Source organism: Pseudomonas sp., assembly GCF_050739775.1.
Taxonomy (GTDB): domain Bacteria; phylum Pseudomonadota; class Gammaproteobacteria; order Pseudomonadales; family Pseudomonadaceae; genus Aquipseudomonas.
Genome location: NZ_JBOICA010000018.1, coordinates 1 through 98,122 on the forward strand (window position 1 = coordinate 1; position 98,122 = coordinate 98,122).

94 protein-coding genes and 3 pseudogenes are annotated in these 98,122 nt (G+C 59.9%); 48 read left to right on the forward strand and 49 right to left on the reverse strand.

The genetic code is table 11. The features are described from left to right. The 8 genes from ACRESH_RS11285 to ACRESH_RS11320 all read left to right on the forward strand — a co-directional run. Positions 1–229: hypothetical protein (locus tag ACRESH_RS11285; RefSeq protein ID WP_431742072.1), on the forward strand; the 229-nt coding region annotated here is incomplete at its 5' end. An 88-nt stretch (positions 230–317) separates the two neighbouring features. Further along, positions 318–1,976 carry a Na/Pi cotransporter family protein gene (locus tag ACRESH_RS11290; RefSeq protein ID WP_431742073.1) on the forward strand — a complete coding sequence of 553 codons (1,659 nt, stop codon included), beginning with the start codon at positions 318–320 and terminating at the stop codon, positions 1,974–1,976. Between the two features lie 34 nt (positions 1,977–2,010). After that, positions 2,011–3,399 carry a M16 family metallopeptidase gene (locus ACRESH_RS11295; protein WP_431742074.1) on the forward strand — a complete coding sequence of 463 codons (1,389 nt, stop codon included), beginning with the start codon at positions 2,011–2,013 and terminating at the stop codon, positions 3,397–3,399. A 69-nt stretch (positions 3,400–3,468) separates the two neighbouring features. After that, entirely contained in the window at positions 3,469–4,488 is a 1,020-nt protein-coding gene (locus ACRESH_RS11300; RefSeq protein ID WP_431742075.1) for a DUF5924 family protein, read from the forward strand. Between the two features lie 37 nt (positions 4,489–4,525). Beyond that, complete coding sequence (locus ACRESH_RS11305) at positions 4,526–5,668, forward strand: ABC transporter permease (protein ID WP_431742076.1); 1,143 nt, start codon at positions 4,526–4,528, stop codon at positions 5,666–5,668. 32 nt (positions 5,669–5,700) lie between these two features. Next, positions 5,701–6,468 carry an ABC transporter ATP-binding protein gene (locus tag ACRESH_RS11310; RefSeq protein ID WP_431742154.1) on the forward strand — a complete coding sequence of 256 codons (768 nt, stop codon included), beginning with the start codon at positions 5,701–5,703 and terminating at the stop codon, positions 6,466–6,468. Between the two features lies 1 nt (position 6,469). Beyond that, positions 6,470–7,408, forward strand: coding sequence for an MlaD family protein (locus ACRESH_RS11315; RefSeq protein ID WP_431742077.1), 939 nt, complete (start codon positions 6,470–6,472; stop codon positions 7,406–7,408). Continuing rightward, entirely contained in the window at positions 7,405–8,025 is a 621-nt protein-coding gene (locus tag ACRESH_RS11320; RefSeq protein WP_431742078.1) for an ABC-type transport auxiliary lipoprotein family protein, read from the forward strand. Before ACRESH_RS11315 ends, ACRESH_RS11320 begins: the two co-directional genes overlap by 4 nt. Here the strand turns inward: ACRESH_RS11320 and ACRESH_RS11325 are convergent. The 9 genes from ACRESH_RS11325 to ACRESH_RS11365 form a co-directional block, all read right to left on the reverse strand. Beyond that, positions 8,007–9,236: a nucleoside recognition domain-containing protein gene (locus ACRESH_RS11325; RefSeq protein ID WP_431742079.1), complete on the reverse strand. Its 1,230-nt coding sequence runs from the start codon at positions 9,234–9,236 to the stop codon at positions 8,007–8,009. The two genes, ACRESH_RS11320 and ACRESH_RS11325, sit on opposite strands and share 19 nt — an antisense overlap. 169 nt (positions 9,237–9,405) lie before the next feature. Then, positions 9,406–10,737, reverse strand: coding sequence for a glutamate/aspartate:proton symporter GltP (gene gltP, locus ACRESH_RS11330; protein WP_431742080.1), 1,332 nt, complete (start codon positions 10,735–10,737; stop codon positions 9,406–9,408). Between the two features lie 486 nt (positions 10,738–11,223). Further along, the gene (locus ACRESH_RS11335) at positions 11,224–12,843 is read right to left on the reverse strand and encodes an EAL domain-containing protein (protein WP_431742081.1); all 1,620 of its coding nucleotides are present in this window, start codon (positions 12,841–12,843) and stop codon (positions 11,224–11,226) included. 78 nt (positions 12,844–12,921) lie between these two features. Then, a complete protein-coding gene (locus ACRESH_RS11340; protein WP_431742082.1) occupies positions 12,922–13,695 on the reverse strand; it encodes an N-acetylmuramoyl-L-alanine amidase in 774 nt (257 codons plus the stop codon). 61 nt (positions 13,696–13,756) lie between these two features. After that, positions 13,757–15,763 (reverse strand): diguanylate cyclase, encoded by a 2,007-nt coding sequence (locus tag ACRESH_RS11345; RefSeq protein ID WP_431742083.1) that lies wholly within the window; start codon positions 15,761–15,763, stop codon positions 13,757–13,759. 28 nt (positions 15,764–15,791) lie between these two features. Then, positions 15,792–16,646 (reverse strand): endonuclease/exonuclease/phosphatase family protein, encoded by an 855-nt coding sequence (locus tag ACRESH_RS11350; RefSeq protein WP_431742084.1) that lies wholly within the window; start codon positions 16,644–16,646, stop codon positions 15,792–15,794. A gap of 12 nt (positions 16,647–16,658) precedes the next feature. Then, on the reverse strand, positions 16,659–17,288 hold the full coding sequence (gene dsbA / locus ACRESH_RS11355) for a thiol:disulfide interchange protein DsbA (RefSeq protein ID WP_431742085.1): 630 nt from the start codon (positions 17,286–17,288) through the stop codon (positions 16,659–16,661). A gap of 167 nt (positions 17,289–17,455) precedes the next feature. Then, positions 17,456–18,073, reverse strand: a complete 618-nt coding sequence (locus ACRESH_RS11360; protein ID WP_431742086.1) for a c-type cytochrome — start codon at positions 18,071–18,073, stop codon at positions 17,456–17,458. 33 nt (positions 18,074–18,106) lie between these two features. Continuing rightward, positions 18,107–18,409, reverse strand: a complete 303-nt coding sequence (locus ACRESH_RS11365) for a c-type cytochrome (RefSeq protein ID WP_431742087.1) — start codon at positions 18,407–18,409, stop codon at positions 18,107–18,109. Positions 18,410–18,601: 192 nt separating this feature from the next. Between ACRESH_RS11365 and yihA the strand changes: the two genes are divergently transcribed. Then, on the forward strand, positions 18,602–19,234 hold the full coding sequence (yihA, locus tag ACRESH_RS11370; RefSeq protein ID WP_400172160.1) for a ribosome biogenesis GTP-binding protein YihA/YsxC: 633 nt from the start codon (positions 18,602–18,604) through the stop codon (positions 19,232–19,234). A gap of 300 nt (positions 19,235–19,534) precedes the next feature. Here yihA and polA read toward each other — a convergent pair whose 3' ends face one another. After that, on the reverse strand, positions 19,535–22,297 hold the full coding sequence (gene polA, locus ACRESH_RS11375; RefSeq protein WP_431742088.1) for a DNA polymerase I: 2,763 nt from the start codon (positions 22,295–22,297) through the stop codon (positions 19,535–19,537). Between the two features lie 74 nt (positions 22,298–22,371). Between polA and ACRESH_RS11380 the strand changes: the two genes are divergently transcribed. Continuing rightward, positions 22,372–22,659, forward strand: a complete 288-nt coding sequence (locus ACRESH_RS11380; RefSeq protein WP_274296525.1) for a DUF2782 domain-containing protein — start codon at positions 22,372–22,374, stop codon at positions 22,657–22,659. A 64-nt stretch (positions 22,660–22,723) separates the two neighbouring features. After that, complete coding sequence (locus ACRESH_RS11385; protein ID WP_431742089.1) at positions 22,724–23,674, forward strand: homoserine kinase; 951 nt, start codon at positions 22,724–22,726, stop codon at positions 23,672–23,674. A gap of 97 nt (positions 23,675–23,771) precedes the next feature. Here the strand turns inward: ACRESH_RS11385 and ACRESH_RS11390 are convergent, their stop codons facing one another. Beyond that, on the reverse strand, positions 23,772–24,689 hold the full coding sequence (locus ACRESH_RS11390; protein WP_431742090.1) for a zinc ABC transporter substrate-binding protein: 918 nt from the start codon (positions 24,687–24,689) through the stop codon (positions 23,772–23,774). Positions 24,690–24,755: 66 nt separating this feature from the next. Here ACRESH_RS11390 and zur point away from each other — a divergent pair, with 66 nt between their 5' ends. The 7 genes from zur to ACRESH_RS11425 all read left to right on the forward strand — a co-directional run bounded on the left by zur (position 24,756) and on the right by ACRESH_RS11425 (position 30,354). Further along, positions 24,756–25,238: a zinc uptake transcriptional repressor Zur gene (gene zur, locus ACRESH_RS11395; RefSeq protein WP_038605245.1), complete on the forward strand. Its 483-nt coding sequence runs from the start codon at positions 24,756–24,758 to the stop codon at positions 25,236–25,238. After that, on the forward strand, positions 25,238–26,017 hold the full coding sequence (gene znuC, locus ACRESH_RS11400; RefSeq protein WP_431742091.1) for a zinc ABC transporter ATP-binding protein ZnuC: 780 nt from the start codon (positions 25,238–25,240) through the stop codon (positions 26,015–26,017). The genes zur and znuC overlap by 1 nt, the downstream gene beginning before the upstream one ends. Continuing rightward, positions 26,010–26,792, forward strand: a complete 783-nt coding sequence (gene znuB / locus ACRESH_RS11405; protein WP_431742092.1) for a zinc ABC transporter permease subunit ZnuB — start codon at positions 26,010–26,012, stop codon at positions 26,790–26,792. Before znuC ends, znuB begins: the two co-directional genes overlap by 8 nt. 130 nt (positions 26,793–26,922) lie before the next feature. Beyond that, positions 26,923–27,636 (forward strand): PA5502 family lipoprotein, encoded by a 714-nt coding sequence (locus ACRESH_RS11410; RefSeq protein ID WP_431742093.1) that lies wholly within the window; start codon positions 26,923–26,925, stop codon positions 27,634–27,636. 206 nt (positions 27,637–27,842) lie between these two features. Then, entirely contained in the window at positions 27,843–28,850 is a 1,008-nt protein-coding gene (locus tag ACRESH_RS11415; RefSeq protein ID WP_431742094.1) for a methionine ABC transporter ATP-binding protein, read from the forward strand. Further along, the gene (locus ACRESH_RS11420) at positions 28,850–29,521 is read left to right on the forward strand and encodes a methionine ABC transporter permease (RefSeq protein WP_038605236.1); all 672 of its coding nucleotides are present in this window, start codon (positions 28,850–28,852) and stop codon (positions 29,519–29,521) included. The genes ACRESH_RS11415 and ACRESH_RS11420 overlap by 1 nt, the downstream gene beginning before the upstream one ends. Positions 29,522–29,583: 62 nt before the next feature. After that, positions 29,584–30,354 carry a MetQ/NlpA family ABC transporter substrate-binding protein gene (locus ACRESH_RS11425; protein ID WP_431742095.1) on the forward strand — a complete coding sequence of 257 codons (771 nt, stop codon included), beginning with the start codon at positions 29,584–29,586 and terminating at the stop codon, positions 30,352–30,354. 85 nt (positions 30,355–30,439) lie between these two features. Here ACRESH_RS11425 and ACRESH_RS11430 read toward each other — a convergent pair whose 3' ends face one another. From ACRESH_RS11430 to ACRESH_RS11450, 5 genes are read right to left on the reverse strand one after another with little or no spacing between them, the layout of a single operon-like run. Continuing rightward, a complete protein-coding gene (locus tag ACRESH_RS11430) occupies positions 30,440–31,072 on the reverse strand; it encodes an SCO family protein (protein WP_431742096.1) in 633 nt (210 codons plus the stop codon). Beyond that, entirely contained in the window at positions 31,069–31,968 is a 900-nt protein-coding gene (cyoE, locus tag ACRESH_RS11435; RefSeq protein ID WP_431742097.1) for a heme o synthase, read from the reverse strand. The genes ACRESH_RS11430 and cyoE overlap by 4 nt, the downstream gene beginning before the upstream one ends. Beyond that, positions 31,953–33,035, reverse strand: a complete 1,083-nt coding sequence (locus tag ACRESH_RS11440; RefSeq protein ID WP_431742098.1) for a COX15/CtaA family protein — start codon at positions 33,033–33,035, stop codon at positions 31,953–31,955. Before ACRESH_RS11440 ends, cyoE begins: the two co-directional genes overlap by 16 nt. A gap of 9 nt (positions 33,036–33,044) precedes the next feature. Further along, the gene (locus ACRESH_RS11445; protein ID WP_431742099.1) at positions 33,045–33,638 is read right to left on the reverse strand and encodes a hypothetical protein; all 594 of its coding nucleotides are present in this window, start codon (positions 33,636–33,638) and stop codon (positions 33,045–33,047) included. Further along, positions 33,604–34,344 (reverse strand): SURF1 family protein, encoded by a 741-nt coding sequence (locus ACRESH_RS11450; protein WP_431742100.1) that lies wholly within the window; start codon positions 34,342–34,344, stop codon positions 33,604–33,606. Before ACRESH_RS11450 ends, ACRESH_RS11445 begins: the two co-directional genes overlap by 35 nt. Positions 34,345–34,407: 63 nt before the next feature. On the opposite strand from ACRESH_RS11450, the gene ACRESH_RS11455 reads away from it, so the two are divergent. After that, complete coding sequence (locus ACRESH_RS11455; protein WP_028942629.1) at positions 34,408–34,611, forward strand: twin transmembrane helix small protein; 204 nt, start codon at positions 34,408–34,410, stop codon at positions 34,609–34,611. A gap of 6 nt (positions 34,612–34,617) precedes the next feature. On the opposite strand, the gene ACRESH_RS11460 is transcribed toward ACRESH_RS11455, so the two are convergent. Genes ACRESH_RS11460 through coxB form a run of 4 tightly spaced genes read right to left on the reverse strand, consistent with a single transcriptional unit; the run spans position 34,618 to position 38,874 of the window. Continuing rightward, complete coding sequence (locus tag ACRESH_RS11460) at positions 34,618–35,505, reverse strand: cytochrome c oxidase subunit 3 (protein WP_431742101.1); 888 nt, start codon at positions 35,503–35,505, stop codon at positions 34,618–34,620. A 12-nt stretch (positions 35,506–35,517) separates the two neighbouring features. Further along, on the reverse strand, positions 35,518–36,087 hold the full coding sequence (locus ACRESH_RS11465; protein ID WP_431742102.1) for a cytochrome c oxidase assembly protein: 570 nt from the start codon (positions 36,085–36,087) through the stop codon (positions 35,518–35,520). 25 nt (positions 36,088–36,112) lie between these two features. Then, positions 36,113–37,705, reverse strand: a complete 1,593-nt coding sequence (gene ctaD, locus ACRESH_RS11470; protein WP_431742155.1) for a cytochrome c oxidase subunit I — start codon at positions 37,703–37,705, stop codon at positions 36,113–36,115. Between the two features lie 41 nt (positions 37,706–37,746). Next, the gene (gene coxB / locus ACRESH_RS11475) at positions 37,747–38,874 is read right to left on the reverse strand and encodes a cytochrome c oxidase subunit II (protein WP_431742103.1); all 1,128 of its coding nucleotides are present in this window, start codon (positions 38,872–38,874) and stop codon (positions 37,747–37,749) included. A 369-nt stretch (positions 38,875–39,243) separates the two neighbouring features. On the opposite strand from coxB, the gene ACRESH_RS11480 reads away from it, so the two are divergent. Continuing rightward, complete coding sequence (locus tag ACRESH_RS11480; RefSeq protein WP_431742104.1) at positions 39,244–39,891, forward strand: hypothetical protein; 648 nt, start codon at positions 39,244–39,246, stop codon at positions 39,889–39,891. 53 nt (positions 39,892–39,944) lie between these two features. Here the strand turns inward: ACRESH_RS11480 and ACRESH_RS11485 are convergent, their stop codons facing one another. The 4 genes from ACRESH_RS11485 to prlC all read right to left on the reverse strand — a co-directional run bounded on the left by ACRESH_RS11485 (position 39,945) and on the right by prlC (position 44,387). After that, positions 39,945–40,664 carry a carbonic anhydrase gene (locus ACRESH_RS11485; RefSeq protein ID WP_431742105.1) on the reverse strand — a complete coding sequence of 240 codons (720 nt, stop codon included), beginning with the start codon at positions 40,662–40,664 and terminating at the stop codon, positions 39,945–39,947. 142 nt (positions 40,665–40,806) lie between these two features. Then, complete coding sequence (locus ACRESH_RS11490) at positions 40,807–41,868, reverse strand: PA0069 family radical SAM protein (RefSeq protein ID WP_431742106.1); 1,062 nt, start codon at positions 41,866–41,868, stop codon at positions 40,807–40,809. Positions 41,869–42,060: 192 nt separating this feature from the next. After that, complete coding sequence (locus ACRESH_RS11495) at positions 42,061–42,339, reverse strand: YheV family putative zinc ribbon protein (protein WP_038605199.1); 279 nt, start codon at positions 42,337–42,339, stop codon at positions 42,061–42,063. Then, on the reverse strand, positions 42,336–44,387 hold the full coding sequence (gene prlC, locus ACRESH_RS11500) for an oligopeptidase A (RefSeq protein WP_431742107.1): 2,052 nt from the start codon (positions 44,385–44,387) through the stop codon (positions 42,336–42,338). Before prlC ends, ACRESH_RS11495 begins: the two co-directional genes overlap by 4 nt. A gap of 91 nt (positions 44,388–44,478) precedes the next feature. On the opposite strand from prlC, the gene ACRESH_RS11505 reads away from it, so the two are divergent. After that, complete coding sequence (locus ACRESH_RS11505; RefSeq protein ID WP_431742108.1) at positions 44,479–45,027, forward strand: gamma carbonic anhydrase family protein; 549 nt, start codon at positions 44,479–44,481, stop codon at positions 45,025–45,027. Positions 45,028–45,056: 29 nt separating this feature from the next. Further along, a complete protein-coding gene (locus tag ACRESH_RS11510) occupies positions 45,057–45,707 on the forward strand; it encodes an HAD family hydrolase (protein WP_431742109.1) in 651 nt (216 codons plus the stop codon). 9 nt (positions 45,708–45,716) lie between these two features. Here the strand turns inward: ACRESH_RS11510 and ACRESH_RS11515 are convergent. Further along, a pseudogene (locus ACRESH_RS11515) lies at positions 45,717–46,793 on the reverse strand (aminopeptidase); the annotation flags it as partial. Between the two features lie 67 nt (positions 46,794–46,860). Here ACRESH_RS11515 and ACRESH_RS11520 point away from each other — a divergent pair. Continuing rightward, on the forward strand, positions 46,861–47,274 hold the full coding sequence (locus ACRESH_RS11520) for a hypothetical protein (RefSeq protein WP_431742110.1): 414 nt from the start codon (positions 46,861–46,863) through the stop codon (positions 47,272–47,274). Positions 47,275–47,327: 53 nt separating this feature from the next. After that, on the forward strand, positions 47,328–47,741 hold the full coding sequence (locus ACRESH_RS11525; RefSeq protein ID WP_431742111.1) for a hypothetical protein: 414 nt from the start codon (positions 47,328–47,330) through the stop codon (positions 47,739–47,741). Between the two features lie 3 nt (positions 47,742–47,744). Here the strand turns inward: ACRESH_RS11525 and ACRESH_RS11530 are convergent, their stop codons facing one another. After that, positions 47,745–47,978, reverse strand: coding sequence for a DUF1161 domain-containing protein (locus tag ACRESH_RS11530; protein ID WP_431742112.1), 234 nt, complete (start codon positions 47,976–47,978; stop codon positions 47,745–47,747). Between the two features lie 204 nt (positions 47,979–48,182). Here ACRESH_RS11530 and ACRESH_RS11535 point away from each other — a divergent pair, with 204 nt between their 5' ends. After that, a complete protein-coding gene (locus ACRESH_RS11535) occupies positions 48,183–49,187 on the forward strand; it encodes an LLM class flavin-dependent oxidoreductase (protein ID WP_431742113.1) in 1,005 nt (334 codons plus the stop codon). Between the two features lie 61 nt (positions 49,188–49,248). Here ACRESH_RS11535 and ACRESH_RS11540 read toward each other — a convergent pair whose 3' ends face one another. The 3 genes from ACRESH_RS11540 to ACRESH_RS11550 form a co-directional block, all read right to left on the reverse strand. Beyond that, positions 49,249–49,473, reverse strand: a complete 225-nt coding sequence (locus ACRESH_RS11540; RefSeq protein WP_431742114.1) for a DUF1161 domain-containing protein — start codon at positions 49,471–49,473, stop codon at positions 49,249–49,251. Positions 49,474–49,579: 106 nt separating this feature from the next. After that, on the reverse strand, positions 49,580–49,795 hold the full coding sequence (locus ACRESH_RS11545; RefSeq protein WP_010222667.1) for a dodecin: 216 nt from the start codon (positions 49,793–49,795) through the stop codon (positions 49,580–49,582). Positions 49,796–49,871: 76 nt separating this feature from the next. Then, complete coding sequence (locus ACRESH_RS11550; protein ID WP_431742115.1) at positions 49,872–50,768, reverse strand: LysR family transcriptional regulator; 897 nt, start codon at positions 50,766–50,768, stop codon at positions 49,872–49,874. 109 nt (positions 50,769–50,877) lie between these two features. Between ACRESH_RS11550 and trpB the strand changes: the two genes are divergently transcribed. Then, positions 50,878–52,095 carry a tryptophan synthase subunit beta gene (trpB, locus tag ACRESH_RS11555; RefSeq protein ID WP_400173946.1) on the forward strand — a complete coding sequence of 406 codons (1,218 nt, stop codon included), beginning with the start codon at positions 50,878–50,880 and terminating at the stop codon, positions 52,093–52,095. Then, positions 52,092–52,904, forward strand: coding sequence for a tryptophan synthase subunit alpha (trpA, locus tag ACRESH_RS11560; RefSeq protein WP_431742116.1), 813 nt, complete (start codon positions 52,092–52,094; stop codon positions 52,902–52,904). The genes trpB and trpA overlap by 4 nt, the downstream gene beginning before the upstream one ends. A 73-nt stretch (positions 52,905–52,977) precedes the next feature. Here trpA and ACRESH_RS11565 read toward each other — a convergent pair whose 3' ends face one another. Then, complete coding sequence (locus ACRESH_RS11565; protein WP_431742117.1) at positions 52,978–53,307, reverse strand: DOPA 4,5-dioxygenase family protein; 330 nt, start codon at positions 53,305–53,307, stop codon at positions 52,978–52,980. 75 nt (positions 53,308–53,382) lie between these two features. On the opposite strand from ACRESH_RS11565, the gene ACRESH_RS11570 reads away from it, so the two are divergent. Together ACRESH_RS11570 and ACRESH_RS11575 are read left to right on the forward strand one after the other, a co-directional pair. Beyond that, positions 53,383–54,000 (forward strand): NAD(P)-dependent oxidoreductase, encoded by a 618-nt coding sequence (locus ACRESH_RS11570; RefSeq protein WP_431742156.1) that lies wholly within the window; start codon positions 53,383–53,385, stop codon positions 53,998–54,000. A gap of 79 nt (positions 54,001–54,079) precedes the next feature. Beyond that, positions 54,080–55,651: a SulP family inorganic anion transporter gene (locus ACRESH_RS11575; protein WP_431742118.1), complete on the forward strand. Its 1,572-nt coding sequence runs from the start codon at positions 54,080–54,082 to the stop codon at positions 55,649–55,651. On the opposite strand, the gene aroE is transcribed toward ACRESH_RS11575, so the two are convergent. Both aroE and hemF read right to left on the reverse strand, forming a co-directional pair. Next, positions 55,648–56,472, reverse strand: a complete 825-nt coding sequence (gene aroE, locus ACRESH_RS11580; RefSeq protein WP_431742119.1) for a shikimate dehydrogenase — start codon at positions 56,470–56,472, stop codon at positions 55,648–55,650. The two genes, ACRESH_RS11575 and aroE, sit on opposite strands and share 4 nt — an antisense overlap. Before the next feature lie 55 nt (positions 56,473–56,527). Next, positions 56,528–57,454 (reverse strand): oxygen-dependent coproporphyrinogen oxidase, encoded by a 927-nt coding sequence (gene hemF / locus ACRESH_RS11585; RefSeq protein WP_431742120.1) that lies wholly within the window; start codon positions 57,452–57,454, stop codon positions 56,528–56,530. A gap of 130 nt (positions 57,455–57,584) precedes the next feature. Between hemF and ACRESH_RS11590 the strand changes: the two genes are divergently transcribed. Continuing rightward, complete coding sequence (locus ACRESH_RS11590) at positions 57,585–58,562, forward strand: NADPH:quinone reductase (protein ID WP_431742121.1); 978 nt, start codon at positions 57,585–57,587, stop codon at positions 58,560–58,562. A 75-nt stretch (positions 58,563–58,637) separates the two neighbouring features. Here ACRESH_RS11590 and ACRESH_RS11595 read toward each other — a convergent pair whose 3' ends face one another. Both ACRESH_RS11595 and dprA read right to left on the reverse strand, forming a co-directional pair. Next, positions 58,638–59,195: an L-threonylcarbamoyladenylate synthase gene (locus ACRESH_RS11595; RefSeq protein ID WP_431742122.1), complete on the reverse strand. Its 558-nt coding sequence runs from the start codon at positions 59,193–59,195 to the stop codon at positions 58,638–58,640. 37 nt (positions 59,196–59,232) lie between these two features. Further along, positions 59,233–60,339, reverse strand: a complete 1,107-nt coding sequence (dprA, locus tag ACRESH_RS11600) for a DNA-processing protein DprA (RefSeq protein WP_431742123.1) — start codon at positions 60,337–60,339, stop codon at positions 59,233–59,235. 241 nt (positions 60,340–60,580) lie between these two features. Here dprA and def point away from each other — a divergent pair, with 241 nt between their 5' ends. From def to ACRESH_RS11625, 5 genes are read left to right on the forward strand one after another with little or no spacing between them, the layout of a single operon-like run. Next, positions 60,581–61,087 (forward strand): peptide deformylase, encoded by a 507-nt coding sequence (def, locus tag ACRESH_RS11605; RefSeq protein WP_431742124.1) that lies wholly within the window; start codon positions 60,581–60,583, stop codon positions 61,085–61,087. 57 nt (positions 61,088–61,144) lie between these two features. Next, positions 61,145–62,077, forward strand: coding sequence for a methionyl-tRNA formyltransferase (gene fmt / locus ACRESH_RS11610; protein ID WP_431742125.1), 933 nt, complete (start codon positions 61,145–61,147; stop codon positions 62,075–62,077). After that, a complete protein-coding gene (gene rsmB / locus ACRESH_RS11615; protein ID WP_431742126.1) occupies positions 62,074–63,384 on the forward strand; it encodes a 16S rRNA (cytosine(967)-C(5))-methyltransferase RsmB in 1,311 nt (436 codons plus the stop codon). The genes fmt and rsmB overlap by 4 nt, the downstream gene beginning before the upstream one ends. Positions 63,385–63,403: 19 nt before the next feature. Then, complete coding sequence (gene trkA, locus ACRESH_RS11620) at positions 63,404–64,777, forward strand: Trk system potassium transporter TrkA (protein ID WP_431742127.1); 1,374 nt, start codon at positions 63,404–63,406, stop codon at positions 64,775–64,777. A gap of 11 nt (positions 64,778–64,788) precedes the next feature. Continuing rightward, positions 64,789–65,100, forward strand: a complete 312-nt coding sequence (locus ACRESH_RS11625) for a tetratricopeptide repeat protein (RefSeq protein WP_431742128.1) — start codon at positions 64,789–64,791, stop codon at positions 65,098–65,100. Positions 65,101–65,240: 140 nt separating this feature from the next. On the opposite strand, the gene ACRESH_RS11630 is transcribed toward ACRESH_RS11625, so the two are convergent. Together ACRESH_RS11630 and ACRESH_RS11635 are read right to left on the reverse strand one after the other, a co-directional pair. Next, complete coding sequence (locus ACRESH_RS11630) at positions 65,241–66,128, reverse strand: lysophospholipid acyltransferase (RefSeq protein ID WP_431742129.1); 888 nt, start codon at positions 66,126–66,128, stop codon at positions 65,241–65,243. Between the two features lie 38 nt (positions 66,129–66,166). After that, positions 66,167–66,718: a DNA-3-methyladenine glycosylase I gene (locus ACRESH_RS11635; RefSeq protein ID WP_431742130.1), complete on the reverse strand. Its 552-nt coding sequence runs from the start codon at positions 66,716–66,718 to the stop codon at positions 66,167–66,169. A gap of 82 nt (positions 66,719–66,800) precedes the next feature. Between ACRESH_RS11635 and glyQ the strand changes: the two genes are divergently transcribed. From glyQ to ACRESH_RS11655, 4 genes are all read left to right on the forward strand, one after another. Further along, positions 66,801–67,748, forward strand: a complete 948-nt coding sequence (gene glyQ, locus ACRESH_RS11640) for a glycine--tRNA ligase subunit alpha (protein ID WP_431742131.1) — start codon at positions 66,801–66,803, stop codon at positions 67,746–67,748. After that, entirely contained in the window at positions 67,745–69,799 is a 2,055-nt protein-coding gene (glyS, locus tag ACRESH_RS11645) for a glycine--tRNA ligase subunit beta (RefSeq protein ID WP_431742132.1), read from the forward strand. Before glyQ ends, glyS begins: the two co-directional genes overlap by 4 nt. Before the next feature lie 3 nt (positions 69,800–69,802). After that, positions 69,803–70,336, forward strand: a complete 534-nt coding sequence (gene gmhB / locus ACRESH_RS11650) for a D-glycero-beta-D-manno-heptose 1,7-bisphosphate 7-phosphatase (RefSeq protein WP_431742133.1) — start codon at positions 69,803–69,805, stop codon at positions 70,334–70,336. Positions 70,337–70,397: 61 nt separating this feature from the next. Further along, positions 70,398–71,168, forward strand: coding sequence for a lysophospholipid acyltransferase family protein (locus tag ACRESH_RS11655; protein WP_431742134.1), 771 nt, complete (start codon positions 70,398–70,400; stop codon positions 71,166–71,168). Between the two features lie 173 nt (positions 71,169–71,341). On the opposite strand, the gene ACRESH_RS11660 is transcribed toward ACRESH_RS11655, so the two are convergent. Together ACRESH_RS11660 and ACRESH_RS11665 are read right to left on the reverse strand one after the other, a co-directional pair. After that, positions 71,342–72,964 carry an MFS transporter gene (locus tag ACRESH_RS11660; protein ID WP_431742135.1) on the reverse strand — a complete coding sequence of 541 codons (1,623 nt, stop codon included), beginning with the start codon at positions 72,962–72,964 and terminating at the stop codon, positions 71,342–71,344. Positions 72,965–73,064: 100 nt separating this feature from the next. Beyond that, positions 73,065–74,714: a GMC family oxidoreductase gene (locus ACRESH_RS11665; protein ID WP_431742136.1), complete on the reverse strand. Its 1,650-nt coding sequence runs from the start codon at positions 74,712–74,714 to the stop codon at positions 73,065–73,067. A gap of 137 nt (positions 74,715–74,851) precedes the next feature. Between ACRESH_RS11665 and ACRESH_RS11670 the strand changes: the two genes are divergently transcribed. Continuing rightward, positions 74,852–75,739 carry a LysR family transcriptional regulator gene (locus tag ACRESH_RS11670; RefSeq protein WP_431742137.1) on the forward strand — a complete coding sequence of 296 codons (888 nt, stop codon included), beginning with the start codon at positions 74,852–74,854 and terminating at the stop codon, positions 75,737–75,739. A gap of 3 nt (positions 75,740–75,742) precedes the next feature. On the opposite strand, the gene ACRESH_RS11675 is transcribed toward ACRESH_RS11670, so the two are convergent. The 3 genes from ACRESH_RS11675 to ACRESH_RS11685 are packed head-to-tail and all read right to left on the reverse strand — an operon-like array spanning position 75,743 to position 78,751. Further along, complete coding sequence (locus tag ACRESH_RS11675) at positions 75,743–76,561, reverse strand: sulfite exporter TauE/SafE family protein (RefSeq protein ID WP_431742138.1); 819 nt, start codon at positions 76,559–76,561, stop codon at positions 75,743–75,745. Further along, positions 76,558–77,829 (reverse strand): NAD(P)/FAD-dependent oxidoreductase, encoded by a 1,272-nt coding sequence (locus ACRESH_RS11680; protein ID WP_431742139.1) that lies wholly within the window; start codon positions 77,827–77,829, stop codon positions 76,558–76,560. The genes ACRESH_RS11675 and ACRESH_RS11680 overlap by 4 nt, the downstream gene beginning before the upstream one ends. 37 nt (positions 77,830–77,866) lie before the next feature. Beyond that, complete coding sequence (locus ACRESH_RS11685) at positions 77,867–78,751, reverse strand: MBL fold metallo-hydrolase (protein ID WP_431742140.1); 885 nt, start codon at positions 78,749–78,751, stop codon at positions 77,867–77,869. Between the two features lie 236 nt (positions 78,752–78,987). Between ACRESH_RS11685 and ACRESH_RS11690 the strand changes: the two genes are divergently transcribed. Then, the gene (locus ACRESH_RS11690) at positions 78,988–80,304 is read left to right on the forward strand and encodes a sigma-54 interaction domain-containing protein (RefSeq protein WP_431742141.1); all 1,317 of its coding nucleotides are present in this window, start codon (positions 78,988–78,990) and stop codon (positions 80,302–80,304) included. 208 nt (positions 80,305–80,512) lie between these two features. After that, positions 80,513–81,688: an MFS transporter gene (locus ACRESH_RS11695; protein WP_431742142.1), complete on the forward strand. Its 1,176-nt coding sequence runs from the start codon at positions 80,513–80,515 to the stop codon at positions 81,686–81,688. Between the two features lie 96 nt (positions 81,689–81,784). Here the strand turns inward: ACRESH_RS11695 and ACRESH_RS11700 are convergent, their stop codons facing one another. The 7 genes and pseudogenes from ACRESH_RS11700 to ACRESH_RS11730 all read right to left on the reverse strand — a co-directional run bounded on the left by ACRESH_RS11700 (position 81,785) and on the right by ACRESH_RS11730 (position 88,967). After that, positions 81,785–82,801 carry a hypothetical protein gene (locus ACRESH_RS11700; RefSeq protein ID WP_431742143.1) on the reverse strand — a complete coding sequence of 339 codons (1,017 nt, stop codon included), beginning with the start codon at positions 82,799–82,801 and terminating at the stop codon, positions 81,785–81,787. A 230-nt stretch (positions 82,802–83,031) separates the two neighbouring features. Further along, positions 83,032–83,772, reverse strand: a complete 741-nt coding sequence (locus tag ACRESH_RS11705; RefSeq protein ID WP_431742157.1) for a methyl-accepting chemotaxis protein — start codon at positions 83,770–83,772, stop codon at positions 83,032–83,034. Positions 83,773–83,895: 123 nt separating this feature from the next. Then, positions 83,896–84,966 (reverse strand): annotated as a pseudogene (locus tag ACRESH_RS11710) (HAMP domain-containing protein); the annotation flags it as partial. Between the two features lie 469 nt (positions 84,967–85,435). After that, on the reverse strand, positions 85,436–86,293 hold the full coding sequence (locus tag ACRESH_RS11715) for a hypothetical protein (RefSeq protein ID WP_431742144.1): 858 nt from the start codon (positions 86,291–86,293) through the stop codon (positions 85,436–85,438). Between the two features lie 413 nt (positions 86,294–86,706). Further along, positions 86,707–87,057, reverse strand: a complete 351-nt coding sequence (locus tag ACRESH_RS11720) for a hydroxyisourate hydrolase (protein ID WP_431742145.1) — start codon at positions 87,055–87,057, stop codon at positions 86,707–86,709. Next, entirely contained in the window at positions 87,054–87,563 is a 510-nt protein-coding gene (locus ACRESH_RS11725; protein ID WP_431742146.1) for a deaminase, read from the reverse strand. The genes ACRESH_RS11720 and ACRESH_RS11725 overlap by 4 nt, the downstream gene beginning before the upstream one ends. A 66-nt stretch (positions 87,564–87,629) precedes the next feature. Further along, positions 87,630–88,967: a nucleobase:cation symporter-2 family protein gene (locus ACRESH_RS11730; RefSeq protein WP_431742147.1), complete on the reverse strand. Its 1,338-nt coding sequence runs from the start codon at positions 88,965–88,967 to the stop codon at positions 87,630–87,632. Between the two features lie 236 nt (positions 88,968–89,203). Between ACRESH_RS11730 and ACRESH_RS11735 the strand changes: the two genes are divergently transcribed. Then, positions 89,204–90,118: a LysR family transcriptional regulator gene (locus ACRESH_RS11735; protein WP_431742148.1), complete on the forward strand. Its 915-nt coding sequence runs from the start codon at positions 89,204–89,206 to the stop codon at positions 90,116–90,118. A 343-nt stretch (positions 90,119–90,461) separates the two neighbouring features. Here the strand turns inward: ACRESH_RS11735 and ACRESH_RS11740 are convergent, their stop codons facing one another. Then, positions 90,462–92,834: a TOTE conflict system archaeo-eukaryotic primase domain-containing protein gene (locus ACRESH_RS11740; RefSeq protein ID WP_431742149.1), complete on the reverse strand. Its 2,373-nt coding sequence runs from the start codon at positions 92,832–92,834 to the stop codon at positions 90,462–90,464. A gap of 165 nt (positions 92,835–92,999) precedes the next feature. On the opposite strand from ACRESH_RS11740, the gene tnpA reads away from it, so the two are divergent. The 5 genes and pseudogenes from tnpA to ACRESH_RS11765 all read left to right on the forward strand — a co-directional run bounded on the left by tnpA (position 93,000) and on the right by ACRESH_RS11765 (position 97,142). Next, positions 93,000–93,296 carry an IS66 family insertion sequence element accessory protein TnpA gene (gene tnpA, locus ACRESH_RS11745; RefSeq protein ID WP_431742150.1) on the forward strand — a complete coding sequence of 99 codons (297 nt, stop codon included), beginning with the start codon at positions 93,000–93,002 and terminating at the stop codon, positions 93,294–93,296. Then, the gene (tnpB, locus tag ACRESH_RS11750; RefSeq protein WP_431742151.1) at positions 93,296–93,565 is read left to right on the forward strand and encodes an IS66 family insertion sequence element accessory protein TnpB; all 270 of its coding nucleotides are present in this window, start codon (positions 93,296–93,298) and stop codon (positions 93,563–93,565) included. Before tnpA ends, tnpB begins: the two co-directional genes overlap by 1 nt. 132 nt (positions 93,566–93,697) lie before the next feature. Further along, positions 93,698–94,844: pseudogene (gene tnpC, locus ACRESH_RS11755) on the forward strand (IS66 family transposase). 1,107 nt (positions 94,845–95,951) lie between these two features. Further along, positions 95,952–96,278 carry a hypothetical protein gene (locus ACRESH_RS11760; protein WP_431742152.1) on the forward strand — a complete coding sequence of 109 codons (327 nt, stop codon included), beginning with the start codon at positions 95,952–95,954 and terminating at the stop codon, positions 96,276–96,278. 147 nt (positions 96,279–96,425) lie between these two features. Further along, complete coding sequence (locus ACRESH_RS11765; protein WP_431742153.1) at positions 96,426–97,142, forward strand: hypothetical protein; 717 nt, start codon at positions 96,426–96,428, stop codon at positions 97,140–97,142. Positions 97,143–98,122: the final 980 nt, after the last annotated feature.

A 98,122-nucleotide genomic window follows, 5' to 3' on the forward strand; every position in this document is an offset into this window, starting at 1 on the left:
TCCTGGGTGCCCGAAAAATGATGCAACTGATGGGCTGAAAGGCCTTTTACAGCACAAAAACAAACGCCCCGAACAAGTCGGGGCGTTTGGCTTAAGGCCTGTCAGCGTGTTTTCACACAGTCTGCTGAGGGGCGCTTTTTCATTTGTTTTCATGATGGTTTTGTTTCAAAGCTCGCGCTGGCTATGCGATGCTGGCGCCAAGCCTTTGGGCCGACTACAGCTTAAGTGAGCACTGGTAAAAACCGCCTGCAATCAGGCCAGGCTCATGGCACCATCCATTTGCCCCGTTGGGGCAGGACCAACAGGGGGCCTGTTCAATGCTGACCCTGCTCAATCTGCTCTCCGCCGTGGCGCTGCTGATCTGGGGCACGCACATTGTGCGTACCGGTATCTTGCGGGTGTACGGCTCCAACCTGCGACGCGTGCTGAGCCAGAACATGTCCAGGCGACCACTGGCCTTCCTCGCCGGGATCCTGGTAACCGCCATGGTCCAGAGCAGCAACGCGACGGCAATGCTGGTGACCTCCTTTGTCGGTCAGGGACTGATGACCTTGACCCCGGCGCTGGCCATCATGCTCGGCGCCGATGTCGGTACGGCGCTGATGGCACGGGTACTGACCTTCGACCTGTCATGGCTGTCACCGCTGTTGATCTTCCTAGGGGTGATCTTCTTTCTATCACGCAAGCAAACCCGTGCCGGACAACTGGGCCGCGTCGGTATCGGCCTGGGCCTGATCATTCTCGCCCTGCAACTGATAGTCGAAGCCGCCGCGCCGATTACCCAGGCCCAGGGTGTGAAGGTGCTGTTCGCTTCACTGACCGGCGACATCCTGCTCGACGCCCTGGTCGGCGCCCTGTTTGCGCTGATTTCCTATTCGAGCCTGGCCGCCGTCCTGCTCACCGCGACCCTGGCCGGTGCCGAGCTGATCAGCCTGCCGGTGGCCATCGGCTTGGTCATTGGCGCCAACATCGGCAGCGGCCTGTTGGCCTTCCTCAGTACCAGCATGCGCAACGCTGCCGGACGCCAAGTGGCCCTGGGCAGTCTGCTGTACAAGCTGATCGGCCTGGTTCTGATCATCCCGGTGCTCGACCCGCTGGTGCGCTGGATGGACACCCTAAGCTTCAGTGCCCAGGAACTGGTGATCGGCTTCCACCTGCTCTACAACAGCCTGCGCTGTCTGGTCATGCTGCCGACGGTCACGCCCATGGCCCGCGTGTGTAGCTGGCTGCTACCGGAACGGGCACAAGCCAATGGCCGAGCCCGCCCACGCCACCTGGATCCGGCAGCCCTGGGCACACCGAGCCTGGCCCTGGCCAACGCCGTGCGCGAAACCCTGCGCGTCGGCGATCTGATCGACAACATGCTCGACGCCATGCATGGCGTGCTGTTGGGAATCCACACGGCGATGACGCAGCAGGTCCGCAGCCTGGGCGAAGACGTCGAGGCCCTTAACAACGCGATCAAACTGTACCTGGCGCAGATGCCCCGCGAAGACTTGAGCGATCAGGACAGCAAGCGCTGGGCAGAAATCATCGAGCTGGCGATCAACCTCAAGCTGGCCAGCGACCTGATCGAACGCATGCTGCGTAAAGTGCAGCAACAGAAGACATCCCAGCGCCGGGAGTTCTCCGATGTCGGCCTGGAAGAGTTGACCGGACTGCATAGCCAGCTACTCGCCAACCTGCGCCTGGGCCTGTCGGTTTTTCTCAGCGCCGACCCGGAAAGTGCCCGCCAGTTGCTACGGGAGAAACGCCGCTTTCGCGCCCAGGAACGGCGCCTGGCCCACGCCCATGTCAGCCGCCTGCAACGTAAAGTGGTGCAAAGTATCGAAACCAGCGCCTTGCATCTGGAACTGATTGCCGATATGAAACGACTGAACTCCTTGTTCTGCAGCAGTGCCTATGTGGTATTGGGTGGCTCCGATACTGGCGGCCTGCTGCTCGACAGTGTGCCGGACGATGCCCATTCACCTTGACCGCTACCCCTTAACTCTCGCAAGGAAGCTCGCCATGCGTTGCCTGCTGCTCCTGTGCCTGCTGCTGGGGGCTATGCCCGGCTTTGCCCTCGACCGCTCGCAGGTCGAAGGCTACCTGCTGCCCAATGGCCTGCAGGTGCTGCTCAAGTCGGGTTATGAGCGCAATCATGTGTCGATTCGCCTGGTAGTCGGGGTCGGCTTCGACGACTTTCCCTGTGAACAGCAAGAGCTGCCGCACTTGCTCGAACACCTGCTGTTCAGTGGCATCGACGACAACGGTGAAGGGGGGCTGGAAGCACGCATGCAGGCCCTGGGCGGTGAGTGGAACGCCTACACCAGCAGTGCCGACACCACCTTTGTCATCGAGGCCCCGGCCCGCAACCAGCGCAAGGTACTCGACCTGCTGCTGGCGGTGATCAAGGACACCGAGATAGACGAGAAGGACTTGGCGCTGTCGAAAAAGATCGTCGAGCGCGAAGACGGCGGACACTACTCACACCTGCAGCGTTGGCTTGACCGCCAGGACCTCGGCCACCGCGCCAGCGACCAGCTTGCGGTGGAACTGGGACTCAAGTGCGCCGAACGCTCGACGGTAGCCGACATGACCCTGGAACAGGTCAACGATCTGCGCCAGCACTGGTACGCCGCCAACAACATGAGCCTGATCGTGGTTGGCGGCCTGGATCGCCTGCTGCCGGCTTACCTGGAACGCACCTATGGCACACTGGACCCAGCCGAACCTGGCGAACGCCGGACGCTGGAAGGGGTTATCCACAAGGCCCAAGCCCGTCGCGAGCTGATCCGTGGCTGGCTCGGTGACAGCGCCCGTCTGCACTGGTTGTTCCTCGAACCGGTGCTGGACAACGATCACGGCCAGACCTACGACCTGCTGCAGCGCTATCTGGACTGGGCGCTGTACGAACAATTGCGGCTCAAGCACGGACTGTCGTACGGGCCTTTCAGCCAACGGGAAAGCTTCGGCGACACCGGAGTAATGAGCCTCAATGCCGACCTGGACCGCGCTGACATCAAGGAAGCCGAGCAGGCCCTGGGCGACATGCTTGAGCAGCTGCGCAAGAGCGGCCTGGACCCGGCCACCTTCGAGCGGGTCAAGCAAGCGGCAATTGATCGCGAGGCCTGGACCACCCAGGGTAACGCTGCCCTGGCGGATTACTACTGGGGCGCACTGAACGATTACCTCGACGGCCGCTTTGCCGACCCGGTGCGCACCATGCGTCGGGTGAGTCTGGATGATGCCAATCAGGCCTTGCGTCAGTTGCTGGCCGAACCTGGGTATGTGCGTGTCGAGCTGCCGTTGATCAGTTATGACGAGTTGTATGGGCTGGTGGCGCTGGGCCTGGGGGTGATCCTGGCCGGCGGGCTGTTGTGGGCCAGGCGGCGGCACCACAACGTGCAGGAATGACAAAGGCAGCTGGCCAGTACAAAGCACGGTATCCTGTGCAGGTTTGAACCTCACCCTGCGAACACCTTCATGCCTCACTACCTCCAGCGTCTGATCGAACTGATCAAGCGCTACCCCGGCGTCATCGCCCTCGGCGGTTTCATCTCCGGTATTGCCAGCTTCATATTGGTCGACCGCCAGGACGGTCTGGCCAGCTGGATCGCTATCGTGATGCTGATCAGCTGGATCTGGCTGATGCTGGAAAACACCTTCACCAAAGTGTTCGCCAAGGTGTTCAAGCGCGAGATCCCGCAGCCGCTGCTGCGCTACGCCACGCAGATGATCCACCAGGAAAGCCTGTTCTTCGTCCTGCCGTTCTTTTTTGTCACCACCACCTGGAACAGCGGCCAACTGGTGTTTACCGGCCTGCTCGGCGCCGCCGGGCTGATATCGATCATCGATCCCCTGTATTACAAATGGCTGGCCCCACGACGCTGGCTACTCCTCGCACTGCATACCCTGACCCTGTTCGCTGCATTGCTTACCGCGCTGCCGATCATTCTGCACCTGACCACCTCGCAAAGCTTCAAGCTGGCTCTGGTGATCGCCATGCTGCTGTCATTCCCTAGCCTGGCCAGCAGTTTTCCCATTCAGCACTGGCGACGTGGGGTAATGCTGGTGGTCCTGACCCTTGCCGTCGGTGCCAGTGGTTGGATGCTGCGCTCCTGGGTGCCGCCGGCCACTTTGTGGATGACCGAAGTGGCCGTCAGCACCCAGCTGGAAAACCGCACGCCAGGCAAGAGCCTGAGTCAGATCAAGGCCAGTGAGATCGGTGCCGGACTCTACGCGTTTACCGCGATCAAGGCGCCGCGCGGGCTGAACGAGCGGATTTATCATGTCTGGCAATTCAACGGTAAAGAGGTCGACCGCATTGCCCTGGACATCCATGGCGGGCGCAAGGAAGGCTACCGGGCCTGGACGCACAAGCAGAATTTCCCTGGCAACCCGGTGGGGCGCTGGCAGGTGAGGGTACTGACCGAAGATGGCCAAGTCATCGGTGTCCTGCGTTTCCGGGTAATTGACGATGGTCAAGCGCTCACGGCCGAGTAACGCTATGCTCTGAGGCTGCGAACTGTCGGTCGACTGCATGGAGCCTATGACTACACCAGCCAGCGCAACCCTGGACACCACAAGTAACCCTGCGTGCCTGCGGCTTACCGGTGACTGGACGCTGGCCAACTACGCCAGCCTCAAGCGCAGCAGCGAGCGCCTGATCGGCCACTACGACCAGAGCACCGAGGTCGATCTCGACCAGCTTGGTCACCTGGATACCGCCGGCGCTTCACTGCTGGTCGAACTGCTCGGCCCCGAACGCCTGTCGCGCCTGAGCGCAACGGCGCAACTGCCGCAAGCCAGCCGCGCGCTGTTGCAGACGGTGTACTGCTCGGTGCAGGACTTCTGCATCCCGCAAAAGCAGCCCGAGAAATCGGTACTGATCCAGCTGCTCAGTCGCATCGGCTGCGCAGTCGACACCCTCTGGCAAGACACCTTGCAGGTTCTGGGCTTTGTCGGCCTGATCCTGCAAACCCTGGCCCTGCGCCTGTTGCAGCCGCGACGCTGGCGGGTCACTGCCGTGGTCGCGCACATTGAACAAACCGGCCTGGATGCAGCGCCCATCGTCGCTCTGCTGACCTTTCTGGTCGGTGCCGTGGTGGCCTTCCTCGGCGCCACAGTACTGGCCGGATTTGGCGCGAGTATCTTCACGGTCGACCTGGTTGCGTTCTCCTTCCTGCGCGAATTCGGCGTACTGCTGACCGCCATCCTCATGGCCGGCCGCACCGCCAGCGCCTTCACCGCGCAGATCGGCTCGATGAAAGCCAATGAAGAGATCGATGCCATCCGCACCCTGGGCCTGGATCCGGTCGAATTGCTGGTAGTCCCCCGGGTGCTGGCATTGCTGATCGCGCTACCGCTACTGACCTTCCTCGCGATGCTCTGCGGCATCATCGGCGGGGGGGTGGTCTGCGCCTTGTCGCTGGATATTTCCCCGGCCATGTTCCTCTCCTTGCTGCAGAGCGACATCGGTGTGCAGCATTTCCTCGTCGGCCTGGCCAAGGCGCCGTTCTTCGCCTTCCTGATCGCCGCCATTGGCTGTCTGGAAGGCTTCAAGGTCAGCGGCAGCGCCGAATCGGTGGGAGCCCACACCACCTCCAGCGTGGTCCAATCGATTTTCGTGGTGATCGTCCTCGATGCGGTGGCTGCGCTGTTTTTCATGGAGATGGGCTGGTGAGCCAGACAACCCCCGACAGCCGCGAGACCGTTATCGAGGCCCGGGGCATCTGCAACCGGTTCGGCACCCAGAGCGTGCACGAGCAATTGGACCTGGACCTGTACCGCGGCGAAATCCTGGCCGTAGTCGGTGGTTCGGGCAGTGGCAAGTCGGTGCTGCTGCGCAGCATCGTCGGTCTGCGCCGGCCAAACGAGGGCCAGGTGAAGGTGTTCGGTCAAGACCTCAGTGGCCTGAACGACGAGCAGCGCTCGAAGGTCGAACGGCGCTTTGGTGTGTTGTTCCAGAAGGGCGCGCTGTTCTCTTCGCTGACGCTCACCGAAAACGTCGCCTTGCCGCTGATCGAACATGCGGGCCTGTCGCGCGCCGACGCCGAACATTTGGCCGGGGTCAAGCTGGCCCTGGCCGGCTTGCCGATCTCCGCCGCCGGCAAGTACCCCTCGTCGCTGTCCGGCGGCATGATTAAACGCGCCGCACTGGCCCGGGCCCTGGCACTGGATCCGGACATTCTGTTTCTCGATGAACCCACCGCAGGCCTGGACCCGATCGGTGCGGCAGCCTTCGACCAATTGATTCTGACGCTGCGCGACGCCTTGGGCCTGAGTGTGTTCCTGATCACCCACGACCTGGACACCCTCTACACCATCACCGACCGGGTGGCGGTGCTGTCGCAGAAAAAGGTCCTGGTGGCAGGCCCCATCGCCCAGGTCGAAGACACCGACGACGCCTGGATCCACGACTACTTTCATGGCCCGCGTGGCCGTGCGGCGTATCAGGCCGCCACAGCGGCAAAGGAGCTCTGAAATGGAAACCCGTGCACATCACGTGCTGATCGGCCTGGTCACGGTCATTGTGGTCGCCGGCGCCATGCTATTCGGCCTGTGGCTAACCAAGTCCAGCGTCGATAGCACCTTCAAGGATTACCAGATAGTGTTCAATGAAGCCGTCTCTGGCTTGTCCCGGGGCAGCCCGGTGCAGTACAGCGGCATCAAGGTGGGTGACGTCACCAGCCTGCGCCTGGACCCGCAAGACCCACGCCGGGTGCTGGCACAAGTGCGCCTGAGCGCCGACACACCAGTCAAGGAGGACACCCGGGCCAAGTTGACCCTGACCGGCATCACCGGCACCTCTTTCATCCAGCTCAGCGGTGGCACGCCGCACAGCCCCGAGCTCAAGGGCAAGGACGGCAAGCTGCCGGTGATTGTCGCCTCGCCGTCACCTATCGCTCAACTGCTCGACAACGGCAGCGACCTGCTGACCAACATCAACATGCTGGTGCACAACGCCAACCAGCTGTTCTCCGCAGACAACGCCAGGCAACTGAGCAAGACCCTGGCAAACCTGGAGCAGACTACGGCGGCGTTCAGCGACCAGCGTGGGGATATCCGCACCGCGATCCAGCAACTGGCCCAGGTCGGTAATCAGGCCAGCGCCATGCTCGAGCAGACCAGCGAACTGATGCGCAATGCCAATGACCTGCTCAACAGCCAGGGCAAGCAAGCCTTCGGCAGCGCCGAACAGGCCATGCAGTCGCTGGCCCAGAGTACGGCCACCCTCAACAGCCTGCTCAACGACAACCGCGAAGCCCTCGATGGTGGTGCCCAGGGCCTGAACCAGCTGGCCCCGGCCATCCGTGAGCTGCGCGAGACCCTCAACTCGCTGAGGGCGATTTCCCAGCGCCTGGAAGCCAACCCCAGCGGCTACCTGCTCGGCCGTGACAGCAACAAGGAGTTCACGCCATGAGTCGTACCTGCCGCTACCTGGTCCTGGCCGTGGTGCTGAGCCTGGGCAGTGCCTGCTCGATCCTGCCACAGGCAGAACCTGCTGACGTCTATCGCCTGCCTTCGGCACACGTCAGCCGAGCGGCACCTCAGAGCACTGTGGCCAGCTGGTCGCTGCGCCTGAACAAGCCTTTGGCCAGCGATGCCCTCAACAACCCGAAAATTGCCGTGGTCCCCCAAGGCAACCTGATCAGTAGCTACAAAGGAGCTCGCTGGAGCGACCCGGCACCCTTGCTGCTGCGCAACCGCATGCTCGATGCCTTCCAGCTCGATGGCCGGGTCCCCCAGCTCAGTGCCGATGACAGTAACCTGCAGGCTGACTATGAGCTGGCAGGCGAGCTACAAGCGTTCCAGAGCGAGTACAGCGCCGACGGCCTGGTAGTGGTGATTCGCTATGACGCGCGTCTGGTGCAAGGGCGCAATCAGCGCATCCTTGCCAGCCGGCGCTTTGAGGTGCGTCAGCCGCTGGGCGACAAGCAGGTGCCTGCCGTGGTCAGCGGCTTCGGTGCGGCCAGCGACCGGCTGATGGCGCAACTGGTGGACTGGACCCTGGCCCAGCTTCAGCCAAAGAACCAGTAGCAGACGAGGATAGCCGCAATCACCCCGGCCAGTTCGGCGAGCAGGGCACAACCCACGGCATGGCGGACGCGCTGTATGCCGACGGCGCCGAAGTAGACCGCCAGCACGTAGAAGGTGGTTTCGGTACTGCCCTGAATGGTCGCCGCCACCAGCGCCGGGAAACTGTCGACCCCGTGGGTCTGCATGGTTTCGATCAGCATCGCCCGTGCCGCGCTGCCAGAGAACGGTTTGACCAGCGCCGTAGGTAGCCCCTCGACGAAGCGCGTATCCATCCCCAGCCACTCCACTACATGGCGGATCCCGTCCAGGCTAAGCTCCAGGGCGCCTGAGGCGCGCAACATGCCGACGGCGCAGAGCATGGCGACCAGATAGGGCAACAGGTTCTTGGCGACGTCGAAGCCCTCCTTGGCGCCTTCCACGAAGGTTTCATAGACCCTCACCCGTTTGAAGGCACCAATCAGCAGAAACAGGATGATCAGGCCGAACAGGGTGAGGTTACCCAGAATCGACGACAGTCCGGCCAGGGCCGTGGCCGAGAGGGTGCCAAGAAAAGCCATGAAGCCGCCCAGCATCAGGGCACCCGGCACCAGGTAAGCCAGGACCACCGGATCCCACAGACGCAGGCGTTGCATTACCGCCACCGAAAGCAGGCCGACCAGAGTCGAGGCGCTGGTGGCCAGCAGGATCGGCAGGAACACCAGGGTCGGGTCCATGGCGCCTTGCTGGGCGCGGTACATGAAGATAGTCACCGGCAGCAGGGTCAGGGACGAGGCGTTAAGCACCAGGAACAGAATCTGCGCATTGCTGGCAGTAGTCGAGCTGGGGTTTAGCTCCTGCAGGGAGCGCATGGCCTTGAGGCCAATGGGCGTGGCGGCGTTGTCCAGACCCAGGCCGTTGGCAGCGAAGTTCAGGGTGATCAGGCCCAGGGCTGGGTGGCCGGGCGGGACTTCCGGCATCAGGCGGGCGAACAGCGGGCCGAGCACCTTGGCCAGCCAGTCGACGATACCGGCCTTCTCAGCGATCTTCAGAAAGCCCAGCCAGAGGGTCAGGGTGCCGAACAGCAAGACCATCACCTCGACCGACAGTTTGGCCATGGCGAAGATGCTCTCGACCATCGCGGCAAAAATCCCGGCATTGCCGCCTACCAGCCATTGCGCCAGCGCGGAGATGGCCGCGACCAAGAAAAAACCAAGCCAAAGGCCGTTGAGCATTCGTTGTTCCCCCACAAAGTTGCGACGAATGATAGCGGTAGCAGTCGAGCAATGCACCGACGCTATAGGGTGGTGGGCCAATCGCGGGGCAAGCCCGCATGCCCCGCGATATCGCCGAAACGAAAAAGCCCCGACCAGGTCGGGGCTCTTCGTTCAACCAGCTTGCAACTTACTGGTTGGCAGTCTTGCCAGCAGGAACCGCTTCTTTGCTGCGCCAGTGCGGCAGCGAATTCCAGTAGCGCTGGCCTTTGGCATCGTCGTACATGCCTTCCCAACGTGCGATTACCAGCACCGCCAGGGCGTTGCCGATTACGTTCAGGGCGGTACGGGCCATGTCCATGATGCGGTCGACGCCGGCGATGAACGCCAGGCCTTCCAGCGGGATACCGACGCTGCCCAGGGTGGCCAGCAGAACCACGAAGGACACGCCCGGCACCCCGGCGATACCCTTGGAGGTCACCATCAGGGTCAGCACCAGCAACAGCTGCTGGCTGATCGACAGGTCGATACCGTACAGCTGGGCAATGAAGATGGCCGCGATGCTCTGGTACAGGGTCGAACCGTCAAGGTTGAACGAGTATCCGGTCGGGACTACGAAGCTGCAGATGGCTTTCGGCGCACCATAGGCTTCCATTTTCTCGATCACGCGCGGCAGCACGGTCTCGGAACTGGCGGTGGAGTAAGCCAGGACCAGCTCGTCCTTGAAGATACGTATCAGCTTCAGGATCGAGAAACCAAACAAGCGGGCGATCAGGCCGAGCACCATGAAACCGAAGAAGGCGATGGCGAAGTAAACCAGCAGCACCAGTTTGGCCAGTGGCAGCAACGAGGCAAAACCGAAGTTGGCAACGGTCACAGCAATCAGCGCGAACACACCGATTGGCGCGTAGTTCATGATCATGTGAGTGACCTTGAACATGGCTTCGGAGACGCCCTGGAAGGTTTTCACCAACGGATCGCGAATCTCTGCCTGCAGGCTCGACAGGCCCAGGCCGAACAGTACCGAGAAAAAGATGATCGGCAGCATTTCGCCACGCATCAGCGCTGCGAAGATGTTCGATGGAATCAGGTTGAGGATGGTCTCGATGAACGCATGTTCATGCTGAACCTCAGCCGCAGTGGCCTGATACTTGGAAATATCGACGGTACCCAGGGTACTCATGTCGATACCGGCACCCGGGTGGAACAGGTTGGCCAGCACCAGGCCGACCACGATCGCGATGGTAGTGACCACCTCGAAGTAAATGATGGTCTTCAGGCCGATACTGCCGAGTTTTTTCGCGTCGCCAACCCCGGCGATACCCACGATCAGCGACGAAATCACGATCGGGATGACGATCATCTTGATCAGGCGAATGAAGATGTCGCCGGCAGGTTGCAGGACGTTACTGATCCACCATGCCTTTTCTGCACTGAAATGATTCAGTAAAGCGCCAATTGCAATCCCCAATACCAGACCGATGAGGATCTGCCAGGCGAGGCTTAGCTTTGCCTTCTTCATGTCATTACCTTTTCTTCAAGTGGACACGGACACCTGGCTGACAACCGCGATCCAGAGCCGTTTCCAGCGTCATTTGATCGGTGAAGGCTATCGACAGGCGACTCCGTAGAAGGTCACCGCAGGCGAGCGCAGGAACGCTCAGGCCAGCGAAAAAGGCGCAACTATTCCCACGTGAGGGAGGGCCGTCTAATGCCGTAAACGGCTGCCCTATGCCGAATCGGCATGACATTTTTCTATCGAAACGAGCGTCCCAGAGGGTTGCGAGAAGGCTGTTCGGAATTCCGACGATGGCCAAAGCGCCACATTCCGGCAGATTTAGACGTATCCACCTGAGTGCAAACGAGCGTTGTTCGACAATCCGAATGCGTGAAATCGCCTCGATTCAACCACGCTGGCAAGGTGAAAAAATATCGATGTACGGTCGCGCCGAAATATGCGTCGGCGCGTCTGGCAGGAAAGTCGAACGGAATCTGAAGCCACGCCGTGTCAAGCTTCATCATCGAACCGCCGCGGTGCCATGCGTCGACCGCGGGTGATCAGCTCGACGAATTGACGGGCACTGAGCGGATGAGCAAACAGCCACCCCTGACCGTAATTCACACCTTCGCTGTTGAGCAGCATGGCCTGGTCTTCATACTCGATACCTTCGGCAATCACCCGTAGCTGCAGGGCATGCGCCATACGGATGATATGGGGCGCCACGCCGCTGCTGGCTGCGTCATGACCCAGGGCGTCGATAAACGCCTTGTCGATTTTCAGGCAGTCCACCGGCAGGGTCTGCAGGTACGCCAGGCTGCAGTAACCGGTACCAAAGTCATCGATCAGTACCTGGTGACCCACCGCGCGCAAGGCTTGCAGGTTGTCGCGGGCGACCACCACGTCGATCAACCCGCGCTCAGTGACCTCGAACGCGATCTGGCTGGCAGAGACACGATGCAAAGCCAATAAACGTGCCGCGACCCTGCCAATCCTGGGTACCATCACATCACAGGCCGCCAGGTTGACCGATATATAAAGTTGCCGGTTAGCCCGCAGCAGCTGCCCCAGCTGTTCGAGCACCCGCTGCAGGACGAAGTCGGTGATCTGCCGGATCTGACCGGTATTTTCCGCCAGGGGAATGAACAGATCGGGACTGGTCAGAGTGCCGTCCGGCCGCCGCCAGCGCACCAAGGCTTCAGCCCCCACACAGCGGCGGCTGGTGAGTTCGAAGATGGGCTGATACAACACCTGTAACTCTCCGCGGCGCAAGGCACCCTGCAGCTCGGAACTCATCGAGCGACGCTGACGCACCAATTGCAGCACCAGCCAACCGATGCACCAAGCCAGTACCAGGCTGCCGGGGAACAGCAACCAGAGCACGCCATTCATCTTCAACGGCAAGCTGGCACGTGGTGCAATCAAGACCAGCTGATAGTCCGGCGATCTGGTCGGCATGCGATAGATCAAGCGGTCAGGCAACTCCAGCAGCGCATCCTTGGTTTTCGGTGGCCAGTCGGCCGCAGGCGGCCACGCTTGAGGCGGGCCAAGCACCGGTACTGCACGCACACCGTTATCCAGCACCACCAGCAAGCTACCGTCCGGGGGCAGGTCGACTACATCAGTCAGGTGCCCACGGGAAGTCGCGACCAGGAACTTATCTCGTCCAAGCATCAACGCCGCAAGGTTGTCATCGGGTTCGGTGGTGGTATTGAGCCAGTAGCTGTAGGTCGGCCCCTGAATGTCCGGAGGCCGCAAGGGATCAATGGTGCGTGTACCTATTCGGTTGGAACAGGCAACCGTGCCATCGACATAGGCTGCTTCATAGACAAAGCGGTAGTTGAAGCCTACCTGTTGCAGAACTCCCAGCATCGCCGCATCACAGCCGCGAAGGTGTTGTGCCTGGAGTTCATCGACGCCCTCGCGCAGTTGCCCGAAAATCTGCTCCAGGCGCTCGAGAAAGCGCTCGCCCTTGGCGTTCATCTGCTCACTTTCGCTCTGCTGCATCTGGTGCATGGCTACACCGATGCTGGCGATCAGCAGCAGCACTGCGCTGGCCGAAGCCGCAAGTGTGGCCAGTAACCAGGGACGATAGAGCAAGTGGCGCAGCACAGAGAGGGCAGCTGACATCAAGAAGCATCCAGTTGAATACCAAGAGGTATAGCAACTGACGGTCAAGTCAGCCTGGCCGTTTGGCGGCGCCGTTGTTCAGCGGCTGTTGAGCACTTGCAACATCGCCGCCGTTTGCGCATCCGCCACGCCGTCAAAACGCTGGGGACGGAAGCGCATTTGAAATGCCGCCAGCACATGCTTGGTGCTGACGTCGTAGACGCCAGTCTGCTCGATGGCATAGCCGAAGCGTGCCAATTGCTGCTGATACCAGGTGATGCTTGGCGGATTGATGCTGAAACGCGCCTGCTGCTGAGCCACCGCCCGTGCGTCCGGCCAGACCCCCAGACCGGCGTCGGCCAGGCGCTTCCAGGGGAACATCGGGCCCGGATCGAGTTTGCGCAGCGGCGCGATGTCGCTGTGACCAATGATGTAGCGGGGCTGGATGTTGTTGCGTTTGACGATGTCTTTGAGCAGCACAATCAGCGCCTCGATCTGCGCTTCTGTGTAGGGATGCCAGACCCGTCCGGTCGGTGTATTGGTAAAGCCCGGGTTGACGATCTCGATACCAATGGAGCTGGAGTTGAGCCAGGTACGGCCATCCCACTGACTGTCGCCAGCATGCCAGGCGCGGCGGCTTTCATCGACCAACTGATAGACGGTCGCCGGTGAGTCGCCGACCAGGTAATGGCTGCTGACTTCACCGTGAGTCAACAACTCCAGGGAGCGCTCCAGCGAGGCATTGGTGTAATGCAGGACGATAAATTGAATACGTCCGTCCTGGCTGACCGAAGGGTGACTGCGGTCGATCCGCAAGCCACTGCTGCAACCCGCCAGGGCCAGCAGCAGGAGCGCGGTGAGAATGGCTTTCATGAGGAAGGGCACATGTAATGATCTGCAATGCAATAGCATAACGTATCTGCGCTGCTGCCACTTATCCCTGTTCAACTCGATTTCTACCCAGATGTTTCGCCCGGTACAGCGCTTCATCGGCGCGCTTGAGCACTACTTCGCTGCGCTCACCGCTGCGGAACGCGCTGATGCCGATGGACAGGGTAATGGTGACCCGCTCGCCTTTGAAGTGAAACGGGCAGGCCTCAATGGCTGCGCGCAGGCTTTCCGCCAGCTGGCAGCCGACGGGTATGGCGGTCTGCGGGATCAGCAGGACGAACTCTTCACCGCCGAAACGGGCAATGAAATCGCGGCTGCGCAGGTGTTTACGCAACACGTTGGCGACAATCTTCAGGACCTTGTCGCCGGCCAGGTGGCCGTAGCTGTCGTTGATGCGCTTGAAGTGATCGAGGTCGAGGATCGCCATCAGCAGATGACCACCGTTCTCCTGCCATTCCAGCACTTCCTGATCCACCCGTTCTGACCAGGCGGCCCGGTTGGGCAGGCCGGTTAGGGGGTCGATCAGGGCTTTCTGGCGTTGCTCCTCCAGGTGCTCGCGATAGCCCATGGCTTCCTGTTCCATGCTCGCGACCCGTTCAGACAGGCCGTGCAGGCGGTTGGCCATGTCCTGTTCGCGCTGGTCGCGCTGCTGCTGGTGCTTGTCCATGGTGCCGAGCAAGCCTTCAAGACGGTTTTCCAGGATGTGCTTGAGGCTGTCCAGATCGGCAGCGCCCTGCACACTGCTTTGCAAGCCATCGACCTGTTCACGCAGTTGGCTGTCCAGGTCGCGTGCCGCAGAGGTGTTGTCGGCATGGCCTTCGCTGGCTTCATGCAAATGGCTCTGGAACGATTCGAGGCGCTCGTTGAGTTGTTGTAGATAAGCCTCGAACTCGTGCTGACCACTGTCGTTGATCGCCAGCATCAGTACGGCCAGGTCATCTAAAACCGGCAACAACTCGTACCAGTTCAAGCCATGCTCCAAGCGTTCGCGCATGGACTGCGCCTGAGCCTTGTGGCGTTCGGGCAGGGTCAGGTCATCGAGCAGGCCCAACAGGGTTTCCTCGATATGCGCGGCGACCGAGCTGTAGGTCGGCTCGGTGCCGTCGGGCAGGGCGTAATGAGGGTCCTCGTAGAGTGCTTGGACGACATCAGGCTGATCGTCCTCTGGCGCGTCCGAACGTTGTTCGGGCAACGCCGGCAGTTCGGGCTCGCTCGCGGCAGGGGGCAGCTCGATCGGTGCTGGCAATTCGGCTTCAAGCGCTGCAGTCGTTGGCAAATTGACAGTCGGACTTGCCTCAATCAGCGCTGCTTCGCTGACCTCTGCTTCGACCGATGCTGGCTCTGACGTTTCGGCAACAACCTCTTGGGCAACCTTCAGCGGTTGCAGCTCGTCGACATCGACAACAACCTGCGCCTGCGGCTCAGCTTCTCTCTGCGCATGCAGTACCGGCACAGGCGGTTCGACAGCCTCAGGCGCAACCGGCACTGCACCCGCCATGGCCGCTTGCAGCGCTTGTGCTTCGGCTTCGCGATGACCGAACAGGCGCTGCAACAACCCCAGGCGTTGTGTCTCGTCAGGGCGCTCGAGCGCCGACAGTGCCTGGCCCTGCAAACCGCTCAGCTCACCCAGTAGTAGCGGCACCTCGCGAGACTGGCTGGCGCGGGCCTCGACCTGCTTGGCGAACTTCTTTAGCGGACGGCTGACGTCACTGGGCAACGGCAAAGCCTGCAACTGGGTAACCAGTGAGGTGAGGGCTGTGCTGACCTGGCCAATGCGGGTTTCACGGCGCTGCTCGGAATCGAGCACGGCCTTTTCCAGGCGTGGAATGAGACCCGCCAGGGCGGCGTCCATGTTGTCGGTGCGGATGACTTCGCGCATCTCCTTCATGCACTGGTCCACCGCCCGATCGCTGCCTTCGGCGGCCAGGGTGCTACGCACCAGACCACGGCGCAGCAGGTCGAGGCGGGCCTCCCAACGGCGCTCGAGCTTCTCTTGCTGTTCGATACTCTTGAGGTACTTTTCTTTCCAGCGCTGGGCTTCGTCGGTCATGCCTGGGTCCGCAGAGGGGTGATGGCAATTAGCTCAAAGCGGGCAGCGTATCCACAGCGAGGGCATCAGGCAAACGAATCTCAACCGCGACCGGAAGATGATCGGAAATAGGCTGGGCCAGCACCTCGACCCGCTCCAGGGTCAAGCTCGGGCTGAGCAGAATATGATCAAGGCAGCGCTGTGGGCGCCAGCTGGGGAAGGTGGCTTGCACCTGAGGAGCAACCAGGCCCAGATCGCGCAGCGGCGAGTGCAGGAGCAGGTCGTTGGCGTGGGTGTTCATGTCGCCCATCAGCACCTGATGGCGGTAACCACCAATCAGTTCGCGGATGTAGGCCAACTGCAAGGCGCGAGTCTTGGCGCCCAGTGCCAGGTGCATCATGACCACCACCAGCGCATCTTCGCCTTCACCGAAACGCACCAGGATCGCCCCACGTCCGGCCGGGCCAGGCAGGGGGTGGTCTTCAAGCAGTTGCGGCTTGAGGCGGCTGAGCACGCCATTACTGTGCTGGGCAAAGCGCCCAAGGTTGCGGTTGAGCTGCTGATACCAATAAGGAAAGGCACCCAGCTGGGCCAGGTGCTCGACCTGATTGACGTAGCCGGAACGCAGACTGCCACCGTCGACTTCCTGCAGCGCCACCAGGTCGAAGTCGCCGAGCAGCTCACCGATCTTCTGCAAGTTGCCGGCACGCCCGGGGTGCGGCAGCAGGTGCTGCCAGCTCTTGGTCAGGTAGTGCCGGTAACGCTCGGTGCTGATGCCCACCTGGATGTTGAAACTGAGCAGGCGCAGTCGGCCATCCTCTGGCAGGCCGTTAGCCTGCAGGTGATGTTCGTTGACCCGCGGATCGTGCAGGCCAATGCCTCGCTCAGCTCTCCAGCGGCGCATGGTGGGCGCCGCTTACTTGGCGGCGCGCTCCTTGGCGATCAACTGGTCGGCGACGTTCAGGACGCCTTGTGGACCTTGGGCGGTACCGAGGTCAAAGCGGTACTTGCCGTTGACGACCATGCTCGGTACGCCAGTGATTTCATACTTCTTGGCCAGATCCTTGGCTTTCTGCACCTGGCCTTTGATGGCGAAGGAATTGAAGGTGGACAGGAACTTTTCCTTGTCGACCCCTTGGGTGGCCAGGAACTCGGCCATGTCTTCAGGCTTGGTCAGTTGTTTGCGCTGAACCTGAATAGCCTCGAACACTGCAGCGTGAACCTTGTGCTCGACACCCATGGCTTCAAGGGTCAGGAACATCTGGCCATGGGCATCCCATGGGCCACCGAACATGGCGGGAATGCGCTTGAAGTTGACGTCGGCGGGCAGCTTCTCGGCCCATGGATTAACAACCGGCTCGAAGCTATAGCAGTGTGGGCAGCCGTACCAGAACAGCTCGACCACTTCGATCTTGCCTGGCACCGACACCGGTACCGGGTTGCTCAGCTGGACATACTCCTTGCCTTCCACCGGCTCCGCAGCCTGGGCAGTCACACCGAATACGCTGGCGGCGACCAGCGTGGCGCTGAGAATCAAATTACGCATGCTTCACTCCTGAGCAGTCTATTTGGTCGCCTCGACGCGACCTGCCGTAAGACAGGTCGAAGCGGGCCCGAGTTCGTTAGTGTAACGGCAGCGGGCACAAAAAAGGGCGGCCGAAGCCACCCTTTTCATCTTAACGCCGCAGTATTATCCCAGCGTTAACGCGCGGATCAGTGCAGACCCTGGATGTAGCTGGACAGCGCTTCGATATCCTTGTTGCTCAGCTTGGCGGCGATGGTGCGCATGGTGGTGGCGTCGCCATCGTTGGTGCGGTTGCCTTCACGGAAGTCGGTCAGCTGTTTGGCCACATAAGTAGCGTGCTGGCCACCCAGGTGCGGGAAGCCGGCCAGGGCCAGACCTGCGCCGTTCGGCGAGTGGCAGCCGGTGCAGGCCGGCAGGCCTTTGTCGATATCGCCACCGTTGAACAGGGCACGACCGCGCTCGACCAGTTTCGGGTCAGCAGCACCCACACTGCCTTTCTGGCTGGCGAAGTAGGCGGCGATGTCCGCCATGTCCTGATCGTTGAAGGCGGCGAGCATGCCGGTCATTTCCAGCACGGTGCGCTTGCCCGACTTGATGTCGTGCAGTTGCTTTTCCAGGTACTTTTCACCCTGGCCTGCAAGTTTCGGGAAGTTCGGCGCCAGGCTGTTGCCGTCCGGATTGTGACATGCGCCACATACAGCAGTTTTGGCCTGACCAGCAGCGGCATCCCCTTTGACAGGCTCTGCGGCATTGGCGGCACCAGTGACGCCCAAGGTCAACAGCAGACTCACGAGTAGTTTGTTCATCAGCTAATCCAACTACGGCTAAGGGTGAAAGAGTTATGTATCGGGACTCCGGCTCATCCACTGGATGATCGCCTGGTAGTCCTCGGCACTGCAGTCCATGCACAATCCACGCGGCGGCATAGCCTTGAAACCCTGTGCGACATGCTTCACCAGCGTCTCCATCCCCTGCGCCAGCCGTGGCTCCCATGCTGCCTGGTCACCCAGTCGCGGTGCCTGCGGTAGCTGTCCGGCATGGCAAGCGGCACATGCTCGCTTGTACACTGCCTGGGGATCCTGTGTAGCCTGAGCGCTGAAAAACGGTATCAAGACACCTGCAGCAAGCAGCCATTTCGTCATACGAACGACCTTTCAGGGTTGGGGGTTGCACTGCGTTCTACTGCGCGAGCTCGAATCAACCGCCCCCGTGCACATCCTCCTACGCCGGGATAATGCGCACACAAAAACTGGGGCATTATATACTCCCGTTACTGAAACGGAAACGACACCGCTTGCCGAGACCCCCTCGCGCAACGCCCAACCGGAAAAACCATGCAAGTCAAAAACCCCATCCTCGGTCTCTGCCAACAGGCCAAGTTCGCTATCAGCGCCGCCAAGGTCGACCAATGTCCGCCCGACCAGGGCTTTGAAGTGGCCTTTGCCGGCCGCTCCAACGCTGGCAAGTCCAGTGCCCTGAACACCCTGACCCACGCCAGCCTGGCTCGCACCTCGAAAACCCCGGGGCGTACCCAGCTGTTGAATTTCTTCAGTCTGGACGAGGAACGGCGTTTGGTCGACTTGCCGGGCTACGGTTATGCCAAAGTGCCGATTCCGCTCAAGCAGCACTGGCAGAAGCACCTGGAAGCCTACCTGGGCAGCCGCGAGGCCTTGAAAGGCTTGATCCTGATGATGGACGTGCGCCATCCGATGACCGACTTCGACCAGATGATGCTCGACTGGTCACGGGCCTCGGGCATGCCCATGCACATCCTGCTGACCAAAGCCGACAAGCTGACCTTTGGCGCCGCCAAGAACACCTTGCTCAAGGTGCAATCGGAAATTCGCAAGGGTTGGGGTGACAGCGTCTCCATACAGCTGTTCTCGGCGCCCAAGCGCCAGGGCCTGGAAGAGGCTTACGGCGTCTTGGCGCGCTGGATGGAACTGCCGGACAAGCCCGCAGAATAAGGGCTGCCCGGTAAACGCCGGGCAAAAAAAACCCCGGACTTCGTATGGGGAGGGGGAAGTTCGGGGTCCAAGTTCCGGACCGCTAGGGCGGGGTCCAGATATCTGCCAACACTTAACACAACATAGGAGCATCGAAGGGCTTCACCAGCCATTCAGTTACTCTGAGTCGTCGCTCACCGGATTAGTTCCGGGTGTTTAAAAACTATTTGCGATAGCGCAGGATTTTTTTGCTCCCAAGGCTTCAGGGCCATGAAAATCCGCGACGATATGCCGCAGCTTTTCCCCACATTTAGCCGCATTTTAATGCGCTTCGTCCCAGTTTGCCCCCACACCTACCTCAACCAGCAGCGGAACATCCAGCGCTGCGGCATTGCTCATGTGTGGACGAATCTGTTCACGCACCTGCTCGACCAGGTCCTCGCGTACCTCCAGAACCAGTTCGTCGTGCACCTGCAGGATCACGCGGGCGTCCAGGCCGGAATCGCTCAACCAGTTATCCACCGCCACCATCGCGCGCTTGATGATGTCTGCCGCCGTGCCCTGCATCGGCGCGTTGATCGCCGTGCGTTCCGCACCTTTGCGCAAGGCCGGATTCTTCGCATTGATCTCCGGTAGATACAAGCGACGACCGAACAGGGTTTCGACGAAGCCTTGCTCGGCGGCTTGCGCCCGGGTGCGCTCCATGTAGGCCAGCACGCCGGGGTAACGGGCAAAGTAGCGATCAATGTAGGCCTGCGACTGCTTGCGGTCGACGCCGATCTGCTTGGCCAGGCCAAAGGCGCTCATGCCATAGATCAGACCGAAGTTGATCGCCTTGGCACTGCGCCGCTGGTCGCTGGTGACATCGGCCAGGTCGACCCCGAACACCTCGGCTGCTGTTGCCCGGTGCACGTCCAGGTCGTTGCGGAAGGCGTGCAGCAGGCCCTGGTCTTTGGCCAGGTGGGCCATGATCCGCAATTCGATCTGCGAATAGTCCGCCGCCAACAGCTTGTAACCGGGAGCGGCGATGAAGGCCTGGCGGATCCGTCGGCCTTCGGCGGTGCGGATCGGAATGTTCTGCAGGTTAGGGTCACTGGACGACAAACGGCCCGTGGCCGCCACGGCCTGTTGGTAGGAGGTGTGGATACGTCCGGTGCGCGGGTTGATTTGCTCCGGCAAGCGGTCGGTGTAGGTGCTTTTGAGCTTGCTCAGGGAGCGGTACTGCATCAGCACCTTGGGCAGTGGGAAGTCCATCTCGGCCAACTCCGCCAACACCGCTTCGGCAGTCGAAGCCTGGCCCTTGGCGGTCTTGCTGAGCACCGGCATGCCCAGCTTTTCATAGAGGATCACACCCAACTGCTTGGGCGAACCGAGGTTGAACTCCTCACCCGCGGTCTCGAAGGCTTCGCGCTCCAGCTGCACCAGTTTCTCGCCCAACTCGACGCTCTGGATGCCAAGCAGGTCGGCGTCGACCAGCGCGCCCTGGCGCTCGATCTTTGCCAGCACGGGCACCAGCGGTATTTCGATATCGGTCAGCACCGGCAACACACTCGGAGTCTTGGCCAGTTTCTGTTGCAACGCCTGGTGCAGGCGCAGGGTCACGTCGGCGTCTTCAGCGGCGTAAGGGCCGGCCTGCTCCAGACTGATCTGATCGAAGGTCAGTTGTTTGGCGCCCTTGCCGGCAATGTCCTGGAACCCGATGGTGGTGTGGTTCAGGTACTTGAGCGCGAGGCTGTCCATGTCGTGACGGGTAGCCGTCGAGTCGAGCACATAGGACTCAAGCATGGTGTCGTAGGCCACGCCCTGCATCAGGATGCCGTTGGCGATATCACCACCAATGGCACAGTTGGCGAGGATATTCATGTCGTACTTGGCGTTCTGTCCGACCTTGAGCTTTTTCGGGTCTTCGAGCAGCGGCTTGAGCGCCAGCAGTACGCTGTCGCGGTCCAGTTGCTCGGGCACACCCATATAGCTGTGGGCCAGCGGCACATAAGCGGCTTCATGAGCCTGCACCGCGAACGACAGGCCTACCAGCTGCGCTTGTTGCGCATCCAGGCCGGTGGTCTCGGTATCGAAGGCGAACAGTGGCGCTTTATGCAGCTTTTCCAGCCAGGCGTCGAAACGGGCCTGATCGAGGATGGTTTCATACTTTGCCTCGACAACTTCCTCAGGCGCCTCGGCGACGATCTCCTGGCCTGCCCGCTTGGCATCGCGTTGCACCTCGTCAATCCAGCTCTTGAATTCCATCTCTGTGTACAGCTCAAGCAGCGCCTCGCGGTCCGGCTCGCCGCAAACCAGTTGGCCGACCTCAACCTCCAGTGGCACATCGATCTTGATGGTCGCCAGTTCGTAGGAGAGGAAGGCCGCATCACGATGCTCCTCAAGCTTGGCCGGTAGCGTCTTGGCACCACGGATGGCCAGACCTGGAACCTTGTCGAGATTCTCGTACAGCTCGCGCAGGCCGCCACCGATACCGGTGAGCAGGCCAACGGCGGTTTTTTCACCCACTCCCGGCACACCCGGGATGTTGTCGACCTTGTCACCCATCAGGGCAAGGAAATCGATGATGTGCTCAGGACCGACGCCGAATTTCTCGTGGACGCCAGGCACATCGAGGACAGTACCGGTCATGGTGTTGACCAGCGTAATGTGGCCATCGACCAACTGCGCCATGTCCTTGTCGCCCGTGGAGATGATCACCGGACGACCGGCAGCGGCACTACTGCGGGCCAGGGTACCGATCACATCGTCGGCTTCAACGCCCTCGACGCACAGCAGTGGATAACCCAGGGCGCGGACGCTGGCGTGCAACGGCTCGACCTGCACCCGCAGATCGTCCGGCATGCTCGGCCGGTTGGCCTTGTACTCGGCGAACATTTCGTCGCGAAAGGTCCCGCCCTTGGCGTCGAACACCACCGCGAACAGACTGTCCGGGTACTGCTTGCGCAGGCTCTTGAGCATGTTCAGCACGCCTTTGACCGCACCGGTCGGCATGCCCTTGGAGGTGGTCAGCGGCGGCAGCGCGTGAAAGGCGCGGTAGAGGTATGAGGAACCGTCCACCAGGACGAGGGGAGCTTGGCTCATGAGCAGAATCAACCTTTTCGACGGGCCCGGCGCTAGAATGTCCGGAACATTGACGACAAAGGGACAAGGTTATCATGCGTACACTAAATCGCCTGTTGCTGCTCAGTCTGTTGGCAGTCACTCCGGTCGTCACCCTGGCAGCGGAAGACGCGCCATCGGCCGATCCGGAAGTAACCATTCGCACGGAAGGCGACAAAACCATCCAGGAATACCGGCAAAATGGCTTCCTGTATGCAATCAAGGTCACGCCGAAAGGCGGCAAACCATATTTCCTGGTACGCGCCGATGGTTCGGAGGGCAATTTCATTCGCTCCGACTATCCGGACATGCTGATCCCCTCGTGGAAAATCTTCGAGTGGTAAGGCGCACCTTTCCTTTCAACCTGGCACTTCCTTGCAGAAGTGCCCGTATGGGCAATTTTTGATCATGTCAGTCTTCACCCCCCTGACCCGGCCTGAGCTGGAAACCTTTCTGGCGCCGTACGGCCTGGGCCGCCTGCGGGACTTCCAGGGCATTGCCGCCGGCACCGAGAACAGTAACTTCTTTGTCAGTCTGGAACAGGGAGAGTACGTGCTGACGCTGGTCGAACGCGGGCCGATCCAGGACCTGCCGTTCTTCATCGAGTTGCTCGATGTGCTGCACGAGGCCGACCTGCCCGTGCCTTACGCCTTGCGTGGCAACGACGGCGTGGCCTTGCGCGAGCTGGCCGGTAAACCGGCGCTGCTGCAACCGCGCCTGCCCGGCAAGCACATCAAAGACGTCAACAACCAGCACTGCGTGCAGATCGGCGAACTGCTCGGCCACCTGCACCTGGCCACCCGCGATAAGGTCCTGGAGCGCAAGACCGACCGCGGACTGGACTGGATGCTGGAAACCGGCGCCGAGCTGATGCCGCGCCTGAATGCGGAGCAACGTCAGTTGCTGCAGGGCTGCCTGGACGAGATCGGTGAACACCACGCGCAGATCATGGCCCTGCCGCGAGCCAACCTGCACGCCGACCTGTTCCGCGACAACGTGCTGTTCGAAGGCACCCACCTGACGGGTCTGATCGATTTCTACAACGCCTGCTCGGGGCCAATGCTCTATGACCTGGCGATCACCCTCAATGACTGGTGCTGTGACGACGCCGGGCAAATCGATAGGCCGCGCGCGCGGGCATTGTTGGGCGCTTATGCGGCGCTGCGGCCATTCACCTCGGCAGAGGCGCAGCTGTGGTCAGTGATGTTGCGCATTGCCTGCGTGCGCTTCTGGCTGTCGCGCTTGATCGCTGCCGAGTCGTTTGCCGGGATGGACGTGTTGATTCACGATCCGGCAGATTTTGAAGTGCGCCTGGCGGCACGCCAACAGGTGGAAATCGCCCTTCCGTTTGCTTTGTAAGCCTCGAAAGAACATCGCCGGCAAGGCCGGCTCCCACAGGGTCCGAGTTGCACCGCGACCTTATTGTAGGAGCCGGCCTTGCCGGCGATTACAGGCTCTAGAGTTTTTCCAGGCACCCTGCCAAATCATTCCCCAGCTTCTCCAGCAACTGCTCATACCCCTGAGCACTGGCCGGCGCAGTCCCACCCAAAGCATCCAGCTCGGCCAGCGTTACCGGCAAGCCCGCGGTCAGCGTTTCGGCAAGCCGCGGGCGCAATGGCGGCTCGCTGAACACACAGGTCTTGCCCACTTCCTGCAAGCGCTTGCGCATCGCCGCCACGTGCTGGGCACCCGGTTGCACTTCGGCCGCCACGCTGAACACTCCGGTGTGCTTGAGACCATAAGCCGACTCAAAGTAATCGAACGCCTCATGGAACACGAAGAACGGCTTGCCGCTGATACCGGTCAGGCGCTTTTTCAAGCGCGCATCCAGGGCATCCAGGCGCTCGCCAAAGGCCTTCAGGTTGCTCTGGTAGCGTGCGGCATTGGCCGGGTCGGCAGCGCTGAGGTCAGCGGCCATCTTCGCCGCAATCACCCGGGCATTGGTCGACGACAACCACAGGTGGGCATCCAGGCTCCCCGGGCGGTGATCATGGTCGTGATCGTCGCTATCTTCGTCATCGGCGTGGTTATCTTCGCCAAAGTGACGCAAGTGCAGGCCGGGCAGGTCCTGCACCGCCACACTGGGTTTGCTGCGCCCCTTGAGTACCCGTGGCAGGAAGCCTTCCAAGTCCGGTCCGATCCAGTACAACAGCTCCACCTCGCTCACCCGCCGTACGTCGGAAGGACGCAGGGCATAGTGATGTGGTGAGGCGCCCGGTGGCAGCAGTACTTCAGGGCTGCCGACGCCGTCCTGAACCGCCGCGGCGATCTGTTGCAGGGGCTTGATGCTGGTCAGGACACGGACCTCGGCCTGTGCCTGGGCCATCACCAGGGTGGTGATAAAAGCGACAAAAAGGGCAAAAAATCGGGACACGATGACCACTCAAAGGGGCAGGAACAGGTAACATAATAACGTCTCTAATCAGAACCGTCGCCGCTCATGCCTAAAACCCCGCTGGCCAATCGTCCCCACGACCACTCCCATTGCGTCCACAGCGCCCTGGCCGAGGCCGATGTGCTGTGCGCACGCAAAGGCCTGCGCCTGACCGCCCTGCGCCGACGAGTGCTGGAACTGGTCTGGCAGAGCCACAAGCCGCTGGGTGCCTACGACATTCTCGCGGTATTGAGCGAACAGGATGGTCGTCGAGCGGCGCCACCGACCGTGTACCGGGCCCTGGATTTTCTTCTGGAGAACAGCCTGGTGCACCGCATCGCCTCGCTCAACGCGTTCATCGGCTGCAGTCACCCGGAGCATGCCCACCAGGGGCAGTTCCTGATCTGCCGGGAGTGCCATGTGGCGATCGAACTGGAGCAGACCAGCATCAGCAACGCCATTGTCGCCAGTGCCAAGGACGTCGGCTTCAGCGTCGAGGCGCAAACCGTCGAAGTGGTCGGCTTGTGCGGCAACTGCCGGAGCGCCTGATGAGCAATGCGCTGATTCGCCTCGAACAGGTCGGCGTGGCTTTCTCCGGGCAAGCCGTACTCGACAGCATCGACCTGGCTGTGGAGCCTGGACAAATCGTCACCCTGATCGGCCCCAACGGGGCCGGTAAAACCACCCTCGTACGCGCCGTGCTCGGCCTGCTCAAGCCCCACACCGGCAAGGTCTGGCGCAAGCCTCGCCTGCGCATCGGCTACATGCCGCAGAAGCTGCACGTGGATGCCACCTTACCGCTGTCGGTCCTGCGTTTTCTGCGCCTGGTGCCAGGTGTCGACCGCGCCGCCGCCCTGAGTGCGTTGAAGGAAGTCGGTGCCGAACAGGTGATCGACAGCCCGATCCAGGGTATTTCCGGCGGTGAAATGCAGCGCGTACTGCTGGCCCGGGCACTGCTGCGCGAGCCTGAGCTGCTGGTGCTGGATGAACCGGTTCAAGGGGTCGACGTGGCCGGCCAGGCCGAGCTCTACAGCCTGATCACCCGCTTGCGCGACCGCCATGGCTGTGGCGTGCTGATGGTCTCCCACGACCTGCACCTGGTGATGAGCACCACTGACCAGGTGGTTTGCCTGAACCGCCACGTCTGCTGTTCCGGGCACCCGGAACAGGTCAGCGGCGATCCGGCCTTCGTTGAACTGTTCGGCAGCAATGCGCCAAGCCTGGCGATCTACCATCACCATCACGACCACGCCCACGACCTGCATGGCTCGGTGGTTACCCCGGCCCAAGGCGGGCACATACACGGAGAACACTGCAAGCATGGCTGATTTTCTGCTTTACGCCCTGCTCGCAGGCTTGGCCCTGGCCCTGGTCGCCGGCCCCTTGGGGTCATTCGTGGTCTGGCGGCGCATGGCCTATTTCGGCGACACCCTTTCGCATGCCGCACTACTGGGCGTGGCCCTGGGCTTCGTGCTGGATATCAGCCCGGCACTGGCGGTAACGGTCGGCTGCCTGTTGCTGGCAATCCTGCTGGTCACCCTGCAGCAGCGCCAACCGCTGGCGTCCGACACCCTGCTGGGTATTCTCGCCCCGAGCACCCTGTCCCTGGGCCTTGTGGTGCTGAGCTTCATGCGCGATGTGCGCATCGACCTGATGGCTTATCTGTTCGGTGATCTGCTGGCAATCAGCCCTGGTGACCTGGCCTGGATCCTCGGCGGCAGCGCCGCGGTGTTGCTGTTGCTGGTGGCGTTATGGCGCCCATTGCTGGCGGTGACCGTGCATGAAGAACTGGCAATGGTCGAAGGCCTGCCGGTGGCCGCGCTACGTCTGGCGCTGATGCTGCTGATCGCGGTGGTGATTGCCGTGGCCATGAAAATCGTCGGTGTGCTGCTGATCACCTCGCTGCTGATCATCCCGGCCGCTGCGGCGCAACGTCACGCTCGCTCTCCCGAGCAAATGGCGCTGGGCGCCAGCCTGCTGGGGATTACGGCAGTGTGTGGAGGGCTGGCACTGTCCTGGTTCAAGGACACCCCGGCCGGCCCCTCGATCGTGGTCTGCGCGGCAGTGCTATTCTTGCTGAGCCTGGCCTTGCCCCGGCGCTGACCGTCAGGGTGCAGCCGCGGCGGTTGCACCCTGCGACATTTAAATCACGCAGGGCCCTGAAGATTTATTCTCGAGTCTGCGGACTGGGTGTAGACTTGCTCGCTTTTTGCGCAAATAGAGAGTCGCAGGAATGAAGCCGTTCGCCTCCCGTTATCTGCTCCTTGCCGCGTTTTCGCTGATCCTCGCTGCGTGCTCCAGCACCCCGACCGATAACGCTGCCACGCCTGCTCAAGCCGATGCCTGGCAGCAGTTGGAGCAAAGCATCGCCAGCAGTGAGCTGGCCACCGCCGAAGATCAGCTGGCCGCGCTGCAAGCCCAGGCGCCCAATGACATCCGGGTCGAGCAGTACCAGCGGCAGCTGGCCGAAGCCTACCTGCAACGCAGCCAGATCGTTCTGCAAAAAGGTGACGTCAACGCTGCGGCCACCGCCCTGAGCCGTGCCCGTGCACTGATGCCCAAAGCTCCGGCATTAACCGGTGGCGTCAATGGCGCCATCGCCCAGGCCCGCAAGGCTGAACTGGACAAAGCCGAAGCGGCCCTCAAAGCGGCGGAAGCACGTCCTGCGGCCAAGCTTATCGACCCGACCGCAGCAAGCACCGTCGTGGCATTGAAAACCACCAATATTCGCGAAATGCGCAGGCAGCTGGATGACATCGCCACTGATGTAGTGAACTACCAGTGCGACGTGGTGTTCCAGGTACCACGCAAGGATGACGCCCCGTGGCTCAAGACACTATTGGGCAAGCGCGTTCATAAGCTCGACAGTGAATTCGCCCTGCAGCAATCCCACGAAATCCATCGCAACCAGCCTGCCCAGGCGGTTCTGATTCCGCGCCGTCCCTGAGTGAGTGGGTGGCGCACCCACCCGCCACCACGCCCGATACTGGCCGGGCTCGGCGAGCGTTCATTCAGGCTGACCACTGATCGCGCTATTCCCGTAGCATTGGTCAATTGCAAAATAAATGCTAAGAACCTCTATACGAACAGGCTAAAATGCGCGCCCCGGCTAACCGCTGACCCAAATTTCATGCGCCCCACAAGGTTCGCTACGTGATCGAGTTTCAAAATGTGCATAAAACCTACCGCGTTGCCGGTAGGGACATCCCCGCGCTGCACCCGACCAACCTGAGTGTCGAAAACGGCCAGGTGTTCGGACTGATCGGCCATTCCGGCGCCGGTAAAAGTACCCTGCTGCGCCTGATCAACCGCCTGGAAGCCCCAAGCGGCGGCAAGATCATCGTTGACGGTGAAGATGTCACCGCGTTCAACGCCAACGACCTGCGGCGCTTCCGCCAGCAAGTCGGGATGATCTTCCAGCACTTCAACCTGCTGGCGTCCAAAACCGTGGCCGACAACGTCGCGCTGCCACTGACCCTGGCCGGCGAGCTGTCGCGCAAGGAGATCGACACCCGGGTCAGCGAGCTGCTGGCCCGAGTTGGTCTGTCCGAACACGCGAAGAAGTATCCGGCACAGTTGTCCGGTGGCCAGAAGCAACGCGTCGGCATTGCCCGTGCTTTGGCGACCAAGCCGAAAATCCTGCTCTGCGACGAAGCCACCAGCGCACTCGATCCGCAGACCACTGCCTCGGTCCTGCAATTGCTGGCAGAGATCAACCGCGAACTGAAACTGACCATCGTGTTGATCACCCATGAAATGGACGTGATCCGCCGGGTCTGTGACCGGGTTGCGGTAATGGACGCCGGGCAGATCGTCGAACAGGGTCCGGTGGCCGATGTATTCCTGCATCCGCAACACCCGACCACCAAGCGTTTCGTCCAGGAAGACGAACAGATCGACGAGAACGAACAGCGCGACGACTTCGCCCATGTGCCGGGCCGCATCGTGCGCCTGACCTTCCAGGGCGACTCTACCTACGCGCCGTTGCTGGGCACCGTAGCCCGCGAAACGGGCGTGGACTACAGCATCCTCGCCGGCCGCATCGACCGTATCAAGGATACCCCGTATGGGCAGCTGACCCTGGCCGTCACTGGCGGCGACATGGTAGCGGCCTTCGCCCGCTTCACGGCGGCTGATGTTCATATGGAGGTACTGCGTTGATGGACGCCTTGAGTTTCTTTGCCAACGTCGACTGGGCCGAAATCTGGCTGGCGACTATCGACACCATGATCATGCTGTTCGGCTCGCTGTTCTTCACCGTGCTGCTCGGCCTGCCACTGGGTGTGCTGCTGTTCCTCTGCGGCCCGCGCCAGTTGTTCGAGCAGAAAGGCGTGTATGCGCTGCTGTCGCTGGTGGTCAACGTGCTGCGCTCGCTGCCGTTCATCATCCTGCTGATCGTGATGATTCCGTTCACCGTGCTGATCACCGGCACCTCGCTGGGCGTCGCCGGGGCAATCCCACCACTGGTGGTGGGGGCTACGCCGTTCTTCGCCCGTCTGGTGGAAACTGCCTTGCGTGAGGTTGATCGCGGCATTATCGAAGCGACCCAATCGATGGGCGCCACCACGCGCCAGATCATCACCAATGCCTTGCTGCCCGAGGCACGTCCGGGCATCTTCGCGGCGATCACCGTCACCGCCATTACCCTGGTGTCCTACACCGCCATGGCCGGTGTGGTGGGGGCGGGCGGCCTCGGTGACCTGGCGATCCGCTTCGGCTACCAACGTTTCCAGACCGACGTGATGGTGGTCACCGTAGTCCTGCTGCTGATACTGGTTCAAGTACTGCAGAGCGTGGGCGACAAACTGGTTGTGCATTTTTCCCGTAAGTAACCCCATGGGTCGGCAATGCCGACGCACCGGGGGCCGGATCGGCCCTCACAAGGAGTGATTTGATGAAAAAGCTGCTTGCTGTCGCCGCCGCCGTTGCGGCCTTCTCCGCTCAGGCCGAGAGCCTGACCGTTGCGGCTACCCCGGTGCCGCACGCCGAGATCCTCGAGTTCGTCAAACCGGCCCTGGCCAAAGAAGGCGTGGACCTGAAGGTGAAAGTCTTCACCGACTACATCCAGCCGAACGTGCAGGTTGCCGAGAAACGTCTGGACGCCAACTTCTTCCAGCACCAGCCGTACCTGGATGAGTTCAACAAGGCCAAGGGCACCAAGCTGGTCAGCGTTGCCGGTGTACACCTGGAGCCCCTGGGCGCCTATTCGAGCAAGTACAAGAAGCTCGATGAGCTGCCATCGACCGCCACCGTTGTCATCCCCAACGACGCCACCAACGGCGGCCGTGCCTTGCTGCTGCTGGATAAGGCGGGCGTGATCAAGCTCAAGGACAACACCAACATCCTCTCGACCGTCAAAGACATCGCCGAGAACAGCAAGAACCTGAAATTCCGTGAGCTGGAAGCGGCGACCATCCCGCGTGTGCTGACCCAGGTCGACCTGGCGCTGATCAACACCAACTACGCGCTGGAAGCCAAGCTGAACCCCGAGAAGGACGCACTGGTCATCGAAGGCAGCGACTCGCCGTACGTGAACATCCTGGTAACCCGTGAAGACAACAAGGATGCCGAGGCGGTGAAGAAGCTGGTTGCAGCCCTGCACACCCCGCAAGTGAAGAAGTTCATCGAAGAGAAGTACAAGGGCGCGGTCAAGCCGGCGTTCTGATTCAACATACTATCGCGGGGCAAGTCGGGTCGCCGCACCGCCGCTCCCACAGGTCCGGTGGGAGCAGGCTTGCCCCGCGATGCTTTCAGTCGCGCTTAAGCAACCCAGGCAACTGCGCCACCAGCTTCTGATTGTTGAACGGCGCACGAATAAAGCCACGCTGCTTGCCATCCGGCCCCAGCAGCGCCAGGTTGCCGCTGTGGTCAACCGTGTAGTTCGGTTTGCTGGTATCGGCCGGAATGAACGGAATACTCAGCGCATTGGCCAGCTTCTGCAGATTATCCAGTGAGCCGGTCAGGCCTCGGAAATCCTTGTCAAAGTAGCCCAGGTACTGCTGCAGCTGTGCCGGGGTATCGCGGTTCGGGTCGACACTCACCAACACCACTTGCAGCCGCTCCACGGCCTCTTTGGGCAGTTCGCTTTTCACCTGGCGCAATTGCGCCAGGGTGGTCGGACAAATGTCCGGGCAGAAGGTGTAGCCAAAGAACAGCAACGACCACTTGCCTTTGAGCTCGTCCACCGCCACGGCCTGACCTTTCTCGTCGGTCATCTCGATACTCGGCACCGTACGGCTCTGCGGCAGCAGGATGATGCCGGCATCGATCAGCTCGGTCGGATTGCCTTCACTGCGGCCATTGAGCACCTTGTTGATAGTAAGCCCGAGGATCACGGCGACCAGGGCAACGAGGATGAAGACGGTTTTCTGGGTTCGAGTCATAGGTTCAACAGTAGGTAGTGATCAACAAGCAGCGCGATGAACAGCATAAACAGGTACCCAATAGAGTACTTGAAGGTCTTGATCGCCGCGTGCGGCCGACTGCCACGGTACAACACCCAGGCCCATTGCAGGAAGCGTACGCCCAGTACCACGGCGCACACCAGGTAGAGCGGCCCGCTCATGTGAATGGCGTAGGGCAGCAGGCTCACTGCCAGCAACACCAGGGTGTAAAGCAGGATGTGCACCTTGGTGTAATGCTCGCCGTGGGTCACCGGCAACATCGGGATATCAGCCTTGGCGTACTCTTCCTTGCGGTGAATGGCCAGGGCCCAGAAATGCGGTGGGGTCCAGGCGAATATGATCAGTACCAGCAGCAGCGGCTCAGCACTGACGTGGCCGCTGACCGCCACCCACCCCAGCAGCGGTGGTGCCGCGCCAGCCAGTCCGCCAATAACGATGTTCTGCGGCGTGGCACGCTTGAGAAAGCCGGTATAGATCACCGCATAGCCCAGTAGCGAGGCCAGGGTCAGCCAGGCAGTGAGGGCATTGGTAAAGACCAGCAGCAAGACCATGCCCAGCAGCGCCAGCAGCAAGGCGAAGGTCAGGGCGGCTGCGGGCGCCACCCGGCCTTCAGCCAAGGGGCGTTTGTGCGTACGGGCCATCAACGCATCGATTCGCCGGTCCACCACGTGGTTGACCGCTGCGGCGCCACCGGCGCAGCAGGCAATGCCCAGGTTGCCGAACAGCAAGATGGTCCAGGGCACGCCAGCACGGGTGGCGAGAAACATGCCGACCAGGGAAGTGATGAGCATCAGTACCACTACCTTGGGCTTGGTCAGCTCCAGATAGTCGCGCCAACCGGCCTGGAGCCTGCGCTCGCTCAGAAGCGTCGCCATGAGTTATCTCCCAGATAATGAACGACAGCACCACTGCCCAGCGGTGTCAGGCGCCAGCCCTGGCTGACCCGGCGAACCTTGGCCTTGGCCACCAGGCGAATGCGGTAATTGACCAGCACCATGCACAGCAACAGCAGGCCCCCCCCGGCGTTATGCGCCACGGCCACTGGCAAGGGCAGGTGAAACAGCACATTGCTGATCCCCAGGCCGATCTGCACAGCCAACGCCAGCAACACCAGGCGCGCCAACTTGCCAAGGCCGTGGCGGTGCAGCTTCCAACTCAACATCAACAGCACGCAGGTCACCAGCAACGCGCCCATGCGGTGGCTGAGGTGGATGGCGGTGCGTGCATCACTGTCCAACTGCCCGCCCAGGTAGTTGGGACCGATGTGCTGGGTGAGATGAAAGCCGTTGGCGAAGTCTGCCTGTGGCCACCACTGGCCATGACAGGTGGGTAGATCGATACAGGCCACTGCCGCGTAGTTGGCGCTGACCCAACCGCCCAGGGTGATCTGGCCGATCACCACCAGCAACGCCAGCGCCGCCACCCGCCGCACGCTCAGCGGCAACTTGGGCAGGGGGGCGAATGCCCGCGACAAGCGCAGGCTCAGCAGGAATATCAGGCTCAAGGTGGCAAAGCCGCCTAATAGATGTGCAGTGACCACCTGCGGCCACAGTTTGAGGGTCACCGTCCACATGCCGAAAGCTGCCTGGGCGAGCACCACACCGAGCAGCAGCAGAGGCAGACGATAAGGCTGACCTTCGCGGCCATGGCGACGCCATGCCTGCCAGGCAAGCAGGCTGATAACCAATGCCAAAGTGCCGGCGAAGTAACGATGGACCATCTCGTTGCGGCCCTTGTGTTCCTCCACCGGCGTATCGGGGAAGTGCAGTTCGGCATGGGCCAGCTGGGCCTCGGTCTTGGGCACGCTGATGAAACCGTAGCAACCTGGCCAGTCCGGGCAGCCCAGGCCAGCATGGGTGAGGCGGGTATAGGCACCGAGCAGGACCACAACCAGTGCTAGCAGGGTGGCAAACACAGCAAGGCGAAATCCGGGTCTGGCCATGGTGATGTCCTAGCCGATGTTGGACAGTTTCAGCAGATGGCGCAGGTCATTGAGCAAGTCCTTGCCCTTGACCCTGGCGTCGTAGCGCAGCACCAGGTTGCCGTGGGGGTCGACGATCCACAGCTGCGCATCCTGCCTGCCCTGGCTCACCGCCTCGTACTTGCCCGGGTCCAGTGGATAGCGTTGCAGCTGTGGGTACTCACGCTCAAGTCGGGCCTGGTAGTCGGCAGTCAATGACCGGGTAGTCGCCAGCGCGTGGCTGGCGCGGCTGGCATCACGCCCCAGACCGATCTGGATTTGCCTGGCCAGGTACACCAGTTGCTGGCAGTCCAGCCCGCAGTCCTTGGGTGCGCTGACCAGTAACTGCCAGCGCTGCTCATCCGCACTGACCCCAAGGTCGGCACGGCTCTGGCCGGTAGCGATCATTTCGCCGTGATAGCTGCGGCTGTCGGGTACCCAGAACTGTAGCTTATACATGGCGGTGGCCAGCAGCATCGGGCCGAGGACCACCAGCAGGATCAGGATCAGTTGCAGACGCCCGCGAGCGCGCCCTGGCGGCGCCTTGCCTTCAGACATGTTGAGTGGACTCGTGACGGCTCCCATGCTGTTTCTCCTTGTTGTTATGCCAGCCGAAGTAGAAGTAGAGCAGGACCAATGCCAGCGCCAGGGCAAACCACTGCACGGCGTAGCCCAGGTGTTTTTCCGCCCCCATGGCGACCACCGGCCAGTCCAGCCGGTAGCTGGCCGGGCCCGGTTGCAGCCGTAATTCGTGAGAGAAACCTTGGCGGGACAGTTGCGACCAGAAATGGCTGGCATCAATGGCCGTCAGCAGCCGCGGCCAGCTACCGCCTTCAGGGTCGGCATGCAATTGAAAGGTGGCCCCGGGGACGACATACACCCAGGCATCCAGGCTCAACGTCTGTTCTGGGGTAGTGAACTGCACCGGGTTACGGCGGTCCGGCCAGGGTAACCATCCACGATTGACCAGCAACCAGAGCCCGCTGGCCTGGTCGAGAAAGGGCTGCAGTAGTTCGACGCCGACCTGGCCATCGCGCATGCGGTTGTCCAGCAACAGGCTGTGCTCTGCATCGAAATGACCGAACAGATGTACCCGGCGATACGCCGGGTCCTGTAGCCGAAGCAGCTGTGTGGCGGCAAACGCTTCGCCGGCCTGGCGCTCGGCATAACTGGCAAGTAGTTCACGCTTTTCCTGCGCGCGCGCCAATTGCCAGCAGCCCAGCGCAATCAGCCCGGGCAACAGCATCAGCACCACCAGGGTCGGCACCCAGCCTGGGCGAAATGGCTTCACCCGGTCACCCCATGGTCAGTCGCTATACTTAAGCTCATCGATGCATCCCCTCGGAGTTTCGCCATGCTGAAAGCTGCGATTGTCCTGATGCTGCTGGCCACCATCGCCAGCCTGTTCAGTGGCCTGTTCTTTCTGGTCAAGGACGACGGGCACTCCACACGTCTGCTCAAAGCCCTGACCGTCCGGGTCACACTCGCCGCGCTGACCCTGGCGCTGATCACCTGGGGCTTCTATAGCGGCCAGTTGGTGTCCCACGCGCCGTTCTGAACACGGCTACAGCACGTAAACGAAGATAAACAGCCCCACCCAGACCACATCGACAAAATGCCAGTACCAACTGGCCGCCTCGAAGCCGAAGTGTTTGTCCGGGTTGAAGTGCCCGCGCATGATCCGCACCAGCATCACAAACAGAATCAGGGTGCCCATGGTCACGTGGGCGCCATGAAACCCCGTGAGCATGAAGAAGGTCGCGCCATAGATACCCGAACCCAGGGTCAGGCCGAGTTCCGTGTAGGCCTCGTGATACTCGTAGGCCTGCAGTATCAGGAAGACGAGCCCAAGCACAATGGTCAGCCCCAGCCAGCATTTCAGTGCGCCACGGTGATCCTTGCGCAAGGCGTGGTGGGCGATGGTCACCGTGACGCTGGAGCTGACCAGCAGAATGGTGTTGATCAGCGGCAAGTGCCAGGGGTCGATGATGTCCTTGGGCGGCGGGAACAGTTTCGGGTCTGGGGTATTGAGCAAAGGCCAGGCAAACTCGAAGTTCGGCCACAGCATGTGCGTCACGCCCTTGGCGCCATCACCCCCCAACCAGGGCCCGGCCAGGTTACGCACATAAAACAGCGCACCGAAGAAAGCGATGAAGAACATCACCTCGGAAAAGATGAACCAGGACATGCCCCAGCGGAACGAGCGGTCAAGTTGCGGGCTGTAAAGCCCGGCATGGCTCTCCTTGACCACCGCGCCGAACCAGCCGAAGAGCATGTAGGCCAGGCACAGCGCACCGAAGAAGAAGATCCACGGCCCATAAGACTCGGGGCGCCCGGCCTTGAGGTCGTTGAACCAGGTGCCCAGGCCAAACACCGTGATGAACATGCCGACCGTGGCAATGATCGGCCACTTGCTTTGCGCCGGTACGTAATAGTGCTCATGCGAAGCCATTGAGTGTTCTCCTTATCGGGCGCCCTGTGTGTCATGGCCCGCCAGGTGTGCAACCGGCGGGTGGCGAGCGGTGATATCGAACAGCGTGTAAGCCAGCGTCAGGTGTTTCACGTCCTTGGGCAGGTCGCGGTCGACAATGAAGCGCACCGGCATCTCGATGCGTTCCCCCGGTTGCAGCACCTGTTGGGTAAAGCAAAAGCATTCAGTCTTGTGAAAGTACGCCGCCGCTTGCGCCGGGGTGATGCTCGGAATGGCCTGGGCGCTCATCGGCTTGTCCGTCGGATTACGGGCAACGAAGATCATCTGGTTGACCGCACCGGGATTGACGTCGATTTGATCGGCAGTGGAGTAAAACTCCCAGACCATGTCGCTGGCATTGGTCGACATGAACTGCACCTTTACCTTGCGGTCCGGGTCGCTGACCTGGCTGCCCTGGTATTGCCCACCCGTCTTGCCGTTGATGCCGAAGGCCTTGCACATCACGTCGTAGATCGGCACCAGGGCAAAGCCGAAGGCGAACATCACCACGGTCAGCAGCATCAGCCGCAACACCAGGCGTTTGAGCGAGATCCCTTCACTCATTGGCTGATCCTCCGGCGTTCGCCGTTCATTTCACTTCCGGTGGGGTCTGGAAGGTGTGATAGGGCGCCGGTGACGGCACCGACCACTCCAATCCTTCGGCACCGTCCCAGGGTTTGGCCGGTGCCGGGGCGCCACCGCGAATGCACTTGATGACGATGAACAGGAAGAAAATCTGCGTGGCGCCAAAGATGAAAGCGCCTATCGACGAGACCATATTGAAGTCGGCGAACTGCAGGTTGTAGTCCGGAATCCTGCGCGGCATGCCGGCAAGGCCGACAAAGTGCATCGGGAAAAAGGCCAGGTTCATGCCGATGAACGACAACCAGAAATGCAGCTTGCCCAGGGTTTCGTCATACATGTGCCCGGTCCATTTCGGTAGCCAGTAATAGGCCGAGGCAAAAATCCCGAAGATCGCCCCAGGCACCAGTACGTAGTGGAAGTGGGCAACCACAAAGTAGGTATCGTGGTACTGGAAGTCCGCCGGGGCGATGGCCAGCATCAACCCGGAGAAGCCGCCGATGGTGAACAGGATGACGAAGGCAATGGCGAACAGCATCGGCGTCTCGAAGGTCAGCGAGCCTTCCCACATGGTGCTGACCCAGTTGAACACCTTCACCCCGGTTGGCACCGCGATCAGCATGGTGGCGTACATGAAAAACAGCTCGCCGACCACCGGGATACCGACCACGAACATATGGTGGGCCCAGACAATGAAGGACAGGAAGGCAATCGAACCGGTGGCGTAGACCATCGAGGTATAGCCGAACAGCGGCTTGCGCGAGAACGCCGGGATGATCGCACTGACCGCGCCGAACGCCGGCAGGATCATGATGTACACCTCGGGATGGCCGAAGAACCAGAACACATGCTGGAACAACACCGGATCACCGCCACCGGCAGCACTGAAGAAGCTGGTGCCAAAGTGGATGTCCATCAGCATCATGGTCACCACACCGGCCAGCACCGGCATCACCGCGATCAACAAGAACGCAGTAATCAGCCAGGTCCAGACGAACAGCGGCATCTTCATCAGGGTCATGCCCGGGGCACGCAGGTTGAGGATGGTGGCGATGACGTTGATCGCGCCCATGATCGAGCTGATGCCCATAAGATGGATGGCGAAGATGAAAAAGGTCACGCTTTCCGGTGCGTAGGTGGTCGATAGTGGCGCGTAGAACGTCCAGCCGAAATTGGGCCCGCCAGCAGGGCTGAACAGGGTCGAAATCAGCAGCGCAAAGGCTGCCGGCAGCAACCAGAAGCTGAAGTTGTTCATCCGCGGCAAAGCCATGTCTGGCGCGCCGACCATCAGCGGGATCATCCAGTTGGCCAGGCCGACGAAGGCAGGCATCACCGCGCCGAAGACCATGATCAGGCCGTGCATGGTGGTCATCTGGTTGAAGAATTCCGGCTGGACGATCTGCAGGCCGGGCTGGAACAGCTCGGCGCGGATCACCATGGCGAAGGAGCCGCCGAGCAGGAACATGATGAAGCTGAACCACAGGTACAGGGTGCCGATGTCTTTGTGGTTGGTGGTCAGCACCCAGCGCATCAGGCCCTTGGCCGGTCCGTGGGCGTGCTCATGGCCGGCATGAACGTGATCGTCGATCGCTGCACTCATGTCCACTCTCCCGGTATCCGGTGAACGCTCGATGGGCTGGTTCATTTGCTTTCCACCTGTTTGATCGCCAGCACGTCTTTTGGCGTGACCATGTCGCCTTTGTTGTTGCCCCAGGCGTTGCGTTCGTAGGTCACGACCGCGGCGATATCCACTTCCGACAGCTGCTTGCCGAACGCGGCCATGGAGGTGCCCGGCTTGCCGTGGAAAACCAGGTTCAAGTGCTCTTCCTTGGGCCCGGTGGCGATCTTCGAGCCCTTGAGCGCCGGGAACATCGGCGGCAGGCCCTGGCCTTCGGCCTGGTGACAGGCCACGCAGGCGGTGTGATAAACCTTGTCACCGCGCTCGACCAACTCCTGCAGGGTCCATTCCTTGCTGGTCAGCTCCTTGAGCTTGGCTGCCTCAGCCTTGCGCTCAGCAAGCCAGGTGTCGTAATCAGCCTTGGCCTTGACCTCCACCACCACCGGCATGAAGCCGTGGTCCTTGCCGCACAGCTCAGTGCACTGGCCGCGGTAGATGCCCGGCTTCTCGACCCGCGTCCAGGCCTCGTTGACGAAGCCGGGAATGGCGTCACGCTTGACCGCAAAGGCCGGCACCCACCAGGAGTGGATAACGTCAGCGGCCGTCACCAGAAAGCGCACCTTGGCCCCCACCGGCAACACCAGCGGCTGGTCGACTTCGAGCAGGTAATGCTCGTCTTTGGGGGCTTGGTTGTGGATCTGCTCGGCGGGGGTGGCCAGGTTGCTGAAGAACTCGACGTCCTGGCCCAGGTATTTGTAATGCCACTTCCACTGGTAGCCGGTGACCTGGATATCCACATCCGACTCACTGGCATCGTAGATATCGATCAGGGTCTTGGTCGCCGGAATGGCCATGGCCACCAGGATCAGGAACGGTACTACCGTCCACATGATCTCGACCCAGGTGTGCTCGTGGAAATTCGCCGGCTGCTGGCCGGTGGAACGACGGTGGATGATCATCGACCAGAACATCGCGCCAAAGACCACCAGGCCGATGATCACGCAGATCCAGAAGATGGTCATGTGCAGGTCGAACACTGCGTTGCTGACTTCAGTCGCCCCTGGCGCCATGTTCACGGTCCAGGCGGCGTTGGCCTGACCGAATACCGACCACAACAGGAGGCCCATCCAGACGTGTGGATGTCGCATCATTGCGGGTTCCCCTTATCGTTCTTGTTATCCCGGAGGCGTGGACCTACGGCTAAGGGTACGGTGGTCAAGACTGCGAACTTCGACGACCGAGCCCCTGCGAACTGCAGTCGGGCCTCATCAGCGAATCACTTTCAAACCGGAGTATAGACAGCGACCTCGACCACGCAACGCGATAACAGAATTCAAACAGGCGCAGTTGAACGTTTGCGCGCCAAGCCGCGGTTTAACTGGCGCGAGGGCATGATGATGGTATTTGTATATAACTATTAACTATAAGTGTGTAGCGATTATGCCAAATACGTCTTAGCGGTTTACAGAACCGAGCTACCTTATGTCTTCCGTTTGTCACGCCTTTACCCTGGAGTTGTCATGAACATCGCCGCTTTGCGCGAGCAGATCACCCGTGCCCATCAACATGAGACCGAAACCGGCCAACTGAAAGAGCAACTCATCAAACAACTGCCGCACCTGCATCCTTCGATCCAGCTGCCGGAAATCGACGCCCAAGGCGCGTTGGCCCGTTTCGTCAGCGCCTACATCGAACAGGTTCCGGAAATGCTCGAGGCGGCCAATGAAGTCGCCCGTGAAGCCGGTATCGAATCGCAGATCAAGCCAGTGCTGAAAATCGCTGAACAATATTTCCTGCAACCGCCAGCCATCACCAACCCCCATCTGGGCCTGGGATGCCTGCTGGACGAAGCCTACCTGGCGCACCGCCTGGTGGAAGAAGTGAACGACCTGTACATCAAGCACTTCCAGCAGCCGCTAATCCCGCTGGACACCACCGTGGCCAACCTGATCGCTCACCAACTGATCGGCGAAGAATTCGCCAACCAGCTGGATGAAGTGGTGCACCACTCGGTGGATGAGATGCTTAATGAAGAGAGCTTTGCCCTGGAGTCGGTCGAGCAATACCGCGACAAACTCAGCAGCCCGGACACAGGCGCCGCGTGGAAGCGCTGGCCTTGCCTGTCGCGGCAGTTGGGTGTGGGGCTGGAGCTGGATCAGTCGGCTTGACCAATATTAATTGTGGGCGGATAAATCCGCCCCACGAATCGGGGCAGAAATACTTAGTAGCGCCCTCTCGGTGTTGCGCAAGGGATTGGCTGGCCTGCGGCCAGGGGCAGGAAACTGTCGCTGGCGGCGTCGTAGGCCTCGATCTGGCTGGTTTCGATGTCATAGATCCAGCCGTGGATGAACAGCTGACCGGCCGCCAGGCGCGAGGCCACCGAAGGGTGGGTACGCAGGTGGTGCAACTGGGCAATGACGTTTTCCTTGGTCAGCACCTGCATGCTTTCATGCTCGCTACCACAGGAACAGTTGTCCTCGACCACCGTGCGGGCGACCTCAGCATGGCGTAGCCAGGCCTTCACGGTTGGCATCTTCTCGAGGCTCTGAGGGTTGAGCACCGCACGCATGGCACCGCAATCGGAGTGCCCACAAACAATGATGTGGTGTACGCCGAGGGCCAGGACGGCGTACTCGATGGCCGTGGACACACCGCCGTTCATCTGCCCGTAGGGCGGCACAACGTTACCCACGTTGCGGGTGACGAACAGGTCGCCGGGGGAGCTCTGGGTAATCAGCTCGGGCACGATGCGTGAATCGGCACACGTGATGAACATCGCACGAGGCTTTTGTGCAGTGGTGAGTTTCTTGAACAACTCCTGCTGCTCAGGAAAGACATCGTGGTGAAACCGCAGGAAGCCGTCGACTATATGCTTCAGGGCGGCATCGGCGCTCTCGGCGGGTGTTTCCGGAACGGCCTTGGATGGGTCCTTGACGGGCATGATTCATCCTCTTTGACGGTTTAGGTTAAGTCCATGTTACCGGGTTGATGATTTGAACAGCGCATGTCATTTGGATGAATTGTGCGCGCCAACAATCACATCAGTTGTTGGCTGAATTTTTACGCTACTCGGCAGAATGAAATCAGAGCAGTGACATCTGCCCGCCAGGAGGACAAAAGGCAGTGCAATCAAGCGAATAGCCTTTGCGCTGGTTAAGCCCGAGACGGCGAATCGCCTTGCTGAATCGCTGCGCCAGCAACTCGGCAAATACCCCTTCGCCGCGCATGCGCGCACCAAAGCGGCTGTCGTACAACTCGCCGCCGCGGCTCTGGCGGATCAGGCTCAGGACATGATTGGCCCGTTGCGGGTAATGATCCTGCAACCATTGCTCAAACAGTGGCGCCACCTCCAGTGGCAGACGCAGCATCATGTAAGCAGCGCTCAGGGCACCATTGGCCTTGGCGGCCTCCAGCAGATGCTCCAGCTCGCTGTCGTTGATCATCGGGATCATCGGCGAGCACAAAACCCCAACTGGAATGCCTGCTTCGCTCAGCACCCGGATCGCCCGCAGCCGTGCCTTGGGCGCTGCAGCGCGTGGCTCCAGGGTGCGCTTGAGCTCGTCGTCGAGGGTAGTCAGGCTGATCATCACCGCCACCAGGCGCTGCTGCGCCAGCTCGGCGAGCAGGTCCAGGTCGCGCAAGATCAGCGAGCCCTTGGTGACGATGGTTACCGGATGGCGATAGCGCAGCAGCACTTCCAGCAGACGCCGGGTCAGCTTCTGTTCGCGCTCGATAGGCTGGTAAGGATCGGTATTGGAGCCCAGGTTGATCGGCGCACAGACATAGCCCGGCTTGCTCAGTTGCTGTTCGAGCACCGCAGCGGCATTAGTCTTGGCGATCAGCTTGGTTTCGAAATCCAGCCCGGGGGACAAGTCCCAATAGGCGTGACTGGGGCGTGCATAGCAGTAGATACAACCATGCTCACAGCCACGGTAAGGATTGATCGAGCGGTCGAAGGGCAGGTCGGGGGAGTTGTTGCGGGTGATGATGCTTTTGGCGGTCTCGATGCGCACCTCAGTGCCCTGAGTCAGCGGTACTTCCTGGTACCAACCATCATCCTCGGCCACCGATCGGTTGGGGGCGAAGCGGTTGTGGGGGTTACTGATGGTGCCACGCCCACGCAGCGGTCCTTGAGGAGTGAACATTGAAAGAATCCCCGCACACTGTTTGCATATACAGTACACGGGGTACTTTTACCTTTCCAGTACCGCTTAGCAGTCACAGGCACCCGTGGGTTAGGCGTCGTTGACGATAGATTCTGCACGGCCAAAGAAAGCCTGAATGGACGCCGGCATTGGTCGCGATGCCCCTGGTGCCAACGGGGCGCCGCGACAGCCTTACTCGGCCGGTTTCTTCAGCTTGGGATTGGGGAAAAACTGCACCGTCTGCACCTTGGCTTCGGCTGGTTTGACCTCGACCTTGTTGACTCGGGTGCCCAGCTCTTTTGGCACCGACAACCCTTGTTCGTTGAGGGTATCGGAGAACCCGCAAGCCACGCACTCACGGTGCGGAACGCTGTCTTCGCTCCACATCATCAGCTTGTCCGGCTCGCTGCACGCCGGGCAGACCGCCCCGGCGATAAAGCGTTTTTTCGTTATCACAGGCCCATCACTCATGCCGCCACTTCCTCACTCAGGCCACAGTGGCGCAAGAGTGCATCGATTGACGGCTCACGGCCACGGAAGTCGACGAACAGCAGCATCGGCTCCTGGGAACCGCCGCGCGCCAGGATCGCTTCACGGAAGGCGCGACCGGTTTCAGCGTTGAGCACGCCTTCTTCCTCAAAACGCGAGAAAGCATCGGCCGAGAGCACTTCAGCCCACTTGTAGCTGTAGTAACCCGCGGCATAACCACCGGCGAAGATATGCGCAAAGCTGTTGGGGAAGCGGTTGTACGCCGGTGGACGCATGACCGAAACCTCGTCGCGGATGCCTTCGAGCACTTCCAGTACGCTACGGCCGTCGCCATGGCTGGCATGCAGTTCGAAGTCGAACAGGGAAAATTCCAGCTGGCGGACCATCATCAGTCCGGACTGGAAGTTCTTCGCCGCCAGCATCTTCTCCAGCAGGTCCTGAGGCAGGGCTGCAGCCGTTTCGTAATGAGCGGAGATCAGCGCCAGGCCTTCAGGCTCCCAGCACCAGTTTTCCATGAACTGGCTTGGCAGCTCCACAGCATCCCAGGCCACGCCGTTGATCCCGGAGACACCGGCATGCTCGATGCGGGTCAGCAGGTGATGCAGGCCATGGCCAAACTCGTGGAACAGGGTGGTGACTTCATCGTGGGTCAGCAGCGCCGGCTTGCCGGGGGCTGCCGGGGTGAAGTTGCACACCAGGTTGGCCACAGGGCTCTGCAGGACGCCAGCTTCGGTACGGCGACGGTCGCGGGCGCCGTCCATCCAGGCCCCGCCACGCTTGTTGGCGCGGGCATAAAGGTCGAAGAAGAAGCGCCCGACGTGATGGCCATGCTCCTTGATTTCGAACAGGCGCACGTCCGGATGCCAGGTGTCGAAGCCTTTGAGCTCGGCGATCTCGATGCCGTACAGGCGCTGGACGATGGCGAACAGGCCGGACAGCACCTTGTCGATGGGGAAGTAGGCACGCAACGTTTCCTGGGAAACGCTGTAACGCTGCTCACGGAGTTTTTCACCGTAGAAACCGCTGTCCCAGCTCTGCAGGTCCGGGCAGCCCTGCTCGGCGGCATAAGCCTTGAGCTGGGCCAGGTCCTGGACGGCGAACGGTTTGCTGCGCTTGGCCAGATCACGCAGGAAGCTCAGTACCTGGTCGCTGGACTCGGCCATTTTGGTCGCCAGGCTCAGCTCGGCGAAGTTGGTGTAACCGAGCAATTCGGCCAGTTCCTGGCGCAGATCGAGGATCTCGCGCATCACCGGGCCGTTGTCGAACTGACCGGCATTGGCGCCCTGATCGGAGGCGCGGGTGCAGTAAACAGCGTAGATCTCTTCGCGCAGGGCGCGGTCTTCGGCGTAGGTCATCACCGCGTAGTAGCTGGGGAATTCCAGGCTGATCAGCCAACCGTCGAGGCCCTTGGCCTGGGCAGCAGCAGCCATCTGCGCCTTGGCCGAATCAGTCAGACCAGCCAGCGCGGCTTCGTCGGTGATGTGCTTGGTCCAGGCTTGAGTGGCGTCGAGCAACTGATTGGAGAACCGGCTGCCCAGCTCGCTGAGCTTGCTCTGCACTTGCGCGTAACGCTGCTGCTGATCGGCCGGCAGGTCGATACCCGACAGGCGGAAGTCACGCAGGGCGTGTTCGAGAATAGTCTTTTGCGCGATATCGAAGCCCGCGGCTTCAGGGCTGGCGATCAGCGCTTCGTACGCTTGGAACAGCTCTCGGTTCTGACCAAGTTCCGTGGCATACGCGCTCAATGCCGGCAGGCAGGCCTCGTAGGCTTCGCGCAACTCGGCGCTGTTGCACACGGCGTTGAGGTGGCTGACCGGGCTCCAGGCAGCACCGAGGCGGTCGTTGAGTTCGTCCATGGCCAGCACCAGACCGGCCCAGCTTGGCTTCTGGCCCTGGGTCTTGAGGATTTCGGCAATCGCTGTACGGTTGTCGGCCAGGATCTGTTCAATCGCCGGCTGCACATGCTCGGCACGGATCGCCGAGAAGGGCGGCAAGTCATAAGACTGCAGTAGCGGGTTGTTCGCACTCACGGTTAAACACCTTGGCAGAAGAAACACTGGACCATCTTAATTACAATCGGCGCCGACCGCAGCCCTATCAACAGCAAAGAGAATCCCTATCATGGCCATCCGCAGCTTCCAGAACCATTCACCGCGCTTGGCCGAGCGCGCTTTCGTGGACCGCAGCGCCGTGGTGCTGGGTGATGTCGAGATTGGCGTGGACAGCTCGGTCTGGCCACTGACGGTGATCCGCGGCGATATGCACCGAATCCGCATCGGCGCACGCACCAGCGTGCAGGATGGCAGCGTACTGCATATTACCCACGCCGGCCCTTTCAATCCTGATGGCTTCCCGCTGCTGATCGGCGACGACGTGACCATCGGCCACAAGGTGATGTTGCATGGCTGCACCCTGGGCAACCGGATCCTGGTGGGCATGGGCAGCACTATCATGGACGGCGCGGTGGTCGAAGACGAAGTGATCATCGGTGCTGGCAGCCTGGTCCCGCCGGGCAAACGCCTGGAAAGCGGCTTTCTCTATGTCGGTAGTCCGGTCAAACAGGCCCGCGCCCTGACCGAAAAGGAACGTGCATTCTTTCCCTACAGTGCCAGCAACTACGTGAAACTCAAAGACCAGCACCTGGCCGAAGGCTACCACCTGCCTGAGTGAACGCACCTAAAGCCCTTATCGAGACAGCCATGCACCAGCAAAATATCCTCTTCGACCTCGACGGTACCCTGACCGACCCGCGCCTGGGCATCACCCGCTCGATCCAGTACGCCCTGGCCAAGCTCGGCATCGATGAGCCGGACCTGGCGCGCCTGGAGCACTTCATCGGCCCACCGCTGCTGCAGGCGTTCATGCAGTTCTACGGGTTCGACGAGGCCACGGCCTGGCAGGCAGTAAACTTCTACCGTGAGCGTTTCAAGGTCACCGGGCTGTACGAGAACCTGGTCTTCGACGGCGTCCAACCACTGCTCGAAGCCTTGAACGGGCAGGGCAGGACGCTGTACATCGCCACCTCCAAACCCTGGGAGTTCGCTCGCGAGATTGCCCGTCATTTCCAATTCGATCATCACTTCAAGGTGATCTACGGTAGCGAGCTTGATGGCACGCGTACCAACAAGGTCGAGCTGATCGCTCACCTGCTTGCCGAAGAATCGCTGGACCCGGCCCGAACGCTAATGATCGGCGACCGCAAGCACGATCTGATCGGTGCCCGCAGCAATGGCCTTGAGGCCGTTGCAGTGGGTTATGGCTTTGGTAGCCATGAGGAACTGACGGCAGAACAGCCGGCTTATCACTTTGCGACCCTGAGTGAGTTGCATCAGGCGTTTCTGCGGGCTTGAGGGCCGCTCGATGCTTTTCAAGGCCTGATGCCGCTGCTCCAGTGGCATCCCCCCCAAGGTTTCGACCCGCTCATAAAACACCTCCCAATCCCCACCCACCTGGGCAAACAATGCCGCAAAGGCTGGCACCCACTGGTCATACAAACCAAAGGGCAGCAGCTTGGCGTTGTTCATCGGGGCATTGATCCAGGCGTCATACCGCCCTTTGCCGCCCCACTGGCCATCACGCAGGGCCCGATAATCTCGACGCAAGCGCTCGAACTCGGCGTGTTTGCCCGCGCGTTTACCTGATTCGGTAAGCGCCGCCGCATACAGTGCCTTGAGCCGTTCCCGGCTGGCCAACACCAACGCGACGAACTGCTCGCGTTGCTGGCTATCGTCCTCTGTGTGCGCCGGTAAGCCACGAGCCACACGCCATTGTCGAGCACCTTCCTGCTCGACAAATGTGGCAAAGGACTCATTGAAAGCCGTGTCGTCCTGCACATACAGCCGTTGATGCGCCAGCTCATGGAAAATAACGCTAGCCAGACGCTCATCGCCCCAACCGAGCATGGAGCTGAGAATCGGGTCATCGAACCAGCCCAGGGTCGAATAGGCTTCCACGCCCCCGACATAGACATCCAGCCCCTGCAGTTTCTGCAGCGCCGCCGCACCGCGAGCAGCGCCCTGGCTGTAGTAGCCGCGATAAGCAACGCAACCGGCGATCGGGAAGCAATGGGTCTGGGGTTCGAGGGAAAACTCCGGGGTGGCGAACACATTCCAGACAACAAAAGGTCGGCCAATGTCGGCAAAGACCCGGTAGCTGCGGTTGTCCGGCAGCTTGAGGTGCGCACTGGCGAAGGCACGAGCCTGCTCGGCCTGGAGCAGGTGCTGGCGCAATTTTTCCGGGGTGGTTGGCTCCGCTAGCAACTCGGCCAGCGGTTTTCGGGCCTGCAGCAGTTGCAACTGTCCACTGGCCAATTGCCCGTAGTAACCGATGCTGGAACAACCGTTGAGCAGCCCGAACGCCAACAAGGGAACCAAGTAGCGGAAAAAGTGGTCGAGAACCCCATGACTTGAGCGCATTAAAAGAAATAGTCGAAGCATCCGCGTCCCGTCATCCGCTCAAGAGCTCATCAGCGCCAAGACTATCCTGCCCGGCTGGAGTTTTGCCATGCGTACACTGCTTGTCATCAGCGGTATTCTGCTTCTGTCCGGCTGTGCCGGGTTACCTCGTCCCGACCCCAACCAGGCCTGGATCGAACTTGCGCCCGGCCAGGACGATACCTTGCATGCCATGGAAGTGGACGACCGGGCCTGGACTGATAGGCGCTATTTCCAAGTGCCGCCCGGCAGCCACGAGCTGACGGTGCGCTACCTGTTCCCGGTGACACCGAGCAATATCGGCCCGGTCAGCGAACCGCTGTGGCGCGATTGCCAACTGAATGTGAAGTTCAAGGATTTCAATGCCGGACAACGTTATCAGCTCGAAGCCGGCAGCATCGGCTTTCGCCCCTGGGCCAAGCTGTATGATGAGCAGCGCAATCTGCTCAGCAAAGGACTACCGGCGGGCTGCCAACGCACCTGATAGCGCGAATGGCGCTATGCTTGTGCTTTGTAGCTTGCAAGCGGGAGTTTGCCATGCGCCAGCCAATGATGCTGATTGCCCTCAGTACCCTGGGGGCTTGCGCCAGCCCCTTGCCGCCAGTCGATAACAAGCAGGCCTGGGTCGATCTCTACACCATGACCCCCGGAAAATTGCTGATGGCCGACCGCCTGGATGGCGAGCGCCTCAACGACGGGCGCTTCTTCCAGGTCACGCCGGGAAAACACGAGCTGACCGTACGCTTCGATTTCGAGGTGTATTCCGGTGGTTTCTCGGTCGATCCGGTGGAGCGCACCTGCTACCTGAAAGTGCGCTACGACCACTTCGAAGCCGGCCAGCGCTATCGCCTCGAAGCCCGGGCGCCAGCGATGCAGCCCAGCGCCTATCTCTACGACGCTCAGCGCAAGATCGTCGCAGAAGAAGCCAACGATATTTTCTGCGTGCCCTGACGCCTAGCGATCATTCTTCTGATAGATGATCTTCTTGGTGCCATTCTCACAGCTGCCGACCACCATGTTCTGGTCGTGGACATCCTCGTTCTTGACGATTTCCAGGGTATAGGAGCTCACATTATTGGCCTGGATCTTCGCTTCGATCTCGGCCTTGAGCTCTTCGCAACTCTTCGGCGCGGCCAACGCAGAGGTCGCCAGCAGCGAAGCCAGCACAGCGATTGCAACACGGGTCATGGGGACAGCTCCTTGTGACGGCAGCGATTGTGCCGACACCTATTTGACCACAAGCGGGTAGCCCGGTTCTGCCTCCCGCCCTTGCGCCAGCAAGTTCAGTTCGATTGCACCCCAGGCATTGAATCCTCAGGATGTGCCCATACAGAGTTGAAAAGGCTCAGGCTCAATGCCGAGCAAACGACTGCCCAGGAGGCTCAACAGCCCATGAAGCGACTTGCGGACATCAAATTTTCCACCCTCGACCTGGTACCGGTTCGCGCCGACGGCAACCCGGCGCAGTCCCTGCGCAATTCGCTAGACTTGGCGCAGCATGTGGAAAAATTCGGCTACAACCGCTTCTGGGTCGCCGAACATCACAACATGGACGGCATCGCCAGCTCGGCCACCGCGGTACTGCTCGGTTACCTGGCCGGTGGCACTTCGACCATCCGCGTCGGCGCCGGTGGCGTCATGTTGCCCAACCATGCTCCGCTGGTGATTGCCGAGCAGTTTGGCACGCTGGAAAGCCTCTACCCCGGTCGTATTGACCTGGGTCTGGGACGTGCGCCAGGTTCAGATCAGATGACTGCCCGGGCCCTGCGGCGCGAACGTTCCGGCAGTGCTGACGATTTTCCCGATGATGTGGAAGAGCTGGCGCGCTACCTCGGCCCACGGACCCCGGATCAGAAAGTCATCGCCGTGCCCGGCCATGGCACCGAAGTACCGATCTGGCTGCTCGGTTCCAGCCTGTTCAGCGCCCAGCTGGCCGGCATGCGCGGCCTGCCCTATGCTTTTGCCTCGCACTTCGCCCCGCGCTACATGCACGAGGCCATTCGCACCTATCGCAACCACTTCCAGCCTTCGGCGGTGCTCGACAAACCGTATGTGATGTTGGGAGTGCCGTTGGTCGCGGCCGACACCGACGAGCAGGCCAACTACCTGGCGACCTCGGTGTATCAGCGTATTCTCGCCCTGATGCGCGGCCAGAGCCTGGTACAACGGCCACCTGTGGAAAGCATGGACGGCCTGTGGTTGCCCCATGAGCGCGAGGCGGTGGGAAGCTTCCTGGGTCTGGCGATGGTCGGCGGGCCCGAGAAGATCCGCGCCAAACTCGACGTCTTGCTGGAACAGACTCAGGCAGACGAGCTGATCTTCACCTGTGACCTGTATGAGCATGCGGACCGGATTCGGTCCTATGAGTTGCTGGCGCAGGTTATGCGCGGGAACTGATGGCCTCATTGCGGGGCAAGCCCGCTCCACCTGTGGGAGCGGGCTTGCCCCGCGATTGGCGTCAACCGCGCTTGTAGACGATTTCCTTGGTGCCACCTTCGCAGGTCCCTACGACCTTGCCGCCAGCGGCAGCACCCTTGTCAACAATCTCCAACGAGTAGCCACTGACGCCCTTGGCATCAATCTTGGAGGCTATTTCGCTCTTCAATTCTTCGCACGGTTTGCCCGCTGCAAGCGCAGTGCCCGCCAGCGTCATCAAGCCCAGTGCCACTACCAACTTCTTCATCGATCGCTTTCCTTGTTCAGATCAAAGTGGAGGATGGCGCCGGAACCCGTCCGGGCGCCTCAGGACTGTGTAACTCAATTGACCCGCACAAGCCAGTGTCATGGTCTCAGCTATTGACGATACGGAACCCCACCTTGAGCGTTACCTGAAAGTGAGCCGCCTTGTTGTCCTTGATGTGCCCGCGGGTATCGACCACTTCGAACCACTCAAGATGCTTGATGCTTTTGCCGGCCTCGGCCAGGGCATTGTTGATGGCCTCTTCGATACTGGTAGGCGACGAGCCGACGAGTTCGATTTTCTTGTAGGTATGATGATCCGACATGATCAGTCTCCTTTTCGAAGGTGAGCTTTGAGCCTAGCAGCGTCAGACTGTTTTACCTGCTGTACAAGCACGGTAACTAATCGATCTGCCGTGCCAGTTCCGCGCGCAACCAGCCAGCCAGTTGCTCGGCACGCCCATCCGCGGCGCGTCGAGGTACCCACAAGGCCAATACCGCCTGGGTCTGGCAAAAGCCCCAGGGCGCAGCCAGGCGCCCGGCACGCAAGTCGTCGGCCACCAGCGGTTGCGGGGCGATTGCCACGCCCAAGCCGGCAACAGCCGCTTCCAGCAAGTAATACAGATGCTCGAAATCCTGGCCATAGCGTAGTGCCTCAGGGTTGATACCCTGGTGCTGCGCCCAGCTGGGCCACGCCTGGGGGCGAGATGTGGTCTGCAGCAGGGTTTCGTCCAGCAAGGCTTCAGCCGGCGCCTGCTGCAGGCGGGCGAATCCTGCAAAATGCGGACTGAGTACCGGACCGATGCGCTCCTGGGCCAGAACGTGAACCTGCATATCGGCCGGCCACGGCGGCTCGGCGAACACCAGCAGGGCATCGAGGCCCGGACGCCGCGGGTCCAGATCTCCCTCACCAGCGGATAAGTGCAAGCGCAGTTCCGGCAGATCCGCCTTGAGCCTGCCCAGTCGCGGGATGAACCAGCGCGCCAGCAAGCTACCGGAGCAACCCAGGACGAAAGGCGCGTCGGCACTGCTCTGGCTCAGCTCGCCACACACACTGCGCAAGCGATCAAAGGCGTCAAAGCTGGCATCGCGCAACCGCAGGCCTGCATCTGTGAGTTTAATGCCTCGCCCGTCCTTGACAAACAGACTGACCCCCAAATGCTCCTCAAGCACCTTCAATTGCCGGCTCACAGCACCATGAGTAACGTGCAGTTGCTCAGCTGCCTGGCTGACACTGTTGAGCCGGGCAGTGGCTTCGAACGCCCTAAGGGCATTGAGGGGAGGCAGGTCCTGGCGCATAACGTGTGAGTTTTCCTGACATATTTAAGCAATCTTATCGGTTTTCAGCCACGCGTGTCGTGGGTACAGTAAAGCCATTCCCAGTCTTCACTACGCCCTGGAGCGACCCATGACCCAGACCAACTTCCGCGCCGGCCCCGATGCCAATGGCCTGTTTGGCGCATTCGGCGGCCGCTACGTGGCTGAAACCCTGATGCCGCTGGTGCTCGATCTTGCCCGCGAATACGAAGCAGCCAAGGCCGACCCCGAGTTCCTCGAGCAACTGGCCTACTTCCAGCGCGACTACATTGGCCGTCCCAACCCGCTGTACTTCGCCGAGCGCCTGACAGAGCACTGCGGTGGCGCAAAGATCTTCTTCAAGCGTGAAGAGCTCAACCACACTGGCGCGCACAAGGTGAACAACTGCATCGGCCAGGTTCTGCTGGCCAAGCGCATGGGCAAAAAGCGCCTGATCGCCGAAACCGGTGCCGGCATGCACGGTGTCGCTACCGCCACCGTTGCCGCACGATTTGGCCTGCCTTGTGTGATCTACATGGGCGCCACCGACATCGAGCGTCAACAGGCCAACGTGTTCCGCATGAAGCTGCTCGGCGCTGAAATCGTCCCGGTGACCTCCGGTACCGGCACGCTCAAGGACGCCATGAACGAGGCCCTGCGTGACTGGGTCACCAACGTCGATGACACCTTCTACCTGATCGGCACCGTGGCCGGCCCACACCCGTATCCGGCGATGGTCCGCGACTTCCAGTCGATCATCGGCAAGGAAACCCGCGCCCAGCTGCAGGAGAAGGAAGGGCGCCTGCCCGACAGCCTGATCGCCTGCGTTGGCGGCGGTTCCAATGCCATGGGCCTGTTCCATGACTTCCTCGACGACACCAGTGTGCAGATCATCGGCGTCGAAGCCGGTGGCCATGGTGTCGACACCGACAAGCATGCCGCCAGCCTCACCGGCGGTATTCCGGGTGTTCTGCACGGCAACCGCACCTACCTGCTGCAGGATGCCGACGGCCAGATCACCGACGCCCACTCGATTTCCGCCGGCCTGGACTACCCGGGCATCGGCCCTGAACACGCCTACCTGCATGAAGTGAAACGCGTCGAATACGTCAGCATCAACGACGAAGAAGCCCTGGCCGCGTTCCACACCACCTGCCGCCTGGAAGGCATCATTCCGGCCCTGGAAACCTCCCACGCCCTGGCCGAGGCGATCAAACGTGCGCCGACCCTGCCCAAGGACCACCTGATGGTGGTGTGCCTGTCCGGGCGTGGCGACAAAGACATGCAAACCGTGATGAGCCATATGGCTGCCCAGGAGAAACAGGCATGAGCCGTATAGAACAACGCTTCGCCGAACTGAAGGCCGAAGGCCGCTCTGCACTGGTCACCTTCATCACTGCAGGCGACCCTGGCTACGATGCCTCGCTGGCAATTCTCAAAGGCCTGCCGGCCGCCGGTGCCGACGTGATCGAGCTGGGCATGCCGTTCACCGATCCGATGGCCGACGGCGTGTCCATCCAGTTGGCCACCCTGCGTGCTCTGGAGGCTGGCCAGACCCTGGCGAAAACCTTGCAGATGGTTCGCGAGTTCCGTGTCGACAATCAAACTACGCCGATCGTGCTGATGGGCTACTACAACCCGATTCATCGCTTTGGCGTCGAAGCCTTCGTCGCCCAGGCCAAGGAAGTGGGTGTGGACGGCCTGATCATCGTAGACCTGCCGCCTGAGCATGACGCTGAACTGGCCACCCCGGCCCAGGCTGCCGGTATCGACTTTATCCGCCTGACCACCCCGACTACCGACGACGTGCGCCTGCCGCGCGTGCTGGAGCGCAGCTCAGGCTTCGTCTACTACGTCTCGGTAGCGGGTGTCACCGGTGCGGGATCGGCCACCACTGAACAGGTCAGTAGCGCCATCGAGCGTCTGCGTCGACATACCGACCTGCCGATCAGCGTCGGCTTCGGTATCCGCACGCCAGAGCAGGCGGCGGCCATTGCCAAGCTGTCCGATGGCGTGGTGGTGGGTTCGGCGCTGGTCGACAAGATTGCCCAGGCCAAGTCGGCCGATCAGGCCGTGGGTGATGTGCTTGAGCTGTGCTCGGCACTGGCCCAGGGTGTGCGGGGTGCGCGCAAGGCTTGATTCTTGTGCGGGCTTGCCCCGCGATGCGATGTAACTTACAAACCGCATCGCGGGGCAAGCCCGCTCCTACCAGCTATTCGAAAATCGACAGATCCAAAGGCCGAACAGCCCCCATCCAGATCGCATAATCACGATGATCCGCCAGCTCATCCCCGGTCAGCGGATGCAGAAACACCACCAGCCCATGGCGATGTAACGCCAGCCAGGGCAACACCACGCCCACCACTTCAGGCCCGAAGGCCAATTGGCAGCTCCAGTCCGGATGCGGCCCGACCGGCTTCTGATGCATGCGGCCCATGTTCACCGGAAACAACTGCGCAGCCTCTTCACACAACTGCCGCGCTTGCTCCATGGTGCTGGCGTCATAGTAGACATGGGCGTGATAACCCTTGATCCTTTGCACGAAAACTCCTGAATCCCAAGAACCCCAAGGCAGCCCAGGGGTCAAATGATCACCCGCTTCAAATGGAGTGACCTGGTGAAAAATGCCGAAACCCCAGTGTTCAAGCTGATCTTGATCGGAGGTTTGAGCAGCCTGGGCAGCGCCCTGATGGCCGAACTGCTCAAGCGCCAGCATGAAGTGATCGCGGTGGTCGATGACCTGAACACCCTGGCGCCACGCCCAGGCCTGCACTTCAAGATCGGCGGACTGAACAGCGCCGATCAAGCGGAACAAAGCGTGGCCGGTGGCTCGGCGGTGGTCTGCCTGCTGGCCGCACTGGCGCCCGATGATTTCGCCGCGCAACTGCGCATGAGCCAGGCACTGATTGCCGGCATGTCCCGCACAACTATACGCCGGCTGTTGCTGGTGGGCGATTTCAGCGTGCTCGACAATAGCGAAGGGCACAGCGAGCAGCAACGCGCCTGTGCCGACCAGATCGTTGACCTGCTGCAACGCAGCCAGCTGCACTGGACCCTGGTCAATACTCCGCAGCAAGTCGCCGGGCTGGGCATCGAGCATTTCCACCAGACCCACGGCACCCTCGAACCCGGTCTCGCCGAACCGCTACAGCGTCTGGCCCGGGTTGCCGCTGCCATGGTCGATACCCTTGAGCTGAAACTGCACCGTGGCGAGCATGTGAACTTCGTCTTCTGACGCGCCTGCTTTTTCCGGCTTGCACACAAACGCCAGACACCGCACCCTGAACAGCTTCTATTCGCGATAGAGCATGTCCATGGCCTGGCCTGATCGCCACCGTCTGCTGCCGTTTCTGACCTGGCTGCCCCGGCAAACCCGCGCCAGTGTGCGGCGCGATCTGTTGGTTGGGCTGAGCGGGGCGATCCTCGCACTGCCGCAATCTATCGCCTACGCACTGATTGCCGGCCTGCCTGCCGAATATGGCCTGTATGCCGCGATTGTCCCGGTGCTGATTGCCTGCCTCTGGGGCTCGTCCTGGCACCTGATCTGCGGGCCGACGGCGGCGATTTCCATCGTGCTCTATGCCAGTGTCAGCCCCCTGGCTGTTAGTGGCAGTGACGACTACATCACCCTGATCCTGTTGCTTACGTTCCTGGCCGGGGTGTTTCAGTGGTTGCTGGGGCTGCTGCGTTTCGGCGCGCTGGTCAACTTCGTCTCCCAGTCGGTAGTGCTCGGTTTCACCCTGGGTGCTGCGGTGGTGATCGCCCTCGGGCAGTTACCAAACCTGATGGGCATGGACCTGCCCAGCCAGGCCACCGCGTTGAAAACCCTGCAAGGTTTGCTGGAGCACGCGGGGGAAGTCGATTGGCCTTCATTGTTGCTGGGCCTGGGCACCGTGCTGCTGGGCGTTGCCCTGAGAGTGCTGCGCCCACGTTGGCCTGGCCTGTTGATAACGCTGACCATCGCCAGCCTGCTGGTCTGGCTGCTGCCCGGGGTGTTCGGCCATGTGCAGTTAGTGCCAGGCTTCATTGGCCAGCTGCCACCTTTGAGCCCACTTCCACTGCTGGACCTGGAACTGATCCTGCGCCTGCTGCCCACTGCCGTGGCCGTAGGGATGCTCGGCCTGGTCACCAGCCTGTCGATTGCCCGCTCGCTGTCCTCGCGTTCGGAGCAACTGATTGACGCCAACCAGGAAATCCGCGCCCAGGGTCTGTCAAACATGGTCGGCGGCCTCTTCTCCGGGTATTTGTCATCCGGCTCCTTCACCCGTTCCGGGCTCAGCTATGAGGCAGGGGCCAGGTCGCCGTTGGCCGGGGTGTTTTCCGCCCTGTGGGTAACTTTGTTCGCGGTGGCGGGTGCCGGGCTGATTGCGCATATTCCGATCCCGGCCATGGCCGGCAGCATTCTGCTGATCTGCTGGGGCTTGATCGATCATCGGACGATTCGGGCGTTGTTCCGGGTCAGCCGCTCGGAATTTCTGGTCATGGCCCTGACTGCTGCCGCCACTCTGCTGCTGGAACTGCAAACGGCGATCTATGCCGGGGTACTGGCGTCGCTGTTCTTCTACCTCAAGCGCACCTCGCGACCACGGGTACAGCAGTCCCGCGAGGGCAATGCCGATGTGCTGCGCGTGGGTGGTTCGATCTTCTTTGGCGCCAGCCATTACCTGCAGGTGCGCCTGCAACGCTGCCAGGGTCCCGAGGTGGTGATCGATGCCCGGCAGATCAACTTCATTGACTATTCCGGCGTCGACATGCTCCACCGCGAAGCCCGCCGCCTGGGCCGTGCAGGCGGCAGCCTGACACTGCAGCGGGCACGCCCACAGGTGATCGAGGAATTACACAAGCTGGAAGGGGCAGCGCACTGCCCGATCCGCTTCAAGGATTAACCGCGGGCCAGTTGGCGACGCAGCTCGTCCAATACCGGGGCGGTATCCGGACGCACGCCGCGCCAGATGAAGAACGCTTCGGCGGCCTGCTCGGCGAGCATGCCCAGTCCGTCCAGGACCTTGGCGGCCTTGTGTTCGCTGGCCCAGCGGCAGAATGGCGTCGGCTCCTTGCCGTACATCATGTCGTAGCAGACAGTTTTACCCGCCTCGATCAGGCTGGCAGAGATCGCTGGCAGTTCACCGGCAAGGCTAGCGGACGTGGCATTGATGATCAGGTCGACCGGCTCTTGCAGCCAGTTGAAACCACTGGCGGCCACCGGGCCCAGGTCGGCGAACTCACGCGCCAGTTGCTCAGCCTTCTCCACTGTGCGGTTGGCGATCACCAGCGACGCCGGGTTGTGCGCCAGCAATGGCTCCAGGACCCCGCGAACGGCGCCACCGGCGCCCAGCAGCAGAATGCGTTTGCCGCTCAGCTGCACCTCGGCGTTGACGGTCAAGTCACGCACCAGACCGGCACCGTCGGTGTTGTCGCCTTGCAGGCTGCCATCGGCCAGCTTGCTCAAGGTGTTCACCGCACCGGCGCGTTTGGCCCGTGGCGTCAGGCTATCCACCAGGCGGTAGGCTTCTTCCTTGAACGGCACGGTGACGTTGGCACCCAGGCCTTGCTTGAAGAAGCCTTGGGCACACATGGTGAAATCGTCCAGCGGCGCCAGCAAGGTGTTGTATTCCAGCTGCTGGCCGGTCTGGTCGGCGAACAGGCGGTGGATCAACGGCGACTTGCTGTGGCCGATCGGATTGCCGAATACAACGTACTGGTCCATTCACGCGGTTCCTGGGTCGGGGCCGGGGCGACCGGCAAAGTTATCCACGGCGGTCTCAGTGACCAGGTTTGGCCTCGCCAATCCAGTCACGATCCTGCAGGAAATACTCGGTCAGGCGGGCTTCTTCACTGCCTGGCACAGGCTTCCAATCGTACCCCCAACGCACGTGTGGTGGCAGCGACATCAAGATCGATTCGGTGCGACCACCCGATTGCAGGCCGAACAGGGTGCCGCGGTCGTAGACCAGGTTGAACTCGACATAACGGCCGCGACGGTATTCCTGGAATTCACGCTGCTCGGCAGTATATGGCTGATCCTTGCGACGCTGGATGATCGGCAGGTAGGCCTCGACATAGGCATCACCAATGGCGCGCATGAATGCGAAGCAGGTGTCGAAGTCCCACTCGTTCAGGTCATCGAAGAACAAGCCGCCAATTCCGCGCGGCTCGCCGCGATGCTTGAGGTGGAAGTAACGGTCGCACCAGGCCTTGTAGCGCGGGTAGACATCGGCGCCGAACGGCGCACAGGCGTGCTCGGCCACCTGGTGCCAGTGCAGGCAATCCTCTTCGTTACCGTAGTAAGGCGTCAGGTCGAAACCTCCACCGAACCACCAGACCGCTTCTTCGCCTTCTTTCTCGGCGATGAAGAAACGCACGTTGGCGTGGGAGGTCGGCACATGCGGGTTATGCGGATGGATGACCAGCGACACCCCCAGGGCCTCGAAACCACGCCCGGCCAACTCCGGCCGATGAGCGCTGGCCGAAGGCGGCAGGCCGCTACCGAAGACGTGGGAGAAATTCACACCGCCTTTTTCGATGACCTTGCCTTCACCGATCACCCGGGTCCGTCCACCACCGCCAGCTTCACGCGTCCAGGCGTCTTCGACAAAGCGGGCACCGCCATCTTCAGTTTCGAGGGCGGCACAAATACGGTCTTGCAAGTCGAGCAGGTAGGCTTTCACGGCCTCGGTGCGGCTAGTCATCAGGTCACCTGGAAGCGGGCATGAGCAAATTCGGCGCGTAGCATACCACCGGCGACCCGCTGGCCGCAGTTGACGGCGATCAAGCAAAGGCGTCCGATAGAGGTTTTCCGAACCCGACAGGAGAATGCAGATGGCCAAGCGTATTCAGTTCAGCCAGCATGGGGGCCCGGAGGTCCTGCAACTGGTCGATTTCGAACCTGCCGCACCCGGTCCGCAGCAGGTCCGCGTACGCAACCAGGCCATCGGCCTGAACTTTATCGACACTTACTTTCGCAGTGGCCTGTACTCACCTGCGGCGCTGCCATCGGGGCTGGGCACGGAAGGCGCGGGGGTGGTCGAGGCAGTCGGCGATCAGGTCACGCGGCTCCAGGTCGGCGACCGCGTGGCCTATGCCGGGGGCCCGCTGGGCGCCTATAGCGAAGTGCATGTGCTGCCCGAGGCCAACCTGGTCAAACTCCCCGACAATATCAGCTTCGAACAGGCCGCAGCGGTAATGCTCAAAGGCCTGACCGTGCAATACCTGCTCAAACAGACCTACGCCGTACAACCGGGCGACATCATCCTGTTCCACGCTGCCGCCGGTGGCGTTGGCTCACTGGCCTGCCAATGGGCCAAGGCCCTGGGGGCCAAATTGATCGGTACCGTCAGCTCTGCCGAAAAAGCCGAGCGCGCCAAAGCGCTGGGCGCCTGGGCGACCATCGACTACAGCCATGAAGATGTAGCGCAGCGAGTACTGGAGCTGACCGATGGCAAGAAATGTCCGGTGGTCTACGACGGCGTTGGCCAGGACACCTGGCTGACCTCACTGGACTGCCTGGCGCCACGCGGCCTGATGGTCAGCTTCGGCAACGCCTCGGGTGCAGTCAGCGGGGTAAACCTGGGTATTCTGGCGCAGAAGGGCTCGCTGTATGTCACCCGACCGACCCTGGCCAGCTACGCCAACAATGCCGAAAATACCCAGGCGATGGCCGATGACCTGTTCGCGATGATCGCCAGCGGCAAGCTGACGGTGGATATCCAGCAGCGTTATCCACTGAGCGATGCGGCCAAGGCGCAGATCGAGCTGTCAGCGCGCAGGACGGTGGGGTCTACGGTGTTGCTGCCTTGATTCGGCGGTGAATTCATCGCGGGCAAGCCCGCTCCCACTGATCTCTGTGGAAGCCGGCTTGCCCCGCGATAGAATTTACCCCGCCCGAACAACATCCCCGGTCACCAGGTCCCGGATCACACTCGGATTGCGCCGCCCACCCAGTGCGCCCCCCAGGACCAGGTCCAGTTGCCCGCGGAAATACTGCTCTACGCGCAAGCGTGTCTTCGCAGCAGGACGTCCCTGGGGATTGGCCGAAGTCGATACCAGTGGTCCGACCAGAGAGCACAGCTCACGCACCACCGGATGGTCGCTGACCCGCAGGGCTACGGTGTCATGAACACCGGTAATCCACTCCGGCAACATATTCTGGTGCGGCACCAGCCAGGTGTTCGGGCCAGGCCAGGTGCTGGCCATACGGTCAAGCCAGATCTCGGGGAAATCCTCGAACAAAAAATCGAACTGACGGATATTGTCGGCAATCAGGATCAACCCCTTGTTGACCGAGCGCGACTTGATCGCCAGCAGGCGATCCACCGCTTCCTCGTTCCACGGGTCACAGCCCAGGCCCCAGACGGCCTCGGTTGGGTAGGCAATCACCGCACCGGCCCGAATTTCACGCGCGGCTTGTTGCACACGCCAACTGCTCACCATTGCTATCACTCCGCATAAAGGCTGACGAGCAGTGTACTTAGGCAGGCCGGGCAAACCAACGTCCAGCTTCATTACAGACCCGCCCAGCCACCTCAAGTTCGGTCAGTGCCGCCAGTACCCTGGGTAACGGCCAACCGCTGCTGCTGGCCAGTGCTTCGCTGGTGTGTGGTGCAGCCAGGAGCAGTTCCTCAAGTACATGGCGAGAATCAGCCCCTTCCCTGGACACCATGGGTGGCAGACGCTGCCAACCCTGCAGGGTTTCAATGATCTGATCAACGCTCTCCACCAGCAATGCACCGTCACGAATCAGTTGGTGACAACCCTTGGAGCCGGGATGATGAATCGACCCCGGAATGGCATAGACCTCGCGCCCTTGCTCCGCCGCCAGCCGCGCGGTGATCAGCGAGCCACTGGCCAGGCTCGCTTCTACCACCAGCACGCCCAGTGACAGGCCACTGATGATGCGATTGCGCCGGGGAAAGTTGGCCGCCACCGGCCCTGCATCCAACGGAAACTCGGAGACCACGGCACTACCTTGTTCGATCATGGCCATAGCCAGCGCCCGATGTCGCTGTGGATAAAATTTTTGCAAGCCGGTACCCAACACCCCGACAGTCTGCCCACCGACATCCAGCGCAGCCTGATGAGCGGCACCGTCAACCCCCAGGGCCAAGCCGCTGGTAATCACAAATCCACCTTGAGCCAGGTGACGGGAAAAGGCTGTGGCGGTGTCCAGCGCCGGACGTGATGCACGGCGACTGCCGACAATCGCCAGCTGTGGTTTTTCCAGTAGCGCGGGGTTGCCGGCCACGAACAGCAAAGGCGGCGCGGCATCCACTTGCGCCAGCAAAGCGGGGTAGGCCGGGTCGTCCCACATCAGCAAATGCTGGTCGCGCCGCTCTAGCCAGGCCAATGCAGCCGCAGCACCTTCGCGCACTTCAAGGCTGCGGCGGGCTTGGGCACAGACATCGGGAAGTCCCAGCGAACCCCAGGCTCTGGCCGGAGCACTGAGCGCTGCCGATGCACTGCCGAAGGCCTGCAGGAGTGAGTGAAATCGTTGCGGGCCAAGTGCAGGCAAACGATGCAGACGCAATCGCGCCTCAAGTTCGGCGGGTGAACAGTCCCGGTAAGCGGCGTGCGACATAACGATCATCCTTGATCGAACGAGTTGATCGCACCCTGCACAAGCTGTGGATAACTCTGTTGATAATACTTTGACAAGCGGTTGAAAGATTTCCTTCGGCGGCAGTGTTTCAGGCTTGCGAAGACAAGGTTGAGGGGTGCCTGAAACCTTAGCTGACCTTTGCCAGGTGCCGAATGCGCCGAATCCCTTTATTATGTGTACTCATGTTTGTAATTCATCGCACAGTGCAGCTCATACGCTTATGGCCATTCTGAACATCCTCGAATTCCCGGACCCGCGTCTTCGCACCATCGCCAAACCGGTGACCGAAGTCGATGACGGCGTTCGCCAATTAATCGATGACATGTTTGAAACCATGTACGAAGCCCCTGGCATCGGCCTGGCGGCAACCCAGATCAACGTGCACAAACGCATCGTGGTCATGGACCTGAGCGAAGATCGCAGCGAGCCGCGGGTGTTCATCAACCCCGAGCTCGAGCTACTGACCGACGAAATGGATCAATACCAGGAAGGCTGTCTGTCGGTGCCCGGTTTCTACGAGAACGTCGATCGCCCGGTGCGCGTCAAGGTCAAGGCACTAGATCGCGATGGCAAGCCGTTCGAGCTGATTGCCGAAGGCCTGCTGGCCGTATGCATCCAGCACGAATGCGATCACCTCAACGGCAAGTTGTTCGTCGATTACCTGTCGACGCTCAAACGTGACCGGATCAAGAAGAAGCTGGAAAAACAGCATCGCCAGCACGCTTGATCTCCTTTTCCCAAAGGCTTGCTCCGGCAAGCCTTTTTCTTTTTAAGCGAGAACGCCATGCGCATTGTCTTTGCAGGCACCCCAGAGTTTGCCGCCAAACACCTCAAGGCCTTGATCGACAGCCCTTATGAAGTGGTCGCCGTCTACACCCAACCGGACCGTCCGGCTGGACGCGGGCAAAAACTGATGCCCAGTGCAGTCAAGCAACTGGCTGTGGATAACGGCATCCAGGTCCTGCAACCGCCAACCCTGCGCAATGCCGAAGCTCAAGCTGAACTGGCTGCCCTCAAGCCGGATCTGATGGTGGTGGTCGCCTACGGCCTGATCCTGCCGCAAGCCGTGCTGGATATTCCGCGCCTGGGCTGCATCAACAGCCATGCCTCGCTGCTGCCACGCTGGCGTGGTGCTGCGCCGATCCAGCGCGCGGTCGAAGCCGGCGACAGCGAAAGCGGCGTGACCGTCATGCGTATGGAGGCCGGACTGGATACCGGCCCCATGCTGCTCAAGGTCACCACTCCGGTCAGCGCCAGTGACACCGGTGGCAGCCTGCATGACCGCCTGGCCGAAATGGGCCCGCCGGCAGTACTTGCAGCCGTGGCCGGCCTGGCCGCGGGCACGCTGCAGGGTGAAGTCCAGGACGACAGCCTGGCCACTTATGCACACAAGCTGAACAAAGACGAAGCCCGCCTGGACTGGAGCCGCCCGGCCGTCGAGTTGGAACGCCTGATTCGCGCCTTCAATCCCTGGCCGATCTGCCACAGCACCCTCAATGGTGAAGCGGTGAAAGTGCTCGCCGCCAGCTTATCCACAGGTAGTGGCACACCTGGTGAAATCCTCGACGCCAGCAAGGACGGCCTGATCGTTGCCTGCGGTGAGCAGGCCCTGCGCCTGACCCGCCTGCAACTGCCCGGTGGCAAGGCGCTGAACTTCAGCGACCTGTTCAACAGCCGGCGCGAGAAGTTCGCCAGCGGTACGGTGCTCGGTCAATGAATCCACGTCTGGCAGCCGCCCGCGCTCTGGCGGCAGTACTCAGCGGCAAGGCTTCACTGAACAGCTCGCTGCCCGCGCAACTGGACAAGGTCGAAGTACGTGACCGTGGTCTGACCCAGGATCTGGCATTTGGCACCGCACGCTGGCAGCCACGGCTCTCGGCCCTGGCCGAGCGTCTGCTGCAAAAGCCGTTCAAGAGCGCCGACGCCGATGTCGAGGCCTTGCTGCTGGTCGGCCTGTATCAACTGCTCTACACCCGCGTCCCCGCCCATGCTGCCATCGGTGAAACCGTAGGCTGTGCCGACAAGCTGAAAAAGCCCTGGGCCAAGGCCCTGCTCAATGCCGTGCTACGCCGTGCGCAACGCGAGAGCAGTGCGATCCTCGCCGAACTGGAGCGTGATCCGCTGGTGCGCACCGCCCATCCGCGCTGGCTGCAGAAGTCGCTCAAGGCTTTCTGGCCGCAGCAATGGGAGGCCATCTGCGCCGCCAACAACGCCCATCCGCCGATGATCCTGCGGGTCAACCGCCGTCATCACAGTCGTCAGGCCTACCTGGAACTGTTGCGCGAAGCGGGGCTGGAAGCCAGCGCCTGCCAGTACAGCGCCGACGGCATCCTCCTCGCACAAGCCTGCGATGTACGCGGCCTGCCCGGGTTTGAGCAAGGCTGGATCAGTGTCCAGGACGAAGCCGCGCAACTGGCCGCCGACCTGCTTGACCTCGCACCCGGCCAACGGGTGCTCGATGCCTGCTGCGCGCCCGGCGGCAAGACCTGCCACCTGCTCGAAGCCGAAGAGAAACTGGACGCTGTGGTCGCTATCGACCTGGAAGCCAAGCGCCTGACCCGGGTTCGGGAAAACCTCGACCGCCTGGGCCTGGATGCCCAGTTGATTGCCTGTGATGCCCGCGATACCGCCAACTGGTGGGACGGCAAGGGTTTCCAGCGCATCCTGCTCGATGCGCCGTGCTCGGCCACCGGTGTGATTCGCCGCCATCCAGACATCAAGATGACCCGTCAGGCCGACGATATCCCGGCCCTGGCCGCCTTGCAGGGAGAGCTGCTCGACGCCCTGTGGCCGACCCTCGAAGTCGGCGGCATCCTGCTGTATGCCACCTGTTCGACCCTGCCGACGGAAAACACCGAAGTCATCGAGGCCTTCCTCGCCCGCACGCCAGGCGCCCGCGAGCTGGACCTTGCGACCCAGGCCGGCCTGCGCCAGCCCCATGGCCGCCAGTTGCTGGCCCAGGAAGGCGGACACGACGGCTTCTACTATGCCAAGCTGATCAAAATCGCCGCCGCGCGCGGATAACAAGAGAAGGGAAGAGCGGATGAAGATCATCATCCTGGGCGCAGGGCAGGTCGGCGGTACGCTGGCCGAACACCTGGCCAGCGAAGCCAACGACATTACCGTGGTCGATACCGATGGCGAGCGCCTGCGCGACCTCGGCGACCGCCTGGACATCCGTACTGTCCAGGGCCGCGCCTCGTTCCCTACCGTTCTGCGCCAGGCCGGTGCCGACGACGCCGATATGCTGGTGGCAGTGACCAACAGCGACGAGACCAATATGGTCGCCTGCCAGGTCGCCTACACCCTGTTCCACACCCCGACCAAGATTGCCCGGGTGCGTGAATCGGCCTACCTGACCCGCGCCGGCCTGTTCGACAACGACGCCATCCCCGTCGATGTGCTGATCAGCCCCGAGCAGGTGGTGACCCATTACATCAAGCGCTTGATCGAGCATCCAGGTGCCCTGCAGGTCATCGACTTCGCCGAAGGCAAGGCCCAGCTGGTGGCGGTCAAGGCCTACTACGGCGGGCCGCTGGTCGGCCAGCAACTGCGCCAGATCCGCGAGCACATGCCCAACGTCGACACGCGCGTCGCGGCGATCTTCCGCCGTGACCGGCCGATCCTGCCTCAGGGCGATACGGTGATCGAGGTCGACGACGAGGTCTTCTTCATCGCCGCCAAGGCCCACATCCGCGCGGTGATGGGTGAACTGCGGCGCATTGATGAGACCAACAAACGCGTGGTCATCGCCGGTGGCGGGCAGATTGGCGAACGCCTGGCCGAGGCGATCGAAAGCCGCTACCAAGTGAAGATCATCGAGATGAACCCGGCGCGCTGCCGTTACCTCTCCGATACCCTGGACAGCACCGTGGTGTTGCAAGGCAGCGCCTCGGACCGCGACCTGATGCTCGAAGAGAACATCGCCGAAGCCGATATCTTCCTGGCCCTGACCAACGATGACGAGGCCAATATCATGTCCTCGCTGCTGGCCAAGCGCCTGGGCGCGCGCAAGGTGATGACCATCATCAACAACCCCGCGTATGTCGACCTGGTCCAGGGTGGCGATATCGATATCGCCATCAGCCCGCAGCTGGCCACCATCGGCACCTTGCTCGCCCACGTGCGCCGCGGCGACATTGTCAGCGTGCACTCACTGCGCCGCGGTGCAGCAGAGGCCATCGAGGCCATTGCCCATGGCGATTCGAAGTCGAGCAAGGTGATCGGCAAGGCCATCGAAGACATCGCCCTGCCGCCAGGCACCACCATCGGCGCGATCATTCGCGATGAAGAAGTGCTGATTGCCCACGACGACACAGTGATCGAGGCGGGCGACCATGTGATCCTCTTCGTTGTGGATAAAAAGTACATCCGTGACGTCGAGAAGCTGTTCCATGTAGGCTTGAGCTTCTTCTAAGAGGGGCCGGGATGCGCGAATCACTGGAAAAGATGCTGGCCAAGGGTGTGGATAACGCCCTGCTGCGCTTCGGCCTGGGCAAGGCCTGGCTGGATGAAGGCAATGGCGCCGAAGCTGCTGTGCACCTGCAACGCTGCGTCGAGTTCGATCCGAAGTATTCGGCAGCTTGGAAGCTGTTGGGCAAGGCGTATCAGCTGCAGGGCGATAAAGCGGCGGCACGCCTGGCCTGGGAGCAGGGGCTGGAAGCGGCCAAGGCCCATGGTGACAAGCAGGCCGAGAAAGAGATGACGGTGTTTCTCAAGAAGCTGGATAAAGCCTTGTAGGAGCTGGCTTGCCTGCGATCGGCGGCGAAGCCGTCGTAAATCCTGAGTCCCGGTTGCACCTGACAAACCGAGGACTCAGGTTTGCGGCCGCTGCGCGCCCGATCGCAGGCAAGCCAGCTCCTACAAGAGCACAAGGACCATCAATACCAGCGCGCCTCACCTGGTGGACGCTTCTTGAAGCGCTTCATGCTCCACATGTACTGGCTCGGATAAGCCCGCACATAACGCTCGACCACCTGACTCATGGCCGCCGCCGAGGTTTCGGTGTCTTCGCTGTACATGGCTTCGGGCGCCGCTTCCAGAATCACCTTGAACCCGGAACCATCCGGCAGGCGCAGGGCATGCAGGAACACCCCGACCGCCTTGCCGCCAGCCAGCATGTTGGGTACGAATTTGCTGGTCAGGGCCTTGGTGGCAAAGAACGGCACGAAGATCCCCGCCGACTCGGCCGGCTCCGGATCTGCCGGAATACCCACCTGACCGCCTTTACGCACTTCCTTGATGATGCTCAGGATGCCTTCCTTGGTGGATGCCGCCACGCGGTTACCCAACTGCACACGCTGTTCGCGCAGTAGATCATCGACCGCCTTGAGCTTGGGCGGACGGTAGAAAATGATCGGTTTGCACTGGTTGCAATAGAAGTGGTTGAGCACTTCCCAGTTGCCCAGGTGGCTGGTGATGCCAACCACGCCCTTGCCCGAGGCCAGAGCGGCCTGCAGCACTTCCAGGCCTTCGACTTCGCGCACCAGGTCAAGTGAGCGCTGGGCCGGCCAGATCCAGGCGCAGGCGCTTTCGGTGAAGGACTTGCCGATATCCATCAGGGTACGACCGACCAGTTGCTCGCGCGCTACCGGGTCCATCTCCGGAAAACACTTGGCCAGGTTGATCCGCACCACCTCACGCGAACTGTTCGGTACCTTCCACATGATCCAGCCGATCGCCGCGCCGACCCGCTGTACCGCGCCCCAGGGGAGCTTGGCAAACAACCGCAACGCCCCGACCATCAAGGCGCCCTTGAATTTATCCACAGGCTGGTTCCTCTTTCTGCAAGCCGGCTATTGTACCCTCAGCGCAGCAGAGCGGCGTAGCGATCACAATCGCGGGTATGGTCCATGACCATGCCGGTGGCCTGCATGAAGGCATAGCAAATGGTCGGGCCGACAAAGGTGAAGCCGGCTTTCTGCAAGGCCTTGCTCATGGCCTTGGCTTCATCGGTAACAGCCGGGACTTCACTGCGCAGGCGGAAATGATTGATCTTCGGCGCGCCACCGACAAACGACCACAACCAATCAGCGGGATTTTCCACGGCCAGCCAGGCCTTGGCGTTACGCCGCGCGGCGTTGAGCTTGAGACGGTTGCGGATGATGCCGGGATCAAGCAGCCGTTCCTCGATTTCTTCATCGCTCATCTGCGCCAGGCGCTGCGGATCGAAGCCGAACAATACCTCGCGGTAACGTTCACGCTTCTTCAGTACGGTGATCCACGACAGCCCGGCCTGGAAGCCTTCGAGCAACAACATCTCGAACAAGTGGCCCGGATCACGCTGCGGCGTGCCCCACTCCTGATCGTGATAAGCCTGGTAAAGCGGATCGTCGGTACACCAAAAGCAACGTGGCATAAGGCTCCAAGGGTAGAGGCTCGGGCGAATCGGGTTATACTCCCGCTCTTTATATTCGCAGCCCTAGAAACAGGTGAATTTCGTGAGCCAGCCTACGCCAGCCGTGCGTACCTTCCAAGACTTGATCCTCGCCCTGCAGAACTACTGGGCCGAGCAAGGTTGTGTGGTGCTTCAGCCCTACGATATGGAAGTAGGCGCCGGCACTTTCCATACCGCTACGTTCCTGCGCGCCGTCGGCCCGGAAATCTGGAACGCCGCCTACGTACAGCCGAGCCGTCGCCCGGCTGACGGTCGCTATGGCGAAAACCCCAACCGCCTCCAGCACTACTACCAGTTCCAGGTGGTGCTCAAGCCGAACCCGGCGAACTTCCAGGAACTGTACCTGGGCTCGCTGAAGGCGATCGGCCTTGACCCGCTGGTACACGACATCCGTTTCGTCGAAGACAACTGGGAATCGCCGACCCTCGGCGCCTGGGGTCTGGGTTGGGAAATCTGGCTCAACGGCATGGAAGTCACTCAGTTCACCTACTTCCAGCAAGTAGGCGGCATCGAGTGCATGCCGGTCACCGGTGAAATCACCTATGGCCTGGAGCGTCTGGCCATGTACCTGCAGGGCGTCGACTCGGTCTATGACCTGGTCTGGACCGACGGTCCGTTCGGCAAGGTGACCTACGGCGACGTGTTCCACCAGAACGAAGTGGAGCAGTCGACCTACAACTTCGAACACGCCAACGTCGAGAAGCTGTTCGAACTGTTCGACTTCTACGAAAGCGAAGCGAACCGCCTGATCGAGCTGCAGCTGCCGCTGCCGACCTACGAAATGGTCCTCAAGGCCTCCCACACCTTCAACCTGCTCGACGCCCGCCGCGCTATCTCGGTGACCGCGCGCCAGCAGTACATCCTGCGCGTACGCACCCTGGCCCGGGCCGTGGCGCAAAGCTATCTGCAAGCCCGCGCCAAGCTGGGCTTCCCGATGGCGTCCCCTGAATTGCGTGATGAAGCATTGGCCAAGCTGGAGGCTGCACAATGAGTGCTCAAGATTTCCTGGTTGAACTGGGCACCGAAGAACTGCCGCCAAAAGCCCTGAGCGCCCTGGCTGACGCGTTTCTCGCCGGTATCGAGAAAGGCCTGCAGGCCGCTGGCCTGAACTACACCGGCAAGCAGGTCTACGCCGCACCGCGCCGTCTGGCCGTGCTGATCCGTCAACTGGATACCCAGCAACCGGACCGCAGCATCAACGTCGACGGCCCGCCCCGTCAGGCCGCCTTCGACACTGAAGGCAACCCGACTCAAGCTGCCCTCGGCTTTGCCAAGAAGTGCGGCGTAGAGCTGGCGGAAATCGACCAGAGCGGCGCCAAACTGCGCTTCTCCCAGCACATCCCGGGCAAGGCCACTGCCAGCCTGCTGCCAACCATCGTCGAAGATTCCCTGAACGACCTGCCGATCCCGAAACGCATGCGTTGGGGTGCGCGCAAGGAAGAGTTCGTGCGTCCGACCCAATGGCTGGTGATGCTGCTGGGCGATAACGTCGTCGACTGCACCATCCTCGCCCAGAAGGCTGGCCGCGATTCTCGTGGTCACCGCTTCCACCACCCGCAAGACGTGCGTATCAGCGCCCCGGCGAACTACCTGGAAGACCTGCGCAAAGCTTACGTGCTGACCGATTTCGCCGAACGCCGCGAGCTCATCAGCAAACGTACCGCCGAACTCGCCATGCAGCAGGAAGGCACCGCCATCGTGCCGCCTGCGTTGCTCGATGAAGTGACTGCACTGGTCGAGTGGCCGGTGCCGCTGGTCTGCTCGTTCGAGGAGCGTTTCCTCGAGGTGCCGCAGGAAGCCCTGATCACCACCATGCAGGATAACCAGAAGTATTTCTGCCTGCTGGACATCGACGGCAAGCTGCTGCCGCGCTTCATTACCGTGGCCAACGTCGAAAGCCGCGATCCGAAGCAGATCGTCGAAGGTAACGAGAAGGTTGTGCGCCCACGCCTGACCGACGCCGAGTTCTTCTTCAAGCAAGACAAGAAGCAGCCGCTGGAAAGCTTCAACGAACGCCTCAAGAACGTGGTCTTCCAGGCTCAGCTGGGCAGCGTCTACGACAAGGCAGAGCGCGTTGCCAAGCTGGCCGCGTTCATTGCCCAACGCATTGGCGGCGACGCCCAGCGTGCAGCCCGTGCCGGCCTGCTGTGCAAGTGCGACCTGGCGACCGAGATGGTCGGTGAGTTCCCTGAGATGCAGGGTGTTGCCGGCTACTACTACGCCCTCAACGATGGCGAGCCAGAAGACGTTGCCCTGGCCCTGAACGAGCAGTACATGCCACGCGGTGCCGGTGCAGAACTGCCGTCGACCCTGACCGGCGCGGCCGTGGCCATCGCCGACAAGCTCGACACCTTGGTCGGTATCTTCGGTATCGGCATGCTCCCAACCGGCAGCAAAGACCCCTATGCACTACGCCGTGCAGCGCTGGGCGTGCTGCGTATCCTGATCGAGAAGCAACTGGACCTGGACCTCAACGAAGCAGTGAACTTCGCCGTCACCCAGTTCGGTAGCAACGTCAAAGCTGCAGGCCTGGCTGAGCAGGTACAGGAGTTCGTCTTCGACCGTCTGCGTGCCCGTTACGAGGACGAAGGCATCGACGTCGCCACCTACCTGTCGGTACGTGCACTGAAGCCGGGTTCGGCACTGGACTTCGACCAGCGCGTACAGGCCGTACAAGCCTTCCGTCAGCTGCCTGAAGCCGCTGCCCTGGCCGCGGTGAACAAGCGCGTGTCGAACCTGCTGAGCAAAGCCGAAGGCGCGGTAGCGGCCACGGTCGAGCCAAAGTACTTCGACAATGCCAACGAGTTCTCCCTGTACTCGGCAATCCAGCAAGCTGATCAGGCTGTGCAGCCAATGGCTGCCGCGCGTCAGTACAGCGAATCGCTGGCGCGTCTGGCGGCCCTGCGTGAACCGGTCGACGCCTTCTTCGAGGCGGTGATGGTCAACGCCGAAGACGCCAATGTGCGGGCCAACCGCTATGCCTTGCTCAGCCGCCTGCGCGGTCTGTTCCTGGGCGTGGCCGACATTTCGCTGCTGGGGTAAGTCTTGAAACTGCTGATTCTCGATCGGGACGGGGTGATCAACCAGGACTCCGACGCCTACATCAAGTCGCTGGAAGAGTGGATACCCATCCCCGGTTCGATCGAGGCCATCGCGCAGTTGAGCAAGGCCGGCTGGACGGTGGCAGTCGCCACCAACCAGTCCGGCATCGCTCGCGGCTACTACGACCTGGCAACCCTCGAGGCCATGCATGCGCGCCTGCGCATGCTGGTGGCCGAACAGGGCGGCGAGGTTGGCTTGATCGTTTATTGCCCTCATGGCCCGGACGAAGGCTGCGATTGCCGCAAGCCCAAGCCGGGCATGCTGCGAACCATTGCCGCGCATTACCAGGTGGATCTGGCCGGGCTGTGGTTTGTCGGTGATAGTAAGGGTGACCTGGAAGCCGCATTGACCGTCGATGCTCAACCGATTCTGGTAAAAACCGGAAAAGGCGAGAAGACCCTGAGCAAGGGAATTCCGCAAGGAACATTGATTTTCGATGATCTGGCAGCCATCGCCAGAAAACTTATCCACAAATAGGGCGCCTGCGAACCAGGCGCACTTTTACTAGGCGGGCAAGCCCGCAACGGTACATGCCGCTATGTCGATCCTGCAGGCGATCAGAGTTTTTCTTTTTTACCTGCTGCTGGGTACCAGCTCATTGCTGTGGTGCACCCTGAGCTTTTTTATCGCGCCGTTTCTGCCATTCAGCGCCCGTTACCGCTTCATCAATGTCTACTGGTGCCGCTTCGCACTGGTGCTGGTGCGGGTCTTCCTGAACATCAAGGTCAAGGTCAGCGGGGCTGAAAACATCCCCAAGCAACCCTGTGTGATCCTCTCCAATCACCAGAGCACCTGGGAGACCTTCTTCCTCTCTGCCTATTTTTCGCCTTTGAGCCAGGTGCTCAAACGTGAACTGCTGTACGTGCCGTTCTTCGGCTGGGCCATGGCCATGCTGCGGCCGATCGCCATTAACCGCGACAATCCCAAGGCTGCGCTCAAGCAGGTTGCCAGCGAGGGCGACAAGCTGCTCAAGGACGGTGTCTGGGTACTGATCTTCCCGGAAGGCACCCGTGTGCCGTTCGGCCAGATCGGCAAGTTCTCCCGCGGCGGGACCGCCCTGGCAGTGAATGCCGGTCTGCCCGTTCTGCCGATCGCCCACAACGCTGGCAAATTCTGGCCCAAGCAGGGTTGGAACAAGCGTGCTGGTACCATCGAGGTGGTGATCGGCGCACCGATGTACGCTGAAGGCACTGGCCCACGCGCCATTGCCGAACTCAACGACCGGGCGGCAGCCTGGAACGAACAGGCCCAGCGCGACATGGGTTCGCTACCTGCGCAAGCCCCAAATGCCGCTCAGGGCGTTGCCTGACGATCTGTGGATAACTTGTGCACAAGTATTTCGATCTTTCTCTAAAAAATCAGCTAAGTGATTAATTTACTTACTTATTTCTCTGTGTGATTGTTTTCTGAAAATCGTGCATAAGTTTTCCAGCGGTATAAAAAAACCGGCGCTTGCGCCGGTTTTTTTGTACCCGTGGAAACTCAGACCTTGTCGATATCCACATCACGGGTTTCTTTCAGGCAGAACAGCCCGACCACCAGACTGACGCCGGTGATCAGCACCGGATACCACAGCCCATAGAAGATATCGCCGGTGTACACCACCAGGGCAAACGACACCGTGGGCAGGAAGCCGCCGAACCAGCCGTTGCCGATGTGATACGGCAGCGACATCGAGGTGTAGCGGATCCGGGTCGGGAACAGCTCGACCATCACTGCCGCCAGCGGGCCGTAGGTCATGGTTGCGATCAGAATCATGGCGACGATCAGCACCACCACCATGGTCTCGTTCACACTGGCAGGATCAGCCTTGGCCGGATACCCCGCCTTGTCGATGGCAGCCCGCAACGCCACCTCATCGAAGCCGTTGATGCGCTGGTCACCCACGCTCACCACTACTTCGCTACCGGCAGCGACGGTTTCAGCGCTGTAAGGCAGGCCTTGTTTGACCAGGAATGTCTTGACCTTGTCGCACGGACTGTCAAAGCGCGCCTTACCGACCGGATCAAACTGGAAGGTGCAGCTTTGTGGATCAGCCATGACCACAATCGGTGCCTGACGACTGGCGGTGTCGATCTGCGGGTTAGCGTAGTAACTCAGGGCCTTGAACAACGGGAAGTAGAGCAGGGTGGCCAGCAGCAGTCCCAACATCAGGATTGGCTTGCGTCCGACCCGATCCGACAACCAGCCGAAGAACACAAAGAACGGCGCGCCGATTACCACGCTGATGATCAGCAGGGTATTGGCCTGGGCCGGGTCCATCTTGAGCATCTGGGTCAGGAAGAACAGCACGTAGAACTGCGCGGTGTAGAAGGTAACCGCTTGCCCTGCGTTGATGCTGAACAGGGCAGTGAGCACCACCTTGAGGTTGGCCCAGGAACCAAAGGACTCACGAATCGGCGCTTTACTGGTCTTGCCCTGGGCCTTCATTTTCACGAAGGCGGGCGATTCGTGCATGCTCATGCGGATCCAGGTGGAGATCGCCAGCAGCACGATCGACAACAGGAACGGCAGGCGCCAGCCCCATACTTCGAACTGATCGCCACTGATGTAGCGGCTGCCCAGCACGACCAACAGCGACAGCAGCAAGCCAAGTGTCGCCGTGGACTGGATAAAGCCGGTGTGGAAACCGCGCTTACCCGGCGGCGCATGCTCTGCCACGTAGGTCGCCGCGCCGCCATACTCACCGCCCAGCGCCAAGCCCTGGAGCATACGCAGGATCACCAGAATGATCGGTGCGGCAATACCGATGCTGGCGTAGGTGGGTAGCAAGCCGACCGCGAAGGTCGACAGACCCATCAGCACGATGGTCACCAGGAAGGTGTATTTGCGGCCGATCATGTCCCCCAAGCGACCGAACACCAGCGCACCGAACGGCCGCACCAGGAAGCCTGCGGCAAAGGCCATCAAAGCAAAGATAAAGGCAGTGGTGTCGTTCACCCCGGCAAAGAACTGCTTGCTGATGACCGCGGCCAGTGCCCCATAGAGAAAAAAGTCATACCACTCGAACACCGTCCCGAGGGATGACGCGAAAATGATCTTGCGCTCTTCACGGCGACTGTTGCTTACCGTAGCGGCGCCCTGCTCCTGAATGTAATCCGACATCGTTGCTGTCCTCGGCCTCAAGGCCCCAGTGATTATTCTTGTTGTTCCACTGTCGACGCCGGCAGACCGCGTCCGGCGTCGTTGTTGCTACGCACCCTGGTCAGGGCGTCGGTACTGCGCTTTGTTCATCGATCCGAGCTGTGGATAACATCTCCCGGGTAATCAATTGCGCCGCTTTTTCGGCAATCATCAAGGTAGGTGAGCAGGTATTGCCGGAGACAATCTGCGGCATGATCGAGGCATCAGCGATACGCAGCCCCGGCACGCCGTGCACACGTAGCTGGTCGTCGACCACGTCCAACGGCCCGTTGCCCATCCGGCAGGTGCCGACCGGATGGAAAATGGTGGTGCCGATCTGGCCGGCAGCTTCATGCAGTTGCTCTTCGCTTTGCAGGTCTGGCCCAGGCAGGTATTCGCGCGGGCTGAACGCAGCCAGGGCAGGGGCCTGGACGATCTTGCGAGTGAGGCGAATGGCCTGGGCGGCCACCCGTAAGTCTTCTGGGTCGCTCAAATAGTTGGGATCGATCAGCGGCGCATCGTCCGGGTTGGCCGAACGGATATCGATACGTCCGCGGCTAGCCGGGCGCAGGTTGCACACCGACGCGGTAAAGGCCGGAAAGCGATGCAGCGGCTCACCGAAGCGCTCAAGCGATAGCGGCTGTACATGGTATTGCAGGTTGGCTGAGGCCTGTTCCGGCCCGGAGCGGACAAACGCCCCCAGCTGACTCGGCGCCATGGCCAGCGGGCCGCTGCGGTCGTATAGATAGCGCAGGCCCATGCCCAGCTTGCCCCAAGCGCTATTGGCGACCTGGTTGAGGGTGCGTGCCCCACTGACCTGGTAGATCAACCGTAGTTGCAGGTGGTCCTGCAGGTTGCCACCGACACCCGGCAATTCGTGACGAACCGTTATCCCCAGGCTTTCCAGCAAACCACGCGGGCCAATGCCGGAGCGTTGCAGGATACCGGGAGAGCCCACCGAGCCAGCGCAGAGGATGATCTCGCGGCGGGCGCTGAAGTTTTGCCAACTGCCTTGCCAACGCGCTCTTACCGCTGAGGCACGACCTGCGCCGAGGATCACCTGATCGACCAGCACATCCGTCAGCACAGTCAGGTTGGGGCGGTTGAGTACTGGGCGAAGAAAGGCCTTGGCCGAATTCCAGCGAACCCCGGAACGCTGGTTGACCTGAAAGTATCCACAACCCTGGTTATCACCGCCGTTGAAATCGGCCAAGCTGTCGATGCCGCTCTGTGCAGCCGCTTCACGGAAGGCATCGAGGATCGGCCAAGAGTAACGTTGCTGTTCGACCCGCCACTCGCCTTGATTACCGTGGGCATCACTGGCGCCGCCGAAGTGGTTTTCGCTGGCCTTGAACAGCGGCAACACGTCTTTCCAGGCCCAACCGGCGTTGCCTTGCTCGGCCCAGCGGTCATAGTCACCTGCCTGGCCACGCATATAGATCATGCCGTTGATCGAGGAACAACCGCCGAGCACCTTACCCCTTGGATAACCCAAGGCACGCCCTTTGAGACCTGCCTGGGCTTCGGTCTTGAAGCACCAGTCGGTACGCGGGTTACCGATGCAGTACAGGTAACCCACCGGAATGTGAATCCAGGCATAGTTGTCTTTACCACCCGCTTCGAGCAATAACACTCGGCAGCCCGGGTCGGCAGACAATCGATTGGCCAGAAGGCATCCGGCAGGACCGGCACCCACGACCACATAGTCGTAGACAGGATCGGCTGATGGCATGGGCAACCTCGCGCCTGATTATTATTCTTGTCGTGGTCCATGTTATTGATTAATTTCGAGATGAAAACGTTAGATTTCACTCAAGTGCTGTGCGTTTTAACACAACGTCCGTGAACACCTGATTCACAAGGAAAAGCATGTTCGACTGGAATGATCTGCGGTTTTTTCTCGAGTTGCAGCGTAGCGGCCGCCTGCTGACAGCGGCCAAACGCCTCAACACCACCCACAGCACCGTGGCCCGGCATATCGACAATATCGAGCAGAGCCTGGGCACCGCCTTGTTCGTCCAGCACGCCCAAGGCTACGAACTGACCCCATCCGGCCAGGCCCTGCTCAAGCATGCCGAAGCCATGGAAAACGTCGCACTGCTGGCCCAGGAAGAGATCACCCAGGCCATCACCCCGTTAGGCAAGATCCGCCTGGGCGTCACCGAAGGCATCGGCATCATGTTCTTCACCCCGCGCATGGGCAGCCTGTTCGAGCGCTATCCGGGGCTGGAGGTGGAACTGGTCGCCGTGCCGCGCTTTGTCAGCATCCTCAACCGCGAGGCGGAAATCAGCATCCATCTGGAGCGGCCCAATGCTGACCTGCTGATCACCCGCAAACTCACCGATTACCGTCTGGCGCTGTACGCCAGCCGCGAATACCTGGCCCAGGCGCCAGCGTTGCATCACCGCGAGGACCTGGCCAAGCACAGCTGGATCGGTTACGTCGACGACCTGTTGTTCAGTCAGGAGCTGCTGTTCCTCAACAGTTTCTGCCGGGCACCGAATGTGGCGTTTCGCAGCACCAGTGTGATCGCCCAACAACAGGCGGCCCGTGCAGGCTTGGGGATTGCCGTGCTGCCCAACTACATGGCCCGGCATGACCCGGCGCTGGTGCGGGTGCTGCCCAGTGAAACCATCCAGCGCAGCTACTGGATCTGCACCCGCCGCGAACTGCACAAGTCAGTACGCTTGCGGGTGGTCTGGGATTTTCTCCTGGCACTGTGCGCGCAAGAGCAGGAGGCTTTGCTGGCGGAGTAGGGCTCAAGCGCTCAGGGTTTTCACCACCAGCAGCAGCGCCGCGCAGATTCCGACCGCAGCGAACAGCTGCTGCAGGCGCGGACCGGCCAGGCGACTGGCAAATTGTCGGGCGACCAGCAGCCCCAACACGGCGCCGCCGGCAAAGGGGGCGCCCACACTCCAATGCATTACCCCGCCGACGCTGGCGCTGATCACGCTACCGGTAGATACCAGGGCAATCACCGCCAGCGAGGTGGCGACGATGCTTTTCATACCCAGATTGGTGTAGCGGCTCAGTGCCGGGATGATCACAAAGCCACCGCCGACACCGAGCAAGCCCGACAGCAGCCCGGACAACGCACCGGTGAGCGCCAACGCACGGGCACAGGGCAGGGTCCAGCGCAGGCGCCCCTGCAAGGGGTTGAGCACGCACGGCATGACCATGCGCTTGCCCAGCGGCGGCTCACCGCGCAGCTCACGACGCGCCTTGAGCAGCATGCGCGCGCAGGCATACACCAGCACCATAGCGAAGGCCAGGGCCAGCGGCGCGTTGGGAAGTTGGTGTGCCAGCATCAGTCCAAACGGCGCCGCCGTGATACCGATCAGCGCCACAAAGACGGCAGCCCGATAACGCACCACACCTTGGCGCAATCCCAACACCGCACCGACAGCCGCAGCCATACCAACGGCGAGCAGACCGACCGGCGCAGCCTCGACCATCGACAGGCCCAGGCCGAAGACCAACAGTGGCACGGCCAGAATGCCGCCACCCGCGCCGGTCAACGCCAGTACCGCACCAATGATCGCGCCCAGTCCTGCAGCAACAAATGGCTGTTCGATCACTGCCGAACCTCGGCCGATGCTGCCTGGGGTTTGGCCAACCACTCACGTCCCTTGAGCATGCAGCGCCAGTACAGCGGCGGCAGGATCTGCGCCTTGAGCAGCCAGGCCAGACGTGTCGGGCGACGGCCATCGAGTAGCCAGCGTGGGAAGCTCGGCGCCAACTTGCCGCCATAGATGAACTCGGCGAGCACGATCTTGCCGCGCTCGACGGTCAGCGGGCAGGAGCCATAGCCATCGTAATGCGCCAGCTTCGGCAAACGGCCGAGGGCGACCAGCACGTTATTGGCCACCACCGGCGCCTGCTTGCGCGCGGCAGCAGCGGTCTTGGCATTACTGGTGTTGATCCCGTCACCCAGGGCATGAATGTTGGAGAACTGACGATGACGAAGCGTTGCCGGATCGGCATCAATCCAACCGGCAGCATCGGCCAAGGGGCTATTGCGAATGAAATCGGGGGCTACTTGTGGCGGGACCACATGCAGCATGTCAAACGGTTGAACACAGGTTTCGCTGCTGCCATCGGCCAAGGTTCGAACAAACGTGGCCTGCTTGGCCGGGCCATCGACCGCAATCAGACGATGGGAATAGCGAAGGTCCACGGCGTACTTATCGATGTACTCCATCAGGGCAGGCACATAGTCCGCCACCCCAAAAAGCACAGCACCGGCATTGAAGAACTGCGCCTGGATGTTTCCCAGGCGACCATTGCGCAACCAGTGATCGCACGACAGGTACAAGGCTTTCTGTGGCGCGCCCGCACATTTGATTGGCATTGGCGGTTGACTGAACAGCGCGCGGCCTTCGCGCAGGTTCTGCACCAGCTGCCAGGTGTAAGGTGCCAGATCATAGCGATAGTTGGAGGTCACGCCATTGCGGCCGAGGGTTTCACTCAGGCCGTCTATAGCATCCCAATCAAGCTTGAGACCTGGGCAAACCACCAACTGCTCATAGCTCAACAAGCGTCCGTCATTCAACCTCACCGCTTGTGCATGAGGGTCAAAGCTTTCGACCCTGGCCTTGATCCAGCGAACACCGGACGGGATGGTCGACGCCATGCTCCGCGCGGTACTGGGCGCATTGAAGATACCCGCACCGACCATCGTCCAGCCGGGCTGATAGTAATGGGTGTCGGCCGGGTCAATGAGGGCGATATCCAGCGACGGGTCGCGACACATCAAGCTTGAAGCCACGGCGATACCGGCAGCCCCCGCGCTGACAATCAGGACCTTGTGATGATCGCCTTTGAGCGATGTGGTTTGAGCAGGCATGGCAAGGTATTCCTTTAATAATAATTCTGGGTACTGCTCAGAGCACGTTAAGCGGGATCTTCAGGTAGCGCACTCCGTTGTCTTCGGGTTCGGGCAGTTGGCCGCTGCGCATGTTGATCTGCACTGAAGGCAGAATCAGCACCGGCATTTCGAGGGTGGCATCACGGGCTTCGCGCATGGCGACGAAACTGTCTTCGCTGATGCCTTCGCGTATATGAATGTTGCTGGCGCGCTGTTCGGCCACGGTGGTCATGTAGCGCAACTCGCGGCCACCGGGCAGGTAGTCATGGCACATAAACAACCGCGTATCAGCGGGGAGGGCGAGAATGCGCTGGATCGAGCGATACAAGGTGCGGGCGCTGGCACCGGGAAAGTCGCAACGGGCTGTGCCGTAGTCAGGCATGAACAGAGTGTCGCCGACAAAAGCGATGCTTTGTCCCTCGACCTCCACTACATAGGTCATGCACGCCGGGGTATGTCCTGGAGTGTGCAGGGCACGCGCCTGCAGGTTGCCGATGGTAAAAGGCTGCTCATCGTTGAACAGCACGTCGAACTGGCTGCCATCGCGGGCAAAGCCACTGTCGGCATTGAACAGCGCGCCAAAGACTTTCTGCACTTGAGTGATCTTGCTACCGATTGCGATCTGACCACCCAGCATCTGTTTGAGGTAAGCCGCGGCAGACAGGTGGTCGGCGTGCACATGGGTTTCCAGAATCCACTGCACCTTGCCGCCCAGTTCATTAACCCGGGCAATCAACTTGTCTGCTGAAGCGCTGTTGGTTCGGCCGGACTTGGGGTCGTAGTCCAGTACGCTGTCGACCAACGCACAATCACCGCTGCCACGATCCATCAGCAGATAGCTGATGGTCGAGGTTACGCTGTCGAACAACGCTTCCACATACAAGTTGCCGCCGATGATCATTACTGCTCTCCAGAATATCCAGGTGCCATAGCTTCGAGCCTTGTGGGCATACATCAAGATATGTGCCACCGATTAAGTAGGCCTTTTCTGAGCTGAGGCATCGACTTCATTGGCTGTTGGCGGCCAGACCCGTGGCAGACTGCCGCTTTTACTGTCAGGTCATGGCAGTCCCTGGCAGTTTTTGGCAGTCCCTCTTGCCTTCAGTTAAGCTGCTTGCATGCTTTCCCTGGTGCCTTATGTCCTATTCTTCGCGAAATATTCCCGATCCCGCTGTCCAGGCGCTGGTGTCTTATCTCGAACACGACGCTCAACCGAGCATCGTGCTGGATACTGACTACAACATTCTCGCCGCCAACGCTGCCTATCAGCGCCAGTTCGGTGTTGAAGGCCAGCCCCCCATCGGCGGTAAATGTCATAGGGTTTCCCATCACTATGCCGTGCCGTGCGATCAGGCCGGCGAGCTGTGCCCGATGCGTAAGGCCTGGGACAGTCGTACTCCAGAACGGGTGCTGCATGTCCATCACACGCCACGCGGCCCTGAGCATGTCGACGTCGAATTGCGGCCGATCCTTGATCAGCAAGGTGAGGTGGTGGCCTTTGTCGAGCGTCTGACCAGCATCGCGGTGGCTTCCGCCCAGCCTCAGCAACAAGGTCTGGTAGGGCGCTCAGCAGCGTTCAAAGACTCTTTGTCGAGCTTGCAGCGGGCGGCGCCAGCACAGATTCCGGTGCTGCTGCAGGGCGAGTCCGGTACCGGCAAAGAACTCTTTGCCCGTGCCTTGCACCTGGGCAGTCCACGCGCCAACGGTCCCCTTGTGGTAGTCGACTGCACTGGCCTGACCGAGTCGTTGTTCGAAAGCGAGCTGTTCGGTTACGAGAAGGGCGCTTTCACCGGCGCATTGCAACGCAAGATCGGCCTCGCCGAAGCGGCCCATGGCGGCACCTTGTTTCTTGATGAAATCGGCGAAGTGCCGCTGGCCATGCAGGTCAAACTGCTGCGCCTGATCGAGTCCGGCAGCTTTCGTCCTGTCGGTAGCCTGCGTACGGTCCATTCGGATTTCAGGTTGATTTCGGCCACCCACAAACCACTGAAGGCAATGGTGGCGACAGGCACCTTCCGTGAAGACCTCTATTACCGTATCAGCGGTTTCCCTATTCGATTACCTGCACTGCGCGAGCGGGTCGATGACCTGCCCTTGCTGATCGAAAGCCTGCTGCAACGCATGGCTGGCAAATCCGCACCTCAGGTCGATAGCGAAGTGTTAAAACTGCTCGGCCTTCACCGCTTTCCCGGAAACATCCGCGAGCTGCGCAACATCCTCGAACGGGCGCGGTTGTTTGCCGACGATGGCGTTATCCGTGCCGAGCACTTGCCGGTAGATATGCGAAGCGGGATGGATAATCCGCAAGCGCCGGTGCGGCGGCGCAGCAAAGCAAACCTTGGGCAGCTGGCCCAGGCCCTGGAGAGCTTTAACGGATCGCGCAGTGAGTTGGCCCGCCACTTGGGCTTGAGTGAGCGAACCCTTTACCGACGCTTGCGCGAACTCGGGCTTTGATCCCTCAGAAACGACAAACCCCGGCATTGCAGACGTCTTTTATGGGGCTCGTTCATGGGCGGCTGAGCCCACTGTGGTAAGCGCCGCAGACGTACTATTAAAAAAAATTATGGAAGCTAATTTGCCGGTCGAGGACAGGTACCTCAACATTACCCCCTGTAAAGCCGCGAATATCCGCGCTACCCCTTTCTGAATCTCAACACTCCGCATGAATCCACGTATCTACCTGCTCGCTATCGCCGCTTTTGTGGCGGGAGTCGATGAGAACCTTGTCGGCGGCATCCTGCCGCTATTAGCCCACGAGCTCGACGTATCCCTTAGCGCTGTCGGTCAGTTGACCACGGTCTTTTCCCTGACTTTCGCGCTCTGTGCAGCTCTGCTGCTGGTCATGACCGCGCGCGTGGAACGACGCACTCTGCTTTTCGCCGCACTAATGATCTTCGCGGTGGGCAACCTGGGCTCGGGGCTAGCGGTGAATTACTGGATGTTGCTGGTCTTCCGGGTCATTAGTGCGGCCAGTTGCGCGCTAGTCGTGGTGCTGGCCTCGATCACCGCGGCAATGCTTGCCAGCACAGAGCAGAGAGGGCGCGCCATCGGTATTGTGTTCATGGGCATCAGTAGCTCACTGGTGCTCGGCATCCCGGTGGGTATCGCCCTGGGCGAGACCTTCCACTGGCGGATGCCCTTCCTGCTGCTGGCCTTGCTGGCGCTTGCCATCGGCCTATTGCTGCGGGGGGTGTTGCCCAGGTTCCCGCGTCGATCACCCATAACGCTAGCGGACTACTGCAGCCAGCTGCGCAACCCCACGATCATGCTGGGTCAACTCGTCACAGTGTTGCTGCTAGCCGGCCATTTCGTGCTGTTCGCCTACCTCGCCCCATACACGCAGCAAACCCTAGGCATCAGCGGGGTGCCTCTGAGCTACTTGTACTGCTTCTTCGGCTTGGCCTCCATCTGCGGGGGGTACTGCGGGGGATGGCTGTCGGATCGGGTCGGCTCCAAATGCGCACTTCTGGTGGTCCCTGCGCTGTTCACTCTGGTGATGGCGACTTTGCCATTCGGACGGAATTCGCTGATCACATTCCTGCCGCTCTATGCGCTATGGATGGGGCTCAGTTGGACCATTTCTCCGGCGGTACAGAACTACTTACTGCAAGCGGCACCGGCCGCTGGTGAGGCCAATCTGGGGATCAACACCTCAGCCATGCATCTGGGTGTTGCTTTGGGGGCCGCCATTGGCGGAATCGTTATCGCCGAGGGTAACCTACTGCTCACTCCGCTGGTTGGCGCGCTGGTGTCGGCCTTGGCCTTGGTTGCGGCCTGCTTGTGTCTCTTCCTGGCGAGAGAGCCGATGGAGTTGTCCACCCCACGCGGCAATCTTTAAACTAATAGAGGGGATGACTGGCAACCTGGTTTTCGTAGAAACCAGATTGCTTACAGGACCCTGTGGTACGCACGGATGAATGCGCGGAGATGATTGTCATTGAAGCGGTAGTATCCGCTGCGGCGTCTCCCCAGGGCGCCACTGCCACAATCCGCCATCATTCATGAGGACAATGGTCATACTTGAGCCTGCCGCAACGCAAGCTACCTGGCCGAGCATGCGCACTGGCTCGATGGAAAATCCACTGCCCCACAGCCACAAGCTGTCGTCTTTGCGGATCACTGCAGAGTGGGCGGCTCCCGTGGCAATGGCTTTGGCGTCGGAGAAAAGGCGCCCCCATCGCGTCGCCTTGTCGCCAAGCCCATGCCGTGACAGTGGCCCGTATAGATTGCCACCCGTGCCCATCACCTCACCCCGGCAAGACAGGTAGAGCGCATGGCCGGTATGTGCCTTGATGTCACTTACATCGCTTGCGACCTGGATAAACTGTGACGTAGGGATCAAGCGAATGTGGCCATCACCAAATTGGCCGCGGTTTCCTTTGCCACGCGCGAAAAGTTCCCCGCTTGTGGTCACGTAATAATCGGCGCCGTCGCCTACGGATGTTGCGCGGACATTCTCAGCGATTCGCCTTGGTCGTCCTGTATTGCGGACATGCCAGAGCGTCCGCTTGGAGTCGATCGCGAGAACCCCCGAATCGCCAGCGGCGAATTGGGTAATGCCATGCATTAGCGTGATGGCCTTATCGGACCTATCGACCGACATCGTCAACTCACCGTTCGCTAGCAACGCGTAGAACGCGTCCCTACCGACGCCCACCTGCACGGCCGATGTCTGGATGAGTGTTTGCGACGAGCTATCGGTCCAGCCCCATGCGATGCCATCAATGATAGCCATGTGGCGGCCGTAGTATGAGGCCAGCTCCGGGCATGAGCTATCGGCAGCAGCGAGGGGCGGCGCAAGAAAGGCAAAATAAAGGACAAATCGCGAGCACCAGATCTTGAGCTGCGGTGCTTTGTTGCCGATACAATGCTCGGGTTTCGACGCGAAGAGGGTTCGGCGGTGAACTCTGCTTATTGAGGCCGTCATGAATGTTCGGAGGATAATTGCCAAGCGTTAGTCCTCATTACAAGGCTCGTAGCCATGTTCGTGATAGGTCGGTGAGGCCACCTACCCCACTCGTGTTGCCGCTTGATGAAGTCGATTTACCAAGATATTCACCATGATCTGCGAGAGTCCTCCTCCGATTTTGACCGTGCAGAGTTTGAATCTTAGGTCCTGGATGCGTGGGGACGACCCTTGGTCAAGAGAGGCCGGTATCTCAGCGAAAAGACGAGTACTGATCACCCCAACCTGAACCCACCCATCTGCCGCGTAAGTTCATCTGCCAAGCGTTGCAAAGTATGGCAGTCTTCGCGACACGCCCGAATTTCCCCAGCCGTGGTTCGCGCCAGGTCGGAGATGCCCTGCACATTACGGTTGATCTCTTCCGTCACCACCGACTGCTCTTCTGTGGCGGTCGCCACTTGATGGTTCATATCACTGATCCGCTCGACTTGCCCGGTAATCACCGTCAGCGAAACGCCGGTCCGCTGGCTGGCTTCGACGCCGGTGACGGTCGCGGCTTGCCCGAAGTGCATTGACGATACCGCGCTTTCCGCCCCCCGTTTGAGGTCGTGGATCATTTGCCGGATCTCATCGGTGGAACTCTGGGTCCGTCGCGCTAGGGTCCGCACTTCATCTGCAACGACCGCAAAGCCACGGCCCATATCGCCGGCACGCGCCGCTTCAATGGCTGCGTTTAGAGCCAACAAGTTGGTCTGCTCGGAAATTCCGCTAATCACCGCAAGTACCTGGTCAATTGATGCCACTTGAGTGGCCAGCTCGCTGACAGCGCCAGCGGCATGACAGATTTCGTCAGACATGCCCTCGATATGCGCAATAGACCCGCCCACTGCTTCGCGAGCCTGCAACGCTTCATCCCGCGCCGTCTGCGACGCCATGGCGGCATGGCTGGCATTCTGGGCGATTCCCTGCACGGTGAGCCCCATTTCATGCACGGCAGTCGCGACCGTATCGGTCATTACCTGCTGGCGCCCAGAACGTTCGGCAGTGTTTTCCACCACCAGAGCCACCTGTCCCACCGCTTTATGCAAGCGCTCACTGGTCGCCAGGACTTCGCCGATCAACTCACGCTGGCTGTCAAGAAACCGGTTGAAGCCTCGCGCCAAGTCACCCAACTCATCGGCCCGTGAGGCGTCGAGCCGGTGAGTCAGATCACCACCACCGCTACCAATCGCGACCAATGCCCCTGTTACCTGGCGGATTGGCCGCACCAACCCGCGCGTCAGTACCACCACAAGTAGCAGGCTGGCCAGAGCCACGGTCAGGCCAATCACGCTGGTAAGCCACATGGCTTGGCGCGCTTCAGCGTAAATCTGCGACTTGGGCACTTCGGCCACCAGTGTCCAATTGAGATCTCGCAGCGGCAGGCTCAAGGCCAGATAGTCTTCCCCATCCCGCTGAAAGCTGCTGGTGAGGCCTTGATGGCCCATCACTGACTCAGCCGCAGAGCTGCCGATCAGCTCGGAGAGCTGGCTTTTGCCACTGAGATCGGTTTGCGGATGAACCTGGATAAAGCCGTCGGAACGCACGAGATAGACCTTGCCGCGCTCACCAAAACTGTAGTTATGAATCAAATCCGACAACTCGCGCATGCTCAGCCCCACGCCGGCGACGCCCAGCACTTTCCCGGCCTGCTCGACACGAACGTCGATGAACAGGGTCAACTCGCCGGTGCGTGTGTCTGTGTCGATATTCAGGATGAACGGCTGGCCGCTGTCGAGAAAGGAATAGAACCAGGCATCAGACGGAATATTGCGACTTAAAGTCCGCTCGAGGCCTTTTTCGGTGTAGTAATGACTGGTCGCAGATGCCGCGATCAACGTAGTAAAAGCTTTGTGTTCAGTGCGAACACCATTCAGATAACGGATAAAACTATTCGTTTGCGCTTCATTTTCCTGCCCTGCCAGCCAATCACGCACCAGCGTGTTACTGGCTATATCCTTCGCAGCAGCCAGCGGCTGAACCAGAATCCGCTCAATATCGTTGCGTATCGCTTCTATGCTCGACGGTAGCGCCTTTTCCAGAAGATAGCTCTGGGCCAAGCGATTAACCACCACCGTATAAATGCCGACCACAAGCAAAATACTAACCAGCAGGGCAGTGCCCATGCTCAGGATCAACTGCCATTGAATACTGCGTCGCCAGAAATGCATGAGCCCCCCAAAAAATTATAAGAGGCTGTGATAAAGCAACAGCCACGACCGTATACAACAGTCAGCAATACTTATCTGAAAAATAATTTAGTTGTAGCCAACTAAAAAATCAAAAACAATTTTTAGTAACGTGTATTTTCACCGCAGGCAAGACCACCCTTGCGTTTTACACAAATTATTAGCAATGAGTGGTCGAGCCTATTACTCCACGATCAGCGAAGAGATTTTTTGCTCTCAGAAAAACTTAGGGTCGCAATACTGAGAGTGAGAAATGATATTTTTCCAACACGCAAAAAATATCCTCGCGGCCACCAGGCATTAATTTTCATACCGCGCTTAAGTTGCTTGACGTCACTTACATTGTTCAATACCGATGCGCAGAAATCCACGCATCGGTACGATTGCTTTCATCGGGCTGGTAAGTAGTCTGAAGTTATAGCTGTAAGATATTGGACTTTGTATCTTAGGTTTACAGATGCCACTCCAAATTTAGAAATGGCGTGTTTTGCTCGGTACCAGGTGTGTTGGCAGAGTTGTTGCCGAATTTGTTCTTCCAATATTCGTAGCCCACTCCGGCAAAAAAAGTGTCTTTTTTGCCAAATGTTAGCTGACCCACGTCCACTAGTAAGGCTGCGTGCACGAGCGTTTCACTCACAGTGTCATTCCCGAAACCGTCCTTCCCCTTAGGAGGTATGAAGTTGGCAAAGCCTTTAAACTTTAGCGGCACGGAACCGAGCTGGAATGGAATGCCCCAGGATGTTTCAAGGTAATAAGTGTCATCGAAGCGGACATCGTGCTCTTGAGCGAACGATAAACCGTTGTGGTTGTTCTCGGAACGGTACATTACGCTGAAGTCCCAGAATCCAGGCACATCGAAATTGATAGTTGGGCCAATGACGAGCATTCGTTTCGCGGGGGCGAAGTCAGTATTTTTGGTGTTCCAGTCCACACCACCCGATAGTGACCAGTCACGAACAGGCCCCCAGGCAAAATTCTGGCCAGAAATCTTATTGAGTGAAAGCTGATGGCGATAGACCACATAAACCTCGGTCGCACCATCGTTACTGCCTTCAGCGGGGTCGGTGCTATCGGAAAAAAGCACCTGTACATTGAGGAAGTTACTACCGTATTTGTATCCGTCAACATGGGTAAATTCGAATATATTCTTGGCGATCTCATCATCGATACCCGGTTCGCTAAAGCGAGTGCCATACAAATAACTGATGGAGTTATCGCTCCAGTCAGCTGCTTGCACTGATGTGACCGCGCTCAGCAACAGAGCGCTAACGGCGAAGGCATTGCGGATAAACAACTTGCGGTTTTGCATATTTTATTTCCTTGAGTAATCATCCCTTTCGGCCAGTAGGGACTAATTGTTTTTATATTTGCCGAGGAAATTTCGCAGTTGTACAAAAAGCTCTGAAAAATTTAAGGTTCCACTCAATATTCTAATGCAGTGCATGCTCCCCCACTAAGTTAGGAAAACCCAGAAGGCTAAGAGCGTCATGAGTTCACGGGTTTGTAATCTATATAGTTACTAAGACATTTTTCAGATAAGTACCCTCCGTAATGGTTCAAGCGAGGGCAGGTAAGTGGGCTCCCTAGGAAAGAAAGTCCTACCTTTATCGTGCTACAAGTGATAAAAAAGTAACCCGACGAGGTTTTTGGGGAGCAACCAGCTATCGTCGGGTTACAAAAGCAGCGCTGTGCTCAGCACCGCTGTGGATCGGGTTTAGAACTTTAAGCGCCGCCTCGGAAACACGACACACCCCAGGCCGTCAGCTTGAATGGCAAATGGTAGTGTTGGCGGATATCGTCCAGGCCGAAGCGATAAATCAATTCATCAAGGAACGGTACATCTGGCAACGCCATGCCTTGTTCACGATAGAACGCGGCCACTTCGAGTTGTACTTCATAAACACCGGCGCTGAAGCGCTCGGCCAAATCACTCAACTCGATCAGCAGGCCATTGCCCGCAATATGACCGCTGCACACCGACTCGCCGTTCAATCGTCGCACAGTCACTCGTAACCCCTGAGCGACCTTGCCGCTTGCCACATCCACTACATGGATAGAAACTCCACCGTTCACTTCCAGAATCCCACATGCGCCTGGGCTGCTTCTGCTTCAAGCATCGGCCCGAACACCGGGATCTGCCGTTGCCCACGGGCGAAGACTTCGCGGCAGGGCAACGAGAACGTTGGGTTTTCTGGATGATCGCCGGTCAGTCCAAGCAGTGCATGTTCGGACAGCGCATAAACCACGCGACCGATACCAGTCCAATAAATTGCCCCGGCGCACATGCAGCAAGGCTCGGCGCTGGTGTACAAGGTGCATTGTGCCAAGGCTTCTGGACTAAGTAATTTGGCAGCTTTGGCAGCCGCAGCCAATTCAGCATGTTGAGTTGGATCACCTTCGGGCGGCATCGAGTTGTTGCCGGCACTGGCAATAATTTTGCCGTCCTGATCTGCTACCAGCGCTGCGAATGGATGACGGCCTCGGGCCTTGGACTCTTCTGAAAGCAGGATCGACTGGCGCAACAATTCAAGATCAAGCTCGGTGATGCCTGCTGAAGCAAGTGGGGTGAAACTGGTCATGAGGACCTCCTTATTTTATTCACAGGATCCCCTTTCCAACTTTGGATAGGGGATGAAAGTCTGCGCTCAGTCGGCAAGTTCAGCGTTAGCTGCTACTTGGGCCTGCGTCTTTTTTTGCGGATTTAGCAGAATATTCAGGATGATGGCGGTGATCGCGCCCAGAAAGATGCCGCTTTCGAGAATCAGCTTGAGCGTGCCGTTGGCATGTTCAAACAGTGCCGGGAAGGACATCGGCAACACCCCCACGCTGACGGACACCGCGACGATGATGCCGTTGCGGGTGCCCTCGAAAGTCACACGCGACAGTTCCTGAATCCCGGCCACGGTGGTCATGCCGAACATCACGATGGCACAGCCGCCGAGTACAGGAGTCGGCACCGCTGCGATCAAAGCACCCAGTTTCGGGAACAGCCCCATCACCACCATGATTGCGCCGGCGGAAGCCACCACGTACCGGCTTTTGACGTTGGAGAGTGCAATCAGCCCGGTGTTCTGAGTGAAGGCATTGTAGGGAAAACTGTTGAACAAGCCGCCGAGCATGGTCGACAGGCCGTCGGCTCGGAACGCATTGCCAAGCGTCAGTTGGGTGGTTGGCTTTCCTGTCAGCTTGCCAATGGCCAGACAGTTTCCGGTCGTCTCGGCCATGATCACCAGCATGGCCAGAGTCATCACCAGAATAGGCATCAGCGAGAATTGCGGTGTACCGAAGGCCATCGGTGGGCTGAGCTCGAACCAGGCTGCGGTTCCAACCTGACTGAAGTTGGTCATGCCGCAAGCCGCCGCGATCAAGCTCCCGACAACCAGCCCGATCAGCACACTGAGGTTACCTAGAAAGCCGGAGAACTTGGCGTAGATCACCAAAGTCACCGCCACCGTCGCGAAACCGAGCAACAGATTGGACGGCGAACCAAACTCAGCGGAACCGGGGTTACCACCGCCTAACCAGATCGCCGCTGCGGGCATTAGCGAGATGCCAATGATTGTGATCAAACTGCCAATCACGACCGGCGGGAAGAAGCGTAGCAGTCGGCTGAAGATAGGCGCCAAAGCGATGGTAATTGCTCCTGCCGCGATTACTGCACCGAACACTTCGGTAAGCCCGAACTCCTTGCCGATCATGATCATCGGCGCCAACGCAATGAATGAACAACCCTGAATCATTGGCAAGCGTGCCCCAAACTTCCAGAACCCGAGGGTCTGAATCAGGGTAGCGATCCCAGAGGTCAGCAGGTTGGCATTGATAAGCATCACCACCTGTGCGGAGGTCAACCCTAACGCACTGCCGAGAATTAACGGTACGGCCACCGCGCCAGCGTACATCACAAGCACATGTTGCAGGCCGTAGGTAAATAGTTGACGGGCGGGCAATATTTCGTCTACCGGATGAACCTTGGAAGAGCTCATGTCGCATGTCTCCTGAAGATACAGCTTTTGTTGTTGTTTTTGGGAGCATTCTAAGCGCCGGCAGGACGGATGCTTTGCCCGGCAAGAACTGACGTCGAAGGTAATAATCTACGCTTGAAATCAATGGAGCAAATGAGTAACTATCGTTTATAACGATATGTCAGTCAGCTGGAAGCGGAGCTAGCACTCAGTGATACAAGCTCACGACTGGCCCCTGCAGTGAATGTGGAGGCGGGATGAAGTTCTCATTAGACCAATTGCACATGTTCATACAAGCCGTGCAAAGCGGCTCGTTCTCGGCGGCTGCACGTAAGCTGGGGAAAACCCAATCCACGATCAGCGTGGCAATTGCCAACCTGGAAACGGACCTGGGGGTGGAGCTGTTCGATCGCTCAAGCCGAAGCCCGGTATTAACCGTCGCCGGTCAGAAAATGTTGCTGCAGGCCGAAGCCGTACTGGAGCGTTGCCTGACGCTCGAAGCTCATGCCGACTGTCTATCAGAGGTGGTCGAGCCAAGCCTATCCATCGCCATCGAGACGCCCTATAGCACAGTGACGCCTGTACTTCGCGAGTTCGAGCAAGAGTTTCCCTATGTCGACCTGATCATTCGCCACCCGGTTTATGGTGATGTTAGTGAACTGGTGGCAAAAGGTGAAGCTGTGCTTGGTATTGCCTTTTCACAACCAGGTTATGCCAAAGGCTTGGAATTTCAGCAACTTGGCAAGCTGATCATGTTACATGTCTGCCATCCGCAGCATCCGCTAGCACAATTGGAAACCGTGACATTCGACGACTTACACGTGTACCGGCGACTGGCCTTCAGTGCCCATGCTGACAAGCTAACCAGCAGCGAATATCTGCGGTCAACGCAACTTTGGCAAGCCGAGAGCTACCTGGCACTACTTGAGTTGGTCTGTGCCGGACTTGGTTGGGCGACGTTGCCGCGTCAATTGATTCAACGCGAGTTAAACAATGGAGAGCTTATCGAATTGCAAATCAGCGCATATCCGAATACCGACTGGCAAATCGGAGTGGATTTGCTCTGGAGTCGGCAGAGGCGAATGGGCAAGGCTGAGCGATGGTTGAAGGAGAGATTGCAGAGAAACAAGGTGTTTGAACTGGATCGCAAGGGGCATCCCACCACCCTTTGAGAGGTTCCACGTGGAACATGGGCACCATAAGTGTCGCATCTGAAACCTAATTCGTGTCGTATTGCGGTTTCCTGACCCTATTAAATGTCGTTTCCGAACTAGCCTCCTCACGTTACTGAAAATGCCTACTGGCTGAATCCAGAGCCCGAATCCAAAAAAGGGCGGCGGGTGCGTAATGCGCATCAAGCAATCAGGTAGCCGCAGGCCTCCTCCCAGCACGCCGAAAGATGCGCCCACACCAACGATGGGGTGGAACGGCTTTCACCAGAAGCATTACGCCACTACAACCAGTCGCCCAGCATCGGAATAGGCATAGATCAGGTGGAGCATCCCAGCCCCCTAGCTAGAGCAGTTTCATAGTGGCCAGAGTGTCCGCCATCCGGTAACCCATCGTCTTGTAACCCATTTTTCGCTTTTCCCACATTCGCATTAATGCAACGTTGCCCTCATCAACAAAATCGATGACTTGTACATCAGTCTTGGCAGTGTGCGCTCGATGCAATCGACCGGTGTATTGCTGGAGAATTCCCCGCCAGGAAATAGGCATAGCCAGCACGAGAGTATCCAATGCCGGATGGTCAAAGCCCTCACCAATCAGTTTGCCGGTAGCAAGGAGCACCCGAGGCGCGCCTTCAGACAAGGACTCAAGCTCTCCAAGCCGAGCTAACCGCTGCTTCTTGGGCATTCGCCCATGGAGGGTGAAGAGGTTTTCGACATGCGCCTTCAGTGCGTGCTCTAGAGCATCCACATGCTCAGTGCGTTGTGTCAGCACAAGAACTTTTCTACCTTGCTCATACGCTGAGCGAACGTTCGAAACGATCTGCGCGGTACGCCCCGTGTCATCAGCAAGACTTTTGAAGACCTCTTGTATCCCTGCACCGTCAGGTACAGGAACCGGACCTGCTAGCATCCGAGGTATGACTGACAAATCGTGGGGAGCGCTTTCTGGTCGAGCCGCAGTATGCCGAATGGGACCGCACTGCATAAAAATGATTGGCTGCTGCCCGTCTCGGCGGATGGGTGTAGCAGTCAGCCCAAGCACATAGCGCGCAGGTGCGCTCCGTAGTAATGCTTCGAAAGAGACCGCCGAGAGGTGATGGCACTCATCGACAATGATCTGACCGTAATTCTTGATCAAATCACTGATTTCACCTTTCCGCGAAAGCGACTGCATCACAGCGATGTCGATCCGCCCAGTTGTCTTAGGCTTTCCACCGCCTATCGTACCGACGACCTCTTTGCCTACGCCCAAGAAGGTCTGTAAACGAGCCTGCCACTGTCGAAGCAGTTCTGTGCGGTGCACAAGCACCAGCGTGTTAACTCCACGCCTCGCGATTAGTGCGGCAGCGGTTACTGTTTTGCCAAACGCTGTGGGGGCGCATAGTACCCCGGTGTCGTGTGGCATCAGAGCGTGGATCGCCGCGTCCTGGTCTGGACGTAAAGTACCCAGGAAATTAACGTCGAGGGTAACGCCAGCAAAGCGTTCATCCTGTAGCTGCGGGGTGATTTTGTACTCTTTTAACAGGTCCTGTACCGCACCCCAGCAGCCGCGAGGAATCCCAATATGCTGAGGGAAATTTTGAGCGCAGCCAATGACTCTGGGTTTGTTCCAGACAGATAGGCGCATGGCTTGCGCCTTGTAAAAGTCGGGATTTTGAAAAGCAGCGAGTCGGATTAGCTGGTTGGCCAAAGGCTGAGGCAGTTGAGATTTTTCAAAGTAAATCAGGTTTGCCTGCGTGACGTTAAGGGTCGCTGGCAAAGGGCAGGTCAACGACCGGGACGTTGGCTCGCGTTGTTTCCAAGGCTCGGCTTCGTTCTGCTCATCGACAAAGGCAACACCTAGCGGGTCGCGATTGCCCATCGCTTGACTGATAACCGGCTGGATGCTTTCCGGACTCATCCGTCGAACAGACGCGAGGAATGCCCATTGATCGGAATACGGTTCCAGCGTGTCATCGACAAAAACACTGTGGTTGTTAGCCCTGGCTCGTTTTTGCAGTGGCAGAGCAATCAGATTTCCGAACCCACCCTTGGGCATATAGTCCTGATTGGGGAAGAGCCGGTCGTACGAGCTAAGTGATAGTTGTCGGGTGCGCTCGCAAGCATGGCTGATGATCGCGGCACCCAAACGGCGAGCATCGCTCGCGGGCACTTTGTTTTCGAAGAAAATCCAGGCATGCGCCCCATTACCAGAACGCGAGATTTCCAGCGCCACGGGAACATCGAGAGCGTGGCAAGCATGCACAAACGCCAGTGCATCCTCCCGCCAATCAGCTTCATCGAAATCGACAGCCAGGAAGTGACACGTATCATCCGAAAGCAACGGATAGACCCCAGCCACAATGGCGCCTGCCAGGTGGCGATAAATGACCTCGTCGGTCACCGGTAGTAGCTGACGTTGTCCACAATCACTGCATTTGATGCGTGGCTTTTCGCACATTCCGGGTCGCCATTCATTGGCACAGGCCGGTGCGTAGCCAGACTTGCCGCCTCTACCTTCCCACCGCAACGAGTAGGTGTCGATGCGGCCTTTGAACAAGCTACGGAAAAGAGCGAGCTTGCCGTCAGTATCAAGGTTTGAGGGTGGATTACTCTCCCCAATCAGGATACATATAGGCTCAGCTGGAAGCTGCCACTCAACGCCATGCGCTTCAAGCAAGGCTATAAGTCGCGCATTCTCAGCCCGTAATCTTGCCACCAGTGTGGAATCGGTCACCGCTTAGAAGCCTCTGCCGCTGAAGAGGACGCAAACCTCGTAGCTTGTAGGCTATCAGTGTGTGACAGAGGGTATCAAACGACCAGCAGGGATTCGTAGCCGCCTGCGCCAAAGATTTCAAGCCCCGTCATAGATCATGCTGTGTTTTTCAACGGGAGAACACAGATGAAAACACTCTCCGCTCGGCGCGAATTCTGGGCTGAACATATTCAAACATGGCGCACCAGCGGACTGACGCAAGTGGCCTACTGCGAACGACACAACCTCAAGCCCAAGTCCTTTGGTTACTGGTTTCGAAGTCGTGAGAGAGCGACTGAGACCATGACTCTGGTGCCCGTATCGTTGCGTGAACCTCAGGCCACCACCGACTTGTTGCTGCGCCATTCCAGCGGTTGGGAACTGGCACTATCCTCCACCGTCGAGCCCGTATGGCTGGCTCGGTTGCTGCGGGAGATGGCCTGATGGTGTTGCCGACACAGGTCTGGCTGATGCTTGAACCCATGGATATGCGCCTTGGCATCGACGGTCTTTCGGCACGTATTCAACAAGCGTTGGGACGCTCGCCGTGCGACGGTACGGCCTATGCTTTTCGCAACCGTCGAGGTAACCGGCTCAAGCTTTTGCAGTGGGATGGAACCGGCGTCTGGCTGAGCCAGCGCCGCTTGCATGAAGGCTCTTTCGTCTGGCCAAACGAGGGCGACAAGATCTTCACGCTGACCCAGGCCCAGTGAACTGGCTGGTCACTGGCGTCGATTGGCAGCGTCTGGAGGCCCGTCCGATGCGTCATTGGCAAGTGTAAAAAATACGCTTATCACCGGCTGTTTGCAGTTATTGCGCGTGTTCTTCCAGTAAAATCCACACGCATGCCTTTATCCGACGATCTTGCCGCCCTGAACCTCGACCCCGCACTGCGGGAACAGGTCATGACGGTGCTTTTGCCGCTCCAGGCAGAGGCCGAGAAATTGCGCGTCCGGGTTGAGCTTGACGCTCTGAAAATCCAGGCGCTGACCTTCGAACTCGCCCAGTACAAGCGTATCCGGTTCGGGGTCAAGAACGAGGCCCTGTCACCCGAGCAGCGTGATCTTTTTCATGAAACTGTCGATGCCGACTGCGCCGCTATCGAAGCCGAGGTCGAGCTACAGATTCCCGAGCTGCGCGCCCAGCGGCGCCGTGCCGGCCGTCAGCCCTTACCTGAGCATCTGCCGCGCATCGAGCATCGCCACGAACCCGAGGTGGGCACCTGCGGCCAGTGCGGCGGCGAGCTGGTGAGGTAAGGGTAAAACCAAGCGGGCGTACCTCTGGGCCTATCGCAGCAACGACCTTGATGAAGGGCCGGGCATCACCGTGTTCAACTATCAGGCCGGGCGCAGCGGTGCGCATGCGCGTGCCTTTCTGGAAGGCTGGAAAGGTCATTTGGTGGTCGACGATCACATCGGCTACAAGGCGCTATTCACCTTGGGTATTAGCGAAGTGGGCTGCATGGCCCATGCACGGCGCAAGTTCTTCGACTTGTATGCGGCCAACCAGAGTCCAATAGCGGCCGAAGCGCTGAGCAGGATCGCCGAGCTTTACGAAATCGAAACACGTGGCCGGGCACTCGACGGCGAACAACGCCAGCAACTGCGTGCTCAAGAGGCGGTGGTCAAGCTACAAGCGCTGCACGACTGGCTGCTGTCGGTTCGTCAGGGCGTTGCCAACGGCGGCAGCCTGGCCAAGGCGATGGACTATAGCCTCAAGCGTTGGCCGGCGTTGTCTCTCTATGCGAACAGCGGCGCACTGCCAATCGACAACAACCCGATCGAGAACAGCATCAGACCGATAGCCATCGGGAAGAAGAACTGGTTGTTCACCGGCTCCGAGCGCGCCGGACGCCGCGCTGCGGCGATCCAGAGTTTGCGGGCGACGGCTAAACTCAATGGAATTGAGCCTTCAGCATGGCTGCGCGATACGCTGGAAAAACTGCCGAGCTGGCCAAATAGTCGTCTTGATGAGTTGCTGCCGTTGAAGTGATCCGGCAAGTAAAGGTGGGTGGGCTGGACGCTTACGGTAAATCAAAGCATGGAGCTGACTGAATTGTTCGTATCGCCGTCACGTGATGCGCGAGTGATCTATCCTCTCCACCAGTCCAAAATAGGATTGAGAATAATGCGTATGGTCGCCTAGACAGAACATAAGGTTCCACAAAACAAAACCCCGGACTATGTCCGGGGTTTTGCTGGAGTGAGCGACAACAACGTGCCCACTCGCGACACTTAATGTGCCCATCGACACCTGATGTGGGTTCGCAAAAAAGATGACTCGAAAGACCCAACAAAAGCGGGCGAAGAATCATCTTTTCTGTGAGTTCAGCACTGAGGACTCTCAGAAAAGATGAGAAAAGCCTACACGCTTTTCACAATAGTTGGTTCCACGTGGAACAACCAGATTCGGCCCTTTGATTGCGGAAAAGCCACCTGAGTGACATTACTTCAATATAGCTTGGAGGTGCCGCGGGATCAGAGGCGATTCAGTCCTCAGCCGAACCAACGGAAAACAGACAGCCTCGACGTGTGGATCTCGCATTTCTCTCACCTTATGAACGTGAATTGAATCTCTTAAAAAGCTATTGCCGTCGCTCGTATCCCAGCGAGCACATCCACAATCTGCATCACCGTCGCTGCAGGGAAAACCTGCAACGGGCCCTGTGCGTCGAGGTCGGTAAAGGGCGACTCGACAGACGGGGATGCGAATGTCCAGTCGGCACATCGAGGCACCGACGATGCCCAATCGCCTCCGCGAGTCTGGCCGAGGTTGAAATCGATCAGTTTGGGATGATGGTGGTATCAATGATGCTTGTTGGCCGGTTCGTTCCACTCGGCTTGGAGGCTTTTCCTTGGGGTAGTCTAAGGATTCGTTACTAGTAAAAATTGTGGGATTCGCTCTTGGCATGAAAACGACGACAGCCCCGGATAGCTATATCCACGCATACAAATGTGACAACATGCACATTCATACAGCATGTGTTTATATACACATTAAGCATAACTGAATCGCGAGAATGCCCAGAAATATCTGAGCTTCGTTGCTCAGTGACAGTGCGCTTTGGGCGATAATCGATCTGAAGAAAATGAGGTGAGAATGGAAAGTCTACCGAGCATGCTTGGCGTCGTTTTGGGCGTGGCACCAGCATTTATAATCCTAGGTTTAGTGAAAGGCATGCAGCCATGGCGCATTGGGACATTGATGGCTGGCCTCGCCTTGGTCATAAACGCAACTCTAATGCTTGCGGTAATGACGGATTTCGCACCTCTTTTTATAGCTTTGCAGAGGCAAGGTACGCTGACAGAAGAAGTAGCATTGAACGCCCAAAAGCATCTGGCCCTCTGGACCGTTATGTTTCCAGCGATTGTCGGCGCTATTGGTGCAAACTATCTAACGGCTTGGTTTCAATCAAAAAAGCCATGAGCGTTGCCTGTCCAAACCGTGGAATTAGTGCCCATTAGTGCCTCGATAGCTTGTGTCAGGTCAGCTACCTATAGCATTGAGATACTATCCAACCAAGGGCGGGAGGCATCTACGAAACTAGTGGCGATTCAATGAAAGGGAATTTAAATGCAGCAAATCGCAGAGCAGGCCTTCAATCCATGTCCTTATATTGAGAGTTATTACTCTGCCCTAGAGATTGACAAGGATAATAATCCCTTTCCACGCCTGAAGGCTTGGGAGTTTCTCTATGAATACATATGGGGCAAGAACCGTCCTTGGAGTTCGCTGACCGATTCGACCAACCTCGACACTACCGCCTTACATGTGGGATTTTATCTGGCCAACTGGGGAATGTTTCGTGGCCGCTCGGAGCTGCTGCGCAACAGCAATCTCGACCTGATGAAGGAGCTGGTACTGCGTCTTTTCCAAGGAAAGGGCCCTGAGCTATTCGACCTTAGCAGTAAGGACTTCATACCAGGAGCGCCCAACCTTGCGCACAATCAGGCACTACTCGACGATGTGATTCAGCTCTTTCACAACATGCCTGGAAACGTATCTTGGACCGACACCTTGATCAGTAAAATCTTACTAGGTGTCTGGGGTGAATTTCCTGCACTCGACCGCTATTACAAAATTGGTATCCGTTCATTCTATCCGCACCGGGGTCTAACTGAAGTCAGTGGCCGCTCGCTTACGTCGTTGATGGAATTAGTCGAGACGGAGAAGTTCGAACTTCCGACCATCGAAACCAAGTGCCTACGGCTTGCCTACCCAAAGGGACGCCTGCTGGATATGGCCTTTTTCCAAGCCGGTCTCCAGCTGAAATCTAGCGCTACCCAATAGTCCGAGTGGATCAATAACAGCCGTCATGATCGGGTTAGAAAACTAGTTTTTGATTACGGAATGTCCTCTTCTGGCTGGTAACGGCCTTCCGTGGAGGTCGGCTTTGGGTCCAGACTGTGTGAAAACGCATACGCCTTTTTGAAGTCCGCGTTGCTACATAAAATCTGCCAAAGTTTGGTCAGTATGCAAGACCGGAAATTTGCATAGGAACGCGACTTTCGTTCCAGTCCTGACTGTAAAACCTGCTCCAAAACGTATTCACACAGCCTGGATCGATAGCGCCCAATCGTGGGCGATCGCTTTCGACCCTTAGCTGACGCTCGCAAGTGGCTCAATGTGCCCAGAAGAGCTTGCAAGGTGTTTAGAGAATCCGGGACGATTCAGTCTCTGGCAATTGCTGAACTCAAATTTTAGGTTTTAAGGATCGTCATGCGCCCTCACTCACTAAGCACTGCACTCATTACTGAAAATGCATTTCAACTCGTTGCTTGGAGCGCTGGAGCCAAGGAAGCTCAGGGCCACTTTGTCGATAGCGATGACCCCGGAGCATGGGGAGCCACAAAACCGCACTACGTTTACAATTTGCAAACTACAATCAGCGAGCTTTTGGTGGTAACGGCTACAAAGATAAGAATTCTCCAGGATTCGCTGGGGCAGCTAATTTTTGATCCCGGGGAGATGACAAAGATTGACGTTGAGGTCTCTGAACGGCACCCATCGGCGTATCTTACGAGCAATAAAGCCAACCTCTCGATTCGGGAGATATGCAACAAAATTATCCACGCGACATCAGTGGCATTTGTAATGCGAAACGCAGATGGACAGCTGGAAGAGTTTTCATATTGGTCAGAGGACCTAGTGTTCTGTCTCAAAAATAAATTTCCTACTTGAGCTACTCTTCCATAGTCAGCCGTGACATGGAGTGCCGCTATGAACTCTCAAGACATCGTGCTCAGTGACGACGAACAAGTTGAGCTGAA

Bases quoted from the DNA above. Each gene is read 5' to 3' on its own strand.
- ACRESH_RS11290 (WP_431742073.1), top strand. From the start codon at position 318: ATGCTGACCCTGCTCAATCTGCTCTCCGCCGTGGCGCTGCTGATCTGG.
- ACRESH_RS11295 (WP_431742074.1), top strand. From the start codon at position 2,011: ATGCGTTGCCTGCTGCTCCTGTGCCTGCTGCTGGGGGCTATGCCCGGC.
- ACRESH_RS11300 (WP_431742075.1), top strand. From the start codon at position 3,469: ATGCCTCACTACCTCCAGCGTCTGATCGAACTGATCAAGCGCTACCCC.
- ACRESH_RS11305 (WP_431742076.1), top strand. From the start codon at position 4,526: ATGGAGCCTATGACTACACCAGCCAGCGCAACCCTGGACACCACAAGT.
- ACRESH_RS11315 (WP_431742077.1), top strand. From the start codon at position 6,470: ATGGAAACCCGTGCACATCACGTGCTGATCGGCCTGGTCACGGTCATT.
- ACRESH_RS11320 (WP_431742078.1), top strand. From the start codon at position 7,405: ATGAGTCGTACCTGCCGCTACCTGGTCCTGGCCGTGGTGCTGAGCCTG.
- ACRESH_RS11325 (WP_431742079.1), bottom strand. From the start codon at position 9,236: ATGCTCAACGGCCTTTGGCTTGGTTTTTTCTTGGTCGCGGCCATCTCC.
- gltP (WP_431742080.1), bottom strand. From the start codon at position 10,737: ATGAAGAAGGCAAAGCTAAGCCTCGCCTGGCAGATCCTCATCGGTCTG.
- ACRESH_RS11335 (WP_431742081.1), bottom strand. From the start codon at position 12,843: ATGTCAGCTGCCCTCTCTGTGCTGCGCCACTTGCTCTATCGTCCCTGG.
- ACRESH_RS11340 (WP_431742082.1), bottom strand. From the start codon at position 13,695: ATGAAAGCCATTCTCACCGCGCTCCTGCTGCTGGCCCTGGCGGGTTGC.
- ACRESH_RS11345 (WP_431742083.1), bottom strand. From the start codon at position 15,763: ATGACCGACGAAGCCCAGCGCTGGAAAGAAAAGTACCTCAAGAGTATC.
- ACRESH_RS11350 (WP_431742084.1), bottom strand. From the start codon at position 16,646: ATGCGCCGCTGGAGAGCTGAGCGAGGCATTGGCCTGCACGATCCGCGG.
- dsbA (WP_431742085.1), bottom strand. From the start codon at position 17,288: ATGCGTAATTTGATTCTCAGCGCCACGCTGGTCGCCGCCAGCGTATTC.
- ACRESH_RS11360 (WP_431742086.1), bottom strand. From the start codon at position 18,073: ATGAACAAACTACTCGTGAGTCTGCTGTTGACCTTGGGCGTCACTGGT.
- ACRESH_RS11365 (WP_431742087.1), bottom strand. From the start codon at position 18,409: ATGACGAAATGGCTGCTTGCTGCAGGTGTCTTGATACCGTTTTTCAGC.
- yihA (WP_400172160.1), top strand. From the start codon at position 18,602: ATGCAAGTCAAAAACCCCATCCTCGGTCTCTGCCAACAGGCCAAGTTC.
- polA (WP_431742088.1), bottom strand. From the start codon at position 22,297: ATGAGCCAAGCTCCCCTCGTCCTGGTGGACGGTTCCTCATACCTCTAC.
- ACRESH_RS11380 (WP_274296525.1), top strand. From the start codon at position 22,372: ATGCGTACACTAAATCGCCTGTTGCTGCTCAGTCTGTTGGCAGTCACT.
- ACRESH_RS11385 (WP_431742089.1), top strand. From the start codon at position 22,724: ATGTCAGTCTTCACCCCCCTGACCCGGCCTGAGCTGGAAACCTTTCTG.
- zur (WP_038605245.1), top strand. From the start codon at position 24,756: ATGCCTAAAACCCCGCTGGCCAATCGTCCCCACGACCACTCCCATTGC.
- znuC (WP_431742091.1), top strand. From the start codon at position 25,238: ATGAGCAATGCGCTGATTCGCCTCGAACAGGTCGGCGTGGCTTTCTCC.
- znuB (WP_431742092.1), top strand. From the start codon at position 26,010: ATGGCTGATTTTCTGCTTTACGCCCTGCTCGCAGGCTTGGCCCTGGCC.
- ACRESH_RS11410 (WP_431742093.1), top strand. From the start codon at position 26,923: ATGAAGCCGTTCGCCTCCCGTTATCTGCTCCTTGCCGCGTTTTCGCTG.
- ACRESH_RS11420 (WP_038605236.1), top strand. From the start codon at position 28,850: ATGGACGCCTTGAGTTTCTTTGCCAACGTCGACTGGGCCGAAATCTGG.
- ACRESH_RS11425 (WP_431742095.1), top strand. From the start codon at position 29,584: ATGAAAAAGCTGCTTGCTGTCGCCGCCGCCGTTGCGGCCTTCTCCGCT.
- ACRESH_RS11430 (WP_431742096.1), bottom strand. From the start codon at position 31,072: ATGACTCGAACCCAGAAAACCGTCTTCATCCTCGTTGCCCTGGTCGCC.
- cyoE (WP_431742097.1), bottom strand. From the start codon at position 31,968: ATGGCGACGCTTCTGAGCGAGCGCAGGCTCCAGGCCGGTTGGCGCGAC.
- ACRESH_RS11440 (WP_431742098.1), bottom strand. From the start codon at position 33,035: ATGGCCAGACCCGGATTTCGCCTTGCTGTGTTTGCCACCCTGCTAGCA.
- ACRESH_RS11445 (WP_431742099.1), bottom strand. From the start codon at position 33,638: ATGGGAGCCGTCACGAGTCCACTCAACATGTCTGAAGGCAAGGCGCCG.
- ACRESH_RS11455 (WP_028942629.1), top strand. From the start codon at position 34,408: ATGCTGAAAGCTGCGATTGTCCTGATGCTGCTGGCCACCATCGCCAGC.
- ACRESH_RS11460 (WP_431742101.1), bottom strand. From the start codon at position 35,505: ATGGCTTCGCATGAGCACTATTACGTACCGGCGCAAAGCAAGTGGCCG.
- ACRESH_RS11465 (WP_431742102.1), bottom strand. From the start codon at position 36,087: ATGAGTGAAGGGATCTCGCTCAAACGCCTGGTGTTGCGGCTGATGCTG.
- ctaD (WP_431742155.1), bottom strand. From the start codon at position 37,705: ATGAGTGCAGCGATCGACGATCACGTTCATGCCGGCCATGAGCACGCC.
- coxB (WP_431742103.1), bottom strand. From the start codon at position 38,874: ATGATGCGACATCCACACGTCTGGATGGGCCTCCTGTTGTGGTCGGTA.
- ACRESH_RS11480 (WP_431742104.1), top strand. From the start codon at position 39,244: ATGAACATCGCCGCTTTGCGCGAGCAGATCACCCGTGCCCATCAACAT.
- ACRESH_RS11485 (WP_431742105.1), bottom strand. From the start codon at position 40,664: ATGCCCGTCAAGGACCCATCCAAGGCCGTTCCGGAAACACCCGCCGAG.
- ACRESH_RS11490 (WP_431742106.1), bottom strand. From the start codon at position 41,868: ATGTTCACTCCTCAAGGACCGCTGCGTGGGCGTGGCACCATCAGTAAC.
- ACRESH_RS11495 (WP_038605199.1), bottom strand. From the start codon at position 42,339: ATGAGTGATGGGCCTGTGATAACGAAAAAACGCTTTATCGCCGGGGCG.
- ACRESH_RS11505 (WP_431742108.1), top strand. From the start codon at position 44,479: ATGGCCATCCGCAGCTTCCAGAACCATTCACCGCGCTTGGCCGAGCGC.
- ACRESH_RS11510 (WP_431742109.1), top strand. From the start codon at position 45,057: ATGCACCAGCAAAATATCCTCTTCGACCTCGACGGTACCCTGACCGAC.
- ACRESH_RS11520 (WP_431742110.1), top strand. From the start codon at position 46,861: ATGCGTACACTGCTTGTCATCAGCGGTATTCTGCTTCTGTCCGGCTGT.
- ACRESH_RS11525 (WP_431742111.1), top strand. From the start codon at position 47,328: ATGCGCCAGCCAATGATGCTGATTGCCCTCAGTACCCTGGGGGCTTGC.
- ACRESH_RS11530 (WP_431742112.1), bottom strand. From the start codon at position 47,978: ATGACCCGTGTTGCAATCGCTGTGCTGGCTTCGCTGCTGGCGACCTCT.
- ACRESH_RS11535 (WP_431742113.1), top strand. From the start codon at position 48,183: ATGAAGCGACTTGCGGACATCAAATTTTCCACCCTCGACCTGGTACCG.
- ACRESH_RS11540 (WP_431742114.1), bottom strand. From the start codon at position 49,473: ATGAAGAAGTTGGTAGTGGCACTGGGCTTGATGACGCTGGCGGGCACT.
- ACRESH_RS11545 (WP_010222667.1), bottom strand. From the start codon at position 49,795: ATGTCGGATCATCATACCTACAAGAAAATCGAACTCGTCGGCTCGTCG.
- ACRESH_RS11550 (WP_431742115.1), bottom strand. From the start codon at position 50,768: ATGCGCCAGGACCTGCCTCCCCTCAATGCCCTTAGGGCGTTCGAAGCC.
- trpB (WP_400173946.1), top strand. From the start codon at position 50,878: ATGACCCAGACCAACTTCCGCGCCGGCCCCGATGCCAATGGCCTGTTT.
- trpA (WP_431742116.1), top strand. From the start codon at position 52,092: ATGAGCCGTATAGAACAACGCTTCGCCGAACTGAAGGCCGAAGGCCGC.
- ACRESH_RS11575 (WP_431742118.1), top strand. From the start codon at position 54,080: ATGGCCTGGCCTGATCGCCACCGTCTGCTGCCGTTTCTGACCTGGCTG.
- aroE (WP_431742119.1), bottom strand. From the start codon at position 56,472: ATGGACCAGTACGTTGTATTCGGCAATCCGATCGGCCACAGCAAGTCG.
- hemF (WP_431742120.1), bottom strand. From the start codon at position 57,454: ATGACTAGCCGCACCGAGGCCGTGAAAGCCTACCTGCTCGACTTGCAA.
- ACRESH_RS11590 (WP_431742121.1), top strand. From the start codon at position 57,585: ATGGCCAAGCGTATTCAGTTCAGCCAGCATGGGGGCCCGGAGGTCCTG.
- ACRESH_RS11595 (WP_431742122.1), bottom strand. From the start codon at position 59,195: ATGGTGAGCAGTTGGCGTGTGCAACAAGCCGCGCGTGAAATTCGGGCC.
- dprA (WP_431742123.1), bottom strand. From the start codon at position 60,339: ATGTCGCACGCCGCTTACCGGGACTGTTCACCCGCCGAACTTGAGGCG.
- def (WP_431742124.1), top strand. From the start codon at position 60,581: ATGGCCATTCTGAACATCCTCGAATTCCCGGACCCGCGTCTTCGCACC.
- fmt (WP_431742125.1), top strand. From the start codon at position 61,145: ATGCGCATTGTCTTTGCAGGCACCCCAGAGTTTGCCGCCAAACACCTC.
- rsmB (WP_431742126.1), top strand. From the start codon at position 62,074: ATGAATCCACGTCTGGCAGCCGCCCGCGCTCTGGCGGCAGTACTCAGC.
- trkA (WP_431742127.1), top strand. From the start codon at position 63,404: ATGAAGATCATCATCCTGGGCGCAGGGCAGGTCGGCGGTACGCTGGCC.
- ACRESH_RS11625 (WP_431742128.1), top strand. From the start codon at position 64,789: ATGCGCGAATCACTGGAAAAGATGCTGGCCAAGGGTGTGGATAACGCC.
- ACRESH_RS11635 (WP_431742130.1), bottom strand. From the start codon at position 66,718: ATGCCACGTTGCTTTTGGTGTACCGACGATCCGCTTTACCAGGCTTAT.
- glyS (WP_431742132.1), top strand. From the start codon at position 67,745: ATGAGTGCTCAAGATTTCCTGGTTGAACTGGGCACCGAAGAACTGCCG.
- ACRESH_RS11655 (WP_431742134.1), top strand. From the start codon at position 70,398: ATGTCGATCCTGCAGGCGATCAGAGTTTTTCTTTTTTACCTGCTGCTG.
- ACRESH_RS11660 (WP_431742135.1), bottom strand. From the start codon at position 72,964: ATGTCGGATTACATTCAGGAGCAGGGCGCCGCTACGGTAAGCAACAGT.
- ACRESH_RS11665 (WP_431742136.1), bottom strand. From the start codon at position 74,714: ATGCCATCAGCCGATCCTGTCTACGACTATGTGGTCGTGGGTGCCGGT.
- ACRESH_RS11670 (WP_431742137.1), top strand. From the start codon at position 74,852: ATGTTCGACTGGAATGATCTGCGGTTTTTTCTCGAGTTGCAGCGTAGC.
- ACRESH_RS11680 (WP_431742139.1), bottom strand. From the start codon at position 77,829: ATGCCTGCTCAAACCACATCGCTCAAAGGCGATCATCACAAGGTCCTG.
- ACRESH_RS11685 (WP_431742140.1), bottom strand. From the start codon at position 78,751: ATGATCATCGGCGGCAACTTGTATGTGGAAGCGTTGTTCGACAGCGTA.
- ACRESH_RS11690 (WP_431742141.1), top strand. From the start codon at position 78,988: ATGTCCTATTCTTCGCGAAATATTCCCGATCCCGCTGTCCAGGCGCTG.
- ACRESH_RS11695 (WP_431742142.1), top strand. From the start codon at position 80,513: ATGAATCCACGTATCTACCTGCTCGCTATCGCCGCTTTTGTGGCGGGA.
- ACRESH_RS11705 (WP_431742157.1), bottom strand. From the start codon at position 83,772: ATGACCGATACGGTCGCGACTGCCGTGCATGAAATGGGGCTCACCGTG.
- ACRESH_RS11715 (WP_431742144.1), bottom strand. From the start codon at position 86,293: ATGCAAAACCGCAAGTTGTTTATCCGCAATGCCTTCGCCGTTAGCGCT.
- ACRESH_RS11725 (WP_431742146.1), bottom strand. From the start codon at position 87,563: ATGACCAGTTTCACCCCACTTGCTTCAGCAGGCATCACCGAGCTTGAT.
- ACRESH_RS11730 (WP_431742147.1), bottom strand. From the start codon at position 88,967: ATGAGCTCTTCCAAGGTTCATCCGGTAGACGAAATATTGCCCGCCCGT.
- ACRESH_RS11735 (WP_431742148.1), top strand. From the start codon at position 89,204: ATGAAGTTCTCATTAGACCAATTGCACATGTTCATACAAGCCGTGCAA.
- tnpA (WP_431742150.1), top strand. From the start codon at position 93,000: ATGAAAACACTCTCCGCTCGGCGCGAATTCTGGGCTGAACATATTCAA.
- tnpB (WP_431742151.1), top strand. From the start codon at position 93,296: ATGGTGTTGCCGACACAGGTCTGGCTGATGCTTGAACCCATGGATATG.
- ACRESH_RS11760 (WP_431742152.1), top strand. From the start codon at position 95,952: ATGGAAAGTCTACCGAGCATGCTTGGCGTCGTTTTGGGCGTGGCACCA.
- ACRESH_RS11765 (WP_431742153.1), top strand. From the start codon at position 96,426: ATGCAGCAAATCGCAGAGCAGGCCTTCAATCCATGTCCTTATATTGAG.